General features: G+C 64.9%; 121 protein-coding genes and 2 tRNA genes (2 of these 123 running past the window's edge). 89 read left to right on the top strand and 34 right to left on the bottom strand.

The annotated features are described in order from the left end of the window. The 14 genes from E7811_RS06005 to xrtE form a co-directional block, all read left to right on the top strand. Window positions 1–623, top strand: the 3' portion of a protein-coding gene (locus E7811_RS06005) for a CatB-related O-acetyltransferase (RefSeq protein ID WP_136393632.1). It extends 19 nt beyond the left edge of the window; the window shows 623 of its 642 coding nt (coding positions 20–642); the start codon falls outside the window, past its left edge; the stop codon is at window positions 621–623. A 146-nt stretch (window positions 624–769) separates the two neighbouring features. Continuing rightward, entirely contained in the window at window positions 770–1,801 is a 1,032-nt protein-coding gene (locus E7811_RS06000) for a calcium-binding protein (protein ID WP_136393631.1), read from the top strand. Between the two features lie 90 nt (window positions 1,802–1,891). After that, a tRNA-Trp gene (locus tag E7811_RS05995) sits at window positions 1,892–1,967 on the top strand. Between the two features lie 102 nt (window positions 1,968–2,069). Further along, window positions 2,070–2,267, top strand: coding sequence for a preprotein translocase subunit SecE (secE, locus tag E7811_RS05990; protein WP_136393630.1), 198 nt, complete (start codon window positions 2,070–2,072; stop codon window positions 2,265–2,267). Window positions 2,268–2,459: 192 nt separating this feature from the next. Then, window positions 2,460–2,993, top strand: a complete 534-nt coding sequence (gene nusG, locus E7811_RS05985; protein WP_136393629.1) for a transcription termination/antitermination protein NusG — start codon at window positions 2,460–2,462, stop codon at window positions 2,991–2,993. A gap of 104 nt (window positions 2,994–3,097) precedes the next feature. Further along, the gene (gene rplK, locus E7811_RS05980; RefSeq protein WP_136393628.1) at window positions 3,098–3,550 is read left to right on the top strand and encodes a 50S ribosomal protein L11; all 453 of its coding nucleotides are present in this window, start codon (window positions 3,098–3,100) and stop codon (window positions 3,548–3,550) included. 4 nt (window positions 3,551–3,554) lie between these two features. Beyond that, window positions 3,555–4,253, top strand: a complete 699-nt coding sequence (gene rplA / locus E7811_RS05975) for a 50S ribosomal protein L1 (RefSeq protein ID WP_136393627.1) — start codon at window positions 3,555–3,557, stop codon at window positions 4,251–4,253. Window positions 4,254–4,508: 255 nt separating this feature from the next. Continuing rightward, window positions 4,509–5,024, top strand: coding sequence for a 50S ribosomal protein L10 (gene rplJ / locus E7811_RS05970; RefSeq protein WP_136393626.1), 516 nt, complete (start codon window positions 4,509–4,511; stop codon window positions 5,022–5,024). 66 nt (window positions 5,025–5,090) lie between these two features. Continuing rightward, window positions 5,091–5,471: a 50S ribosomal protein L7/L12 gene (gene rplL / locus E7811_RS05965; RefSeq protein WP_136393625.1), complete on the top strand. Its 381-nt coding sequence runs from the start codon at window positions 5,091–5,093 to the stop codon at window positions 5,469–5,471. Window positions 5,472–5,723: 252 nt separating this feature from the next. Next, complete coding sequence (gene rpoB / locus E7811_RS05960) at window positions 5,724–9,857, top strand: DNA-directed RNA polymerase subunit beta (RefSeq protein WP_136393624.1); 4,134 nt, start codon at window positions 5,724–5,726, stop codon at window positions 9,855–9,857. Window positions 9,858–9,903: 46 nt separating this feature from the next. Continuing rightward, complete coding sequence (gene rpoC / locus E7811_RS05955) at window positions 9,904–14,151, top strand: DNA-directed RNA polymerase subunit beta' (protein WP_136393623.1); 4,248 nt, start codon at window positions 9,904–9,906, stop codon at window positions 14,149–14,151. A gap of 109 nt (window positions 14,152–14,260) precedes the next feature. Continuing rightward, a complete protein-coding gene (locus E7811_RS05950) occupies window positions 14,261–15,067 on the top strand; it encodes a glycosyltransferase (RefSeq protein ID WP_168732938.1) in 807 nt (268 codons plus the stop codon). Window positions 15,068–15,148: 81 nt separating this feature from the next. Further along, complete coding sequence (locus E7811_RS05945; protein WP_136393621.1) at window positions 15,149–16,033, top strand: DMT family transporter; 885 nt, start codon at window positions 15,149–15,151, stop codon at window positions 16,031–16,033. Window positions 16,034–16,110: 77 nt separating this feature from the next. Then, window positions 16,111–17,724, top strand: coding sequence for an exosortase E/protease, VPEID-CTERM system (gene xrtE / locus E7811_RS05940; protein WP_136393620.1), 1,614 nt, complete (start codon window positions 16,111–16,113; stop codon window positions 17,722–17,724). Between the two features lie 64 nt (window positions 17,725–17,788). Here xrtE and E7811_RS05935 read toward each other — a convergent pair whose 3' ends face one another. After that, window positions 17,789–18,049: a hypothetical protein gene (locus tag E7811_RS05935; RefSeq protein ID WP_136393619.1), complete on the bottom strand. Its 261-nt coding sequence runs from the start codon at window positions 18,047–18,049 to the stop codon at window positions 17,789–17,791. 544 nt (window positions 18,050–18,593) lie between these two features. On the opposite strand from E7811_RS05935, the gene rpsL reads away from it, so the two are divergent. The 43 genes from rpsL (at window position 18,594) to E7811_RS05720 (ending at window position 49,512) form a co-directional block, all read left to right on the top strand. Beyond that, the gene (rpsL, locus tag E7811_RS05930) at window positions 18,594–18,965 is read left to right on the top strand and encodes a 30S ribosomal protein S12 (RefSeq protein ID WP_136393618.1); all 372 of its coding nucleotides are present in this window, start codon (window positions 18,594–18,596) and stop codon (window positions 18,963–18,965) included. A gap of 11 nt (window positions 18,966–18,976) precedes the next feature. Then, complete coding sequence (rpsG, locus tag E7811_RS05925; RefSeq protein ID WP_136393617.1) at window positions 18,977–19,447, top strand: 30S ribosomal protein S7; 471 nt, start codon at window positions 18,977–18,979, stop codon at window positions 19,445–19,447. A 14-nt stretch (window positions 19,448–19,461) separates the two neighbouring features. Further along, the gene (gene fusA, locus E7811_RS05920) at window positions 19,462–21,579 is read left to right on the top strand and encodes an elongation factor G (RefSeq protein WP_136393616.1); all 2,118 of its coding nucleotides are present in this window, start codon (window positions 19,462–19,464) and stop codon (window positions 21,577–21,579) included. 87 nt (window positions 21,580–21,666) lie between these two features. After that, window positions 21,667–22,842 (top strand): elongation factor Tu, encoded by a 1,176-nt coding sequence (gene tuf, locus E7811_RS05915; protein WP_136393615.1) that lies wholly within the window; start codon window positions 21,667–21,669, stop codon window positions 22,840–22,842. 67 nt (window positions 22,843–22,909) lie between these two features. Next, entirely contained in the window at window positions 22,910–23,218 is a 309-nt protein-coding gene (gene rpsJ / locus E7811_RS05910) for a 30S ribosomal protein S10 (protein ID WP_023666234.1), read from the top strand. A gap of 12 nt (window positions 23,219–23,230) precedes the next feature. Then, window positions 23,231–23,953, top strand: a complete 723-nt coding sequence (rplC, locus tag E7811_RS05905) for a 50S ribosomal protein L3 (protein WP_136393614.1) — start codon at window positions 23,231–23,233, stop codon at window positions 23,951–23,953. Further along, window positions 23,950–24,570 (top strand): 50S ribosomal protein L4, encoded by a 621-nt coding sequence (gene rplD / locus E7811_RS05900; protein WP_136393613.1) that lies wholly within the window; start codon window positions 23,950–23,952, stop codon window positions 24,568–24,570. Before rplC ends, rplD begins: the two co-directional genes overlap by 4 nt. Next, a complete protein-coding gene (locus E7811_RS05895) occupies window positions 24,567–24,863 on the top strand; it encodes a 50S ribosomal protein L23 (RefSeq protein ID WP_136393612.1) in 297 nt (98 codons plus the stop codon). Before rplD ends, E7811_RS05895 begins: the two co-directional genes overlap by 4 nt. 128 nt (window positions 24,864–24,991) lie before the next feature. Continuing rightward, window positions 24,992–25,831 (top strand): 50S ribosomal protein L2, encoded by an 840-nt coding sequence (gene rplB / locus E7811_RS05890; protein ID WP_136393611.1) that lies wholly within the window; start codon window positions 24,992–24,994, stop codon window positions 25,829–25,831. Window positions 25,832–25,834: 3 nt separating this feature from the next. After that, the gene (gene rpsS / locus E7811_RS05885; protein ID WP_136393610.1) at window positions 25,835–26,113 is read left to right on the top strand and encodes a 30S ribosomal protein S19; all 279 of its coding nucleotides are present in this window, start codon (window positions 25,835–25,837) and stop codon (window positions 26,111–26,113) included. Between the two features lie 5 nt (window positions 26,114–26,118). Continuing rightward, window positions 26,119–26,499 carry a 50S ribosomal protein L22 gene (gene rplV, locus E7811_RS05880; RefSeq protein ID WP_136393609.1) on the top strand — a complete coding sequence of 127 codons (381 nt, stop codon included), beginning with the start codon at window positions 26,119–26,121 and terminating at the stop codon, window positions 26,497–26,499. After that, window positions 26,499–27,209, top strand: coding sequence for a 30S ribosomal protein S3 (rpsC, locus tag E7811_RS05875; RefSeq protein ID WP_136393608.1), 711 nt, complete (start codon window positions 26,499–26,501; stop codon window positions 27,207–27,209). Before rplV ends, rpsC begins: the two co-directional genes overlap by 1 nt. Before the next feature lie 14 nt (window positions 27,210–27,223). Continuing rightward, window positions 27,224–27,637 (top strand): 50S ribosomal protein L16, encoded by a 414-nt coding sequence (gene rplP, locus E7811_RS05870; protein WP_136393607.1) that lies wholly within the window; start codon window positions 27,224–27,226, stop codon window positions 27,635–27,637. A gap of 265 nt (window positions 27,638–27,902) precedes the next feature. Continuing rightward, entirely contained in the window at window positions 27,903–28,109 is a 207-nt protein-coding gene (rpmC, locus tag E7811_RS05865) for a 50S ribosomal protein L29 (RefSeq protein WP_136393606.1), read from the top strand. Window positions 28,110–28,120: 11 nt separating this feature from the next. Continuing rightward, complete coding sequence (rpsQ, locus tag E7811_RS05860) at window positions 28,121–28,354, top strand: 30S ribosomal protein S17 (protein ID WP_136393605.1); 234 nt, start codon at window positions 28,121–28,123, stop codon at window positions 28,352–28,354. An 80-nt stretch (window positions 28,355–28,434) separates the two neighbouring features. Next, window positions 28,435–28,803, top strand: a complete 369-nt coding sequence (gene rplN, locus E7811_RS05855; RefSeq protein ID WP_023666245.1) for a 50S ribosomal protein L14 — start codon at window positions 28,435–28,437, stop codon at window positions 28,801–28,803. A gap of 1 nt (window position 28,804) precedes the next feature. Continuing rightward, complete coding sequence (rplX, locus tag E7811_RS05850; protein ID WP_136393604.1) at window positions 28,805–29,110, top strand: 50S ribosomal protein L24; 306 nt, start codon at window positions 28,805–28,807, stop codon at window positions 29,108–29,110. After that, window positions 29,110–29,670 (top strand): 50S ribosomal protein L5, encoded by a 561-nt coding sequence (rplE, locus tag E7811_RS05845; RefSeq protein WP_136393603.1) that lies wholly within the window; start codon window positions 29,110–29,112, stop codon window positions 29,668–29,670. Before rplX ends, rplE begins: the two co-directional genes overlap by 1 nt. Window positions 29,671–29,690: 20 nt before the next feature. Continuing rightward, on the top strand, window positions 29,691–29,996 hold the full coding sequence (rpsN, locus tag E7811_RS05840) for a 30S ribosomal protein S14 (protein ID WP_136393602.1): 306 nt from the start codon (window positions 29,691–29,693) through the stop codon (window positions 29,994–29,996). A gap of 13 nt (window positions 29,997–30,009) precedes the next feature. Beyond that, the gene (gene rpsH / locus E7811_RS05835; protein ID WP_136393601.1) at window positions 30,010–30,408 is read left to right on the top strand and encodes a 30S ribosomal protein S8; all 399 of its coding nucleotides are present in this window, start codon (window positions 30,010–30,012) and stop codon (window positions 30,406–30,408) included. A 10-nt stretch (window positions 30,409–30,418) separates the two neighbouring features. After that, window positions 30,419–30,952: a 50S ribosomal protein L6 gene (gene rplF, locus E7811_RS05830; protein ID WP_136393600.1), complete on the top strand. Its 534-nt coding sequence runs from the start codon at window positions 30,419–30,421 to the stop codon at window positions 30,950–30,952. Window positions 30,953–30,963: 11 nt separating this feature from the next. Beyond that, a complete protein-coding gene (gene rplR, locus E7811_RS05825; protein WP_136393599.1) occupies window positions 30,964–31,323 on the top strand; it encodes a 50S ribosomal protein L18 in 360 nt (119 codons plus the stop codon). Window positions 31,324–31,333: 10 nt separating this feature from the next. Further along, entirely contained in the window at window positions 31,334–31,894 is a 561-nt protein-coding gene (rpsE, locus tag E7811_RS05820) for a 30S ribosomal protein S5 (RefSeq protein ID WP_136393598.1), read from the top strand. A 2-nt stretch (window positions 31,895–31,896) separates the two neighbouring features. Then, complete coding sequence (gene rpmD, locus E7811_RS05815) at window positions 31,897–32,091, top strand: 50S ribosomal protein L30 (RefSeq protein ID WP_136393597.1); 195 nt, start codon at window positions 31,897–31,899, stop codon at window positions 32,089–32,091. Between the two features lie 135 nt (window positions 32,092–32,226). Next, entirely contained in the window at window positions 32,227–32,613 is a 387-nt protein-coding gene (locus E7811_RS05810; RefSeq protein ID WP_136393596.1) for an ectoine synthase, read from the top strand. A gap of 178 nt (window positions 32,614–32,791) precedes the next feature. Continuing rightward, window positions 32,792–33,265, top strand: a complete 474-nt coding sequence (rplO, locus tag E7811_RS05805; RefSeq protein ID WP_136393595.1) for a 50S ribosomal protein L15 — start codon at window positions 32,792–32,794, stop codon at window positions 33,263–33,265. A 104-nt stretch (window positions 33,266–33,369) separates the two neighbouring features. Then, window positions 33,370–34,728, top strand: a complete 1,359-nt coding sequence (secY, locus tag E7811_RS05800; protein WP_136393594.1) for a preprotein translocase subunit SecY — start codon at window positions 33,370–33,372, stop codon at window positions 34,726–34,728. A 12-nt stretch (window positions 34,729–34,740) separates the two neighbouring features. Next, a complete protein-coding gene (locus tag E7811_RS05795) occupies window positions 34,741–35,394 on the top strand; it encodes an adenylate kinase (RefSeq protein ID WP_136393593.1) in 654 nt (217 codons plus the stop codon). A 181-nt stretch (window positions 35,395–35,575) separates the two neighbouring features. Next, the gene (rpsM, locus tag E7811_RS05790) at window positions 35,576–35,944 is read left to right on the top strand and encodes a 30S ribosomal protein S13 (RefSeq protein WP_136393592.1); all 369 of its coding nucleotides are present in this window, start codon (window positions 35,576–35,578) and stop codon (window positions 35,942–35,944) included. A gap of 15 nt (window positions 35,945–35,959) precedes the next feature. After that, window positions 35,960–36,358, top strand: a complete 399-nt coding sequence (rpsK, locus tag E7811_RS05785) for a 30S ribosomal protein S11 (RefSeq protein WP_136393591.1) — start codon at window positions 35,960–35,962, stop codon at window positions 36,356–36,358. 115 nt (window positions 36,359–36,473) lie between these two features. Continuing rightward, a complete protein-coding gene (locus E7811_RS05780; protein ID WP_136393590.1) occupies window positions 36,474–37,490 on the top strand; it encodes a DNA-directed RNA polymerase subunit alpha in 1,017 nt (338 codons plus the stop codon). Window positions 37,491–37,612: 122 nt separating this feature from the next. After that, window positions 37,613–38,032, top strand: coding sequence for a 50S ribosomal protein L17 (gene rplQ / locus E7811_RS05775; RefSeq protein ID WP_136393589.1), 420 nt, complete (start codon window positions 37,613–37,615; stop codon window positions 38,030–38,032). 189 nt (window positions 38,033–38,221) lie between these two features. Beyond that, window positions 38,222–38,833: an autoinducer binding domain-containing protein gene (locus tag E7811_RS05770; protein ID WP_136393588.1), complete on the top strand. Its 612-nt coding sequence runs from the start codon at window positions 38,222–38,224 to the stop codon at window positions 38,831–38,833. A gap of 60 nt (window positions 38,834–38,893) precedes the next feature. Further along, on the top strand, window positions 38,894–39,481 hold the full coding sequence (locus E7811_RS05765) for an acyl-homoserine-lactone synthase (protein ID WP_136393587.1): 588 nt from the start codon (window positions 38,894–38,896) through the stop codon (window positions 39,479–39,481). A gap of 79 nt (window positions 39,482–39,560) precedes the next feature. Continuing rightward, window positions 39,561–40,958, top strand: a complete 1,398-nt coding sequence (locus E7811_RS05760) for a Do family serine endopeptidase (protein ID WP_136393586.1) — start codon at window positions 39,561–39,563, stop codon at window positions 40,956–40,958. Between the two features lie 51 nt (window positions 40,959–41,009). After that, entirely contained in the window at window positions 41,010–42,323 is a 1,314-nt protein-coding gene (locus E7811_RS05755; RefSeq protein ID WP_136393585.1) for a replication-associated recombination protein A, read from the top strand. Between the two features lie 102 nt (window positions 42,324–42,425). Continuing rightward, complete coding sequence (gene crcB, locus E7811_RS05750; RefSeq protein WP_136393584.1) at window positions 42,426–42,800, top strand: fluoride efflux transporter CrcB; 375 nt, start codon at window positions 42,426–42,428, stop codon at window positions 42,798–42,800. Then, window positions 42,797–43,846, top strand: coding sequence for an RluA family pseudouridine synthase (locus E7811_RS05745; RefSeq protein WP_136393583.1), 1,050 nt, complete (start codon window positions 42,797–42,799; stop codon window positions 43,844–43,846). Before crcB ends, E7811_RS05745 begins: the two co-directional genes overlap by 4 nt. After that, window positions 43,843–44,550, top strand: a complete 708-nt coding sequence (locus tag E7811_RS05740) for an ATP12 family chaperone protein (protein WP_136393582.1) — start codon at window positions 43,843–43,845, stop codon at window positions 44,548–44,550. The genes E7811_RS05745 and E7811_RS05740 overlap by 4 nt, the downstream gene beginning before the upstream one ends. Window positions 44,551–44,781: 231 nt before the next feature. After that, complete coding sequence (locus E7811_RS05735; RefSeq protein ID WP_136393581.1) at window positions 44,782–45,801, top strand: amino acid ABC transporter substrate-binding protein; 1,020 nt, start codon at window positions 44,782–44,784, stop codon at window positions 45,799–45,801. A gap of 143 nt (window positions 45,802–45,944) precedes the next feature. Next, window positions 45,945–47,213 carry an amino acid ABC transporter permease gene (locus tag E7811_RS05730; RefSeq protein WP_136393580.1) on the top strand — a complete coding sequence of 423 codons (1,269 nt, stop codon included), beginning with the start codon at window positions 45,945–45,947 and terminating at the stop codon, window positions 47,211–47,213. A gap of 1 nt (window position 47,214) precedes the next feature. Beyond that, window positions 47,215–48,693, top strand: coding sequence for an amino acid ABC transporter permease (locus E7811_RS05725; RefSeq protein WP_246020231.1), 1,479 nt, complete (start codon window positions 47,215–47,217; stop codon window positions 48,691–48,693). A 21-nt stretch (window positions 48,694–48,714) separates the two neighbouring features. Further along, complete coding sequence (locus tag E7811_RS05720; protein ID WP_394345607.1) at window positions 48,715–49,512, top strand: amino acid ABC transporter ATP-binding protein; 798 nt, start codon at window positions 48,715–48,717, stop codon at window positions 49,510–49,512. Window positions 49,513–49,653: 141 nt separating this feature from the next. Here E7811_RS05720 and E7811_RS05715 read toward each other — a convergent pair whose 3' ends face one another. The 3 genes from E7811_RS05715 to argB are packed head-to-tail and all read right to left on the bottom strand — an operon-like array spanning window position 49,654 to window position 51,709. After that, a complete protein-coding gene (locus tag E7811_RS05715) occupies window positions 49,654–50,163 on the bottom strand; it encodes a SixA phosphatase family protein (RefSeq protein WP_136393578.1) in 510 nt (169 codons plus the stop codon). Next, on the bottom strand, window positions 50,160–50,810 hold the full coding sequence (locus E7811_RS05710) for a ferredoxin (protein ID WP_136394251.1): 651 nt from the start codon (window positions 50,808–50,810) through the stop codon (window positions 50,160–50,162). Before E7811_RS05710 ends, E7811_RS05715 begins: the two co-directional genes overlap by 4 nt. A 23-nt stretch (window positions 50,811–50,833) precedes the next feature. Continuing rightward, on the bottom strand, window positions 50,834–51,709 hold the full coding sequence (gene argB / locus E7811_RS05705) for an acetylglutamate kinase (protein WP_136394250.1): 876 nt from the start codon (window positions 51,707–51,709) through the stop codon (window positions 50,834–50,836). Between the two features lie 149 nt (window positions 51,710–51,858). Here argB and E7811_RS05700 point away from each other — a divergent pair, with 149 nt between their 5' ends. Next, window positions 51,859–52,590, top strand: a complete 732-nt coding sequence (locus E7811_RS05700; RefSeq protein WP_136393577.1) for an SDR family oxidoreductase — start codon at window positions 51,859–51,861, stop codon at window positions 52,588–52,590. Window positions 52,591–52,648: 58 nt separating this feature from the next. On the opposite strand, the gene yihA is transcribed toward E7811_RS05700, so the two are convergent. The 8 genes from yihA to rpmH form a co-directional block, all read right to left on the bottom strand. Continuing rightward, a complete protein-coding gene (gene yihA, locus E7811_RS05695; protein ID WP_136393576.1) occupies window positions 52,649–53,302 on the bottom strand; it encodes a ribosome biogenesis GTP-binding protein YihA/YsxC in 654 nt (217 codons plus the stop codon). Beyond that, entirely contained in the window at window positions 53,299–54,045 is a 747-nt protein-coding gene (locus E7811_RS05690) for an MOSC domain-containing protein (RefSeq protein WP_136393575.1), read from the bottom strand. Before E7811_RS05690 ends, yihA begins: the two co-directional genes overlap by 4 nt. Next, window positions 54,042–55,880, bottom strand: coding sequence for a membrane protein insertase YidC (gene yidC / locus E7811_RS05685; protein WP_136393574.1), 1,839 nt, complete (start codon window positions 55,878–55,880; stop codon window positions 54,042–54,044). Before yidC ends, E7811_RS05690 begins: the two co-directional genes overlap by 4 nt. A 151-nt stretch (window positions 55,881–56,031) precedes the next feature. Beyond that, complete coding sequence (locus E7811_RS05680) at window positions 56,032–57,579, bottom strand: putative bifunctional diguanylate cyclase/phosphodiesterase (protein ID WP_136393573.1); 1,548 nt, start codon at window positions 57,577–57,579, stop codon at window positions 56,032–56,034. A 73-nt stretch (window positions 57,580–57,652) separates the two neighbouring features. Then, window positions 57,653–58,537, bottom strand: coding sequence for a tRNA 2-thiocytidine(32) synthetase TtcA (gene ttcA / locus E7811_RS05675; RefSeq protein WP_136393572.1), 885 nt, complete (start codon window positions 58,535–58,537; stop codon window positions 57,653–57,655). Between the two features lie 126 nt (window positions 58,538–58,663). After that, window positions 58,664–58,921 (bottom strand): membrane protein insertion efficiency factor YidD, encoded by a 258-nt coding sequence (yidD, locus tag E7811_RS05670; protein WP_136393571.1) that lies wholly within the window; start codon window positions 58,919–58,921, stop codon window positions 58,664–58,666. After that, window positions 58,918–59,373 carry a ribonuclease P protein component gene (gene rnpA / locus E7811_RS05665; protein ID WP_136393570.1) on the bottom strand — a complete coding sequence of 152 codons (456 nt, stop codon included), beginning with the start codon at window positions 59,371–59,373 and terminating at the stop codon, window positions 58,918–58,920. Before rnpA ends, yidD begins: the two co-directional genes overlap by 4 nt. Before the next feature lie 45 nt (window positions 59,374–59,418). Next, entirely contained in the window at window positions 59,419–59,553 is a 135-nt protein-coding gene (gene rpmH / locus E7811_RS05660; RefSeq protein ID WP_136393569.1) for a 50S ribosomal protein L34, read from the bottom strand. A gap of 327 nt (window positions 59,554–59,880) precedes the next feature. Here rpmH and E7811_RS05655 point away from each other — a divergent pair, with 327 nt between their 5' ends. The 4 genes from E7811_RS05655 (at window position 59,881) to E7811_RS05640 (ending at window position 63,636) form a co-directional block, all read left to right on the top strand. Continuing rightward, window positions 59,881–60,591 carry a TVP38/TMEM64 family protein gene (locus E7811_RS05655; RefSeq protein ID WP_136394249.1) on the top strand — a complete coding sequence of 237 codons (711 nt, stop codon included), beginning with the start codon at window positions 59,881–59,883 and terminating at the stop codon, window positions 60,589–60,591. Between the two features lie 2 nt (window positions 60,592–60,593). Further along, window positions 60,594–62,018, top strand: a complete 1,425-nt coding sequence (locus tag E7811_RS05650; RefSeq protein ID WP_136393568.1) for a dihydrolipoyl dehydrogenase family protein — start codon at window positions 60,594–60,596, stop codon at window positions 62,016–62,018. A gap of 142 nt (window positions 62,019–62,160) precedes the next feature. Continuing rightward, window positions 62,161–63,501, top strand: a complete 1,341-nt coding sequence (locus E7811_RS05645) for a sensor histidine kinase (protein WP_136394248.1) — start codon at window positions 62,161–62,163, stop codon at window positions 63,499–63,501. Window positions 63,502–63,559: 58 nt separating this feature from the next. Beyond that, window positions 63,560–63,636 (top strand) — tRNA-Arg (locus tag E7811_RS05640). A gap of 112 nt (window positions 63,637–63,748) precedes the next feature. Here the strand turns inward: E7811_RS05640 and E7811_RS05635 are convergent. Continuing rightward, window positions 63,749–65,659 (bottom strand): SLC13 family permease, encoded by a 1,911-nt coding sequence (locus E7811_RS05635; protein WP_246020229.1) that lies wholly within the window; start codon window positions 65,657–65,659, stop codon window positions 63,749–63,751. 85 nt (window positions 65,660–65,744) lie between these two features. Then, window positions 65,745–66,131: a hypothetical protein gene (locus E7811_RS05630; protein WP_136394247.1), complete on the bottom strand. Its 387-nt coding sequence runs from the start codon at window positions 66,129–66,131 to the stop codon at window positions 65,745–65,747. A 218-nt stretch (window positions 66,132–66,349) separates the two neighbouring features. On the opposite strand from E7811_RS05630, the gene E7811_RS05625 reads away from it, so the two are divergent. Continuing rightward, on the top strand, window positions 66,350–67,666 hold the full coding sequence (locus tag E7811_RS05625) for an acetamidase/formamidase family protein (RefSeq protein WP_136393566.1): 1,317 nt from the start codon (window positions 66,350–66,352) through the stop codon (window positions 67,664–67,666). A 68-nt stretch (window positions 67,667–67,734) separates the two neighbouring features. On the opposite strand, the gene E7811_RS05620 is transcribed toward E7811_RS05625, so the two are convergent. Both E7811_RS05620 and E7811_RS05615 read right to left on the bottom strand, forming a co-directional pair. Beyond that, window positions 67,735–70,812, bottom strand: a complete 3,078-nt coding sequence (locus tag E7811_RS05620) for an efflux RND transporter permease subunit (RefSeq protein ID WP_136393565.1) — start codon at window positions 70,810–70,812, stop codon at window positions 67,735–67,737. A gap of 9 nt (window positions 70,813–70,821) precedes the next feature. Continuing rightward, window positions 70,822–71,919 carry an efflux RND transporter periplasmic adaptor subunit gene (locus E7811_RS05615; RefSeq protein WP_136393564.1) on the bottom strand — a complete coding sequence of 366 codons (1,098 nt, stop codon included), beginning with the start codon at window positions 71,917–71,919 and terminating at the stop codon, window positions 70,822–70,824. 341 nt (window positions 71,920–72,260) lie between these two features. Between E7811_RS05615 and E7811_RS18320 the strand changes: the two genes are divergently transcribed. Further along, the gene (locus E7811_RS18320) at window positions 72,261–74,279 is read left to right on the top strand and encodes a calcium-binding protein (RefSeq protein ID WP_136393563.1); all 2,019 of its coding nucleotides are present in this window, start codon (window positions 72,261–72,263) and stop codon (window positions 74,277–74,279) included. A 39-nt stretch (window positions 74,280–74,318) separates the two neighbouring features. Here the strand turns inward: E7811_RS18320 and E7811_RS05605 are convergent, their stop codons facing one another. From E7811_RS05605 to E7811_RS05585, 5 genes are read right to left on the bottom strand one after another with little or no spacing between them, the layout of a single operon-like run. Further along, window positions 74,319–75,077: an SDR family NAD(P)-dependent oxidoreductase gene (locus E7811_RS05605; protein ID WP_136393562.1), complete on the bottom strand. Its 759-nt coding sequence runs from the start codon at window positions 75,075–75,077 to the stop codon at window positions 74,319–74,321. Between the two features lie 17 nt (window positions 75,078–75,094). Continuing rightward, complete coding sequence (locus E7811_RS05600; protein ID WP_136393561.1) at window positions 75,095–75,910, bottom strand: ABC transporter permease; 816 nt, start codon at window positions 75,908–75,910, stop codon at window positions 75,095–75,097. A 7-nt stretch (window positions 75,911–75,917) separates the two neighbouring features. Then, a complete protein-coding gene (locus E7811_RS05595; RefSeq protein WP_136393560.1) occupies window positions 75,918–76,772 on the bottom strand; it encodes an ABC transporter permease in 855 nt (284 codons plus the stop codon). Window positions 76,773–76,776: 4 nt separating this feature from the next. Beyond that, the gene (locus E7811_RS05590; protein ID WP_136393559.1) at window positions 76,777–77,937 is read right to left on the bottom strand and encodes an ABC transporter substrate-binding protein; all 1,161 of its coding nucleotides are present in this window, start codon (window positions 77,935–77,937) and stop codon (window positions 76,777–76,779) included. A gap of 31 nt (window positions 77,938–77,968) precedes the next feature. Beyond that, window positions 77,969–79,096: an ABC transporter ATP-binding protein gene (locus tag E7811_RS05585; RefSeq protein WP_136393558.1), complete on the bottom strand. Its 1,128-nt coding sequence runs from the start codon at window positions 79,094–79,096 to the stop codon at window positions 77,969–77,971. 99 nt (window positions 79,097–79,195) lie between these two features. Between E7811_RS05585 and E7811_RS05580 the strand changes: the two genes are divergently transcribed. Beyond that, a complete protein-coding gene (locus tag E7811_RS05580) occupies window positions 79,196–79,987 on the top strand; it encodes a LuxR C-terminal-related transcriptional regulator (RefSeq protein WP_136393557.1) in 792 nt (263 codons plus the stop codon). A gap of 102 nt (window positions 79,988–80,089) precedes the next feature. Here E7811_RS05580 and E7811_RS05575 read toward each other — a convergent pair whose 3' ends face one another. Together E7811_RS05575 and E7811_RS05570 are read right to left on the bottom strand one after the other, a co-directional pair. After that, window positions 80,090–81,001 (bottom strand): DMT family transporter, encoded by a 912-nt coding sequence (locus tag E7811_RS05575; protein ID WP_394345597.1) that lies wholly within the window; start codon window positions 80,999–81,001, stop codon window positions 80,090–80,092. Then, entirely contained in the window at window positions 81,001–81,915 is a 915-nt protein-coding gene (locus E7811_RS05570) for a LysR family transcriptional regulator (RefSeq protein ID WP_136393556.1), read from the bottom strand. The genes E7811_RS05575 and E7811_RS05570 overlap by 1 nt, the downstream gene beginning before the upstream one ends. Before the next feature lie 139 nt (window positions 81,916–82,054). Here E7811_RS05570 and E7811_RS05565 point away from each other — a divergent pair, with 139 nt between their 5' ends. The 12 genes from E7811_RS05565 to E7811_RS05510 all read left to right on the top strand — a co-directional run bounded on the left by E7811_RS05565 (window position 82,055) and on the right by E7811_RS05510 (window position 90,377). After that, a complete protein-coding gene (locus E7811_RS05565) occupies window positions 82,055–82,564 on the top strand; it encodes a hypothetical protein (RefSeq protein WP_136393555.1) in 510 nt (169 codons plus the stop codon). A gap of 244 nt (window positions 82,565–82,808) precedes the next feature. Then, window positions 82,809–84,317, top strand: a complete 1,509-nt coding sequence (gene ffh / locus E7811_RS05560; protein ID WP_136393554.1) for a signal recognition particle protein — start codon at window positions 82,809–82,811, stop codon at window positions 84,315–84,317. Further along, on the top strand, window positions 84,314–84,820 hold the full coding sequence (locus E7811_RS05555; RefSeq protein ID WP_136393553.1) for a GNAT family N-acetyltransferase: 507 nt from the start codon (window positions 84,314–84,316) through the stop codon (window positions 84,818–84,820). The genes ffh and E7811_RS05555 overlap by 4 nt, the downstream gene beginning before the upstream one ends. Further along, window positions 84,817–85,140 carry a chorismate mutase gene (locus E7811_RS05550; RefSeq protein WP_136393552.1) on the top strand — a complete coding sequence of 108 codons (324 nt, stop codon included), beginning with the start codon at window positions 84,817–84,819 and terminating at the stop codon, window positions 85,138–85,140. Before E7811_RS05555 ends, E7811_RS05550 begins: the two co-directional genes overlap by 4 nt. Window positions 85,141–85,184: 44 nt before the next feature. Beyond that, complete coding sequence (gene rpsP / locus E7811_RS05545; RefSeq protein ID WP_136393551.1) at window positions 85,185–85,538, top strand: 30S ribosomal protein S16; 354 nt, start codon at window positions 85,185–85,187, stop codon at window positions 85,536–85,538. Window positions 85,539–85,606: 68 nt separating this feature from the next. Then, window positions 85,607–86,116, top strand: a complete 510-nt coding sequence (gene rimM, locus E7811_RS05540; RefSeq protein WP_136393550.1) for a ribosome maturation factor RimM — start codon at window positions 85,607–85,609, stop codon at window positions 86,114–86,116. 30 nt (window positions 86,117–86,146) lie between these two features. Then, window positions 86,147–86,758, top strand: a complete 612-nt coding sequence (locus E7811_RS05535) for a hypothetical protein (protein ID WP_136393549.1) — start codon at window positions 86,147–86,149, stop codon at window positions 86,756–86,758. After that, complete coding sequence (locus E7811_RS05530) at window positions 86,751–87,611, top strand: hypothetical protein (protein WP_136393548.1); 861 nt, start codon at window positions 86,751–86,753, stop codon at window positions 87,609–87,611. Before E7811_RS05535 ends, E7811_RS05530 begins: the two co-directional genes overlap by 8 nt. A 10-nt stretch (window positions 87,612–87,621) precedes the next feature. Then, a complete protein-coding gene (gene trmD, locus E7811_RS05525) occupies window positions 87,622–88,434 on the top strand; it encodes a tRNA (guanosine(37)-N1)-methyltransferase TrmD (RefSeq protein WP_136393547.1) in 813 nt (270 codons plus the stop codon). 311 nt (window positions 88,435–88,745) lie between these two features. Next, complete coding sequence (rplS, locus tag E7811_RS05520) at window positions 88,746–89,120, top strand: 50S ribosomal protein L19 (RefSeq protein ID WP_136393546.1); 375 nt, start codon at window positions 88,746–88,748, stop codon at window positions 89,118–89,120. Window positions 89,121–89,131: 11 nt separating this feature from the next. Then, entirely contained in the window at window positions 89,132–89,353 is a 222-nt protein-coding gene (gene rpmE, locus E7811_RS05515) for a 50S ribosomal protein L31 (protein WP_136393545.1), read from the top strand. 214 nt (window positions 89,354–89,567) lie between these two features. Then, window positions 89,568–90,377 carry a division plane positioning ATPase MipZ gene (locus tag E7811_RS05510; protein WP_136393544.1) on the top strand — a complete coding sequence of 270 codons (810 nt, stop codon included), beginning with the start codon at window positions 89,568–89,570 and terminating at the stop codon, window positions 90,375–90,377. Here the strand turns inward: E7811_RS05510 and E7811_RS17880 are convergent. Beyond that, window positions 90,346–90,507, bottom strand: coding sequence for a hypothetical protein (locus E7811_RS17880; RefSeq protein WP_168732935.1), 162 nt, complete (start codon window positions 90,505–90,507; stop codon window positions 90,346–90,348). The genes E7811_RS05510 and E7811_RS17880 overlap by 32 nt on opposite strands. 265 nt (window positions 90,508–90,772) lie before the next feature. Between E7811_RS17880 and E7811_RS05505 the strand changes: the two genes are divergently transcribed. After that, window positions 90,773–92,281, top strand: coding sequence for a malonate--CoA ligase (locus E7811_RS05505; RefSeq protein ID WP_136394245.1), 1,509 nt, complete (start codon window positions 90,773–90,775; stop codon window positions 92,279–92,281). Window positions 92,282–92,335: 54 nt separating this feature from the next. Here the strand turns inward: E7811_RS05505 and E7811_RS05500 are convergent, their stop codons facing one another. Next, the gene (locus E7811_RS05500; RefSeq protein ID WP_136393543.1) at window positions 92,336–92,752 is read right to left on the bottom strand and encodes an ArsR/SmtB family transcription factor; all 417 of its coding nucleotides are present in this window, start codon (window positions 92,750–92,752) and stop codon (window positions 92,336–92,338) included. A 228-nt stretch (window positions 92,753–92,980) separates the two neighbouring features. On the opposite strand from E7811_RS05500, the gene E7811_RS05495 reads away from it, so the two are divergent. From E7811_RS05495 to E7811_RS05475, 5 genes are all read left to right on the top strand, one after another. Continuing rightward, a complete protein-coding gene (locus E7811_RS05495) occupies window positions 92,981–93,328 on the top strand; it encodes an AtpZ/AtpI family protein (RefSeq protein ID WP_136393542.1) in 348 nt (115 codons plus the stop codon). Then, window positions 93,325–94,083 carry a F0F1 ATP synthase subunit A gene (locus E7811_RS05490; protein ID WP_394345596.1) on the top strand — a complete coding sequence of 253 codons (759 nt, stop codon included), beginning with the start codon at window positions 93,325–93,327 and terminating at the stop codon, window positions 94,081–94,083. The genes E7811_RS05495 and E7811_RS05490 overlap by 4 nt, the downstream gene beginning before the upstream one ends. 49 nt (window positions 94,084–94,132) lie before the next feature. Next, window positions 94,133–94,369: a F0F1 ATP synthase subunit C gene (locus E7811_RS05485; RefSeq protein ID WP_125325857.1), complete on the top strand. Its 237-nt coding sequence runs from the start codon at window positions 94,133–94,135 to the stop codon at window positions 94,367–94,369. Window positions 94,370–94,449: 80 nt separating this feature from the next. Beyond that, window positions 94,450–95,004: a F0F1 ATP synthase subunit B' gene (locus E7811_RS05480; RefSeq protein WP_136393540.1), complete on the top strand. Its 555-nt coding sequence runs from the start codon at window positions 94,450–94,452 to the stop codon at window positions 95,002–95,004. Between the two features lie 5 nt (window positions 95,005–95,009). Beyond that, on the top strand, window positions 95,010–95,564 hold the full coding sequence (locus E7811_RS05475; protein WP_136393539.1) for a F0F1 ATP synthase subunit B: 555 nt from the start codon (window positions 95,010–95,012) through the stop codon (window positions 95,562–95,564). A 102-nt stretch (window positions 95,565–95,666) separates the two neighbouring features. Here the strand turns inward: E7811_RS05475 and E7811_RS05470 are convergent, their stop codons facing one another. From E7811_RS05470 to E7811_RS05460, 3 genes are all read right to left on the bottom strand, one after another. Next, complete coding sequence (locus E7811_RS05470; protein WP_136393538.1) at window positions 95,667–96,437, bottom strand: FCD domain-containing protein; 771 nt, start codon at window positions 96,435–96,437, stop codon at window positions 95,667–95,669. Window positions 96,438–96,536: 99 nt separating this feature from the next. Continuing rightward, window positions 96,537–97,193 (bottom strand): OmpA family protein, encoded by a 657-nt coding sequence (locus tag E7811_RS05465; RefSeq protein WP_136393537.1) that lies wholly within the window; start codon window positions 97,191–97,193, stop codon window positions 96,537–96,539. Window positions 97,194–97,300: 107 nt separating this feature from the next. Next, on the bottom strand, window positions 97,301–98,179 hold the full coding sequence (locus E7811_RS05460) for a methylated-DNA--[protein]-cysteine S-methyltransferase (RefSeq protein ID WP_136393536.1): 879 nt from the start codon (window positions 98,177–98,179) through the stop codon (window positions 97,301–97,303). 112 nt (window positions 98,180–98,291) lie between these two features. Here E7811_RS05460 and nth point away from each other — a divergent pair, with 112 nt between their 5' ends. Continuing rightward, a complete protein-coding gene (gene nth, locus E7811_RS05455; RefSeq protein ID WP_136393535.1) occupies window positions 98,292–98,936 on the top strand; it encodes an endonuclease III in 645 nt (214 codons plus the stop codon). Then, a complete protein-coding gene (locus tag E7811_RS05450; protein WP_136393534.1) occupies window positions 98,933–99,925 on the top strand; it encodes an adenosine kinase in 993 nt (330 codons plus the stop codon). The genes nth and E7811_RS05450 overlap by 4 nt, the downstream gene beginning before the upstream one ends. A gap of 3 nt (window positions 99,926–99,928) precedes the next feature. Here the strand turns inward: E7811_RS05450 and E7811_RS05445 are convergent, their stop codons facing one another. After that, window positions 99,929–101,368 (bottom strand): mannose-1-phosphate guanylyltransferase/mannose-6-phosphate isomerase, encoded by a 1,440-nt coding sequence (locus E7811_RS05445; RefSeq protein ID WP_136393533.1) that lies wholly within the window; start codon window positions 101,366–101,368, stop codon window positions 99,929–99,931. 128 nt (window positions 101,369–101,496) lie between these two features. Next, complete coding sequence (locus E7811_RS05440; protein ID WP_136393532.1) at window positions 101,497–102,315, bottom strand: sulfotransferase family protein; 819 nt, start codon at window positions 102,313–102,315, stop codon at window positions 101,497–101,499. 146 nt (window positions 102,316–102,461) lie between these two features. Between E7811_RS05440 and E7811_RS05435 the strand changes: the two genes are divergently transcribed. Next, window positions 102,462–104,039 carry a DUF5928 domain-containing protein gene (locus tag E7811_RS05435; protein ID WP_136393531.1) on the top strand — a complete coding sequence of 526 codons (1,578 nt, stop codon included), beginning with the start codon at window positions 102,462–102,464 and terminating at the stop codon, window positions 104,037–104,039. A gap of 4 nt (window positions 104,040–104,043) precedes the next feature. After that, window positions 104,044–104,430 (top strand): histidine triad nucleotide-binding protein, encoded by a 387-nt coding sequence (locus E7811_RS05430; protein WP_136393530.1) that lies wholly within the window; start codon window positions 104,044–104,046, stop codon window positions 104,428–104,430. 227 nt (window positions 104,431–104,657) lie between these two features. Here the strand turns inward: E7811_RS05430 and polA are convergent, their stop codons facing one another. Continuing rightward, the gene (gene polA, locus E7811_RS05425) at window positions 104,658–107,474 is read right to left on the bottom strand and encodes a DNA polymerase I (protein ID WP_136393529.1); all 2,817 of its coding nucleotides are present in this window, start codon (window positions 107,472–107,474) and stop codon (window positions 104,658–104,660) included. Between the two features lie 314 nt (window positions 107,475–107,788). Between polA and E7811_RS05420 the strand changes: the two genes are divergently transcribed. Then, window positions 107,789–108,259, top strand: a complete 471-nt coding sequence (locus E7811_RS05420; RefSeq protein WP_136393528.1) for a GNAT family N-acetyltransferase — start codon at window positions 107,789–107,791, stop codon at window positions 108,257–108,259. 51 nt (window positions 108,260–108,310) lie between these two features. Here the strand turns inward: E7811_RS05420 and E7811_RS05415 are convergent, their stop codons facing one another. From E7811_RS05415 to E7811_RS05405, 3 genes are all read right to left on the bottom strand, one after another. After that, entirely contained in the window at window positions 108,311–108,496 is a 186-nt protein-coding gene (locus tag E7811_RS05415; RefSeq protein WP_136393527.1) for a zinc-finger domain-containing protein, read from the bottom strand. Window positions 108,497–108,575: 79 nt separating this feature from the next. Then, window positions 108,576–108,797, bottom strand: coding sequence for a DUF2798 domain-containing protein (locus E7811_RS05410; RefSeq protein WP_136393526.1), 222 nt, complete (start codon window positions 108,795–108,797; stop codon window positions 108,576–108,578). 135 nt (window positions 108,798–108,932) lie between these two features. Next, a complete protein-coding gene (locus tag E7811_RS05405; protein ID WP_136393525.1) occupies window positions 108,933–109,520 on the bottom strand; it encodes a DUF1285 domain-containing protein in 588 nt (195 codons plus the stop codon). A 72-nt stretch (window positions 109,521–109,592) separates the two neighbouring features. On the opposite strand from E7811_RS05405, the gene E7811_RS05400 reads away from it, so the two are divergent. Further along, window positions 109,593–110,047 carry the start of an AAA family ATPase gene (locus E7811_RS05400; protein ID WP_136393524.1) on the top strand. It continues 544 nt past the right edge of the window, so the window shows 455 of its 999 coding nt (coding positions 1–455); the start codon lies at window positions 109,593–109,595; its stop codon lies beyond the right edge, outside the window.

The following is a 110,047-nucleotide window of genomic DNA, read 5'->3' as shown; positions in this document are numbered from 1 at the left end:
CCGAAGCCCATCCCATGCGCTTTGCCGATGGTCGGCGCAATCCCTGCATCGCCCATCTTGCCCGCGTGATCGACCATCCGAATATCGTGGTCGGCCATCACACCTATGCCAACGATTTCGACCCGCCCGACGACTGGGCGGCGCGTCTGGCGCCCTACACCTATCCCGGTGCACCCGAGCGACTGGTGATCGGCCCCTTTGGCCAGATCGCGCATGGCGTGCGGTTCGTCACGGCCTCGGCCAACCATCCGATGGGGGGCTTCACCACCTATCCTTTCGCGATCTTCGATCCGGCCACCCTTCCACTGATCATGGACCAGCTGACCGGCCTGCCGGACACCGTGATCGGCCCCGACGTCTGGATCGGCCACGGCGCGCTGATCCTGCCGGGGGCCCGGCTGGGTGCCGGCGTGATCGTGGGCGCCGGGGCCGTGGTGGCGGGCGAAGTGCCGCCCTACACCATCGTCGCCGGCAACCCCGCGCGCCCGCTGCGCCGCCGGTTCCCGCCCAAGGTGGTGGAACGGCTGCTGGCGCTGGCCTGGTGGGACTGGCCGACAGAGCGCATCAGGGCGGCCCTGCCCGCGCTTTGCGGACAGGACATCGCCGCGCTTGAGGCGTGCTGAGACAGGACGGCCCCGGTGCTGCGCGCCGGGGATTTTCTTTTGCAGTTGAGGGGTTTTGCTTGTGCCTACAACTGTCGCGCGATAATCGCGCAGCAAGCGGTGACATCGCCCGATTGCCGGGGCGGTGATGATGGAGAGTGCAAGAGATGTTCAGTGTCCTTGTCGAAGGCAGCCTTTCCGAAATGATCGGGTCGGTCTACCGCGCCCTTGAGGCCGGCAGCAGTGGGAGCAACCTGCGCAGCGGCCCTGATGCCAACGAAGTGCGCCTTCAGGTTCCCCCTTATGATTACGTCGGCGTGGGGTTTCGCGGGCCGGATCTCGTGCTGGATTACCGCGGCGACGACATGATCACCGGCACATGGACCGAACTGCGGATCGAAAGCGTCCGGCCCGCTTCGAACGGCGGTATCGAGCGGGACGCGTATTTCGTCATCCGCGGCTTTTCGGCGGACCCGTCCGGGCTTTTGGGCTTTGTCGGCAGCGGTCTTGCGGGCGCGACCTACTGGCGCTTCGATGACGCCCCGCTGCGGGCCGCTCTCGACCCCGGTCAGTCAAGGATCACCGGGGGTGCCGGGGCAGACCTCATCGCACCGGTCAACATCGCCTTTCCGGGCATCCTTTCGCTGCGCGGTCAGGACACGATCCTTGGCGGCGGGGGCGACGACACGCTTCGGGGCGGTCGCGGGCGCGATCTTGTCGATGGCGGAACCGGTGCGGACCTCGTCCTGGGGCAGGGCGGCGATGACCGTCTGTCCGGCCGGGCCGGGGGTGACCTGCTGGCTGGCGGAACCGGGAACGACACCCTGTCAGGCGGCGATCATGCCGACCGTCTGGGCGGTGGCCAGGGAAGTGACCTGCTGTCGGGCGGGGGCGGCAAGGATACGCTCGACGGGATGGCAGGCGATGACGTCCTGGCCGGCGGCGCCGGGGCGGACCTGTTTGTCTTCCGCGCCCCCGGACATGACCGGGTCGAGGATTTTTCCGTCCTGCAGGATGCCTTTGCCATCGCCCCCCGCCTTGTCCCGGCAGAGGCGCGTGCCGATCTTGCGGCCTGGCTTGTCGCGCAGGGGGCCGTCACCGCCGAGGGCGTGCATATCGATCTGGGCCAGGGGATCAGCGTGCTGTTTGCCGGCGTGACCGACATGGAAACCCTGGCGGCCTCTGCCATTCTGGCCTGACAGCCCCCGCGCGGGCGGGAAATCGCGCAAGGCCCCGCGCAAGGCCCCTTGACGGCCCGGCGGCTCTGCCGTAACCCACGCCGCAGGCCTAGGGGTATAGCTCAGCTGGTAGAGCGACGGTCTCCAAAACCGTAGGTCGCGGGTTCGAGCCCTGCTGCCCCTGCCAGGCCGCTTCCAGACATCCGGATCGGGCCGTCCCGGCTTGCCGCTTGAAAAGTGCGGCCTTCGGGCGTATGTCCGCAGCCACGGAACAGAGGATACGACAGAGATGGCCAAGACCAACCCGCTTCAGTTCATCCAGCAAGCCCGCGGAGAGCTTGGCAAGGTCGTCTGGCCGACCCGGCGCGAGGTCGTGCTGACCACGATCATGGTCTTCCTCATGGCGGCCCTGACCGCCACGTTCTTCAGCCTGGTCGATCTGGGAATCCGGTCGGCGTTGACGGCGGTGCTGTCGTCTTTCGGCTGATTGGCCGAACAAGGCGCCGTTTGGGCTTGAATTTTCGGGTGCGGGGGGGTATCCCGCCCCTCAACTTCGGCAGAAATGGCGCGCGGCGATTCGGTCGCGCGCTGTTTTTTGTTCCGGAAAATGGCGGAAAATCCGCCAATAATGCGAATGGTTTCATGGGCTTGCCCGTGGAAGAACAGGATGGCGGCGAGCATGGCAAAGCGTTGGTATTCGGTGAGCGTTCTCTCGAACTTCGAGAAGCGGGTCGCCGAGCAGATCAAGCAGGCCGTGGCGGATGCGGGCCTCGAGGATGAGATCGGCGAGGTGCTGGTGCCCACCGAAGAGGTGATCGAGGTGCGCCGCGGCAAGAAGGTGACAAGCGAACGCCGCTTCATGCCGGGCTATGTGCTGGTCAACATGGAAATGACGAACCGCGGCTATCACCTGATTTCGTCGATCAACCGCGTGACGGGGTTCCTTGGCCCGCAGGGCAAGCCGATGCCGATGCGCGACGCCGAGGTGAACGCGATCCTGAACCGTGTCGAGGAGGGCGAGGCAGCGCCGCGCAACCTGATCCGCTTCGACATCGGCGAAAAGGTGAAGGTGACGGACGGACCCTTCGAGGGCTTCGACGGCATGGTCGAGGAAGTGGACGAAGGCGCAAGCCGCCTGAAGGTGTCGGTGTCGATCTTCGGCCGTCCGACGCCCGTGGAACTGGAATTCACGCAGGTCTCGAAAGGGGCCTGACGTGCATCGCGTGGGAGGCGAGCGCCGGGCGACCGCCCGGTGACGGACCGGACCACTAAACCTGCCACCCTCCGGGGCGGCACGAGTGACAAAGGAGAGGCCAAATGGCCAAGAAAATCATCGGCAGCCTCAAGCTGCAAGTGAAGGCGCAGCAGGCGAACCCGTCGCCCCCGGTTGGTCCGGCAATGGGTCAGCGCGGCCTGAACATCATGGCCTTCGTGAAGGAATTCAACGCGAAGACCGCCGAAATCCCGCCGGGCACGCCCACCCCGGTGATCATCACCTATTACCAGGACAAATCCTTCACGCTGGAAGTCAAGACGCCGCCGGCGTCCTACCTGCTGAAGAAGGCTGCGGGCCTGCCGGACGTGGGCAAGCGCAACCGCCCGAAGGGTTCGGCCAAGCCGGGCCGTGAGGTTGCCGGCACCGTGACCGTCGCGCAGATTCGCCAGATCGCCGAGACCAAGATGAAGGATCTCAATGCGATCGACATCGAAGGCGCGATGCAGATCATCCTTGGCTCGGCCAAGTCCTGCGGCATCGAAGTGAAGGGCTGAGATCATGGCAAAGCTTGGGAAGCGTACCCGCGCAGCGCGCGAAGCCTTCGTCGGCAAGGACAACCTGTCGGTCGAGGATGCCGTGAAGCTGATCAAGGCTTCGGCCTCGGCCAAGTTCGACGAGACGCTGGAAATCGCGATGAACCTCGGCGTCGATCCGCGCCATGCCGACCAGATGGTCCGTGGTGTGGTGCAACTGCCGAACGGCACCGGCAAGACGGTGCGCGTGGCGGTCTTTGCCCGCGGCGGCAAGGCCGATGAGGCCAAGGCGGCGGGTGCTGACATCGTCGGCGCCGAAGACCTGATGGAAACCATCCAGGGCGGCAAGATCGAATTCGACCGCTGCATCGCCACCCCGGACATGATGCCGCTGGTCGGCCGTCTGGGCAAGATCCTCGGCCCGCGCAACCTGATGCCGAACCCGAAGGTCGGCACGGTGACGATGGATGTCGCGGCGGCCGTCACGGCGGCCAAGGGCGGCGAAGTTCAGTTCAAGGTCGAAAAGGCCGGCGTGATCCACGCGGGCATCGGCAAGGTTTCCTTCGACGAAGCCAAGCTGGCCGAGAACGTCCGCGCCTTCGTGGAAGCCGTGTCCAAGGCCAAGCCGACGGGCGCCAAGGGCACCTACATGAAGAAGGTGTCGCTGTCCTCGACCATGGGCCCTGGCGTGAGCCTGGACCTGTCGTCGGCCACGTCGAACTGACGCAAGGGCGGGGGCGACCCCGCCGCACGAGTTTCCCTGCGGCGACGCAGGGAATGGCCGGGCGGAAACGCCCGGTCCTGTCCGAGACGGTGGGTGGTGCGCAAACACCTTAATTTCCTGCCTGAGATGGGGAACGAGACGCATTTCGCCTTCGGGTGATCCTGGCTCGGAACCATTACGGACCCGAACGCCCCATGCCGGAAGGCGCGGGGCAAACATGAGCCGGGGGGCAACCCCCAACCTTGGAGTGAAACTGTGGATAGAGCCCAGAAAGAGAAAGTGGTCGAGGAACTCGGCCAGATCTTCGAAAGCTCTGGCGTCGTGGTGGTTGCACACTACGCGGGTATCACGGTTGCACAGATGCAGGACCTGCGCGCGAAGATGCGCGAAGTTGGCGGGTCCGTCCGCGTTGCCAAGAACAAGCTCGCCAAGATCGCCCTTGAAGGGAAGCCCGCTGCGAAGATGGGTGACCTGCTCACGGGGATGACCGTTATGGCCTACTCGGAAGACCCCGTCGCTGCGGCGAAGGTCTGCGAGGCCTATGCCAAGGCGAACGACAAGTTCGTCATCGTTGGCGGGGCAATGGGCGATACGGTTCTGGACCAGGCCGGTGTCAAGGCCGTGGCCTCCATGCCGTCGCGCGAAGAGCTCATCGCTCAGATCGTGTCGTGCATCGGTGCGCCCGCGTCGAACATCGCCGGTGCCATTGGCGCGCCTGCTTCGAACATCGCAAGCATCCTGTCGACCATCGAGGAGAAGGCTGCGGCCTGATCCACGGATACGCGCGTGGGGTAGACCCCACCTCGTTGGAACCCATCTTTACGAACGGAAACGAAAATGACCGATCTGAACAAACTCGCCGAAGAAATCGTCGGCCTGACCCTCCTGCAGGCTCAGGAACTGAAGACCATCCTCAAGGACAAGTACGGCATCGAGCCGGCCGCCGGTGGCGCCGTCATGATGGCTGCTGCTCCGGGCGCTGGCGCTGCTGCCGCCGCCGAGGAAGAGAAGACCGAATTCGACGTCGTCCTGACCGACGCCGGTGCGAACAAGATCAACGTGATCAAGGAAGTCCGCACCATCACCGGTCTGGGCCTGAAGGAAGCCAAGGACCTCGTGGAAGCTGGCGGCAAGGTCAAGGAAGCTGCTCCGAAGGCTGAAGCCGAAGAGATCAAGAAGAAGCTCGAAGAGGCTGGCGCCAAGGTCGAGCTCAAGTAATCGCGCCGGGGTGGCGACACCCCGCGGGATTTTCTGGCTGGGTCCGAAGCAATTCGGGCCCAGCCACACGCGTCTTGGAAGGGCCTTGGGCCCTCCGGCATGTGCCGAGACCCTTCCAAGGTGCGGAAACAGGTTCGGGAGCGGTCCTTCGGGACGGGCCGCATGAATGGAACCATCCCCCTCTCGCCAAGCGGCGTGCGCCTGTGGCCCGACAGGTCGCGTGCCGGCGAAAAACGAAAGGTGACCACGAGCATGGCGCAAGCTTACGTTGGCCAGAAGCGAATCCGTCGGTACTACGGCAAGATCCGCGAAGTTCTTGAAATGCCGAACCTCATCGAGGTTCAGAAATCCTCCTACGACCTGTTCCTGAAGTCGGGCGATGCCCCGAAGCCCGCCGATGGCGAAGGCATCCAGGGCGTGTTCCAGTCGGTTTTCCCGATCAAGGACTTCAACGAGACCGCGGTGCTGGAGTTCGTGAAATACGAACTGGAAAAGCCGAAGTATGACGTCGACGAATGCCAGTCGCGCGACATGACCTATGCCGCGCCGCTGAAGGTGACGCTGCGCCTGATCGTGTTCGATGTCGACGAGGACACCGGTGCCCGTTCGGTCAAGGACATCAAGGAACAGGACGTCTACATGGGCGACATGCCCCTGATGACGGCGAACGGCACGTTTATCGTGAACGGCACCGAACGCGTGATCGTCAGCCAGATGCACCGTTCGCCCGGCGTGTTCTTCGACCATGACAAGGGCAAGACGCATTCTTCGGGCAAGCTGCTGTTCGCCTGCCGGATCATTCCCTATCGCGGGTCGTGGCTGGACTTCGAATTCGACGCCAAGGACATCGTCTTTGCCCGCATCGACCGCCGCCGAAAGCTGCCGGTGACGACCCTGCTCTATGCCCTCGGCATGGACCAGGAAGGCATCATGGATGCCTATTACGACACCGTGACCTTCAAGCATGTGAAGAACAAGGGTTGGGTCACCCGGTTCTTCCCCGAGCGCGTCCGCGGCACCCGTCCGTCCTATGATCTGGTCGATGCCGCCACCGGCGAGGTCATCCTCAAGGCCGGCGAAAAGGCCACACCGCGCATGGTCAAGAAGTGGATCGACGAGGGTGCGGTGACCGAACTGCTGGTGCCCTTCGACCATATCATCGGCCGCTATGTCGCCAAGGACATCATCAACGAGGAAACCGGCGAGATCTGGGTCGAAGCCGGCGACGAACTGACGATGGACTATGACCGCGATGGCGAGGCCAAGGGCGGCACCGTCAAGCTGCTGCTGGATCAGGGCATCACCGAGATCCCGGTGCTGGACATCGACAATGTGAATGTCGGTCCCTACATCCGCAACACCATGGCGGTGGACAAGAACCTGAACCGCGAAACCGCGCTGATGGACATCTACCGCGTGATGCGTCCGGGCGAACCGCCGACCGTCGAGGCGGCCAGCACCATGTTCGACACGCTGTTCTTCGACAAGGAACGCTATGACCTGTCGGCCGTCGGCCGGGTCAAGATGAACATGCGGCTGGATCTGGCCAAGCCCGACACCCAGCGTACGCTGGACCGCGAGGATATCGTGTCCTGCATCAAGGCGCTGTGCGAACTGCGCGACGGCAAGGGCGAGATCGACGACATCGACCATCTCGGCAACCGCCGTGTCCGGTCGGTCGGCGAACTGATGGAAAACCAGTATCGCGTCGGCCTGCTGCGCATGGAACGCGCGATCAAGGAACGCATGTCGTCGGTCGATATCGACACGATCATGCCGCAGGACCTGATCAACGCCAAACCCGCCGCGGCTGCGGTGCGTGAATTCTTCGGCTCGTCGCAGCTGTCGCAGTTCATGGACCAGACGAACCCGCTGTCGGAAGTCACCCACAAGCGCCGCCTGTCGGCGCTCGGGCCGGGCGGTCTGACGCGCGAACGCGCGGGCTTCGAGGTGCGCGACGTTCACCCCACGCACTATGGCCGGATGTGCCCGATCGAAACGCCGGAAGGCCAGAACATCGGCCTGATCAACAGCCTTGCGACCTTCGCCCGCGTGAACAAGTACGGCTTCATCGAAACCCCCTACCGCAAGGTGATCGAGGGCAAGGTGACCGATGACGTGGTCTACATGTCCGCGACCGAGGAAATGCGCCACACCGTGGCGCAGGCCAACGCGCAACTGGATGACGACGGGCGCTTCGTGAACGATCTGGTTTCCACCCGGAAAGCCGGCGAATTCATGCTGAACCCGTCGGATGCCGTCGACCTGATCGACGTGTCGCCCAAGCAGCTTGTGTCGGTGGCGGCCTCGCTCATTCCGTTCCTGGAAAACGACGACGCCAACCGCGCGCTGATGGGATCGAACATGCAGCGTCAGGCGGTGCCGCTGCTGCAATCGGACGCGCCTTTCGTCGGCACCGGGATCGAGGCCGTCGTGGCCCGCGATTCGGGCGCCGCGATCATGGCGCGCCGGGGCGGTGTGATCGACCAGGTGGACGCCACCCGTATCGTTATCCGTGCGACCGAGTTCCTTGAACCGGGCGAGCCGGGCGTCGACATCTACCGTCTGCGCAAGTTCAAGCGGTCCAACCAGTCGTCCTGCATCAACCAGCGCCCGCTGGTGAAGGTGGGCGACACGATCAAGCGCGGCGAGGTCATCGCCGACGGCCCCTGCACCGATCAGGGCGAACTGGCGCTTGGCCGGAACGTGATCGTGGCCTTCATGCCGTGGAACGGCTACAACTACGAAGACTCGATCCTGATCTCGGAGCGGATCCTGCGCGACGACGTGTTCACCTCGATCCATATCGAGGAATACGAAGTTGCCGCCCGCGATACCAAGCTGGGGCCGGAAGAGATCACCCGCGACATCCCGAACGTCGGTGAAGAGGCGCTGCGCAACCTCGACGAGGCTGGCATCGTCTATATCGGCGCCGAGGTGCAGCCGGGCGATATCCTGGTGGGCAAGATCACGCCCAAGGGCGAAAGCCCGATGACGCCGGAAGAAAAGCTTCTGCGCGCCATCTTCGGTGAAAAGGCCAGCGACGTGCGCGACACCTCGCTGCGTCTGCCGCCGGGCGCCTATGGCACCGTGGTCGAGGTCCGCGTGTTCAACCGTCACGGCGTGGACAAGGACGAACGCGCGCTCCAGATCGAGCGGGAAGAGGTGGAACGCCTGTCGCGCGACCGCGACGACGAGCTGGCAATCCTGGAACGCAACATCTATGCGCGCCTGAAGTCGCTGATCATGGGCCGCGTGGCCGTGAAGGGCCCGAAGGGCATCAAGGCGGGTTCGGTCATCGACGATGAACTGCTGTCCGGCCTGTCGCGTGGCCAATACTGGCAGCTTGCCGTGGGCGAAGAAGACCTCGCCAAGGAAATCGAAGCGCTGCATGACCAGTTCGAAGCCCAGAAGCGCGCGCTGGATCACCGGTTCGAGGACAAGGTCGAGAAGGTCCGCCGCGGCGACGATCTGCCTCCGGGCGTGATGAAGATGGTCAAGGTGTTCGTCGCGGTGAAGCGCAAGCTGCAGCCGGGCGACAAGATGGCCGGCCGTCACGGCAACAAGGGCGTCATCTCGAAGGTCGTGCCGATGGAAGACATGCCCTTCCTTGCCGACGGGACGCCTGTCGATCTGGTTCTGAACCCGCTGGGCGTGCCCTCGCGCATGAACGTCGGTCAGATCCTGGAAACCCACATGGGTTGGGCCGCCCGCGGCCTTGGCCTGAAGATCGACGATGCGCTGCGCGATTTCCGCCGGTCGGGCGACCTGACCCCGGTGCGCGAGGCGATGCGCCTGGCCTATGGCGATGAGACCTACGACGACGCCTTCGGCGACATGGAAACGGACGACCTGCTTGAAAAGGCGTCGCTCGTGACCCGTGGCGTGCCGATCGCGACGCCGGTCTTCGACGGCGCGAAAGAGGCCGATGTGAACGACGCGCTGCGCCGCGCGGGCTTTGACCAGTCCGGTCAGTCCGAGGTGTTCGACGGCCGCACGGGCGAAAAGTTCGCCCGCAAGGTCACCGTCGGCGTCAAGTACATGCTGAAGCTGCACCACCTTGTCGACGACAAGCTGCACGCCCGTTCGACCGGGCCTTACTCGCTGGTCACCCAGCAGCCCTTGGGCGGTAAGGCGCAGTTCGGCGGCCAGCGTCTGGGGGAAATGGAGGTCTGGGCCCTTGAGGCTTATGGTGCCGCCTACACCCTGCAGGAAATGCTGACCGTGAAGTCGGACGACGTGGCGGGCCGGACCAAGGTGTACGAATCCATCGTCAAGGGCGAGGACAACTTCGAGGCCGGCGTGCCCGAGTCGTTCAACGTTTTGGTGAAGGAAGTGCGCGGCCTCGGCCTGAACATGGAACTCCTGGACGCGGAGGAGGAGTGAGGGCGTTCGCGCCCTCCTCGACCGCCCCTCAGTTTAAGGACAAGAGATGAACCAGGAACTGACCACCAACCCGTTCAACCCGCTGGCCTCGGTCAAGACGTTCGACGAGATCAAGATCTCGCTCGCCTCGCCCGAACGCATCCTGTCGTGGTCCTACGGGGAAATCAAAAAGCCCGAAACGATCAACTACCGCACGTTCAAGCCGGAACGTGACGGTCTGTTCTGCGCCCGGATCTTCGGGCCGATCAAGGATTACGAATGCCTCTGCGGCAAGTACAAGCGCATGAAGTATCGCGGCGTCGTCTGCGAGAAATGCGGCGTGGAAGTCACGCTGCAGAAGGTGCGCCGCGAACGCATGGGCCATATCGAACTTGCCGCGCCCGTCGCGCACATCTGGTTCCTGAAGTCGCTGCCCAGCCGGATCGGCCTGATGCTGGACATGACGCTGCGGGATCTGGAACGCATCCTGTACTTTGAAAACTACGTCGTGATCGAGCCGGGTCTGACCGACCTGACCTATGGTCAGCTGATGAGCGAAGAGGAATACCTCGACGCGCAGGACCAGTACGGCGCCGACGCCTTCACCGCCAACATTGGCGCCGAGGCGATCCGCGAGATGCTGGCCGCGATCGACCTTGAATCGACCGCCGATCAGCTGCGCGAGGATCTGAAGGAGGCGACGGGCGAACTGAAGCCGAAGAAGATCATCAAGCGGCTGAAGATCGTCGAATCCTTCCTGGAATCCGGCAACCGCCCGGAATGGATGGTGCTGACCGTCCTGCCGGTGATTCCGCCGGAACTGCGCCCGCTGGTGCCGCTGGACGGGGGCCGCTTTGCGACCTCGGACCTGAACGACCTGTATCGCCGGGTCATCAACCGCAACAACCGCCTGAAGCGGCTGATCGAACTGCGCGCGCCCGACATCATCGTGCGCAACGAAAAGCGCATGCTTCAGGAAGCCGTCGATGCGCTGTTCGACAACGGCCGCCGCGGCCGCGTGATCACGGGCACCAACAAGCGCCCGCTGAAATCGTTGTCGGACATGTTGAAGGGCAAGCAGGGCCGCTTCCGCCAGAACCTTCTGGGCAAGCGCGTGGACTTCTCGGGCCGTTCGGTCATCGTGACCGGTCCGGAACTGAAGCTGCATCAGTGCGGCCTGCCGAAGAAGATGGCGCTGGAACTGTTCAAGCCCTTCATCTACTCGCGGCTTGAGGCGAAGGGCCTGTCCTCGACCGTCAAGCAGGCCAAGAAGCTGGTCGAAAAGGAACGCCCCGAGGTCTGGGATATCCTGGACGAGGTGATCCGCGAACACCCGGTTCTCTTGAACCGCGCGCCGACGCTGCACCGTCTGGGCATCCAGGCGTTCGAACCGATCCTGATCGAGGGCAAGGCGATCCAGCTTCACCCGCTGGTCTGCTCGGCCTTCAACGCCGACTTCGACGGCGACCAGATGGCCGTGCACGTTCCCCTCTCGCTGGAAGCCCAGCTTGAGGCCCGCGTGCTGATGATGTCCACGAACAACGTGCTGTCGCCCGCGAACGGCAGCCCGATCATCGTGCCGTCGCAGGACATGGTGCTGGGCCTTTACTACGTCACCATGGAACGCAAGGGCATGGTCGGCGAAGGCAAGATCTTCCGCGACATCGAGGAAGTCGAACATGCGTTGTCCGCTGGCGAGGTGCATTTGCATGCCCGCATCACCGCGCGGATCAAGCAGATCGACAACGAGGGCAACGAGGTGTGGCAGCGCGTCGAAACGACGCCGGGCCGCCTGCGGCTTGGCAACCTGTTGCCGCTGAACGCCAAGGCGCCCTTCGACCTGGTGAACCGCCTTCTGCGGAAGAAGGACGTGCAGAACGTCATCGACACCGTCTATCGCTACTGCGGTCAGAAGGAATCGGTGATCTTCTGTGACCAGATCATGGGCCTGGGCTTCCGCGAGGCGTTCCGCGCCGGGATTTCCTTCGGCAAGGACGACATGCTGATCCCCGACAACAAGTGGGACATCGTTAACGAGGTGCGCGATCAGGTCGCGGGCTTCGAACAGCAGTACATGGACGGCCTGATCACCCAGGGCGAAAAGTACAACAAGGTCGTCGATGCCTGGTCCAAGTGCTCGGACAAGGTGACCGAGGCGATGATGGAAACCATCTCGGCCAAGCGGTTCGATGATGGCGGCGCCGAGAAAGAGCCGAACTCGGTCTACATGATGGCCCATTCCGGCGCCCGGGGTTCGGTCACGCAGATGAAGCAGCTTGGCGGGATGCGCGGCCTGATGGCCAAGCCGTCGGGCGAGATCATCGAAACGCCGATCATCTCGAACTTCAAGGAAGGCCTGACCGTGCTGGAGTACTTCAACTCCACCCACGGCGCCCGCAAGGGTCTGGCCGACACCGCGCTGAAGACGGCGAACTCGGGCTACCTGACCCGTCGTCTGGTGGACGTGGCACAGGATTGCATCATCCGCATGCATGACTGCGGCACCGACCGTGCGATCAACGCGGAAACGGCCGTCAACGATGGCGAGGTCGTCCTGCCGCTGGCCGAGCGTGTGCTGGGCCGCGTGGCCGCCGATGACATCACCGTGCCCGGCACGGACGAGGTCATCGTCGCCCGGGGCGAGCTGATCGACGAACGCCGCGCCGACGCGATCCAGGCCGCGGGCGTGCAGCATGCCCGCATCCGCAGCCCGCTGACCTGCGAGGCCGAGGAAGGCGTCTGCGCCATGTGCTATGGCCGTGACCTTGCCCGCGGTACGCTGGTCAACATCGGCGAGGCGGTGGGCATCATCGCCGCGCAGTCGATCGGTGAACCCGGCACACAGCTGACCATGCGGACCTTCCACATGGGCGGCGTCGCGCAGGGTGGTCAGCAGTCGTTCCTGGAAGCCAGCCAGGAAGGCAAGGTCGAGTTCCGCAACCCCAACCTTCTGGAAAACGTCTCGGGCGAACAGATCGTCATGGGCCGGAACATGCAGATCGCCATCATCGACGAAAACGGCGCCGAACGCGCGGTCCACAAGGTGCTGTATGGCGCCAAGGTCCACGTCAAGGATGGCCAGGCCGTCAAACGTGGCGCCAAGCTGTTCGAATGGGACCCCTACACGCTGCCGATCATCGCCGAAAAGGGCGGTGTGGCCAAGTTCGTGGACCTGATCTCGGGCATCTCGGTGCGCGAAGAGACGGACGATGCAACCGGCATGACGCAGAAGATCGTGTCCGACTGGCGTTCGGCGCCGAAGGGCAACGAGCTGAAGCCGGAAGTCATCATCATGGATCCGGCGACCGGCGAACCGGTGCGGGGCGACAACGGCAATCCGATCACCTACCCGATGTCGGTCGATGCCATCCTGTCGGTCGAGGACGGTCAGGACATCCGGCCGGGCGACGTTGTGGCCCGTATCCCGCGTGAAGGCGCCAAGACCAAGGACATCACCGGGGGTCTTCCCCGCGTGGCGGAACTGTTCGAGGCTCGCCGTCCGAAGGATCATGCGATCATCGCCGAGATGGATGGCTATGTCCGCTTCGGCAAGGACTACAAGAACAAGCGCCGCATCACCGTAGAGCCGGTCGATGAGACGCTGACGCCTGTGGAATACATGATCCCCAAGGGCAAGCACATACCGGTGCAGGAAGGCGACTTCGTGCAGAAGGGCGACTACATCATGGACGGCAACCCCGCGCCGCATGACATCCTGCGCATCATGGGTGTCGAGGCGCTGGCGAACTACATGATCGACGAGGTGCAGGACGTCTATCGTCTGCAGGGCGTGAAGATCAACGACAAGCACATCGAGGTGATCGTTCGCCAGATGCTGCAGAAGTTCGAGATCCTCGACAGCGGCGACACGACGCTTCTGAAGGGCGAACAGGTCGAAAAGATCGAACTGGACGAAGAGAACGCCAAGGCGCGTGCCCGCGGCATGCGCGAGGCGACGGCCGAACCGGTCCTGCTTGGGATCACCAAGGCCTCGCTCCAGACCCGGTCGTTCATCTCGGCGGCGTCCTTCCAGGAAACCACCCGCGTGCTGACCGAGGCTTCGGTCCAGGGCAAGCGCGACAAGCTGGTGGGCCTGAAGGAGAACGTGATCGTGGGTCGCCTGATCCCGGCGGGCACCGGTGGCGCCACGTCGCGGATCAAGAAGATCGCCAGCGATCGCGACCACACGGTGATCGAACAGCGCCGCGCCGAGGCGGAATCGGCTGCCGCGCTGTCGGCTCCGTCCTTCGATGTCGTGGAGGACGCCGAGATCGACAGCGGTCTGGTCGAAACCATCGAGAGCCGCGACGAGTGATCGTCAGCAGGCGTGAACATCGCCCCCGCCGGAAACGGCGGGGGTTTTTCTTTGCCGTTTCCCCACCCGCCCGCAGGCTGCTATGCTGCTGGGGATAAAGAGGTGGGTCATGGCGTTCCGCAATCAGATCATCGGCTTGATCCGCTTTTCCTATCCGGCCCTCAACGGTTTCACCCAAAGCTCGGAAGACGTGGCGGCGGACCGCGCCCGCCTGTTTTCCGAAGATCGCCTGACGGCCCGCTTCCACCTCTTCGAGGCGCTGACCCTGCCCAGCATGCGTGCCCAGACCGACCCGGACCATCGCCTGGGGGTTCTTGTCGGCGAGGGGCTGCCCCCCTGGGCGCGCGACAGGCTTGAGGCCGCGCTGTCCGGTCTGCCCGATGCCCATGTCGTCAGCCTTCCGCCGATGAAGCACTATCAGGCGACCCAGGCAGCCTTCGCCCGGCTTGCTGACGACCGGGCCACCCATCTGACCAGTTTTCGGCTGGACGATGACGATGCGGTGGATCGCCGCCTGATCGCGCGCCTCCGCAGCCTTGCCGACGGGCTGACGACGATGGCGGGCCGCGACCGGATCGTGACCATCGCCTTCAACCGGGGCTTCTTTCTGGAACTCGACCCGGCGGGAAACCGCATCTTCGACGTGACCGAAAAGCTGCCCCTTGGCATCGGCCTTGCGATGACCGCCCCGGTGGCCAGCCGTGAAAACATCTTTCGCCGGAACCACCGGCTTTTGCCGCAGTTCTTCACCACCTATTCCGATGCGGAGACCCCGGCCTTCATCCGGACCGTCCACCCCGGCAACGACAGCGACGCCCATCTGACCGGCACGCGCGACACGATGCCCCCCGCCCGCATCGCGCGCGAGATTTCCCGCGCCTTTCCCTTCTCGCAGGAAGATCTTCTGGCGCTGTGACCGTCCTGCGCGCTGACCCTCTGGCCTCTGCCCGATGCGCCTGCTAGCGATGCATCGCAGGGAACGGCGAGGTGTGGACGGATGCCCCTTTCGGACAACATGCGCGGCATCGCCTATATCAACGTGGCCATGTTGGCCTTCACGCTGAACGATACCTGCATGAAGGCGGTCACGCAGACCCTGCCCCTGTTCCAGACGATCACCCTGCGCGGCATCCTGACAACGCTTGCGCTGCTGGTCGTGGCGGCATTGTCGGGCGGTGTGCGGCTTTGGCCCGGCGCACGGGACGGGAGGATCATCGCGCTCCGGTCGGTGGCCGAGATCGGCGCCACGATCTTTTTCTTTGCCGCCCTTCTGCACATGGAACTGGCGAACCTGTCGGCCATCATGCAGTCGCTGCCACTTGCGGTGACGCTGGCCGCGGCGCTGTTCTTCGGCGATCCGATCGGCTGGCGGCGGCTTCTTGCCATCGCCATTGGCTTTCTTGGTGTCCTGCTGATCATCAAGCCCGGAACCGGCGCCTTCAACATCTGGTCGATCATGGGCCTCTGTTCGGTCGCCTGCGTGGTGGTGCGCGACCTGTCCACCCGCAGCCTTTCGGCCGGCGTGCCTTCGACGATGGTGGCGATCTGGGCTTCGGTCACGGTGACCCTGATGGGGGCCGTCGGTTCGATCTGGTCGGGATGGCAGACCGTGTCGATGACCGAGGCCCTGTTGATCGCGGGGGCGACGATCAACCTCGTGATCGGCTATCTGACGGTGGTGATGATGATGCGGGCCGGCGATATCGGCATCGTGGCCCCGTTCCGCTACATGGCGCTGCTCTGGGCCATCATCCTGGGATGGGTGATCTTCGGAACCTTGCCCGACGCGTTGACGATCCTTGGCGGTGCCATCGTCGTGGCCACCGGCGTCTTTACCTTGTGGCGGGAACGGCAGGCGAGGCTCGCACGCGCTGCCACCTGATCGTCGTGCAAAGGTCGAAGCTTTGCCCGAATGCCCGGCCATGCTAGGTCGAGGCAAGCAACCGGAGCCGCCCGCAGATGCAGATCAGCCGAACAGCTTCCCTGCGCCATCCTGCGCTGTGGATAGCGCTTCTGTGCGCGGTCGAGGTGCTGGCGCTGGCCTCGGTCTATCAGTTCGCCGTTCCGCTTGAATGCCACGAAACCGGGTTCAACCTGGCCTGCCGGGGGCTGCGCAGCCTTGCGGCGCGGGCGCTTGCGATGATGGCGGCGGGCCTGTTGCTGGTCTGGGCCTGGCCGGGTCCTGTGGCGCGCTTCCTTGCGGCCGGTGACGCGGCACGCACCGGTCTGCGCTGGCCGCTTCTGCACGGTCTGGGCGTGCTTTTGCTGCTGGCCCCGGCGGTTGCCACGCTGCTTCCCGGGGCTGCGCTGGATATCCGGGCCGCCTTCGCGCCGGTCGCCGTCGTGCTGGCCGCCGGGGCCCTGGCCGCTGCCCTTGGTGCGCTTTTCTGGCTGGCGCCGGCGGCCGAATGGTGGCGGCTTCTGTCGCATGACCGATACGCCCCGCTTGCCATTCTGGCGGCGGCGGCGCTGGTGCCGGATCTGGCAAACCTGGTGCTGCCGCTTTGGGAATCGCCGATCCTGGTCCGGATGACCTTTGACGCCGTGCAGGCCTATCTGGCCCTGTCGTCCGGGGCGGTCGTTTCGGACCCGGCGGGGTATGTCATCGGCCTCGAAGGGTTCACCGTCCACATCGCGCGACAATGTTCGGGCGTGGAGGGTGTGGCGCTGGTGTCGACCTTCGTCCTGTTCTACGGCGCGCTGTTCCGTCGCGACCTGCATCTGTGGCGCTATGCCCTGACGGTTCTGCCCGCCGCCATCGCTGCAAGCTGGACGCTGAACATCGTCCGGATCGGCGTTCTGATCCAGCTGGGCGCCAGCGTGTCGCCGGAACTGGCGGTGAACGGCTTCCACAGCTATGCCGGTTGGCTGTTCTTTACGCTTCTCGCGCTCGGGGTGATCGGGGTGGTGCATGCCCTGCCCTGGCTGCACCGGACCGCGCGGGCAGGGGCCACCGTGCCGCTGTCGCGCGACGTGTCGGCGGCGCTTACGTTGCCGCTGGCGGTCATGCTGATCCTGACCGTCCTGCAACACGCGTTCTTTCCGCATCCCGAGATCGGCTATCCACTGAAGGCCATTGCGATGGCGCTGGCGCTTGCCGTCTTCTGGCGGGTCTGGCGATCGTTTGACTGGAAAGTGGATGGCGTGGCGCTTGCGGCGGGATGCGCCGTCGGGTTCGGCTGGCTTCTGTTCGACCGGAGCGGAGAGGGCGACGCCGGCCTTTCGCTGCTTCTGTCGCAGATGACGGCGGCCTCGCTCTATTCCTGGATCGCGTTCCGTATACTGGGAACCGTGCTTCTGGTGCCGTTGATCGAAGAGGCGTTCTTTCGCGGCTTCCTGTTGGGCCGTCTGGACATGCGGGCCGGCACCCCCAGCCTGATCGCCATTCTGGGCAGCAGCCTGCTGTTCGGTCTTTTGCATGGCCGTTGGGTGGCAGGAACCGTGGCGGGCCTGGTCTTTGCGCTTGTCTACCTGCGGCGCCGGTCCCTGCCGGATGCGGTGCAAAGCCATGTCGCGGCCAATCTTGTGGTGGCCATCGGGGCGGCGGCCACAGGCGACTGGCAACGCATATGAATAAGGGCCGCATGAGCGGCCCTTCGGTCAGGTCAGTATCAGATGCCCGGTATTCGCGGCCCTGTCAGGCCCGGTTCGCGCGGCGGCGACGATCCCAAGTATAGGCCACGACGGCCAGAACGGCGACAAGCGCGATCAGACCGGTCGATGCGTCGATCTCGGGAACGCTCGATGCGGTCGGCCGGGTGCTCGTCGTGGTCGTCGTCGTGCCACCGGAACACCGCCATGCGTACCACCACGAGCAGGAAGCGTAAGACTGCGCCATGACCTGACTGGCCGAGGCCGAAAGGGCGGCGGCAGCCAGCATGAGGCGGGAAGCAAGCATGTTCATCAATCGTCTCCAAGCAACAACACTGTCTGAAGGAAAAGCAAACTGACGGGCATTCGACAAGGAATTTCACCAATTCCGCCGCAATCCCGCCATCTTTCGCACGCGCTTGGTTCCCCCTGGCCCCCAATGCCCCGGATCCCGTGACATTGTCCCCGAAATCGCGACGACCGAAGGGCGCGATGGTGGGGCCGCAACGCCGAAACCCCGTTGATTCGCCGGATCAACCGCGCCAATGTCGGGCGCGGGCCGAGGGCCGGGGACGCCCCGGTCAGGCTGTGTTGACATCCCCCGCGACTCCCCCTATACGGCGCGCACCCGTCCCCTGCTCATTGCTTGTGGGCGGGTATCAGAATCGAAGTGGTCATGATCCGGGCGCAGGCCCCGATCCTCTGGAATTCCACCGCGTCGTCCCCGCGAAGGGGGCGCATGCGGTTTTGGTGTTTTGCGGACGCGCAAGGCACGACTTGAACGAAATGCCCCCGGAAACGTCATCGACGGGTGACGATGGAACGGGCCGCAAGGAAAAAAGGCGAACAGAATGCCTACGATCCAACAGCTGATCCGCAAGCCGCGGGAAGCACGAGTGAAGCGCTCCAAGTCGCAGCACCTTGAATCCTGCCCGCAGAAGCGCGGCGTTTGCACCCGCGTCTACACCACGACCCCGAAGAAGCCGAACTCGGCCATGCGGAAGGTCGCAAAGGTGCGCCTGACCAACGGCTTCGAAGTGATCAGCTACATCCCCGGCGAAAAGCACAACCTGCAGGAACACTCGGTGGTCCTGATCCGTGGTGGCCGGGTGAAAGACCTTCCGGGTGTGCGTTACCACATCCTGCGCGGCGTTCTGGATACCCAGGGCGTCAAAGACCGTCGTCAGCGCCGTTCGAAGTATGGCGCCAAGCGTCCGAAGTGAGGAACTGAGAAATGTCGCGTCGTCACGCCGCCGAAAAGCGCGAAATCCTTCCCGATGCCAAGTTTGGCGACCGGGTCGTGACCAAGTTCATGAACAACCTGATGGTCGACGGCAAGAAGTCCGTCGCCGAATCCATCGTCTACGGCGCGCTTGACCGCGTGCAGTCGAAGCTGAAGCGCGAACCGCTGGAAGCCTTCCACGAGGCGCTGGACAACGTGAAGCCCTCCGTCGAAGTGCGTTCGCGCCGCGTCGGTGGTGCGACCTACCAGGTCCCCGTCGAAGTGCGCGCGGAACGCCGCGAGGCGCTGGCGATCCGCTGGCTGATCACCGCCGCCCGCAAGCGCAACGAGCACACGATGGAAGAACGCCTGGCCGCCGAACTGTCGGACGCGGTGAACAACCGCGGCACCGCCGTGAAGAAGCGGGAAGACACCCACAAGATGGCCGACGCGAACAAAGCGTTCAGCCACTACCGCTGGTAAGAGGAGACGCCAGAATGGCACGCGAATATCCGCTCGACCTCTACCGCAACTTCGGGATCATGGCCCACATCGACGCGGGCAAGACCACGACGACCGAACGCATCCTGTATTACACCGGCAAGTCCCACAAGATCGGCGAAGTCCACGACGGCGCCGCCACGATGGACTGGATGGAACAGGAACAGGAACGCGGCATCACGATCACCTCGGCTGCCACGACCACGTTCTGGGAAAAGACCGAAGACGGCAAGAACCCGGTTTCCAAGAAGCACCGCTTCAACATCATCGACACCCCCGGCCACGTGGACTTCACCATCGAGGTGGAACGCTCGCTGGCCGTGCTCGACGGTGCCGTGTGCCTTCTGGACGCCAACGCCGGCGTCGAACCCCAGACCGAAACCGTGTGGCGTCAGGCTGACCGCTACAAGGTTCCGCGGATCGTGTTCGTCAACAAGATGGACAAGATCGGCGCCGACTTCTTCAAGTGCGTCCGCATGATCAAGGACCGCACCGGCGCGACCCCCGCTCCGATCGCCCTGCCGATCGGCGCCGAGGACAAGCTGGAAGGTATCATCGACCTGGTGACCATGAAGGAATGGGTCTACCTGGGCGAGGATCTGGGCGCGTCCTGGGAAATCCGCGACATCCGCGACAGCCTGAAGGCGGAAGCCGACGAATGGCGCGGCAAGCTTGTCGAACTCGCCGTCGAGATGGACGACGAGGCGATGGAAGCCTATCTGGAAGGCAATGAACCCGACGTGGAAACGCTGCGCAAGCTGATCCGCAAGGGCTGCCTGTCGATGACCTTCGTGCCGGTGACCGCCGGTTCGGCGTTCAAGAACAAGGGCGTGCAGCCGGTGCTGAACGCGGTGATCGACTATCTGCCGTCGCCGCTCGACATCCCGGCCTACATGGGCTTTGCCCCCGGCGACGAGACCGAAACCCGCAACATCGCGCGTTCGGCCGATGACGAACAGCCCTTCTCGGCGCTGGCGTTCAAGATCATGAACGACCCCTTCGTCGGCTCGCTGACCTTCACGCGGATCTATTCAGGCGTCCTGAAGAAGGGCGACCAGATGCTGAACGCGACCAAGGGCAAGCGCGAGCGTGTCGGCCGCATGATGATGATGCACGCCATCAACCGCGAGGAAATCGAAGAAGCCTTCGCGGGCGACATCATCGCGCTGGCGGGTCTGAAGGAAACCACCACGGGTGACACGCTGTGCGACCCGTCGAAGCCGGTGGTTCTGGAAACCATGACCTTCCCGGAACCGGTGATCGAGATCGCCGTGGAACCGAAGTCGAAGGCCGACCAGGAAAAGATGGGCCTCGCCCTGGCACGTCTGGCGGCCGAAGATCCGTCGTTCCGCGTCGAGACCAACTTCGAATCCGGCCAGACCATCATGAAGGGCATGGGCGAACTTCACCTCGACATCCTCGTCGACCGCATGCGTCGCGAGTTCAAGGTCGAGGCGAACATCGGCGCCCCGCAGGTGGCCTATCGCGAAACCATCTCGCGTCCGGCGGAAATCGACTACACCCACAAGAAGCAGACCGGCGGCACGGGCCAGTTCGCCCGTGTCAAGCTGGAGATCACCCCGACCGAACCGGGCGAGGGCTATTCGTTCGAATCCCGCATCGTCGGCGGTGCGGTGCCGAAGGAATACATCCCCGGCGTCGAGAAGGGCATCAAGTCGGTGATGGATTCCGGTCCGCTCGCGGGCTTCCCGGTGATCGACTTCAAGGTCGCTCTGACGGACGGCGCGTTCCACGACGTCGACTCCTCGGTGCTGGCCTTCGAAATCGCCACCCGTGCGGCCATGCGCGAGGGCCTGAAGAAGGCCGGCGCGAAGCTGCTGGAACCGATCATGAAGGTCGAGGTCGTGACGCCCGAGGAATACACCGGGTCGATCATCGGCGACCTGACCTCGCGTCGGGGCATGGTGCAGGGTCAGGACAGCCGCGGCAACGCGAACGTCATCACCGCCATGGTGCCGCTGGCCAACATGTTCGGCTACATCAACAACCTGCGTTCGATGTCGTCGGGCCGCGCGGTCTTCACCATGCTGTTCGACCACTACGACGCGGTTCCGCAGAACATCTCGGACGAGATCCAGAAGAAATACGCTTGACGGTGTGGCGGGGTGAACCCCGCCCTACCAGCCCTGTAGGGCGGGGTTAACCCCGCCGCCCGCAACATCGAACAAGGAGATGCCACCATGGCAAAGGCAAAGTTTGAACGGAATAAACCGCACGTGAACATTGGCACGATTGGCCACGTTGACCACGGGAAGACGACGCTGACGGCTGCGATCACGAAGTATTACGGGGAATTCCGTGCCTACGACCAGATTGACGGCGCGCCGGAAGAGCGTGCGCGGGGGATCACGATCTCGACGGCGCATGTGGAATACGAGACGGAAGCGCGTCACTACGCGCACGTCGACTGCCCCGGCCACGCGGACTATGTGAAGAACATGATCACGGGTGCGGCGCAGATGGACGGCGCGATCCTGGTTGTGGCCGCTTCGGACGGCCCGATGCCGCAGACGCGCGAGCACATCCTGCTGGGCCGTCAGGTGGGCATTCCCTACATCGTGGTCTACATGAACAAGGTTGACCTCGTGGATGACGAGGAACTGCTGGAACTGGTGGAGATGGAAGTGCGCGAGCTTCTGTCGTCCTACGAATATCCCGGCGACGACACCCCGATCATCAAGGGTTCGGCGCACAAGGCGATGATCGGCGAGGACCCGGAGATCGGCGAGAACTCGATCCGCGCGCTGATGAAGGCTGTGGACGAATACATCCCGACGCCGGCGCGTGCTGTCGACCAGCCGTTCCTGATGCCGATCGAGGACGTGTTCTCGATCTCGGGCCGCGGCACCGTTGTGACGGGCCGTGTGGAGCGTGGCGTGATCAACGTGGGCGACGAAGTCGAGATCGTGGGCATCCGCGACACGAAGAAGTCGGTCTGCACGGGCGTCGAGATGTTCCGCAAGCTTCTGGATCGCGGCGAGGCGGGCGACAACATCGGCGCGCTGCTGCGTGGCGTTGACCGTGACGGCGTGGAGCGCGGCCAGGTGCTGTGCAAGCCGGGTTCGGTGAAGCCGCACACGAAGTTCGAGGCCGAGGCCTACATCCTGACGAAGGAAGAAGGCGGCCGCCACACGCCGTTCTTCGCGAACTACCGTCCGCAGTTCTACTTCCGCACGACCGACGTGACGGGCACGGTGAAGCTGCCGGAAGGCACCGAGATGGTGATGCCGGGCGACAACCTGAAGTTCGAGGTGGAGCTGATCGCCCCGATCGCGATGGAAGAGAAGCTGCGCTTCGCCATCCGCGAAGGCGGCCGCACCGTCGGCGCAGGCGTCGTCTCGAAAATCATCGCCTGATTAAACGAAACAGAACCTCTTGGGTGGGTCTTCGGGCCCACCCCAATGTTCTAAAAGGAAAAAAGAGATGCAAGGACAGACCATCCGCATCCGGCTGAAAGCCTTCGATTACCGCGTCCTGGATGCCAGCACGCAGGAAATCGTGAACACGGCGAAGCGGACCGGCGCGCAGGTGCGCGGCCCGATCCCGCTGCCGAACAAGATCGAGAAGTTCACGGTTCTCCGTGGTCCGCACATCGACAAGAAGTCGCGCGACCAGTGGGAAATCCGGACGCACAAGCGTCTTCTCGACATCGTGGACCCGACCCCGCAGACCGTGGACGCGCTGATGAAGCTCGACCTCGCGGCCGGCGTGGACGTCGAGATCAAAGTGTAAGGGGGCATGACGATGCGCTCTGGAGTTATCGCAAAGAAGCTGGGGATGACCCGGCTGTTCCTGGAAGACGGCAAGCAGGTTCCTGTGACCGTTCTTCAACTGGACAACCTGCAGGTCGTGGCGCAGCGCACCGCTGACAAGGATGGCTACACCGCCGTCCAGCTCGGCGCGGGCAATGCCAAGGCCAAACGGACTTCGGCCGCGCAGCGTGGCCACTTCGCCAAGGCGAATGTGGAACCGAAGCGCAAGATCGCCGAATTCCGCGTCAGCCCGGACAACCTGATCGACGTCGGTGCCGAAATCACCGCCGATCACTATCTGGCGGGCCAGTTCGTGGACATCGCCGGCACCTCGATCGGTAAAGGCTTTGCCGGTGCGATGAAGCGGCACAACTTCGGTGGTCTGCGCGCCTCGCACGGTGTGTCGATCAGCCACCGTTCGCACGGTTCGACTGGTCAGTGCCAGGATCCCGGCAAGGTGTTCAAGGGCAAGAAGATGGCCGGCCATCTGGGTGCCGTGCGCGTGACCACGCAGAACCTGCAGGTCGTCCGCACCGACGCCGAACGCGGCCTGATCCTCGTGAAGGGCGCCGTGCCCGGATCGAAGGGTGGCTGGGTCACCATCAAGGACGCGGTGAAGAAGCCCGCGCTGAAGGACGCGCCGCGCCCGGCCGCGATCCGTTCGGCTGCTGCGCCCGTCGCCGCCGAAGCGCCCGCTGAAGGGGGTGAAGCATGAAACTCGACGTGATCAAGCTGGACGGCAAGAAGGCCGGTTCGATCGATCTTGACGACGCGCTGTTCGGGCTCGAGCCGCGCGCCGACATCCTGCACCGCGTTGTCCGCTGGCAGCGCGCCAAGGCGCAGGCAGGGACCCACTCGGTTCTGGGCAAGTCGGACGTCAGCTATTCGACCAAGAAGATCTACCGCCAGAAAGGCACCGGTGGCGCCCGCCACGGGTCCCGCAAGGCGCCGATCTTCCGTCATGGTGGTGTCTACAAGGGCCCGACGCCCCGCAGCCACGCCCATGACCTGCCCAAGAAGTTCCGCGCCCTGGGTCTGCGGCACGCGCTTTCGGCCAAGGCCAAGGCGGGTGAACTGGTGATCCTGGACGCCGCCACCATGGCCGAGGCCAAGACCTCGGCGCTGGTGAAGGCCGCCAAGGAACTGGGCTGGAAGCGCGTCCTGATCATCGATGGCGCTTCGGTGGACGAAAACTTCGCCAAGGCGGCGCGCAACGTCGAAGGTATCGACGTGCTGCCGTCGATCGGCGCCAACGTCTATGACATCCTGCGTCGTGACCACCTGGTGATCACGAAGGCCGGTGTCGAAGCTCTGGAGGCTCGTCTGAAATGAGCGTGAAACCCGAACATTACGACGTGATCAAGAAGCCGATCATCACCGAAAAGGCTACCATGGCCTCGGAAAACGGTGCGGTCGTGTTTCAGGTCGACATGGACGCGACCAAGCCGCAGATCAAGGAAGCGGTCGAGGCTGTGTTCGGCGTCAAGGTGAAGGCGGTGAACACCGTCGTCACCAAGGGCAAGACCAAGCGTTTCCGCGGCCGCCCCGGCGTCCGTTCGGACAAGAAGAAGGCCTATGTGACCCTCGAGGAGGGGAACACTATCGACGTGGCGTCGGGCCTCTGATAGAAGCCCAGCGAATCTCGCGGCCCCGGGTTTCCGGGGCCGTGGGTTTTATGAATCGGGGATCTTCGGAGCCCTATAACCCCGGGTCAGGCCCTACCTGACCCTCAAGCTGACGGAAGACAGAAAGCATGGCACTGAAGTCGTATAAGCCGACGACGCCTGGCCAGCGTGGGCTGGTTCTGATCGACCGTTCGGAGCTTTGGAAAGGCCGTCCGGTCAAAGCCCTCACCGAGGGTTTGACGAAGACCGGTGGCCGGAACAATACCGGACGCGTCACGATGTGGCACAAGGGCGGTGGGGCAAAGCGCCTCTATCGCGTGGTGGATTTCAAGCGCAACAAGTTCGACATGGCCGCGACGGTCGAGCGGATCGAATACGATCCCAACCGGACGGCCTTCATTGCGCTGGTCAAGTATGAAGACGGCGAGCTGGCCTATATCCTGGCGCCTCAGCGTCTGGCCGTGGGCGACAGCGTGATCGCCGGCGCCAAGACCGACGTGAAGCCGGGCAACGCTATGCCCTTCTCGGGCATGCCGATCGGCACGATCGTGCACAACGTCGAACTGAAGCCCGGCAAGGGCGGTCAGCTGGCGCGCGCCGCGGGCACCTATGCCCAGTTCGTCGGTCGCGATGGCGGCTACGCGCAGATCCGTCTGTCCTCGGGCGAACTGCGGATGGTGCGTCAGGAATGCATGGCCACCGTCGGTGCCGTGTCGAACCCCGACAACTCGAACCAGAACTACGGCAAGGCCGGCCGCATGCGCCACAAGGGCGTTCGCCCGACGGTGCGCGGTGTTGCCATGAACCCGATCGATCACCCGCACGGCGGCGGCGAAGGCCGCACTTCGGGCGGCCGCCATCCGGTCACGCCGTGGGGCAAGGGCACCAAGGGCAACCGGACCCGCTCGAACAAGCAGACGGACAAGTACATCGTCCGCTCGCGCCACGCGAAGAAGAAGGGTCGCTAATCCATGTCTCGTTCTGTCTGGAAGGGGCCTTTCGTTGATGCCTACGTGCTCAAGAAGGCCGAGAAAGCCCGGGAATCGGGCAAAAGCGATGTGATCAAGATCTGGTCGCGCCGCTCCACCATCCTGCCGCAATTCGTGGGCCTGACCTTCGGCGTCTACAACGGCAAGAAGCACATCCCGGTGAACGTCACCGAAGAGATGATCGGCCAGAAGTTCGGTGAATATTCGCCGACGCGGACCTACTACGGTCACGCCGCCGACAAGAAAGCCAAGAGGAAGTAAGCGTCATGGGTAAGGAAAAGAATCCGCGCCGCGTGGCCGACAACGAAGCAATGGCGAAATCGCGCATGCTTCGCACCTCGCCGCAGAAGCTGAACCTCGTCGCCGGCCTGATCCGCGGCAAGAAGGTCGACAAGGCGATCGCCGACCTGACCTTCTCGAAGAAGCGGATCGCGCAGGACGTGCTGAAGTGCCTGCAGTCGGCCGTGGCCAACGCCGAGAACAACCACGGGCTGGACGTCGACGAACTGATCGTCGCCGAGGCCTGGTGCGGCAAGAACCTGGTGATGAAGCGGGGCCGTCCGCGCGCCCGTGGCCGGTTCGGCAAGATCATGAAGCCGTTCTCGGAAATCACCATCAAGGTGCGTCAGAAAGGGGAGACTGCGTAATGGGTCAGAAGGTAAACCCCATCGGGATGCGCCTGCAGGTGAACCGCACCTGGGACAGCCGCTGGTTCGCTGAATCGAAGGACTACGGCAATCTTCTTCTGGAAGACCTGCGCATGCGCGAGTTCATCCATGAAGAGGCCAAGCAGGCCGGTGTCAGCCGCGTGATCATCGAACGCCCCCACAAGAAGTGCCGTGTGACCATTCACACCGCGCGTCCGGGTGTGATCATCGGCAAGAAGGGCGCCGACATCGAAACGCTGCGCAAGAAGCTGTCGGCGTTCACCGCGTCGGAACTGCACCTGAACATCGTCGAAGTGCGCAAGCCCGAGCTTGACGCCCAACTGGTGGCCGAGTCGATCGCCCAGCAGATGGAGCGCCGCGTGTCCTTCCGTCGCGCCATGAAGCGTGGCGTGCAGAACGCGATGCGCATGGGCGCCCTGGGTATCCGGGTGAACGTGTCGGGCCGTCTGGGCGGCGCGGAAATCGCGCGCACCGAATGGTACCGCGAAGGCCGCGTGCCGCTGCACACGCTGCGCGCCGACATCGACTATGCGCTGTCCGAGGCGGAAACGCCCTACGGCATCATCGGCGTGAAGGTCTGGATCTTCAAAGGCGAAATCCTTGAGCACGATCCTCAGGCCCGTGACCGCCGCGCTGCCGAAGCTCAGGACGGTGCTGCACCCCGCGGCCCGCGCCGCGAGCGCGCGTAAGGGAGTAGAAGACAATGCTGCAACCGAAACGGACAAAGTTCCGCAAACAGCACAAGGGCCGTATCCACGGCGAGGCGAAGGGCGGCTTCCTGCTGAACTTCGGGTCCTTCGCGCTGAAGGCCACTGAACCCGAGCGCGTCACCGCGCGGCAGATCGAAGCGGCCCGCCGCGCGATTACCCGCCACATGAAGCGTCAGGGCCGGGTCTGGATCCGCGTGTTCCCCGATGTGCCGGTGTCGTCGAAGCCGACCGAAGTGCGTATGGGTAAGGGCAAGGGTTCGGTCGATTACTGGGCCTGCAAGGTCAAGCCGGGCCGCATCATGTTCGAGATCGACGGCGTGTCCGAAGTGATCGCGCGTGAAGCCCTGCGCCTTGGCGCGATGAAGCTTCCGGTCACGACCCGCGTCGTTGCCCGCGAAGACTGGTAAGGATTTCGGGGCCATCCCCCGGATCAGGAAAACCCCCGCCGGGAACGGCGGGGGTTTTTGATTTCAGTGCAGAACCGTGGGCGGTTCCGGCGAAAGACGCATTTCCCGACATTTCGCTTGCCCTTCCCGCCCCCCTCCTGTAGAGGGACGCATCCTGCGGTTCCGGGGCGACTCGGAATCGCCGGTTTTCATTGATCCACCAGGTCAAAGGTGACCCTGCGCCAAACTCGGGGGCCCTCTGGTGATGTCGAAAGGAACACAGGCGATGGACGCCAAGGAACTCCGGGGCAAGACCCCCGATCAGCTGCGCGATCAGCTCGTTCAGCTGAAGAAGGAAGCCTTCAACCTGCGCTTCCAGCAGGCCACCGGCCAGCTTGAGAACACGGCCCGCATGCGCGCCGTCAAGAAGGACGTGGCTCGCATCAAGACCGTTCTGAACCAGAAGGCCGCCGAAGCGGCTGCGTCGAACTGAGGAGCACGCACATGCCCAAACGCATCCTGCAAGGCACCGTGACGAGCGACAAGAACGACCAGACCATCACCGTTCTGGTGGAACGCCGCTTCAAGCACCCGTTGCTGCAAAAGACCGTTCGTAAGTCCAAGAAATACCGGGCGCACGACGCGGAAAACAAATTCAAGGTCGGTGACACCGTTCGCATCGAAGAGTGCGCGCCGATTTCGAAGACCAAACGCTGGACGGTCGTTGTCGAGGCCTGAGGCCTGACGACCGTCTTTCGTCAATCGAAACCCTGGGGCGATCAGCTGCATGAGCGTCCCCAAAGGTCGGGAGAAACCGAATGATCCAGATGCAGACCAATCTGGATGTTGCTGATAACTCCGGCGCACGCCGAGTTCAGTGCATCAAGGTTCTGGGCGGCTCGCATCGCCGCTATGCCTCTGTGGGCGACATCATCGTGGTGTCGGTCAAGGAGGCGATTCCGAAAGGCCGTGTGAAGAAGGGTGACGTCCGCAAGGCCGTTGTCGTCCGCACCGCCAAGGAAGTTCGCCGTGAAGACGGCACCTCCATCCGCTTCGACCGCAACGCCGCCGTCATCCTGAACAACCAAGGCGAACCGGTCGGCACCCGTATCTTCGGGCCGGTCGTGCGCGAGCTGCGTGCCAAGAACTTCATGAAGATCATCTCGCTGGCTCCGGAGGTGCTCTGACATGGCTGCGAAGCTGAAAAAAGGCGACACCGTCGTCGTGCTCACCGGCAAGGACAAGGGCAAGCAGGGCGAAATCACCGCCGTCATGCCCAAGGAAAACAAGGCGATCGTCGATGGCGTGAACGTTGCCATCCGTCACACCAAGCAGTCCGCGGCAAGCCAGGGCGGCCGCCTGCCCAAGGCGATGCCGATCGACCTGTCGAACCTCGCCATCGTTGACAAGAACGGCAAGGCCACTCGCGTCGGCTTCCGCATGGAAGGCGACAAGAAGGTGCGTTACGCCAAATCGACCGGGGAGGCGATCTGATGCTGGACGCAGCCACCTACACCCCGCGCATGAAGGCCCAGTACAAGGCCAAGATCCGCGCGGCGATGAAAGAAGAGTTCGCCTACAAGAACGACATGCAGATCCCGCGTCTGGACAAGATCGTCCTGAACATGGGCGTCGGCGAAGCGGTCAAGGACACCAAGAAGGTGAAGCAGGCCGCCGAGGAACTGTCGCAGATCGCCGGCCAGAAGGCCGTGATCACCAAGGCCAAGAAGTCGATCGCCGGTTTCCGTGTCCGCGAGGAAATGCCGCTTGGCTGCAAGGTCACGCTGCGCGGCGACCGTATGTATGAATTCCTTGACCGCCTGATCACCATCGCGCTGCCGCGCGTTCGTGACTTCCGCGGCGTGAAGGGAAATTCGTTCGACGGCCGTGGCAACTATGCGATGGGCCTGAAGGAACACATCGTGTTCCCCGAGATCAACTTCGACAAGGTCGATGAAGTGCTCGGGATGGACATCATCATCTGCACCACCGCGAAGACCGACGCGGAAGCCAAGGCGCTGTTGAAGCATTTCAACATGCCCTTCACCAGCTGATCGCGGGAGGACAAGGACTTATGGCTAAGAAATCCATGATCGAACGCGAGAAGAAGCGGGCGCACCTCGTGAAGGTGTACGCTTCCAAGCGCGCCGCGCTGAAGGACATCGCGCGGAACCAGGACCTGCCGATGGAAGAGCGCTTCAAGGCCCAGCTCAAGCTGGCCGGCCTGCCGCGCAACTCGTCCGCAACCCGGCTGCACAACCGCTGCCAGCTGACGGGCCGTCCGCACGCCTATTATCGCAAGCTCAAGCTCAGCCGCATCATGCTGCGTGAACTGGCCTCGTTCGGCCAGATCCCGGGCATGGTGAAGTCGAGCTGGTAAGGAGGAACGGCAAATGTCGATGAACGATCCTCTCGGCGATATGCTGACCCGCATCCGCAATGCGCAGATGCGTGGCAAGTCGACCGTGACCACCCCCGCCTCGAAACTGCGCGCCTGGGTTCTGGATGTGCTGGCTGACGAAGGCTACATCCGCGGCTATGAGCGCGTGGCAACCGGCAATGGCCAGGGCGACCTGGTGATCAGCCTGAAGTACTTCGAAGGCACCCCGGTCATCCGTGAACTCAAGCGCGTCTCCAAGCCGGGCCGCCGCGTGTACATGGGTGTCAAGGACATCCCGTCCGTGCGCAACGGTCTGGGCGTCTCCATCGTCTCCACGCCGAAAGGCGTGATGTCGGATGCAGCTGCACGTTCCGCCAATGTTGGCGGCGAAGTGCTCTGCACCGTATTCTAAGGAGGTGTAGATGTCTCGTATTGGGAAAAAACCCGTCGCCCTGCCGAAAGGCGTGTCGGCCCAGATCTCCGGTCAGTCGATCGAGGTGAAGGGTCCGAAGGGCACCCGCAGCTTTACCGCGACCGATGACGTGACGCTGACCATGGAAGAGGGCACCGTCAAGGTGACCCCGCGCGGCACTTCTAAGCGCGCCCGCCAGCAGTGGGGTATGGCCCGCTCGATGGTGGAGAACCTGGTCATCGGCGTGACCGACGGTTTCAAGAAGGAACTGGAAATCCAGGGCGTCGGTTTCCGTGCCGCCGTGGCCGGTAACATCCTGAAACTGTCGCTGGGCTACAGCCACGAAGTGAATTTCGAAGTGCCGAAGGGGGTCACCGTGACCGCGCCGAAGCCGACCGAAATCATCGTCGAGGGCATCGACCAGCAGCAGGTCGGTCAGGTCGCAGCGAACATCCGCGAGTGGCGTCGTCCCGAGCCCTACAAGGGCAAGGGCATCCGCTACAAGGATGAGTACATCTTCCGCAAGGAAGGCAAGAAGAAGTAAGGGGCGCAAAAATGGCGAACAACAAACGAGAGCTGTTCCTCAAGCGCCGCCTGCGCGTACGGAACAAGATCAAGTCCATGGCCAACGGGCGTGCGCGCCTGTCGGTCCACCGTTCCTCGAAGAACATCAGCGTTCAGCTGATCGACGACGTGCGCGGTGTCACGATTGCGGCGGCCTCGACCCTGGAAAAGGATCTGGGCTTCGTCGGCAAGAACAACCTCGAAGCGGCGGCGAAGGTGGGTGCCACCATCGCCGAGCGCGCGAAGAAGGCCGGCGTCGAAGAATGCTACTTCGACCGCGGTGGTTTCCTCTTTCACGGGAAGATCAAGGCTTTGGCCGACGCTGCCCGTGAAGGCGGCCTGAAGTTCTAAGGAGACGATCATGGCAGAACGTGAAAACCGCCGGGAACGCCGCTCGGAAGCGCGCGAGGAAACCCCGGAATTCGCCGATCGTCTGGTGGCGATCAACCGCGTGTCCAAGACCGTGAAGGGTGGCAAGCGCTTTGGCTTTGCCGCACTCGTGGTGGTGGGCGACCAGCGCGGCCGCGTCGGCTTTGGCAAAGGCAAGGCCAAGGAAGTGCCGGAGGCGATCCGCAAGGCAACGGAACAGGCCAAGCGCCAGATGATCCGCGTGCCGCTGAAGGATGCGCGCACCCTGCACCACGACATCGAAGGCCGCCATGGCGCGGGCAAGGTCGTGATGCGGACCGCCGTCGCCGGTACCGGCATCATCGCGGGCGGCCCGATGCGCGCCGTCTTCGAAATGCTGGGCATCCAGGACGTCGTGGCCAAGTCGCTGGGGTCGCAGAACCCCTACAACATGATCCGCGCCACCATCGACGGCCTCAAGAAGGAAGCCAGCCCCCGCAACGTCGCCTCGCGTCGTGGCAAGAAGGTGGCTGACATCCTCAAGAAGCCCGAAGCCGAAACCGTGGAGGCCTGATCATGGCTGCGAAGAAAACCATCGTCGTGAAGCAGGTCCGCTCGGCGGCCCGCCGTCCGGCCGTTCAGACCGCGGTCCTCAAGGGCCTGGGCCTGAACAAGATGAACCGCACCCGGGAACTAGAAGACACGCCGTCGATCCGCGGCATGGTCAACAAGATCCCGCACCTCGTGCAGATCATCGAAGAGCGCGGCTGATCCTTCGGCCCCGTCGAAAACACCGAACGCCCTGCGGCAACGCGGGGCGTTCTGCGTTTCAACCCGCGCGTTTGCAGCGTGACGCAGGGGCGCATCGGGTCTAGTCTGCCGGCATTGACCAGAAGGAAACCCGCCATGATCGTCCGTTCGCTTGCCTCTGTCATCGGAACCGCCGCCCATGTGAAGGGTGCGGCCTTTGAAAGCCGCCGCATCCTGCTGGCCGCCGACAGGCTGGGCTATTCGCTGCATGACACGATCTGCCGGGAAGGCAGCGAACAGCGGCTGGAATACAAGAACCACGTCGAGACGAACTATGTGATCGAAGGCGAGGGCGAGGTTGAGAATGCCCTGACCGGCGAGGTGTTCCCGCTTGGCCCCGGCACCGTCTATGTGCTTGACCGGCACGAGCCGCACATCCTGCGCGCGCGGAAGGGCGACATGCGGATCATCTGCGTCTTCACGCCCGCACTGACCGGGCGCGAGGTGCATGATGAAAGCGGCAGCTACCCTGCGGCAGACTGACGGCGCCCATCCTGCGCGACCCCCGCGCGCTGACTGGCAGGGACTGTCATCCTTGCCAAGCCGTCCCACAGGCACTATACGCCCCCGGTGGCCGTTGGTGGCCACGGGAATCAACAAGAAATGCCGTGTTGTCCCCATCCGTCGCAGGTAGGGACCTTCCGGCCAAGGAGTATGCGACATGAAACTGAATGAACTGCGCGACAACGAAGGCGCGGCCCGCAAGAAAAAGCGCGTTGCGCGCGGCCCGGGTTCGGGCAAGGGCAAGACCGCCGGTCGCGGTATCAAGGGCCAGAAATCGCGTTCGGGCGTGGCTCTGGGTGGCTACGAAGGCGGCCAGATGCCGCTTTATCGCCGCCTGCCGAAGCGCGGCTTCTCGAAGCCCAACCGGCTGGAATACGCCGTCATCAACCTTGGCCTGATCGAAAAGTTCATCGGTCTGGGCAAGCTCGACGCCAAGGGCGAGATCACCGAGGACGCGCTGGTCGCGGCCGGCCTGACCTCGAATAAGCGCGACGGCATCCGCATCCTGAACAAGGGCGAGATCAAGTCGAAGGTCAACCTCGTCGTGACGGGCGCTTCGGCTGCCGCTGTCGAGGCCGTGAAGGCCGCCGGTGGCACGCTGACCGTCAAGGCGGCGGCCGCTGCTGAATAATTGGTTGTGAGCAGTCACAGGACCGCTTACATCACAGCACAGGTTTTCCCGCGCCGCCGACCGGAAACCGGTTCGGCGGCGCACGCATGAAAGAGCACCGGAACATGGCATCCGCAGCAGAGCAAATGGCCGCGAACCTCTCGTGGGGGGCGTTCGGCAAGGCGACCGATCTTCGTCAACGCATCTTCTTCACCCTCGGTCTGCTGATCGTCTACCGGATCGGCACCTACATCCCGGTACCCGGGATCGACGGCGCGGCCCTGCGTGAGTTCATGTCGGACGTGCAGGCGGGCCTTGGTGGCATCCTCAACATGTTCACCGGGGGCGCGATCAGCCGGATGGGGATCTTCGCACTGGGGATCATGCCCTATATCTCGGCCTCGATCATCGTGCAGCTTCTGTCGGCCATGGTGCCGTCGCTGGAACAGCTGAAGAAAGAGGGCGAACAGGGCCGCAAGAAGCTGAACCAATACACCCGGTACGGCACGGTCGCGCTGGCCACGTTCCAGGCCTGGGGCATCGCCATGAGCCTTGAGGCCGGCGAACTGGCGCATGATCCGGGCATGTTCTTCCGCATCGCCTGCGTCATCACGCTTGTCGGCGGGACGATGTTCCTGATGTGGCTGGGCGAACAGATCACCGCGCGGGGCATCGGCAACGGCATCTCGCTGATCATCTTCGTCGGCATCGTGGCCGAGATTCCTGCTGCGCTGGCGCAATTCTTCAGCCAGGGCCGTTCGGGCGCGCTGTCGCCCGCCGTGATCATCGGCGTCCTGGTGATGGTGGTCGTGGTGATCGCCTTTGTCGTCTTCATGGAACGCGCCCTGCGCAAGATCCACATCCAGTATCCCCGGCGCCAGGTCGGGATGAAGATCTATGACGGCGGCTCGTCGCACCTGCCGATCAAGGTGAACCCCTCGGGCGTGATCCCGGCGATCTTTGCCTCGTCGCTCTTGCTGCTGCCGGTCACGATCTCGACCTTCTCGGGCAACCAGACCGGGCCGATCATGTCGACGATCCTTGCCTATTTCGGCCCGGGGCAGCCGCTTTATCTGGCGTTCTATGCCGGCATGATCGTGTTCTTCGCGTATTTCTACACCGCGAACGTGGCCTTCAAGGTCGAGGACGTGGCCGAGAACCTGAAGAACCAGAACGGTTTCGTGCCCGGCATCCGCCCCGGCAAGAAGACCGAGGAATATCTTGAATACGTCGTCAACCGCATCCTCGTATTCGGGTCGCTCTATCTGGTGGCGGTCTGCCTCCTGCCCGAGATCCTGCGCAACCAACTGGCCATCCCGTTCTACTTCGGCGGTACCTCGGTGCTGATCGTGGTTTCGGTGACGATGGACACGATCAACCAGGTCCAGTCGCACCTTCTGGCGCATCAGTACGAAGGCCTGATCGAAAAGTCGCAGCTGCGCGGCAAGAAACGCACGGGCAACCGCAGCCCGATCCGTCGCTGACGGGTCCGGGCGATGGGGAAGAACATCATCCTTCTGGGCCCGCCCGGCGCGGGCAAGGGCACGCAGGCCAAGCGTCTGGTTGACGAACGCGCGATGGTGCAGCTCTCAACCGGCGACATGCTGCGCGAGGCGATGACCAGCGGCACCGAGATGGGCCGCCGCGTCGCGGACGTGATGGAAAAGGGCCAACTGGTGACGGACGAGATCGTCATCGGCCTGATCGAGGAACGGCTGACCGGCCCGGCGGGCGGCGGCTTCATCTTCGACGGGTTCCCCCGGACGCTGAAACAGGCCGATGCCCTTGGCGCCCTGATGGCGCGCCTGGGGCAGACGCTGGACGCGGTGATCGAGATGCAGGTGGATGATGCCGCCCTCGTCCGCCGGATCACCGGACGCTACACCTGCGGCACCTGCGGCGCGGTCTATCATGACGAGACGAAACCGACGCAGGTCGCAGGCACATGCGATGTCTGCGGCGGGCACGAGATGAAGCGGCGCGCCGACGACAACGAAGAGGCGCTGAAGACCCGCCTCATGGAATACTACAAGAAGACCTCGCCCCTGATCGGCTATTACTATGCCAAGGGGCAGCTTCGATCCGTGGACGGGCTGGCCGAGATGGATGCGGTCGCGGACAGCATCGCCAAGGTTCTTGACAAGTCGTGACTTTGGCGTTCCGGGCCTTGACGCCCCGTTGAAAACCCCATAAGTCACGGCGTCCCGACAGCGAATCTGCTTGGTCCGGGTCATCCCGCATTGGGAACATCGCCGGTCAGGGCCACGCGCCCCGGCCAGTTGTGAAAAAAGGTTCTGGCGCTACGGAACCGCAACAGAAAAGGATACACGCGTGGCACGTATTGCTGGCGTCAACATTCCGACCGGAAAACGCGTTCCGATCGCCCTCACCTACATCCACGGCATCGGCCCCCACTTCGCCGAACAGATCTGCGAAGCCCTCAGCATCGACCGCGCCCGCCGCGTGAACGAACTGTCGGATTCCGAAGTGCTGTCGATCCGCGAATACATCGACGCCAACTTCACCGTCGAAGGCGACCTGCGTCGCGAAGTCGGCATGAACATCAAGCGTCTGATGGACCTCGGCTGCTATCGTGGCCTGCGTCACCGCAAGAACCTGCCCGTGCGCGGCCAGCGCACCCACACCAACGCCCGCACCCGCAAGGGCCCGGCGAAGCCGATCGCCGGCAAGAAGAAGTAAGGGGAGGCAGGACCAATGGCTCGCGATACCAAAGCCGCAGCGCGCACCAAGCGCAAGGAACGCAAGAACATCGCCGCTGGTGTGGCGCATGTGAACTCGTCGTTCAACAACACCAAGATCCTGATCTCGGACGTTCAGGGCAACGCCATCTCGTGGTCGTCGGCCGGCACGATGGGCTTCAAGGGCTCGCGCAAGTCGACGCCCTACGCCGCTCAGATGGCTGCCGAGGACGCCGGGCGCAAGGCGCAGGAACATGGCGTGAAGACGCTGGAAGTCGAAGTGCAGGGCCCCGGTTCGGGCCGTGAATCGGCGCTGCGCGCGCTGGCTGCCATCGGCTTCAACATCACGTCGATCCGCGATGTTACGCCGCTGGCGCACAACGGCTGCCGCCCGCCCAAGCGTCGCCGCGTCTGATCGCTGGTTTTCCGGTCGGGCCGCGCGTTCCGCGCGGCCCGATCACGTTATTTGATGATCCTCGGGCGTCCGCCGCTAATGGACATGGGCTGCGGACAAGAATGGAGGCACTCGCATGATCCACAAGAACTGGCAGGAACTTATCAAGCCGACGCAGCTCGTCGTGAAGCCGGGGCCGGATGCCTCGCGCACCGCGACCGTCATCGCCGAACCGCTTGAGCGGGGCTTCGGCCTGACCCTGGGCAACGCGCTGCGCCGCGTCCTGATGTCCTCGCTGCAGGGTGGTGCGATCACCAGCGTGCAGATCGACAACGTCCTGCACGAATTCTCGTCGGTAGCCGGTGTCCGTGAGGATGTGACCGACATCGTCCTGAACCTCAAGGGCGTGGCGATCAAGATGGAAGTCGAGGGGCCGAAGCGCCTTTCGATCTCGGCCAAGGGGCCGGGCGTCGTGACCGCGGGCGACATTTCGGAATCCAACGGCATCGAGATCCTGAACAAGGATCACGTGATCTGCCACCTGGACGAGGGCGCCGACCTGTACATGGAACTGACCGTGAATACGGGCAAGGGCTATGTCTCGGCCGACAAGAACAAGCCCGAGGATGCCCCGATCGGCCTGATCGCCATCGACGCGATCTTCTCGCCGGTCAAGAAGGTCAGCTACGAAGTGCAGCCCACCCGCGAGGGGCAGGTGCTGGACTATGACAAGCTGACGATGAAGGTGGAAACCAACGGTGCGCTGACGCCCGAGGACGCCGTGGCCTATGCCGCGCGCATCCTTCAGGATCAGCTGGCCGTTTTCGTGAACTTCGAAGAGCCGGAATCGGCATCGAAGCAGGAGATGGACACCGGACTGGAGTTCAACCCGCTTCTGCTGAAGAAGGTGGACGAACTGGAACTGTCGGTCCGCTCGGCCAACTGCCTGAAGAACGACAACATCGTCTACATAGGCGATCTGATCCAGAAGACCGAGGCCGAGATGCTGCGCACCCCGAACTTCGGCCGCAAGTCGCTGAACGAGATCAAGGAAGTGCTTTCGGGCATGGGCCTGCACCTCGGCATGGATGTCGAAGACTGGCCGCCGGAAAACATCGAGGATCTGGCCAAGCGTTTCGAAGATCACTTCTGATCGACGAACGGGAAAATGCCCGGATCTGCCGGGGACCACATGGGCGCAAGCCCCAAGGCGAGCGGGCCTGCAACGCACAGGCCCGCCTCTGACAAAGCAAAAGAGACGTAAGGAGAAAACACATGCGTCACGCCCGTGGCTATCGCCGCCTGAACCGCACCCACGAACACCGCAAGGCGCTGTTCGCCAACATGGCCGGCTCGCTGATCGAGCATGAGCAGATCAAGACGACCCTGCCCAAGGCCAAGGAACTGCGCCCGATCATCGAAAAGCTGATCACGCTGGCCAAGCGGGGCGATCTGCACGCCCGCCGCCAGGCGGCTGCCCAGCTGAAGCAGGACATGCATGTCGCACGCCTGTTCGAAGTGCTCGGCCCCCGCTACAAGGAACGCAACGGCGGCTACGTTCGCGTCCTGAAGGCCGGTTTCCGCTATGGCGACATGGCGCCGATGGCGATCATCGAATTCGTTGACCGTGACACTTCTGCCAAGGGTGCGGCCGACCACGCCCGCGCCGCGGCCGAGGAAGCCACCGAGGAATAATCGGAAAAACCCAGTGAAAACTGGTGAAAGGCCCGCCCTCGGCGGGCCTTTTTCATGGCCGGAAAACCACATTAAGAGACAAAATTAACCCATTGTTAACCATCAAATATCGTCTTGCTTGATTCAATGGTGGATCGTTTCCAAAACCCAACATATTCTCCGAAGAGAATCGCTGACCGTCGAAGATACATGTCCGTAAAGTTTGGAATAGATCTGGAACTGCATCAGCTGACGCTTCTGGCGCCGGCCGGTTACTATCTGGGTCTGCACATCCGCTTCACTTCGCCGCTTGTGACGTTCAGCACCTACGACCAGAACTGGACCGACCATTATACCGAACACGGTTACGCCATGCGTGACCCGATGGTCGCCTGGGGGTTTTCGACCATCGGTGCCACCCGGTGGAGTGAGATGGCCATCCCCGATACCTTCGGCATCCTTCGGGAGGCCGCGGAACACGGGTTGGTGTATGGTGCCGCGGTGGCATGCGGCCCGGTATCCTCGCGCACCATTGCCGGCATGGCCCGGTCGGATCGCGAGTTTGCAGATGATGAGGTAAGGCGTTTCCAGGATATCGTCCTGCGGCTGCACGAAATCACGCAGCCGCCGGAAAGTCTGACGGAAGCGCAGATCGAAGCCCTGCGGCTGATTGCGGCAGGAGATCGCCATGCGGCAGCTGCGGCCAAGCTCAGCATTTCGGAAAGCGCGCTCAAGGCGCGGCTGAACTCGGCTCGCATCAGGCTCCTGGCTCGGACTACGGCTGAAGCCATTCAGCGGGCGAAAGACTATCGCCTGATCTAGTCCGTCTCCTGTCGACGCGGGGTTTCCGGAATAACGAATGACTTAGCCGGAGACGACAAAATGCAGACGACCACGCTCTCTTTTGCCAACATGCACAACCATGGCGAGTTGTTGGCAAACTTGTTTCGTGCACGGCGGCAATCGTTCATCGTCCAGAACGGCTGGGACCTTCCCGAGGCAGACGGGATGGAATACGACCAGTACGACACCCCGGCCAGCCGCTGGATCGCGGTGCACGACGGGCTTGAAATCCTTGCCGGCATCCGCCTGACGCCCACGACCACGCGCTGTGGCATCTATTCCTACATGATCCGCGATGCGCAGCGCGGCCTGCTGGAATCGATCCCGCGGGACCTGATCGACTTCGAGGCGCCCGTTGATCCGCATATCTGGGAATCGAGCCGGGTGTTCGTGTCGCATACCACGCCGATGAAGATCCGCCGCATGGTGCATGCCCATCTGATCATGGAGATGACCAAGGCCGCGCGCGATCTGGGCGCGACCCGCGTCATCGGCATCATCCCGGCCAACTGGCCTCGTTGGGCCTCGCGCTGCAACCTCGACATCGAACCGGCCGGGCGCATCCTGACCTTCGAAGGCTATGAAAGCCAGGCCGTCTGGGTGAATCTGGCGGAAAAGCTGCACTGACGCGGGGCCAGACCGGCTTGCGGTTCCTGCGCTGCGGTTCCATATCGCAGGGCGAACCCTACATCGCAGCGAGGCACGGATGGCAACCGCACGCGGCCTTCTTGGCACCCTGATTCTCGTGGCACTTTCGGTGGCTGCGCCCCTTCGGGCCGAAACCGTCGTGCCGTCTTCCCAATCGCAGATCACCCTGTCCTTCACGCCGGTGGTCAAGGCGGCCGCACCGGCGGTGGTGAATATCTATGCCACCGTCGTGGTGCAGCGCCGGCAAAGCATGTTCGCCGCCGATCCCTTCTTCGACCAGCTTTTCCGCGACTTCGGGCAGGTCACGCCGCAAATCGAGAATTCGCTGGGATCGGGCGTGATCGTGTCGCCCGACGGGCTTGTGGTGTCGAACCACCATGTCGTCGGCCAGGCGACCGAAATCCGAGTGGTCCTGAACGATGGCCGCGAATATCTGGCCGATGTCCTGCTGGCCGATCAGCAAAGCGATCTGGCCGTCCTGCAGCTTCAGGGGGCCGAGGACCTGCCCGCGCTTCCCTTCCGCAATTCCGACGAGGTCGAGGTGGGCGAACTGGTGCTGGCGATCGGCAACCCCTTCGGCCTTGGCCAGACCGTGAGTTCGGGGATCGTGTCGGGGCTGGCGCGGTCGGTCGCGTCGGTCGGCGACGGGCGCGGCTATTTCCTTCAGACCGACGCCGCCATCAACCCCGGCAATTCGGGCGGCGCGCTGGTCGACATGGCGGGCCGTCTGGTGGGCATCAACACGGCGATCCTGACCCGTTCTGGCGGATCGAACGGAATCGGCTTTGCGATTCCGGCCAATCTGGTGGCCAGCGTCGTCGATCAGGCCAAGGCCGGGGAAACCCGGTTCCGCAGGCCCTGGGCCGGCGTCACCGGGCAAGAGGTGGATGCGGGCCTTGCCGAGGCCCTTGGCCTTGACCGTCCCGAAGGCGTGATCCTGCACAGCCTGCACCCCGCAAGCCCCTTTGCCGCGGCGGGAATGGTGGCGGGCGACGTGATCCTGTCTTTGGGCGGGCAGATGACGAACAGTCCGCAAGAGGTGATCTTCCGCATGTCCGCCGCGGGCATCGGATCCGAACTGCAGGTGATCTACCTGCGCGACGGCACCCGTCGCGAGGCCGCGGTGCGGCTGATCGCGCCGCCCGAGGATCCCCCGCGCGAGGCCGTGACGATCACCGGCGAAAACTGGTTCCGGGGGCTGTCGGTCGCGCGGATCAACCCCGCCGTGCAGGCCGAGATGGACCTGCCTCCATCTTCCGAAGGGGTGGTGGTGACGGATGTGCAGGATCTGGCCGCGCGCACGGGCCTGCGTCCCGGCGACATCCTTCTGGCCATCGCCGATCAGCCGATCCTGACGACCGCCGATGTGGCGCGCGCCACGCAATCCACGCAACGCTTCTGGCGCGTTGATATCTTGCGCGGGGGCCAGCGCATCGGCATGCGATTCCGCCTGTGAGGGGTCGCGGCGGCCATTGCGCAAGGCCCGAACCCGCGTCACAGTCGGCCCATGCCTGACCTGTTCGATACAGCCCCCCAGCCTGCCCATGCAGAAGGCCCGCGGCCCCTTGCCGACAGGCTGCGCCCGCGCACGCTGGCCGAGGTCATCGGGCAGGAAAAGGTGCTGTCGCCCGAAGGCCCGCTGGGCGCGATGCTGGTCGCCGGAAGCCTGTCGTCGCTGATCCTCTGGGGGCCGCCGGGCGTGGGCAAGACGACGATCGCCCGGCTTCTGGCCGCTGAAACCGATCTGGCCTTCGTTCAGATTTCGGCGATCTTCACTGGTGTTCCGGATCTGCGCAAAGTGTTCGAGGCCGCGAAGCTGCGCCGCCAGAACGGGCAGGGCACGCTTCTGTTCGTGGACGAGATCCACCGGTTCAACAAGGCGCAGCAGGACGGCTTCCTGCCGCATATGGAAGACGGCACGATCCTTCTGGTCGGCGCCACCACCGAGAACCCGTCATTCGAACTGAACGCCGCGCTTCTGTCACGGTCGCAGGTGATCGTTCTGGAACGTCTGTCGCTGGCCGATCTGGAACGGCTGGCGCAACGGGCGGAAAAGGAACTGGGCCGGACGCTGCCGTTGAATGGCGAGGCGCGCGAGGCGATGCTGGAAATGGCCGATGGCGATGGCCGTGCGCTTCTCAACCTTGTGGAACAGGTCGCCTCGTGGAAGCTGGCGCATCCTCTGACGCGGGATCAGCTGGCCCAGCGTCTGATGCGGCGGGCGGCGAAATACGACAAGTCGGGCGACGAACATTACAACCTCATCTCGGCGCTGCACAAATCGGTGCGCGGCTCCGATCCGGACGCGGCGCTCTACTGGTTCGCGCGGATGCTGGAAGGGGGCGAGGATCCGCGCTTTCTGGCGCGTCGCCTGACCCGGATGGCGGTCGAGGATATCGGCCTCGCCGACCCGCAGGCGCAGGAAGTCTGCCTTCAGGGCTGGCAGACCTACGAACGCCTTGGCAGCCCCGAAGGCGAACTTGCGCTTGCGCAGGCGGTGGTCTATCTGGCGCTGGCGCCGAAGTCGAACGCGGCCTATGTGGCCTACAAGGCGGCGCGAGCGGCCGCGCGCGACACCGGCAGCCTGATGCCGCCCAAGCATATCCTGAACGCGCCGACGCGGATGATGAAGGATCAGGGCTATGGTTCGGGCTATGCCTATGACCACGATGCCGAGGATGGCTTTTCGGGGCAGGACTATTTCCCCGAAGGCATGCGCCGCCCGGTCTATTACACGCCCCCCGAACGCGGCTTCGAGCGCGAGCTGAAAAAGCGCGTGGATTATTTCGCCCGGCTCCGCAGCAAACGGCAGGTCGGCTGACCCGATCTTCTGCGAAGATCGGGAAGGGCGATTTTTCGCAGAAAAATCGGTTTGCCGGCGGCAGGTGTTGACAATGCGGTGCGGGCAAAGGATTGCAGGCGGATGATCCTTACGCTGTCACAGGTTGCCCTTGGGGGGGCTCTCGGCGCATCGCTGCGCCATCTGGCCAATGTCGCCGCACGGCACTGGCTTGGCGCGGGGTTCCCCTACGGCACGATGATCGTGAACGTGCTGGGATCGTTTCTGATGGGCGTTCTGGTCGTGGCTCTGGTGCAGAAGGGTGGCACGAAGGCCACACCCTTTCTGATGACCGGGGTTCTGGGCGGCTTCACCACCTTTTCGGCCTTCTCACTGGACGCGATCACCCTGTGGGAGCGGGGTCAGGTCATGGCGGCGGGGGCCTATGTCCTGCTGTCGGTCCTTCTTTCGCTTGCGGCCATTGCCGCCGGCCTGATCGTGGCGAGGCAGATGCTATGAGCGGTGTGAAACTTCTGACCGTTTCCGAGGACGAGGGCGAACAGCGCCTTGACCGCTGGTTCAAGCGGCGCTTTCCCCATGTCACCCAAGGCGCGGTGGAAAAGATGTGCCGCACCGGGCAGGTGCGGGTAGACGGCGCGCGGGCGAAGGCATCCGACCGGGTCGGCCCCGGGCAGGTGATCCGCGTACCGCCCCTGCCGTCGGTCGATGCGCCCTCGCGGCCGCGGCCCGACGGGGTCAGCCCCGCCGATGCGCGCATGATCCAGAATGCGGTGATCTTCAGGGACGAACACATCATCGTGCTGAACAAGCCGCCGGGGCTGCCCTCGCAGGGCGGGTCGGGGCAGGGGGACCGCCACGTGGACGGCCTGACCGAGGCGCTGAAGTTCGGCTACAAGGACCGGCCCAAGCTTGTGCACCGTCTGGACAAGGACACGTCGGGCGTTCTGGTGCTGGCGCGCACAGACCGTGTCGCGCGTGCCCTGTCCGAGGCGTTCCGCCACCGCAACACGCGCAAGATCTATTGGGCCGTCGTCGCCGGTGTGCCGCAGCCCAAGATGGGCAGCATCAAATACGCGCTGATGAAGGCGCCGGGGCACGGGCGCGGCGGCGAGGGCGAAAAGATGATCTGCATCCACCCGGCGAAGGTGGCAGACCATCCCGAAGCCAAGCGCGCGCAGACCGATTTCTTCACTCTGTGGTTCCTGGGCAACCGGCTGTCCTGGATGGCGCTGGAACCCGTCACCGGGCGCACCCACCAGCTTCGCGCCCATATGGCGGAGCTGGGTCACCCGATCATCGGTGACGGCAAGTACGGCGGCTCCAGCGCCGAGAATGCGGGCGACGGTTGGGGCGCACAAATCGGCGGCGAGATCAGCCGCAAGCTGCATCTGCACGCCCGCCAGTTGACCATAGAACACCCGATCACCAAGAAGCTGTTGACCTTCGTCGCCCCCTTGCCCGATCACATGGCCAAGACCTGGAAGGCCCTCGACTGGAACGAGACGGATGTGCCCGCCGATCCGTTCGGGGACCGTGCGAAATGACCGGCTGGACGGCAAAGCGGTTCTGGAAAACGGCCACGGCCGAGCCCTGCGAGGGCGGGTTCACCGTGCGGCTGGATGGCCGGCCGGTCAAGACCCCGGCGAAGGCGCCGCTTGTGGTGCCGACACGCGCCCTGGCCGAGGCGATCGCCGCCGAATGGAACGCGCAGGACGGTGTCGTGCGCCCCGAAACCATGCCCTGCACCCGCACCGCGAATTCCGCCATCGACAAGGTGCGCGTGCAGTTCGCGGATGTGGCCGGGATGATCGCGGCCTATGGCGCCAGTGATCTTCTGTGCTATCGCGCCGAGGAACCCGAAGGCCTTGTCATCCGCCAGAAGACCGGCTGGGACCCGTTGCTGGATTGGGCGCACGATACCCAGAACGCCCCGCTGAAAACGGGCATCGGCGTCATACCGGTGCCGCAGGACGCTGCCAGCCTCGACGCCCTTGCACAGCGCGTGCGGTCGACCACGGCCTTCGAACTGGCCGCGCTGCACGATCTGGTGGCGATCTCAGGATCGCTTGTCCTTGGGCTGGCGGTGATCGACGGGCGGCTGTCGGCGGAAGAGGCCTGGACCCTGTCGCGGATCGACGAGACCTGGCAGGCCGAACTTTGGGGCGAGGACGAGGAAGCCGCCGAATCCGCCGCCCGCAAAAGGGCCGATCTGCTTCATGCGGCACGATTCTACGGATTGTGTCGGTAACAATCTGTCCAACCCTTCCTATCGCCCAGAAGGAAATTGCGCGCTGCAGGGGCCAAGACCTTATGTTCGCGCTAAATTTCCTTTCTGCCGTCGTGCCTCTTGACCTTTCAAAGCGCTTTGTTTGAAACTGCGCCTCACTGGGGGGCGATCCTTCGCCAGTTTCAGACCCGTGAACGGGAACCAACAAAGAAAACCGCCGCAAATCCGGCGGAAACTCAGGAAGAGGTAAGCATGAAAAAATCCGTATTCCTTGGCACGCTCTCTGCCGCCGCCCTGTCGGCCGGCATCGCTTCGGCGGCGACGCTGGACGATGTGAAGGCCCGCGGCGAGCTGAATTGCGGCGTGACCACCGGTCTGACCGGTTTTGCGGTTCCGGATGCCAACGGCAACTGGACCGGCTTTGACGTTGCAGTGTGCCGCGCGGTCGCGGCCGCCGTTCTGGGCGACCCGGCCAAGGTGAAGTTCGTGCCGACCACCGGTCAGACCCGCTTTACCGCGCTGGCTTCGGGCGAGGTCGACATGCTGGCCCGCAACACCACCTGGACCTTCTCGCGCGACACCGACCTGAAGTTCGATTTCGTCGGCGTGAACTACTATGACGGTCAGGGCTTCATGGTCCGCAAGGATCTGGGCGTTTCGTCGGCCAAGGAACTGGCCGGGGCCACGATCTGCATCCAGACCGGCACCACGACCGAACTGAACCTGGCCGACTACTTCAAGGCCAACAACATGGAATACCAGCCGGTCGCGATCGAGACGAACGCGGAAGGCGAACAGCAGTATCTGGCCGGTGCCTGCGACGCCTACACCACCGACGCTTCGGGTCTCGCCGCCACCCGCGCGGCCTTTGCCGACCCGGAAAACCACATCATCCTGCCGGAAATCATCTCGAAGGAACCGCTGGGCCCGCTGGTCCGTCACGGTGACAACGAGTGGGGCGACATCGTGATGTGGACCCTGAACGCGCTGGTCGCGGCCGAAGAATACGGCATCACCTCGGCCAACCTCGAGGAACAGGCCGCCAATTCGCCGAACCCGGAAGTGAAGCGTCTGCTCGGCTCGTCCGAAGACGATCTGGGCGCGATGATCAAGCTGGACAAGGAATGGGCCAAGCGGGCGATCGCCGCCAGCGGCAACTATGGCGAGATCTTCGCCGCCACCATCGGTGAATCGACCCCGATCGGCCTGGCGCGCGGCCTGAACGCCCAGTGGACCCAGGGCGGCCTGCTGTACAGCCCGCCGTTCCGCTGATCCTTCATCGACCGGAGGGGCGCATCTTGCGCCCCTCTTTCCCTTCTTTCGACCCAGAATAACCGAACAGAACCCGCGGGGGCGCAACGACGCCATTCCCGCCGCAACGACGGCTCCGCAGGTTCATCACAGGGGGAAAGCGCATGGCAAATGTCCATGACGTGCCGAAAGACACCTTTCGGCTCAGCATGCTTCTTTACGATACCCGCTACCGGTCACTGACGATCCAGGTCGTCATCTTCATGCTGTTCATGGCCGGTATTGCCTGGCTGATCGACAACACCGTCGACAATCTGCGCGCACTGGGGAAGGACCCGGTGTTCGACTACAGCTTCCTTGGCAACCGGGCGGGCTATGACATCAGTCAGCGCCTGATCGAATACACGAACGACAGCACGCATGCCCGTGCGATGCTGGTGGGTCTTCTGAACACCCTCCTCGTGTCGGTCCTGGGCTGCATCGCGGCGACCATTCTTGGGGTGTTTGCCGGGGTGCTGAGGCTTTCGAAAAGCTGGATCGTCGCGCGGCTGATGACCGTCTATGTCGAGGTGACACGGAACGTCCCGCTGCTGTTGTGGATCCTTCTGGTCTATGCGGTCTTTACCGAAGCGATGCCCGCGCCCAATGCCTTCCGTCCGAATGCCGAAGGCGTGGCAGGGGCCTCGATGATCCTGGGTGACAGCGTCGCGATCACGAACCGCTACACCGCTATCCCCAACCCGATGTACGTGCGCGACCTGGGCACGATCAGCCTGGGCATCGTCCACATCAGCGTGAACTTCCTTGTCCTTGTGGCGATCATCGCGGGCAGCATCTGGGCCAACCGGCGCATTCTGGCCCATGCGGCGGCGGTGCAGGAAGCGACGGGTGTCCGCCCCACGACCTGGTGGAAATCGCTTCTGACCCTGTTCGGGCCGGTTGTCGCCTTCCTGTGGTTCATGGGCTTTCATCTGGAATACCCGGAACTGAAGGGGTTCAACTTCGCCGGCGGGATCAATGTCACCAATTCGCTGATGGCTCTGTGGCTGGCGCTGACGCTTTATACCGCGGCCTTCATCGCGGAAATCGTGCGCGCCGGTATCCAGGCCATTTCAAAGGGCCAGACCGAGGCGGCCTTTGCCCTTGGCCTGCGACCGGGCCGCACCATGAGCCTTGTGATCCTGCCGCAAGCGTTGCGGGTGATCATCCCGCCGCTGATTTCGCAGTATCTGAACCTGACGAAGAATTCGTCGCTGGCGATTGCCGTGGGCTATCTGGACCTGCGCGGCACGCTTGGGGGCATCACCCTGAACCAGACCGGCCGCGAGCTTGAGGCGATCCTTCTGATGGCGGGCATCTACCTGACGATCAGCCTGATCATCTCGGGCGCGATGAACGTCTACAACAAGTCCGTCAAGCTGAAGGAGCGCTGAGATGAACAATCAGGTCTCCTATGTCCGCACCCAGATGCTGGCCCAGCAACCGCCCCCCGGGCGCGAGATGGGCGCGGTCAAGTGGATGCGCGAAAACCTGTTCGCGGGGCCGATCAACTCGGCGCTGACGATCCTGGGCGCTGCGGCCGTCGTCTGGCTCATCGCCTCCGCCTGGCCCTGGCTTGCCGCCTCGGTCTGGAATGCCTCGACCCTTTCGGAGTGTCGCGAGATCATCGCCGCCTCCTGGGGCGAGGGGCATCACGGCGCCTGCTGGGCCGTCATCAAGGACCGCTGGCAGCAATACGCCTTCGGTTTCTACCCCTCTGACCTGTACTGGCGCGCGATCCTTGCGCTGGGGCTTCTCTTCTTTGCCCTGACGCCGGTCCTGTTCGCCGCGAATCGCCGGGTTGCCAACCGGGTGATGGGGGTCGTCTCCCTTGTCGTGCTGGCCTTCGTGACGGTGGCCGAATTCCGGCTGATCGACCCGGCCGACGCCGCCGCGCACAGCATCTGGGCCGCGATCCTGACAGTGACGCTGGTGCTGGCCGTTCTTTGGGCGGTCCACATCTTTGCACCGTCAAAGCTGATCTGGTTCACGGCGATCTATCCGGGCCTTGGCTTCTGGCTGCTTTGGGGCGGCTCCGTCTGGTTGCCCGTGGTGGCGCTGGCGGGTTTCGTGATCGGCTGGCTTGCCTTCCGCGCCGCGCAACCCTTCGGCGGCCCGGCACAGCTTGTCGCGATGCTGCTCGTGCCGGTGCTGTGGTGGATCTATGGCGCGGGCGTTGCGGCGGATGTCCTGAACCGGATCATCCCCTTCTCGATCGAGGCGGTGGGTTCGGACAAGTTCGGCGGTTTCGTGCTGGCGATCACCATCGGTGTGGCGGGCATCGCGCTGTCGCTGCCCTTCGGCATCGTGCTGGCGCTGGGGCGGCAATCCAACATGTTCCTCGTCAAGGCGCTGTCGGTCTGCTTCATCGAATTCATCCGTGGCGTTCCGCTGATCACCCTGCTGTTCACGGCCTCGCTGCTGCTGAACTACTTCCTGCCGCCGGGGACAAACTTCGATATCATCCTGCGGGTGATCATCATGGTCACGCTTTTTGCCGCGGCCTATATCGCCGAGGTGATCCGGGGTGGCCTTGCCGCGCTGCCGCGGGGCCAGTACGAGGCCGCGGATGCGCTTGGGCTGGATTACTGGAAGGCGCAGCGCCTGATCATCCTGCCGCAGGCGCTTAAGATCTCGATCCCCGGGATCGTGTCGACCTTCATCGGGATGTTCAAGGACACCACGCTGGTGGTCTTCGTCGGCCTTCTCGATCCGCTGAAAGGCATCACCGACATCGTGCGTGCGTCGACCGACTGGAAGGGCATCTATTGGGAGCCCTACATCTTCGTCGCCGCCATCTTCTTCATCTTCAACTTCAGCATGTCCCGCTACGCCATGTACCTGGAACGCAAGCTGAAGACGGACCACCGTTAAGGAGCCCGGGAAATGACCGAAATGAATATCGAACACGGCATCGACCGCAAGATCGACCGGAGCCACATGAAGGTTTCCGAAAGCGACATCGCGATCCAGATCTCGGGGATGAACAAGTGGTACGGCACCTTCCACGTGCTGCGCGACATCGACCTGACGGTGATGCGGGGCGAACGGATCGTCATCGCGGGGCCGTCGGGTTCGGGCAAGTCCACCCTGATCCGCTGCATCAACCGGCTTGAGGAACATCAGGCCGGCCAGATCGTCGTGGACGGGACCGAACTGACGAGCGACCTGAAGAACATCGACAAGGTGCGGTCCGAGGTCGGGATGGTGTTCCAGCATTTCAACCTGTTCCCGCATCTGACGATCATGGAGAACCTGACGCTTGCCCCGATCTGGGTCCGCAAGGTGCCCAAGCGCGAAGCGGAAGAAACGGCGATGTACTTCCTGGAAAAGGTGAAGATTCCGGAACAGGCACACAAATACCCCGGCCAGCTGTCGGGTGGCCAGCAGCAGCGCGTGGCGATCGCCCGGTCGCTGTGCATGAAGCCCCGGATCATGCTGTTCGACGAACCGACCTCGGCCCTTGACCCGGAGATGATCAAGGAAGTGCTGGATACGATGATCCAGCTGGCCGAAGAGGGGATGACCATGCTGTGCGTGACCCACGAGATGGGCTTTGCCCAGGCCGTGGCGAACCGGGTGATCTTCATGGATCAGGGGCAGATCGTCGAACAGAACGAACCGAAAGAGTTCTTCAACAACCCCAAGAACGAACGCACCAAGCTGTTCCTGAGCCAGATCCTGGGGCATTGATATCAAGGCGTCGAGATCAGAGAGGGGGGCTGTCTGCCCCCCTCTTGGCCTTCCGGCCAATTCACCCCCCGAGGATATTTGCACCAGACTGAAAAGCCCGCCCGGAAGGGCGGGTCCGCAGTCGGGTTTCGTGGCGGTCGATCAGAGAGCGCCGATTTCCCGCGGGACGATGAAATCGTCCACGGCGCCCATGCCCCAGCCCACCTCGGACCAGTCGTCGATGGCAAAGTCGGCGACAAGCGTCGCCCCGGTGGGATAGCGCTGGAATTCCGGATTGAGCGGCGGTCGTGCCACCAGGCGCGCCGCGAATTCCGAGATGCCCGGGTTGTGGCCGATCATCATCACCGTGTCGCCTCTGGCATGGCGCAGCACCGCCAGCATCACGTCGGGCCCCGCGTGATAGAGCGCGGGTTTCAGTTCCAGAATGATGTCGCCGGGCAGGGCCGGGGCGATCCCGCTCCAGGTCTTGCGGGTGCGCAGCGCATCGGAACACAGCACCACCTGGGGGATATAATCGCGGCTGGCCAGCCACTGGCCCAGATCCGCCGCGGCAGCCTTGCCCCGATCGTTCAGCGGGCGGTCGTGATCCGGGGTCAGCGGATCGTCCCAGCTTGATTTCGCATGCCGCGTCAGGATCAGGCGTTTGGTCATTTGCGGAACTGCCTCATGTGATAGGCCGAATGTTCCGCCATCCTTGCATAAGCGCGCGACACCGGGCAAGCGCGACGCACGGCGCATCCCTCGTCCATGCAGGGCGCGCCCTCGGGGCGGTGCAGGAAGGCCTGGCAGGCAGGCACGTCATAGCCTTCCCCGGTCAGCGCGCCGCTTGGGCAGGCCGTCAGGCAGGGCTTTGCCGCGCAGCCGTCGCAGGGCGAGGCCGGAGGTGGCGGGGGCAGGGCGACGCTTTCCCTCAGGGCCAGCGCCCCGCGGAAGCTGACCATCAGCCCGGCCCGGTCATGCACCAGCAGGCGGATCGGGCTTTGCCAGACGCGACCGGTTCGCAGTGCCCAGGAAAAGAACGGCCGATAGGGCGGGCCGCCGAAGGGAAACAGCGCCTTGCCCCCCAGATCGCAAGCGAGGCGCCCGATCACCCGGCGCGACCAGCGGTCCATCGGGTCAGGCGCGCCGTCCTGCCATTCCGCGCTCGCGGTAAAATGCGGCCAGAAGCCCGGCTCGCGCGGGCCGATCAGAAGCAGCGTCCGCGTGCCCTGTGGCAGGTCGTCGCCCGGCCCGGCGTGAAATCCGCCAAGGACCGACAGCGCCTGTGCGGACAGGCGGGCCTCGATCTGCGCCAGCAGGTCCGGCATGGCCCGCCCGCCCCTCAGCGGCGGCGCGGCGTGACACGGGGCGCGGTAGACCGGATCTGGCTGCCCGCGCCGTGATCGGTGAAAAGCTCCAGCAGGCAGGCGTTGGGAATGCGCCCGTCAAGGATGGTGACCGCGCGCACGCCCTGATCCAGCGCCATCAGCGCGGTTTCCGTCTTGGGAATCATGCCGCCTGCGATCACGCCATCCGTGGTCATCTGGCGCACCTCGTCCGGGGTGATCTGGGTCATCACCTCGCCCGCGGCGTTTTTCACGCCGGACACATCCGTGAGCAACAGCAGCCGGTCGGCCTGAAGCGCGCCCGCAATGGCGCCGGCGGCGGTGTCACCGTTGACGTTGAAGGTTTCGTTGTCCTTCATTCCGGTGGCGACAGGCGCGATCACGGGGATGATCCCGGCGTTGTAAAGGTCGCGGATCACCTGCACGTTCATTTCCACGGGGCGGCCCACAAAGCCCAGTTCGGGGTCGTCGGCCTCGCAGACCATCAGGTCATCGTCCTTGCCGGAAATGCCCACCGCGCGGCCGCCCTGATCGTTGATTGCCTGCACGATCCGCTTGTTCACCAGACCCGACAGGATCATCTCGACCACCTCGACGGTGGCCTTGTCGGTGACGCGCTTGCCGCGCACGAATTCCGACTTGATGCCAAGCTTCTGCAGCATCTCGTTGATCATCGGCCCGCCGCCATGCACGACGACAGGGTTCACGCCCACCTGGCGCATCAGCACGATGTCGCGGGCGAATTCGGCCATCGCCTCGTCGTCGCCCATGGCGTTGCCGCCGAACTTCACGACGACCACCGCGCCGGAATAGCGTTGCAGATAGGGCAGCGCCTCGGACAACATCCGGGCGGTGTTGATGGCATCTTCCATGGTCAGGGTCTGCTTTTTCATCTGGGATCCAGGGGGCGGGTGTTCCGCCGAGGCATAGCCCCTTTGACCACCCCTGCCAAGCGCCGGGTTGGCTTGCCTTTCCCGACCAAAGGCGTAGGTTTTGCGCAACACAAGCCGGAGGCGAACCAATGACCGAGCAGAAGACACTGGTGCTGACGGGGGCCAGCCGCGGGATCGGCCATGCCACGGTCAAACGCTTTTCGGCCGAAGGCTGGCGGGTTCTGACCTGTTCGCGCCAACCCTTCGATCCGCGCTGCCCTTGGCCGGGGGGCGAAGAGAACCACATCCAGATCGACCTTGCCGACCCGAACAAGACCATCGCGGCCATCGGTACGATCAAGGAAAAGGTCAACGGCCGCCTGCACGCGCTGGTGAACAATGCCGGAATCAGCCCCAAGGGGTCAGGGGGCGAACGGCTGAACACGCTGGAAACCGACCTGCGCACCTGGGGGCAGGTGTTCCACGTCAATTTCTTTGCCTCGATCGTTCTGGCGCGCGGGTTGAAGGATGAACTGTCCGCCGCGCGGGGATCGGTGGTGAATGTCACCTCGATCGCGGGGGCAAGGGTGCATCCCTTCGCCGGGGCGGCCTATGCCACCTCGAAGGCGGCGCTTGCGGCGCTCACGCGCGAGATGGCGCATGATTTCGGCCCGCTTGGGGTACGCGTGAATGCCATCGCGCCGGGCGAGATCGAAACCTCGATCCTGTCGCCCGGCACCGAGAAGATTGTCGAACGGCTGCCCCTGCAACGCCTTGGCCAACCGCGCGAGGTGGCCGATGTGATCTGGTTCCTGTGCTCGGAACAGTCGAGCTACATCTCGGGCGCCGAGATCGAGGTCAACGGCGCGCAGCACGTCTGAGGGGGGCGAAAATTCTTCGACGAAGAATTTTCGTCGCCGCGCGCCAGGCGAAGCCGGTTCACTCCAGCCCGGCGATAAGGGCGCGCAGGGTTTCCAGCCCCTCGCCCTTTTCCGAACTCGTGACCACGATCTCGGGATAGGCTGCGGGGTGTCGGGCCAGCGCCGCCTTGACCTGTTCGATCGTTGCCTCGCGGGTGGCGCGGTTCACCTTGTCGGCCTTGGTCAGCACCACCTGGAAGGTGACGGCGGATTTGTCGAGCAGCGTCAGGATCTCGTCATCGACCTTCTTGATGCCGTGGCGCGTGTCGATCAGGACGAAGGCGCGGCGCAGGGTCTGCCGGCCCGCCAGATACGATTTCAGCAGCGCCTGCCATTTCGCGACCACCGCCACCGGTGCCTCGGCAAAGCCATAACCCGGAAGGTCGACCAGATAGCGGCTGTCGCCCAGGGCGAAGAAGTTGATCTCTTGCGTCCGGCCCGGCGTGTTCGAGGCGCGCGCCAGGTTCTTGCGACCGGTCAGCGCGTTGATCAGGCTGGATTTTCCCACGTTCGACCGGCCGGCGAAACAGATCTCCACCCGGTCGGCCGGGGGCAGGCCGGACATCGCCACCACGCCTTTCACGAAATCCACCGGCCCGGCGAACAGAAGCCGGCCGCGTTCGCGCGACGGATCGTCGGGTTCGGGGGCAAGGGTGAAGGTCAGGCCGGTCAAAGCACGCGCACCTCGTCCTCGATCGAGATCGTTCCGCCCTGTTCGACGGTGGCGTAAACGCCGAATTCCTGGTGGTCGTAATGGCGGTTGAGTGCGGCCAGCGTATCGGCGTCGATCCGGCCCGTCGCGGGATTTGCCGTGGTGGCCTTGCAGCGGGCGATCGGCTCCATGATCTTCAGCCGCGCTTCGCCGATGGCCAGCGTGCGCCCGATCAGGTCGAATTCCTCCCAGGGGGCCAGCCCCTCGACCCAGAGGTTGCCGCGCCAGCGTTCGGGCGACAGGTCAACCCCCATCCGTTCGGAAAGCGCCCGGTTCGACGCCAGGTTCAGGACCGAGACCGAGGGGAAATCGGTATCCGACATGATCCGCCCGGCCGAGACGATGCGGGCGGGCAACGGGCGGTCCTTCGGGGCAAGCGGCATCACCCAGTCGATGAACTGCGCCTGATCGGCCGCATCGTCGGGGCGGAAGGTCAGGTCGGGCAGGTCCGGGTGGCGCAGCGTGATGGCTGCGCTGTCCTCGTCCAGGGCTGCGGAAATGGCCATCAGCGCCGGGGCCTTGGCGCCGCGGGCGAACATCTGGCAAGGGTTCCAGCCGGGCTCCAGCCGGGCGGCATCATGCGCCACGGCCCAGTGCCGGTCCCACGGCAGGCCCGCCCCCGCCGAAAGCCGGACGGAGGCGAGCGCCTCGCGCCCGTGGCTCTTGATCGGGTGGCGCCGGATCTGGGCAAGCCGTGCCGTCATTTCCGGGTCTTCTTGGCCGGGGTCGTGTTTGCGGTCGCGGGTTTCTTGCGGATCCCGGCCTTGATGTTGCCGAAGATGTCGGGCGTGTGCCCGTGGCTGCGCATGATCAGGTACTGCTGCACGAAGGTGATGACGTTGTTCGTGATCCAGTACACCACAAGGCCGCTGGCGAAGCCGCCGAGCATGAACATGAACACCCAGGGCATCCAGGCGAAGATCTGCTGCTGCACAGGATCGGTGGGCGCCGGGTTCAGCTTCTGCTGAAGCCACATCGTGATCCCCAGAAGGATCGGCAGCACACCGATGAAGATCAGCGCCATGATCGACCCGGCTTCCGGCGCGGCCCAGGGCAGAAGGCCGAACAGGTTGAAGATCGACGACGAATCGGGTGCCGAAAGGTCGTTCAGCCAGCCGAAGAAGGGCGCATGCCGCAGTTCGATGGTAACGAAGATCACCTTGTAGAGGCTGAAGAAGATCGGGATCTGGATCAGGATCGGCAGACAGCCCGCGGCAGGGTTCACCTTCTTGTCGCGGTAAAGCTGCATCATCTCCTTCTGCATGCGCTGCTTGTCCTCGCCGCAGCGTTCCTTCAGCGCCTCCATCTCGGGCTGAAGTTCCTTCATCCGCGCCATCGAGACATAGGACTTGTAGGCCAGCGGCAGCACGATCAGCTTCAGCACGAAGGTCAGCGCGATGATGGCGAGGCCCATGTTGCCGATCATGGCGTTGAGCCAGTGCAGCACGGCAAAGATCGGTTTGGTCAGGAAGAAGAACCAGCCCCAGTCGATCGAATCGATGAAACCGGCGATCCCGCCCTCGCGTTCGTAGCGGCGGATGGTTTCCCATTCCTTCGCCCCGGCAAAGAGGCGCGATGTGGTTTCGGCGGTGGCGCCCGCGGCAACGGTCACGGCGGGTTGGCGCACCTCGGTCTGGTAGATGTTCGCATTGGCGACGAACTTGGTCACGCTGGTGAAGGGCTTGCCCTGTTCCGGGATCAGCGTCGTCATCCAGTATTTGTCGGTGAACCCGATCCAGCCGTCGGCGGTGGCCTCAACCACCTCGGCTTGCGCGCCCTCGCGCTCGACCACCGGAAAGTCGGTGACCTCGTCATAGTCGATTTCGGCCAGCGTGCCATCGGCACGGGCAACCACCCCTTCGTGCAGCACGAAGAAATTCTGCAGCCCCTCGGGCAGGCCGTGGCGCGCCACAACGCCGTAGGGCGCAACAGTCACCGGTTCGGCGCCCGCGTTTTCAACGCGGTCGGTCACGGTGAACATGTAATGGTCATCCACCGCGATGGTGCGGGTGAAGGTCTGTCCCTTGCCGTTCGACCAGGTCAGGCTGACCGGCTGGTCCACGGTCAGCGTCGCATTGCCCGCGATCGTCCATCGGGTGTTGGCGCCCGGCACATCCTCGAAGGACAGCGCGCCGCCGGGGGCCCAGCCGTAAAGCGCGTAATAGGCGCCGTCCTGGCCGACGGGCGAAAGCAGCCGCACAATGTCGGAGCCCGCGTCCAGCGTTTCGCGATAGGTCTTGAGCGACAGGTCGTCGATGCGCCCCCCGAAGGTCGAGATCGACCCGGCAAGGCGCGGCGTGTCGATCGTCACGCGCGGGGCGGTGGCGACGGGGCTTTGCGCCTCGGGCGCGGGGGCTGCGGCGGTGGCCGCGTCGCCTGCGGCGGGCGGGGTCGCGACATCGCCCGCGACACCCTGCGCGGCGGTGTTGGCGTTGGGGTCCACCACAGGTTCGGGCGGCGGGAAGAACACCATCCAGCCGATGATGACAAGCGCGCTCAGCACGGTTGCCAGAATGAGGTTCTTGTTCTGATCGTCCATCGGGACCACCGCCGTTCCTGTTTCAGGTCAGGGGTGGTTCAACAGAAGGGGGCAGGAAAGGTCAAGCGGTTTTGGGCTTTTCCACGGGCCGCGTGCGGCGCTTCTGCGGATAAGTCGCGCATGGGGCGTCCGGGGGCGGTGCGACCGGTCTTCAGACCGCCTTGCGCCCGATCCGGGGCAGGGCGGCCTGCGCCTTGCGCCGCGCCTCGATCCAGGGCCTGACCGCCTCATATGGCATCGGCCGGCCGATCCAGAAGCCCTGCACCTGCTGGCAGCCAAGCTGGGCCAGCATGGCATGTTCGGCCGCGGTTTCGACCCCTTCGGCCAGCGTTTCCAGCGACAGCCGGTCGGCCATCGACAGGATCGCCGACACCATCTTCTGCTGGTCGCGGTCGCTGTCGATCCTGGTCACGAAGCTCCGGTCGATCTTGATCCGCCGGACCGAGAAACGCCGGATGTTGGCGATCGAGGCGTGGCCGGTGCCGAAATCGTCAAGGTCGATCCCGCAGCCGAGCCGCGCGAGCGAGGCGATGGTCTGTACCACCACGTCATTGTCGGTATGGGCCACGACGGTTTCCAGGATTTCCACCGCCAGCCGGTCGGGCATCAGGCCGAACCGGTCCAGTTCCCACTTCAGCTTTTCGGCAAGGCGCGGATTGCGCAGTTCGCCGCCCGAGAAGTTGACCCCGATCACCGGCACGCGGAGACCCGCCGCATCCCATTCCTTCAGCGCCTGCAACGAGGCATGCAGCATCGTCTCGCCCAGTCGTTCGATCAGCCCCGCCTCTTCCAGGGCGGGCAGGAACTCGCCCGGTGTCAGCAAGCCGCGTTCGGGATGGTTCCATCGCGCCAGGGCCTCGAGCCCCGTCACCTCGCCCGTGTCGGTGCTGATCTGCGGCTGGAAATGCGGGCGGATCTGGCCCTCGTCCAGCGCAAGTTCAAGGACATGGCGGAACCCGTCGCGATCCGCGCGTTGGCGCGACATTTCGGGCGCGTAGGCGCGGATCGCCCCCGGACCGTGGCGCAGCGCATTCTCGGCGGCCATTTCGGCGGCTTCCAGAAGCGCGCTGCCGGTTGCGGCCGGTGCCCGCGCCGCCAGACAGAAGCCGACCGAGGCGGTCACATAGATCCGCGTGCCATCCAGATGGATCGGCGGTGAAACGGCAGCCTGAAGCCGGGCCGACAGCTGCACCATCGCCTCAAGGTCGATTCGCCGCTGCGGCGCCAGCGCCAGGGCAAAGCCGCCATCCTCAAGCCGCGCCACCAGATCGCCTTCGCGGAGCGCCGAACAGATGCGTTCGGAACAGCGCGCCAGAACCTCGGCCATGGCCGCGCGCCCGTGCCGGTCCGCGAGGGAGCGGTGATCGTCCAGCCGCAGGACAAGACAGCCGGTCGTCCGCCCGCTGGCGGCAGTGTCCGCCATGATCGCATCCATCGCCGGGATCAGTTGCTGGCGCAGGGCCAGGCCGACCAGCCCGTCGGGCATCGGCGGCGCAAGCGCCTGTTCGAACCGGAACGCCCCGGCCATTGCAAAGATCAGGGGGGCCGCCAGCGCGGTGAGGATCAGGCTTTCCTCCCCGCCCAGCCAGAAGGCCGCCAGCGTGATCGCCGGAAGGAAAACCATCAGTTCGGGTCGTCGGAACTGATTCAGCATCCAGTTCAGCCGGTCGGCCCAAGGCCCGTTCACCCGATAGATCATCCTGCGCCCCCGTCGATCACCGCAACGACACTTGCCGTTGCCCCCAGACTAGGGACTCGCGCTGATGGCTTTCTTAATCCGCTCCACGAAGTTGCGGAGGATTTTCCTCAATTCCCGAGGGTTGCACAGCCCCGCGCACAAGGCCGGCAAAGTCGAACAGGCCGGGGTCGGGCAGGTGCGAGGGCCGGGCGTTCATCAGGGCGCGGAACATCACCTGACGGCGGCCAGGGCTGCGCGCCTCCCAGCCATCGAGGATCTGCTTGACCTGCTGGCGCTGAAGCCCGTCCTGGCTGCCGCAAAGATCGCAGGGGATGATCGGATAGTTCATCGCGCGGGCGAACCTTTCGCAATCGGCCTCGGCCACGAAGGCCAGCGGCCGATAGACAAAAAGGTCGCCATCCTCGTTCACCAGCTTCGGCGGCATCGTCGCCAGCCGCCCGCCGTGAAAGAGGTTCATGAAGAAGGTTTCGAGGATGTCGTCGCGATGATGGCCCAGGACAACGGCGCTGCACCCTTCCTCGCGCGCGATGCGATAAAGATTGCCGCGCCGGAGCCGCGAACACAGGCTGCAATAGGTGCGCCCCTGCGGGATCTTGTCTACGACGACCGAATAGGTGTCCTGGTATTCGATCCGGTGTGGAACGCCCATCCGGGTCAGGAACTCGGGCAGGACCGTCGCCGGAAAGCCGGGCTGACCCTGGTCCAGGTTGCAGGCCAGAAGATCCACGGGCAAGAGGCCGCGCCATTTCAACTCGTGCAGGATGGCCAGAAGCGTGTAGCTGTCCTTGCCGCCCGAAAGGCAGACCAGCCAGCGCGCGCCAGGCTCGATCATGCCATAGGTGTCGATCGCCTCGCGCACGTTCTGCACGATGCGCTTGCGCAGCTTCTTGAACTCGGTCGATTTCGGCGCGCCGTGGAACAGCGGGTGAATATCGTCTGCGGTATCGTCGTCCAGCATCGCAAGGCTTCCTGATCGTCTGCGCCCCTATGCCAGAGGCGCAGGCAAAAAGACAGATCGCATCTTCAACCTGATCCAAATACCCCGGGGGTAAGCCGCCATCGGCGGCAAGGGGGCAGCGCCCCCTTACCCCTGCTTTTGTCGGGCGTCATGGTCGGGGTCGGCCCCCGGCACCGGGTCGTACCCGTGCCCGCCCCAGGGGTGGCACCGACAGATCCGGTGCGCGGCCAGATAGCCGCCCTTCAGCCCGCCGTGGCGTTCCAGCGCCTCCATCGCATAGGCCGAACAGGTCGGCTGATAGCGGCAGCCATGCCCGACCCAGGGCGACAGCAGCAGGCGGTAGGCCCGCACCGGCAGCGCGACGATATGGGCAAGCGGGCTCATGCCAGCCCCTCGGAGGGCTTCGGCGACCTGGCCGCGTGGATCTGGCCGAGGGCTGTCCGGAGGTCGCCCAGAAGCAGGGCGAAATCGCGTTCGATCGTGGCGCCCGGCCGCCCGACCAGCACGTAATCCCACCCCGGCCGCCCCATCGCGGGCAGGACGGCCCGCGCCACCTCGCGCAGGCGCCGCCGGGCGCGGTTGCGTGCCACAGAATTTCCGATCTTCTTGGAACAGGTAAAGCCCACCCGCACCGCGGGGCTGTCATCCTTGCGCTCGCGCGCCTGAAGCAGGAAGCCGGGGGTACCCTGTCTGCGGGCCTGGGCGGCACGCAGGAAATCGGCGCGCCGGGCGATCACGGTCAGCCGGGGGCCGGACGTCGGGGAAAGCGAAACCGCCGGGGGCGCTTCGGGTGCCCCGGCATGTCTGCCTGCCCCCTGTGCCTCCGGCGGTGTCATGTCTTGCAACCCTTCACCCCGCAATGCACGGGGCAGATGAAAGGATCAGGCCGACAGCTTCTTGCGGCCCTTGGCGCGGCGCGCGGCCAGCACAAGACGGCCGCCCTTGGTGGCCATCCGGGCGCGGAACCCGTGCCGACGCTTGCGGACCAGGTTCGACGGTTGATACGTGCGCTTCATCGCGGCTCTCCATCAATCTCGCAGCCCAAACCATACGGATTCGAGGGCCGCCTGTATTCGAAGACCGTCCTTTACGGGCGGCACGGGGCCAAGTCAATTCGGGTCGGCGGATTTTTCTGCAACATTTTGCCCTTGCAGACGCGGAATCGGGGCAAGTCGCACCCGGTTTGTTACAGTCGCCCCGCCCTGGCTGCAACAAAGCCCGCATTTCCCTCACCCCGGATCAAGCACGCGTGAGGGGGCTACCGGCAAAGGGTCGCTTGCCCCCATCCTTGCGGGGACATTGAAACGGAGAATGACGTGACGCCGCCCGAAACCCAAAGCCGGATGTCGAGGCCCGACTGGGCCCGCAGGCTGCCCATCCTCTTGATTCTGACGGTGGCACTGATCGGGGCCCTTGCCCTGCGCGATCACCTGACCTTCTCGGCCCTCGCCGAACACCGCCAGGCCCTGATCGACCTGCGCGATTCGAACTATGCGCTGACCGCTGCGGGGTTCATCCTGGCCTATGTCGTGATCGTGGCCTTTTCGTTGCCGGGGGCGACGGTGGCCACGCTTGCAGGTGGCTTCCTGTTCGGGATCTTTCCCGGTGCGCTGTTCAACGTGGCCGCGGCGACAATCGGCGCGGTGGCGATCTTTGCTGCCGCGCGGTCGGGCTTCGGCGACCGTTTCGCGGCGCGGATGCAGGCGCGGGGCGGTGCCGTGGCCCGCTTGCAGGCGGGCCTGCGCGAGAACGAATGGTCCGTCCTCTTCCTGATGCGGCTGGTGCCTGTCGTGCCCTTCTTCATCGCCAACCTGGTGCCGGCCGTCCTTGGCGTATCGCTCTGGCGCTTTGCGGTCACGACCTTCCTCGGGATCATTCCGGGGGGCATCGTCTATACGTCGGTCGGCGCCGGTCTGGGCGAGGTCTTCGCCCGGGGCGAGACGCCGGATCTTGGCATCATCTTCGCCCCGCATGTCCTTGGCCCGATCCTGGGGCTGGCCGCCCTGTCGGCCCTGCCGATGCTGATCAAGGCCATCCGCCGCAAGGAGATCTGATCATGGACACCATCAGAACGGATGTTTGCGTGATCGGTGCCGGGTCGGGTGGCCTTTCGGTGGCGGCCGGGGCCGTGCAGATGGGCGCGCGGGTGGTGCTGATCGAAGGGGCCGAGATGGGCGGCGACTGCCTGAACACGGGCTGCGTTCCGTCAAAGGCGCTGATCGCCGCGGCCAAGCATGCCCACTGGATGACCAGCGGTGCGGGCTTTGGCGTGGCGCCATCGCCGCCGCAGGTGGATTTCGCTGCCGTCAAGGATCATGTGGCGGCCACCATCGCCTCCATCGCCCCCCATGACAGCCAGGAAAGGTTCGAGACCCTCGGCTGCACCGTGATCCGTGACTGGGCGCGCTTCGTCTCGCCGCGCGAGGTCGAGGCGGGCGGTCAGCGCATCCGCGCCCGCCGCTTTGTGATCGCGACCGGATCAACCGCCTTCGTGCCGCCGATCCCCGGCCTTGAGTCCGTGCCCTATCTGACCAACGAAACCATCTTCGCACTTCGCGACCGGCCCGAACACCTGATCGTCGTCGGCGGCGGGCCGATCGGGCTTGAAATGGCGCAGGCGCACCGGCGGTTGGGCTGCCGCGTGACGGTGATCGAGGGTGCCCGCGCCCTGGGTCGTGACGATCCCGAATTGGCCGCCGTCGTGCTGGCACGCCTGCGGGCCGAAGGCGTCACGATCATGGAAGAGGCCCCCGTCGTCCGTGTCCGCGGCGAGGCGGGCCGGATCGAGGTGGTGACAGGCGACGGCTCTGTCATCCACGGGTCGCACATCCTGATCGCGGTGGGGCGCAGCGTGTCGCTGGACCGACTGGATCTTGCGGCGGCCAATGTCGCCCATGACCGCAAGGGCGTGACGGTCGGCGCTGACCTGCGATCCACCACCAACCGGCGCGTCCATGCCATCGGCGATGCGGCGGGCGGGCTGCAGTTCACCCATGTCGCGGGCTATCACGCCGGCGTCGTGGTGCGGCAGATGCTGTTCGGCCTCCGTGCCAGGGCCACGACCCGACACATTCCCTGGGCCACATACACCGACCCGGAAATGGCGCAGGTCGGCCTGACCGAGGCGCAGGCCGTGGCGGAATACGGGGCGGAACGCGTCACCGTCCTGCGCGCGGCCTTCGCCGACAACGACCGCGCCCGCGCCGAGGCGCTGACCGAGGGGCTGATCAAGGTGATGGTCGTCAAGGGGCGCCCGGTCGGCGCGTCCATCGTCGGGCCGCAGGCGGGCGAACTGATCGGGCTTTGGGCACTGGCGCTTGCCAACGGGCTGAAGATGTCGGCGATCGCGGGCATGGTCCTGCCCTATCCGACCTTGTCCGAGGTTTCAAAACGCGCAGCCAGCGCCTATTTTTCCCCAAAGCTATTTGATAGTCCTGTGGTCAGGCGGGTCGTGGGTCTGGTGCAGCGCTGGCTGCCCTGACAGCGTATCATGCGGGGGGCGCGCCCCCCGGACGCCCGGGGGATATTGGGGACGGAAAGAAGGACGGGTCTTGGCACTAGGGCAGGGCGGTTTTTTCAAGACGCTTTCGGGCCGGTTCCTTCTGCTGACCGTGGCCTTCGTGATGCTGGCCGAAGTCCTGATCTTCGTGCCCTCAATCGCGCGTTTCCGCGAGGATTTCCTGCTGCTCCGGCTGGAAAAGGCGCAAATCGCCTCGCTTGCGCTTCTGGCGGAAAACATGCTGACCCCCGAACTTGAGGCCGAGTTGCTTGAGAATGCCGGGGTCTACAACGTCGTGCTGCGGCGCGACGAGGTGCGGCAACTGGCGCTGTCCTCGCCGATCCCCGCACCTGTCCATGCCACCTATGACTTGCGTCTGGCCGGTCCTTACGAGTTGATCCGCGATGCGCTGGCCTGTCTTGTCGATCCGACCGAACGGGTGATCCGGGTGATCGGCAACCCGGTGAAGGACGCGGGCCTTCTGATCGAGATCACGCTGAATTCCGTGCCACTGCGCGACGAGATGCTGGCCTATGGCCTGCGCATCCTGATCTTGTCGGCGCTGATCTCGATGGTGACGGCGGTGCTGCTGTTCCTTGCCGTCCGCCGATTGATGGTCTTGCCGATCCGTCGCGTCGTGAGCCACATGCGATCCTATGCCGAGGCGCCGGAAGACGCGCGGCGCGTGATCCAGCCATCGGCGCAGGTCACCGAACTGCGCGATGCCGAGGAATCGCTGCAATCCCTTCAGACGCAGCTGACGGGGGCCCTGCGGCAGAAGGAACGCCTGGCCCAACTTGGCGGCGCCGTGGCCAAGATCAGCCACGACCTGCGCAACATCCTGACCACGGCCCAGCTTTTCGCCGACAGGCTGGAAAGCAGCGCCGATCCGGCAGTGGCGCGGACGGCGCCCAAGCTGGTCAATTCGATCAGCCGGGCGGTTGGCCTCTGCGAATCGACCCTGGCCTTCGGCAAGGCCGAGGAACACCCCCCCCGGCTGGAACGGCTGTCGCTGCGGCGGCTTGCCGACGATGTGGCCGAGGGCGAAGGGCTTTCCCCCGCGACCGAACCCGCCTGCCTTGTCGATGTTCCGGCGGGCATGATGATCCGCGCCGATGGCGAGCAGATCCACCGGGTGCTGACCAACCTTGTCCGCAACGCCCGGCAGGCGATCGAGGCGACGGGCCGTGCCGGCACGATCGAGATTTCCGCAGGCGAAGACGACCATGACTGGTGGATTCGTGTCGGCGATACCGGCCCCGGCCTGCCTGCGAAGGCGCGCGAACATCTGTTCACCGCCTTTCAGGGCGGCGCGCGGAAGGGCGGCACGGGCCTTGGCCTTGCGATCGCGGCCGAATTGGTGCGCGGCCATGGCGGCACGATCACCCTTGAAAGGTCCGACGAGGAGGGATCGGAATTCCTGATCCGGCTGCCGAAGGAAAGCCTTCCTGCCGGGCAGATGTGAAAGTGAACTTTCGCCCTTGCAATGCCCGGCGCGGGGGGCTAAATCCCACTCCCACGACGGACCCGTAGCTCAGCTGGATAGAGCACCAGACTACGAATCTGGGGGTCGGGCGTTCGAATCGCTCCGGGTCCGCCACTTTTCCAGATCATTGCCGCACTGCATCGGGTTTCGCCCGTGCAGGGCCTGGGGGGCCGGCTTTCAGGGGCCCTTGGCGCCAACGGTTGCGGCGGTGCGGCCCGGCCACCGCCTAGAGCGGCCAGACGATCAAGAGCAGCGGCAGGCTGACAGCCACGACAATGAATTCCAGCGGCAGCCCAAGCCGCCAGTAATCGCCGAACCGGAACCCTCCGGGGCCAAGGATCAGCGTGTTGTTCTGGTGCCCGATGGGCGTCAGGAAGGCGCAGGAGGCGCCGATCGCCACGGCCATCAGGAAACTGTCGGGATCGACATTCAGCGAGGCGGCGATGCCAAGGGCGATCGGGCACAGCACCGCCGCCGTTGCCGCGTTGTTCATCACATCGGACAGGAACATGGTGGTGACCAGAACCACGGCCAGCGCGGCAACGGGGTTGCCCTGCGCGACAGTGTCGACGAGGAACCTCGCCAGAACATCCGCAGCCCCCGTCGTCTGCATCGCATCGGCGACCGGGATCAGCGCCGCCAGCAGCACGATCACCGGCCAGTCGATCGCGGTATAGACCTGACGCGGCGGAACGGTCCGGAACAGCATCGAGGCAAGGACGCCAAGGGCAAAGGCCACGGCCGCCGGCAGCAGGTCCGTCGTCACGATGGCGATGGCGCCCAGCATGATGGCCCCCGCGATGATGGCCATGCGCGTGTCGGGCAGGCGCAGTTCGCGTTCGCCAAGCGGCACGCATCCCGTGTCGTTCACGAAATCGGCCATCACCTCGGCCGGGCCCTGCATCAACAGCAGATCCCCGGACCTAAGCCGCAGCGTCCTGAGGCGGGAGTGGGGCGTATGCCCCTCGCGCGACACGGCCAGCAAATTCAGGCCATAGCGTGTGCGCAGCCGCAGGTCGGTCGCCGACTGTCCCACGATCGTCGCACCCGGCAGAACGACCAGTTCGCGCAGGACGATATCCTCGTCCCTTTCGCTGCCGTTCCGGTCCCCTCTCGGGTCCGGATTGGCGGTTCCGGCGTCCAGTTCGGCGTCCGGTTCGGCGCCCGCTTGCCCGCCCCCTGCCTTTTCGCCCCCTGCCTTTTTCGGCTCGCCTTCCGCGCTGGCGGACCGGGCGGGGGCCTTGACCTGTTCCTCCAGCGCGATGCCGAAGGTCGCCAGCGCCTCGGCAAGCGCATCCACATCCGCCTCCAGCACAAGGATGTCGCCCGCCCGGATCAGCCTCCCGCCATGCGGCGCGATCATCTTCACCTCGTTGCGGACCAGCGCGATGATCTGTGCGCCGCTCGATTCGATCTCGCGTTCGAAACGGCGCAGGGTCAGGCCGACGGCCTTGCTTTTCTCTGGCACACGAACCTCTGTCAGGTAGGTGCCCGTGTCGAAACCTTCGGCGCCGGTGGCCTGCCGCGCCGGAACCAGCCGCCATCCGGCAAACACGATGAAGCCGATGCCCGCAAGGGCGACGGCGACGCCGACCGGTGCGAAATCGAACATCCCGAAGGCGCCCGCCCCGCTTTCCGCACGAAAGCCCGACACGATCAGGTTCGGCGGCGTGCCCACCAGCGTTGTCATCCCGCCCAGAATGGTGCCGAAGGCCAGCGGCATCAGCATCTGGCCCTGTGTCAGGTCCAGCCGCCCCGCCAGACGCACCGCGACCGGCATCAAAAGCGCAAGCGCCCCCACGTTGTTCATGAACCCGGACAGGGCAGCGGCAAGCCCGATCAGCGCGGTCATGCTGGAAAGCCTGCCCGCGCGGCGCGGCAGCAGCGTCCGTGCCAGCCAGTCGACGGCGCCTGTATTCTGCAGCCCCTGGCTGAGGACCAGAACGCAGGCCACCGTGATCACCGCCGGATGGCCGAACCCGGCAAAGGCATCGGCCGCCGGGACGATCCCGGCCAGGACGCAAGCCATCAGCGCCGCAAGCGCCACCATGTCATGCCTGAGCCGCCCCCAGAGGAACAGCGCCATCGCACCGGCCAGGATGGCAAGGATCAGGATCTGGGGCAGGGTCATGGTCATTCCGGCCTTTGTGTCTTTCCGGGGATCATGGCAGGTTCCGCACGATCCCGTCAGCGGGTTCGTGCATGCCGTGATCAATTCCTGTTCAGGCGGTCCGCCCGTCTCTCCGCCCCGTCCGGGCGATCCCGGCCATCAGGGCCCAGAACGCGGTGCGCAGGGTCATCGCGCCGACGGTGCGCCACTCGAACGCGCCACCCGCGACGGCGTGCAGGGCGAAGGCGGCAAAGACTGCGGCCGTCGCGAAAAGGATGCCCAGGGCCACCGGCAGGGCCATGCGACTGCCGCGCCACAAAAGGATGCCCCCGGCAACATAGGCGAAACCGGCAAGAAAGTTGAACCACAGCACGAAGGGGACGACCGCGCCCATGTCCACGGCCCCCATCAGGGTCGAACCGCCCGACAGGACCGTCAACAGGCCGAAGGCCACCGCCACAGCCCCCGCAGCCTTGCGCGCCGTCCCGTGTCTTGACATCTGTCTCGGCATCGTCGGCCTCCCTCTATCGGTTGCGCCGCAGGCACAGGTGTCCGGGCGCGCCCTTTGAAGGTTAACACAGGTCCAAGGCCCCTTGGTCCCCCGGTCGTCCGGACAATTCGGCGCAGGCCCATCGGGCGCGCCGGCCTTGGCGCTTGCAGATCGCCCCGTTCGGCATACTCTTGCCCGATCAGCACCGCGCATCAAGGGAGGACATCATGCCGGATGGCAGCCACAAGACGGCGCGCCGCAGCGTCGTCGTTTCCGAGTTCACCAACAGTGTTCTGGACCCTGCAGCACCCATGTTGGGCCCTGTCGAAAACGGCGGGACCATCATCGCGAACACCGCGCCCGGATGCTGGGGGCCGATGATCACGCCGCGTCTTCGCGGCGGGCATGAAGTGACAACGCCCGTCTTCGTCGAGGGCGCCGAGGTGGGCGATGGCGTGGCGATCCGCATCCGCGACATCACCGTGACCTCGATCGCGACCGCCTCGGGGCATGACAGTTCGCCCGCGGGCTTCTGTCTTGGCGATCCCTATGTCGCCGCGCGCTGCCCGGTCTGCGATACGGTCTGGCCCGAAACCCATGTCGATGGGATCGGACAGGACGCCGTGAAATGCGACAAGTGCGGCAATCCGGTGAAACCCTTCGAGATCGTCCACGGCTATACCGTGACCTTCGACGACACCCGCGCGGTGGGTCTGACCCTGCCCAAGGCCGCCGCCGAAACCATCGCGCACGAGGCCGATCATTATTCGGCCCTGCCCGACAAGAGCCGCCAGCATTCGATCCTGACCTTCGCGCCGTCGGACATGCCGGGCACGCTTGTCCGGATGCGGCCTTTCCTCGGCCAGCTTGGCACCTGCCCGTCGATGGCCATGCCAGACAGCCACAACGCGGGCGATTTCGGCGCCTTCCTCGTTGGCGCGCCGCATGCCTATGCGATCACCGCCGAACAACTGGCCGAACACAAGACCGACGGCCACATGGATATCGACGCGGTGCGCGCGGGCGCGATCCTTGTCGCGCCGGTGAAGGTTCCGGGGGCGGGCGTCTACATGGGCGACATGCACGCAGGTCAGGGCGACGGCGAAATCGCGGGGCATACGATGGATGTCGCGGGCAGCGTCACGCTTCAGGTCGAGGTGGTGAAGAACTACCCGCTGGACGGCCCGGTCCTGTTCCCGCTGGCCGAAGACCTGCCGCCGCTGGCGCGTCCCTTCTCCGAGGCCGAGATGGCCAAGGGCCGGCGGCTGGCCGCCCGCTGGGGCGTGGACGAGATCGAACCGCTGGCGCCGATTTCCGTGATCGGGACGGCCGCGAACCTGAACGCGGCGATCGACAACGGCCTCGCGCGTGCGGCGAAACTTCTGGGCATGACCGTGGCCGAGGTGCGCAACCGCGCGACGGTGAACGGCGCGATCGAGATCGGGCGCGCCCCCGGCGTGATCCAGGTCACTTTCCTAGCGCCTCTGGCGCGTCTCGATGCCGTGGGGCTGGGTGATTACGCGCGCGAACAGTACGGGCTCTGACGCGGGACATCCGTAAAGGGAAAGGGCCGCGGGCAAGGTTCGCCCGCGGCCCTTTCCGTTTGCTGCCGTCAGCCGGTGCCGAACTGGCGGGCCGTGGCCTGCTTGTGCAGCAGGTAGGCCGCATCGCTGCGCGAGATCAGCGTGTAGAACATCGGCACCACGAACAGGGTGAAGACCGTCCCGATCAGAAGGCCGGTAAAGATCACAAGCCCCATCGCCTGCCGCGCCGCCGCCCCTGCGCCATCGGCGATGATCAGCGGAACCACTGCCAGCGCCATTGCCGCCGTCGTCATCAGGATCGGCCGCAGGCGCGTTCTGGCCGCGGCCACGATGGCCTGCCGCTTCGAGGCGCCGCGCTCTTCGCGCTGCTGGTTGGCGAACTCCACCATCAGGATCCCGTGCTTGGTGATCAGCCCGATCAGCGTGATCAGCCCGACCTGCGTGTAGATGTTCAGCGTGCTCAGCCCGAAGTAGAGCGGCAGCATCGCGCCAAAGATCGATAGGGGCACCGACATCAGGATGATGAACGGATCGCGGAAGCTTTCGAACTGCGCCGCAAGGACAAGGTAGATCACGATCAGCGCCGCCGCGAAGGCCAGAAGGATCGTGTTGCCCTCGGTCTTTTCCAGCCTTGACTGGCCCGAATAGTCCACGAAGAAGCCATCCGGCAGCACCTCGTCGGCGATGCGTTCCAGTTCGGCAAGGGCGACGCCCGTGGACAGGCCGATCATGGGCATGGCCGACAGCGTCGCGGAATTCAGCTGATTGAACTGTTCGATCGCTGCGGCCGTGACCGTGGGATTGATCGTGACGACCGAGGACAGCGGCACCATCGCCCCAGAACGCGCCCGGACGAAGAATTCGCCCAGCCGTTCGGGATTGTCGCGCCATTCGCGCGGCACCTGGGTGATCACGTCATAGCTGTTCGAATCCCGGTCGAACTGCGCCACGGCGCCGCCGCCCACAAGGATGCCAAGCGTCGCGCCGATGTCGCTGACGGCCACTCCCAGTTGCGCCGCGCGGTCGCGGTCAATCGTCACGCGGACCTGGGGCGCATCGAAGGAAAGGCTGTTCTGCACCACGATGAACATCCCCGACTGCATCGCCTTCATGCGGATTTCCTCGGCGATCTCGACCACGCGTTCGGGCGCGTGAATCGACTGGATCACCATGGAAATCGGCAACCCGCCCCCGGCCCCCGGCAGCGAGGGCGGCGCGAAGACATAGCTTTGCAGCCCCGGCGTGCCGTCAAGGATGCCCTGGATCTGCTGCTGGATCTCGGCCTGGCTGCGGTCGCGGTCGGCCCAGTCCTTCAGCGACCAGATGTAAAAGCCGGTGTTGCCCGCCCCGCCCATGCCCGCGACCGAGAACGCGGTCTTGACCTCTTCGATGCCGGCGGTCCGGCGGCCCACCTCCTGCGTGAAGGCGTCGGTATAATCCAGCGTGGCATAGCGAGGGCCGTTCATGATGGCGAAAAGCGCGCCGTTGTCTTCTTCCGGGGCAAGTTCGGACGAGGTGTTGATGAACATGAACCCTGTCACCCCCAGAAGCGTCACCACCATCAGCATCGTGACCGGCCGGTAATCCAGCGACGAGGACACGCGCCGTTCATACCACCCGGCGAACCAGTTCAGCGACCGGTCGACGATCCGCTGGAACCGCCCCGGTTCGCCCTCGTGCAAGATGCGCGCCGACATCGCGGGCGTGATCGTCAGCGCGACGATCCCCGAGATGATGACCGACCCCGCCAGCGTCAGCGCGAATTCGGTGAACAGCGCGCCCGTCAGCCCGCCGGTGAAGGCCAGCGGCGAAAGCACCGCCGCCAGTGTGATCGTCATCGCGACGACCGGCCCGGTGATTTCCTTCATGCCGCGGATCGCGGCCTTGGTGGGGGTCATGCCTTCGTCGATGTGGCGGTGGATGTTCTCGACCACCACGATCGCGTCATCGACCACAAGCCCGATGGCCAGCACCATCGCCAGAAGCGTCAGCAGGTTGATCGAATAGCCAAGCGCCAGCATCACGGCGCAGACGCCGATCAGCGACAGAGGGATCGTGACGATGGGCATCAACACCGACCGGACCGATCCGAGGAACAGCAGGATCACGACGACGACGATCACCACCGCCTCGGCGATGGTCTTGAACACTTCGGTGATCGAGGCGGCGATGGTTTCGGTGGAATCGTAGACAAGGTCGATCGTCATGCCCTGTGGCAGCGTGGCCGACAGGCCCGGCAGCGCATCGCGCACGTTCGTGGCCACATCAAGCTGGTTCTCGCCCGGCGCGGGGATGATCCCGATGAAGGTGCCGGGCTGGCCGCCGAAGGTCACGATCGCGTCGTTCGTCCCCGAGGCCAGTTCCACCCGCGCCACGTCGCGCAGGCGCACCACGCCCTCCGGCCCCTGCACAAGCGGCAGCGCACCAAAGGCTTCGGGCGTCTGGATCGTGGAATCCAGCGTCAGCGCATAGCTGAAGTATTCGTTTTCCGTCTTGCCCGGCGCCGACAGGAAGTTCGACGACCGGATCGCGCCCAGTACCTCGGGCGCGGTAACGCCACGCGCCGACAGTTGCAGCGGATCAAGCCAGATCCGCATCGCGTATTTCTGCGCGCCGAGGATTTCCATCTGGGCAACGCCGTCGATGTTGGTCACCCGCGGGCGGACCACGCGTTCAAGGTATTCGTTCAGTTCCTCGGGCGTCATGTTGGGGTTCTGGACCGCCAGATACATCAGCGCAAAGGTCATGCCCGTGCCCTTGACGATGACGGGGTCCTCGCTGTCCTGCGGCAGTTGCCCGCGGACCTGCTGGATCTTCGACATGACCTCGGTCAGGGCGATGTCGGGATCGGCACCCAGTTGCATCTGCACCGTCACGACCGAAGCAGAGGGGCGTGACTGGGTGGTGATGTAATCCATGTTCTCGGTCGTCGAGACGGCAGCCGCGATGGGCGAGGTGACAAAGCCCTGGATCAGGTCGGGCGCGGCACCGGGATAAACCGTCGTGACGGTGATCACGCTTTCCGACACTTCGGGATACTGGCGCACCGGCAGGTTCGTCACCGCCGCCAGACCCAGGAACAGGATCAGCGCCGCAAGGACCGTGGACAGGACCGGGCGCCGGATGAAGAGTTCCGAAAAATGCATGACGCGCCCCTATTCGCCCGCCGGTGCGGCCAGATCGACCGAGGTATCGACCGTCACGGCCGCCCCGTTCGAAAGCCGGTTCTGCCCCGAGGTCACGATCCGGTCGCCCGCGGCCAGACCCGCCGTCACCTCGATCATCGCGCCGCTGCGACGACCGGGGGTGACGAACACCTGTTCGACAGTCAGCGCATCGCCTTCACCCTGACGCAGGACATAGGTGTAGTTGCCATAAAGGCTCGATACGATGGCGGTCTGCGGCACGGCGATCACGCCATCCTCGCTTGGCAGCGCCACGCGCACACGCAGGAACTGACCGGGCAGAAGCCGCCCGGCGGGGTTGCCCACTTCGGCGCGGACCCGCGCGAGGCGCGAATTCGGGTCGACCTGGGGTTCGATCCCGGTGATCCGCCCTTCGGTGCCGAAGCTGCCCACCTCGGTGCTGACACTGACCGCCCGGCCCAGTTCAAGAAGGCCAAGCTGCTGTTCGGGAACCGAAAAATCCACATACATCTGGTCCAGGTCCTGCAACGTGGCATAGACGGTTCCCGGCACTACATATTGCCCGACCTCGACGCGCGGAATTCCGATCACCCCGTCGAAAGGGGCGGTAAGCCGTTTGGAATCCAGCGCCGTCTGCACCTGCGCGACCTGCGCGCGGGCGCTGGCGACCTGCGCCTCGGCGCTTTCCAGTGCGTTCGCGGCACCTACGCCGCGCTCTGTCAGGGTCTGGGCACGGCCGGCATCAGCCACGGCAACCGCAAGCGCCGCTTCGGCTGCGGCCAACGAGGCCCTTTCGCTGTCGTCGTCGATCTGAAGAAGCGTCTGCCCGCCCGTCACGCGGTCATTGGCAACAAAGCCGATGCTGCGCACCAGCCCACCGGATTCGATGGCCAAATCGACCCCCTGGGCCGAAATCGCCGTGCCGATCGCGTCGATCCCCGGCTCCCAGGTCGCGGGTTCGATCGTCATCGCCGTCACAGGAACCGGCGGCGGCACCCGCCCGGCCATGAACTGCGCGATCATCCCGTCGCGGAAATACTTGAACCAGACGATCCCGCCCCCGATCAGGCCGAGAAGGAGAATGGCGATGAAAAGGCGTTTGAACATGGTCAACTCTCGTGACGGGGCGACCGGACGGGTCGCCCGCCGTCTTCTGGAAGGAATGGATTGTGCTTCTGTGGGCCTTGCGGACCGGAAGGTCAATCTGTCGCAGGGCTCTGCCTGACTTGGGCTCAGCAAAAAGTGAACTGATCGGTACAAATTTGCGACATGGCCGGGGATGCCGCCCCATCGCCGGCGACACTGCCGACCCGCCGGGCGGCTGAAATCCTCCATCGCCGGATGCCAAGGCCGTGCTACGCTCGCCGGTATTGTGGTGTGAGTCGCCGGACGGTCGGGACGGTCCGGATTTCACGGTCCCGGAAGATATTTCCGAACAGGAGCACCACATGGCTACCGTGGAACATTACGACGTTGACGACGGCTTTCTGGGACCGGTATTCGCGCCTCCGGTCTACCTGGCCTTCCCCGAAATCCTTGCCACGCTGGGGATCATCCAGAGCGCGGAACTGACAGGCGGGGGAACCACCGCTGTCTACACGATCACCACGAACGCGGGCCTCAACTTCGTTCCGATCACGATCACCTACACCGGCACCGATCTGGACATCGCGGGCGGTCTTCCGGTGTCGGGGGCGGTGAATCAGATCGAGCTGCGTATCGGCGGCGAGGTTGCCCTGCTGTTTTACGGTATTGCCTGGGATTTCGCGGCGGCACTTTCCGGTTTTGCCGAAATCTACGCCTCCGAAGCGCATTTCATCTATGGTTCCTCGGCGGCCGATGAACTGACTGGCGGAGGTGAGGCCGATACGATCTATCCCGGCTTCGGCCAGGACAGCATCAACGGTGCCGACGGGGATGACCAGATCATCCTTCTGCGCAGCTACGATGCGCCCACGGTGACGACGGATGTGCCAGCGACGATCAACGGCGGCGCGGGATTTGACACGATCGCCATCTTCCAGGACCTGCCGCACCGCGTCACGATGGATCTGTCCCAGTCCGAGGTGCGCAGCATCGAAACCTTCCGGCTCAGCGGCCAGGTGACGGTCCAGCTGCGCTGGCTGCAATTCGGCGAGGCGGGTGTCCTGCCGAGCGTCTACTTCGAACCGACCAACGTGGATTCCGTCTACGAAGGCCGCCTGCGCGTCCTTCAGGATGCGGGCTATGTCGTGTCGCTGGCGACGATGACCTTCTGGGAAGGGCATGTGAACGAGGTCGTGGGCAGTGATTTCGACGATACCCAGATCGGCAGCCGGCAGGCGCGCGATTTCCTGTCCGGCTTTGCAGGCGACGACACGTTGCTGGGGCTGGACGGCGACGACCGGCTGGACGGGGGCACCGGGTCTGATGTGCTGATCGGCGGCTTCGGCAACGATGTCTATGTCCTGGCAACGGCAGGCGACACGATCGTCGAACAGGCCGGGCAGGGCACCGACCTGATCGAAACCGCGCTGTCGCTGTCGCTGGTCGCGAATGTCGAGAATGCCACGATCACCGTGGCCGCCGCGCGCAGCCTGACCGGCAACACCCTGAACAACGTCCTGACCGGAAACGCGGGGGCCGACACGCTTTCGGGCGGGGCCGGGAACGATACCCTGGCGGGCGGAAACGGCAACGACCGCCTGCTGGGCGGCACGGGAACCGACCGGATGGACGGCGGCGCCGGGTCCGATACCTATTCGGTGGACGATGCGGGCGATCTGGTGATCGAGGCCCTGAACGGCGGAACCGATCTGGTCGAAACATCCGTCGGTCTGAACCTTGCGGCCAACGTGGAAAACGGGCTTTTGGTGGGGGCTGCGCTGTTTCTGGGCGGCAACGCCCTGGGCAATACCCTGACGGGCAACGGCCTTGGCAACATCCTGCAAGGCCAGAACGGGCGGGATACTCTTATTGGGCTGGACGGGAACGACCAGCTTTATGGCGGCAATGACGATGACCGCCTGTTCGGTGGCAATGGCCGTGACCTGCTGGACGGGGCCGCCGGGTCTGACCTGCTGGACGGCGGGGCAGGGAACGACAACCTGGCGGGCGGGGCCGGGTTCGACACGCTGATCGGCGGTGCGGGCCGCGACACGATGAATGGCGGCGTCGATGCCAACCGCGATGTCTTCGTCTTCCGCAGCATTTCCGAAAGCGTGGTCGGCCTTGGCCGGGATGTCATATCCGGCTTTGTCCGCGGACAGGACGACATCGACCTGCGCGCGATCGACGCAAGGACCGCCATCGGCGGCGATCAGGCCTTTGCCTTCAAGGGCACGACCGCCACCGCCCAATCCGTCTGGTATGTGACCAGCGGCACGGGGATCGTCCTGCGCGGCGATGTCACCGGCGACACGCGGGCGGATTTCGAGATCCTCCTGACCGGGATCAGCGCCATCGCGGCGGGCGATCTGGTGTTGTGACCGCGCGCGCCCCGGCCCGCGCGCAGGCACGCCTCCCGGTCACAGACATTCCGCCCCGTCGATCACCAGCGCGTGCCCGGTCATGAAGGCCGACTGGTCGGACGCAAGAAAGACGATGCCATGCGCGATTTCCTCGGGTGTGCCCCAGCGGCCCATCGGGATGGATTGCGCGACATAGCGTTCCAGCGCCTTTCGCCCACCCATCTGGCGTTCGAACCCGTCGTTGAAGGGCGTGTCGATGAAGCCGGGGCACAGCGCGTTGCAGCGCACGTTGAATCGGGCATAGTCCACCGCGATCTGACGGGTCATCGCGATGACCGCGTGCTTTGTCGTGGCATAGGCGATCATCTCGCGGTCGTACTGCACGCCGGAATTCGACGAGGTGATGATGATCGACCCGCGCCCCTGCGCCTTCATCAGGGGCATGGCCGCCCGCGCGGCCACGAAATGCGACCGCACATTCAGCCGCCAGGACGCATCCATCTGTTCCGGCGTCACCCCTTCCAGCGGTCCGGGAATCTGGATGCCCGCGTGCGAATGCAGGATATCCAGCCGCCCGTGCCGTGCCGCCGCACCTGTGATCGCCTCTGACAGCGCCGCATCGTCGGTGACATCAAGGCCGGACGCTTCGGCCTGCCCGCCCTGTGCCGCGATATCGCCTGCGACGGCGGCGGCGCGGGTTTCGTCAAGATCGGTGACGATGACCAGCGCGCCTTCCGCGGCCAGCGCCAGCGCCCCGGCGCGGCCGATGCCCGAGCCGGCTCCGGTCACGAAGGCCACACGGTCTTGCAAGAGCATGGTATTCTCCCTGACGGTCAGCCGCGCCTGCGCCCGCGTTGCAGGATGGCCTGCGCCGCGATGAGCAGGACAAGGGACACCCCCAGCACCATCGTGCCGATGGCGTTGATCTCGGGGGTGACGCCCCGGCGGATGGAGGAAAAGACATAGATCGGCAGGGTTGTCTGCGATCCGGCCACGAAGAAGGCGATGATGAAGTCGTCGAAGCTGAAGGTGAAGGACAACAGGAACCCCGCCAGGATGCCGGGGAAGATCTGCGGCAGCGTCACCTGCCGGAAGGTTCCCAAGGGAGTCGCGCCCAGATCGGCCGAGGCCTCGATCAGGCTGCGATCCATGCCCGCGATCCGCGCCCGGACGATGATGATGACCAGCGCCATCGAAAACAGCCCGTGCGCGGCGATCAGAGACCCGTAGCCCAGGGACAGTTTCGGCGCGGCCTCGGCCACCGGCCAGAGCGCGGCAAGAACGGGGTTGAGCCAGTCGAACACGGTGACGAGCGCGATCAGCGTGGCGATGCCGATCACGATGCCGGGCACCATCACCGCGATGTAGATCAGCGCGTCGAACACCACGCGCAGCCGCCCCTTCACCGATTGCAGCGACAGCGCGGCCATTGTGCCGAAGGTGGTGGCCAGCACGGCCGAGGACAACGCCACGATCAGGCTTGTCTGCAACGCGTCCATCACGAACGGATTGGCCAGCGCCTTGCCGTACCACTGGGTCGAAAAGCCCTGGAACTGCGAGGCATGGCGCCCCGCGTTGAAGCTGAACAGCGCGATGATCCCGATCGGGATGTAGAGGAACAGGTAGACGGCCAGGGCATAGATCCGCATCGCGCCCTCACATCAGCGAAACATCGTCGCGCCCGCCGGACCAGCGGCGCACGGCCCGCATGTAGGCGGTCACGGTGACCAGCATGATCAGCACCAGCGCCACCGCGACGGCGGACCCGAAGGCCCAGTTGCGCGATTGCAGGAACAGATCGACCAGCGCGTTGCCGATGAAGAACACCTTCCCCCCGCCCAGCATCGCCGGGATCAGGAATTCGCCCATCAGCAGGATGAAGACCAGCATGCAGCCGGTCGCCACCCCGGCCATCGACATCGGCAATGTCACCTGCACGAAACTGCGCCAGGGCGGGCTGCCCAGATCGGCCGAGGCCTCCAGCAGGCGCTTGTCGAGCCGTTCAAGCGCCACATAGATCGGAAAGACCATCAGCGGCAGATAGCCATAGACGATGCCTACCAGCACCGCGAAGGGGGTGTTGATCAGGCGCGGGTTGCCCAGGCCAAGGGCGTTCAGCAGCGACGGGATGCCCTGGCCGCCCAGCAGGTAGATCCAGGCATAGCTGCGGATCAGGATCGAGGTCCAGAATGGCACGATCACCAGGATCAGCAGCAACGTCCGCCACTTCTCGGACGTCCGAAGCGCCAGGAAATAGGCCAGGGGATAGGCGATCAGCAGGCACACGAAGGTGCCGATGGGCGCAAGGATCAGCGTGTTCTTGAACGCCGCCCACCGTGCCCCGAGGTTCAGGAAATTGTCGAAGGTGAAGGCGGGCACATAGCCGCCCGCAGACCCGCGTTCACCGAAGGAAAAGACGAAGACCACGATCAGCGGCAGGACCAGCATGCACAGGAACCACGCGCCTGCCGGCGCGAGGAACAGCCATGTCCGCAGGTCCCGCCGCTTCATCGCCTTACGCCGACTTGAAGCGGGCCATCAGCTCGGCCCGGTTCGGATCGGTCAGCGTCACCGCCGCGCCGAATTCCAGCGCGTTCAGCAGGTCTGCCGCCGGATACATGATCGGATCGTTCAGCATCTCGGCCGGCAGGATCGCGTTCACCCGCGCATCCGCCACGGGATAGCCGTGGAACATGACCTCCTTGGCGTTCACTTCGGGCGCCAGCAGATAGTTGATCAGCGCATAGGCCGCGTCGCGGTGCGGGGCGCCCTTCGGAATGGCGAAGAAGTCGCTCCACAATTCGCCACCTTCCTTGCCCAGCACATAGTCGATTTCCGGCATGTCGCGGTGCAGTTGGAGGCCGTCGCCCGTCCAGGCGATCGACATCCAGGCATCGCCCGACCGCATCGAGGGCTGATAGTCCGAGGTGATGGCGAAAAGATGCGGCTTGGCTTCAAGCAGCAGCTTCTCGGCCTCGGCCAGTTCGGCCGGGTCGATCGAATTGAACGAATAGCCGTAGTATTTCAGCGCGTTGCCGATCGTCGTCAGCTGATAGTCATGCACCATGGTCCGGCCCGAGAACTCGGCCTTGGTCATGTCCCAGAATTCCTTCCAGGTGGTGGGTTTCGGCAGGCCGCCCAGGTTGTTCGTGTTCACCACAAAGCCGGTCGTGCCGTAGTTGCGCGGCACGGCATAGACGGTGCCGTTGACCGTGCCCGCATCGGCGAAGCGCGCGTCGAAGCTGGCCGGGTCGTAGTTCGGCAGCTTGGTCAGGTCGAGCGGTTCGATCAGGTCTTCTTCCACATAGGTGGTGATCGTGTAGTTCGTCGGCACGAACACGTCCCAGCCCGAACCGCCGGCCTGCAGCTTGGCCAGCATTTCCTCGTTCGATCCGAAGACGTTCAGATCGACCGCAGCGCCGGTTTCGGCGGTGAAGGCCTCGAAATTCGCCGGATCGTGATAGTTCGGCCAGCTGGCCACTACCACGCGGTCGCCGATGCTGCCCTGTGCCCGCGCCGCGCCGCGCAATCCCGGCATCGCCGCGCCCAGAACCGTGGTCGCCAGGCCAAGACCGGTCACGCCCAGGAAATGCCGGCGCGTCACCGACCCCTTCTTGTAGCGCCAGAGTTCGGCCATGAATTTTTCGCGCGAGATGAAGTCATTCCGGTCCGTCATGTTCAGTCTCCCAGTTGGTTCTTGTTGCCGTTCAATCCTCACCAAGGATCAGCGCGGTTCCCGCCTGCCACGAGGCATGCGCCGTATCGCCCGGTTCAAACCCGCCCTCGGTCGCCTCGGCCTGGCGCGACACCAGCACGAGGAATTCGCCAAGGTCGTCACTCGTCACCAGATATTCGGTGTGTTCGCCAAGGAAGATGCGGTTGACGACCGTCACCCGCACCTCGCCCGTGTCCCCTGTCGAGGTCCGGCGCAGGGCGATCTGTTCGGGGCGCAGGCTGGCGGTGGCGGCCTGCCCGGTCGCGATGTCGGATGTCGCGCTGCCGGCGATCAGGCGGCCCGATGCGGTGGTCAGGGCCGCGGCGCCGCCCGACCGTTCCGTGACCCGACCGGCGAAAAAGTTCGATTTCCCCACGAAATCGGCGACATAGCGATTGATCGGCCGGTCATACAGGTCGCGTGGACGCCCCACCTGCACGATCCGTCCGCCCCGCATGATGCAGATGCGGTCGGACATCGACAGGGCTTCTTCCTGATCGTGCGTGACCAGGACGAAGGTGATCCCCAGGCTGCGCTGAAGGGTCTGCAATTCGATCTGCATGTCGCGGCGCAGCTTCTTGTCCAGCGCAGCCATCGGTTCGTCCAGAAGCAGAAGCTTCGGCTGGTTGATGATCGCGCGCGCCAGCGCCACGCGTTGCTGCTGGCCGCCCGACATTTCCCAGATCCGGCGCGGGCCGAAGCCGGGCAGGCGTACGGTCTCAAGCGCGCGGTCCACCGCCTTCGCGATCTCGGGCGCGGACGGGCGCGGGCGTTGCTGCCGCAACCCGTACGAGATGTTTTCGGCCACCGTCAGATGCGGGAACAGCGCATAGTGCTGGAACACCATGTTCACCGGCCTGCGGTGCGGCGGCAGGTCGTTCACCCGCTGGCCGTCCAGCAGGATGTCGCCCCGCGTGGGGGCCTCGAACCCTGCCAGCATGCGCAACGCGGTGGTCTTGCCGCACCCAGACGGGCCGAGGAAGGACAGGAATTCACCCCGCCGGATCGACAGGTTCAGGTCGTTCGCCGCCACCACGTCGCCAAATGTCTTGGTCGCATTGCGGAACTCGGCGATCGGCGTGTCCGGTGCTGTCTCGGTGTTGGTCTGGTCGCTTTTCATCTCGCATCTTATATGCTTGATTTCGACCATCAGCGTAAAAAGGGCGCGGTTCGCTGTATATACCACAAATTGCATATCATGCGGAAGGATAGGGCGGGCATGAGCGGGGCGGACCTGTTTCCCTTGATCGGCGCGGCCATCGCCGCGATCGGCGACGAACGCTTTCCGGCCGCGCTGGCCGGCCTGCTGCGGGCGGTGGCGCCCTACACCTACACGGTGGTCTTCGGCTATCGCGGCGCGGCGCGGCCATTCGACCTTTACGATGATTTCCCGGCCTCGAAACGCCGCATCTTCGTGACCGACTATCAGGAAGGCCCTTACCTTCTGGACCCGTTCTATCTGGCGGCGACGCGCCCGGTGCCGGTCGGGCTTTACCGGATCCGCGAACTGGCGCCGGACCGGTTCTATCAGGGCGAATACTTCCGCAATTACTATATCCAGACGGGGCTGGCCGAAGAGATCGGGTATTTCATCGACATGCCGGGCGATGCGACGGTGGTCTGGTCCCTGATGCGCGACGAAAAACCCTTTTCAAACCGCGACATGCGGGCGCTGACGCAGATCAGGCCGGTGGTCGAGGCCTGTGTGCGGCGCCATTGGGCCGACCTGTCGGACCGGTTCCTGTCACCGTCGGGCGGCCGGGCTGGCCATGCGATGGAAACCGAGATCGAACAGTCCTTCCACACCTTCGGCGAAGGCCTTCTGACCCCGCGCGAACGCGAGATCGTGGAACATACGCTGAAAGGCCATTCCGCCGAGGCGGTGGGCCGGATCCTCGGCATATCGCCCGGAACCGTGCGGATTCACCGGCGCAACATCTATGCGAAACTGCGGATCAGTTCGCAGGGCGAGCTGTTCTCGAAATTCATCCAGACCCTCGGGCGGATCTGAAGGCCGCGTCAGCCCGTCAGCCGCGCCTGTGCCTGATGCCTCGCGCCGCCCGTGGCGCGGGGAAGCCCGCAGCCGGGAGGCCGGCCCCTTGCGCGGATCCGGTCAGGCCCGGGCGGGCGTCTCGTCCTTCAACAAGAGGACCAGCGCCGCGGCCGTCATCATCACCCCCACGACGACCAGCGCGGGCGGGGCGCCGTGGCCAAGGGCGATTTCCCACAGGATCACCCAGCTTGGCGTAAGATAGGTATAGGCCATGACCTTGGCCGACGGCAGCCGCAGCGTGGCGTATTGCAGAAGGACGAAGGTCGCCGCGCTGGCCGCGATGGCCACATAGGCCAGCGTGATCCAGACAATGCCGGGCAGGGCGCCCCAGTCGGTCTCCAGCACGGCCCGCCCCGACCACAGGCAGAGCAGCAGGAACCCCGCCACCATCATCCCGAAGGTGAAGACCACCGCCGGTTCCCCCCGGTTCAGCCTGCGCACCATCGGCGCATAAAGCGCATGGGCCACGCAGCCCCAGAAATAGGTCACCTCGCCACGGCCGATCTCCATCCTGAGAACGGCTGCCCAGTCGGCGCGGAAGATCACCCAGATCGCGCCCCCCGCGCCGATCGCCAGTGCCAGTGCCATGCGCGGCGTCGTGACCTGCCGCAGCACCAGCCAGCCGAAGCCCGCCGCCATCATCGGGGTCAGCGTGAAGACGGCCGAGGCGGAAATCGCGGGCGCGGTCTTCAGCCCTTCGAACATCAGGACGAAATAGCTGGCCAGAAGCCCGCCGAGGACGAAATAGCGCCAGGGCGCGCGCGCGGCGCTGCGCGGCAGGCCCGTGGTGGCCAAGGCCACCGCCCCCACGATCAGCCCCGCCACAAGGAACCGCACGACCGTCAGCGCGCCGGGGTCGATATGCGGGGCCGCCATCGTGCCAAGCGAGAACGACCCCGCCACCAGCGCCGAAAAGGCCAGCATCGCCAGATGGCCCTTCAAGGGCTCGGTCAATCCCGCGGGCAGGTTCATCAGCTGTCCGATGCGGTTCCGGCGTCCGTGTCCGCGTCCATCCAGCCCTTCTTCACCGCAGCCTTCAGATGCGCCACGAAGCTGCGCACCTTCAGCGTGCGGTGCAGGTCGACATGCGTGACCAGCCACAGGGGCGGTGTCCATTCGGTCCGCGGCGGCAGAACCTGGATCAGGTCGGGCGACCGGCGCCCGCGGTAGACCGGCAGGAACCCGATCCCCAGCCCGTCGTGCAGCGCCTGTTCGATCGCCGCCCGTTCGGTTGAGCGGAAGATGATCCGGTCCGCGGGAACCGTCTCGGCCAGCCAGCGGGAATAGGGTGCGCGCATTTCGGCGCCTTCGGCGGAAATGAAGCTGTGCCGCGCGAATTCGGCCTCGGTTTCAGGCAGGCCGTGGGCCGCCGCATAGCTGCGTGCGGCATAGGGTGCCATTTCCAGAACCATCAGCGGCTGCACCACATTGTCAGGCTCTTCCGGCACCTGGCCCGCGCGGATCGCCACATGCGCCTCGCCATAGTCGAGCCGGAACAGCCGCATGTCGGTCAGGAAGCGCAGGATCAGGCCGGGATGGGCCGCCTGGAAGCTGGACATGATCGGCACCAGAAGATCGGCGATGCCCTCGATCGCGGTGACGACCAGTTCGCCGGTCACGGTTTCGCCCTGACCCTTGATCCGGCTGGCCAGCTGGCCGAACTGTTCCTCGGTCGCCTGGGCCACCGCCAGCAGGTCGCGCCCCGCCTCGGTCGGGGTATAGCCCCGGGGATGGCGCTGGAACAGACGCGCGCCAAGCCGCTTTTCCAGCGCGTCGATATGGCGGATGACGGTGGCGTGATGCACGCCCAGAACCTCGGCCGCGCCGGAAACCGTGCCGATCCGGGCAACCTGAAACGCGGTTCGGATCTCGTCCCAGTTGTCCATCCATGCCTCCTGTGCGTCAACGCACATTCAGCCCCGAAACCATCGGCGACGCAAGGCCCTGCGGGGCATCTGCGGTTCGGGCTTGGGTGATTGGCCGGTCCGGTTTACCCTTCCCCGGGGACGGACCGGAGAAACGCCGATGAAACTGCGCGAGGCAACGCCAGAAAGGCTGACGCTGGAGGATCGCCCCTGGATCACGGGGATCATGATCGGGGGGTTCACGCTGATCTTTGTGGGGCTTGGCCTTGGACTCATCCTGCAGGGCGACCTGACAGGCGGCCTGCTGATGGGGGGCGTCGGCGGGGGCTTGGGCTTTCTGGCCTTCTGGGCCTTCGTGCGTCGCACCATCGTCTTTCTGGACCGGGCGGCGCGGGTCGTGCTGATCCGCGAGGCATCGTTGTTTGGCCAGACCGAAAGCCGCTATCCTTTATCATCCGTGCGCCGCGCGACGGTGGAAACCTCGCGGTCCTCCAAGGGCGGGTCCACGCATCGCCCCGCGCTCGAGATGGCGGACGGATCGACGCTGCCCCTGCGGACTGTCTACATCTCGGGGCGGGGCGCGCATGATGTGGCCGTCCGGGTGAACGAATGGCTTGCGCCGGCCGGGGCAACCGACGGCGCAGCAGGCCGGACGGGCGAAACGGCCTGAGCGAACCCGGCCCCTGCGTCCCCGGCCCCTGCGTTCCGGGCCTGCCCCGCCGCGCTTGACTCCGGCCTCCTGTCGGCGTATCCGCGGCGCTGAATTCCCCGGAGGCCCGTGCTTCCGGTCCCTTGGCATTGGCCGGGATCGCCATCCGTCAGCGCGTTGCGCCCACGGGTGCCCTTGGCCTTTGCAATGATCCGCCGCCGGTCCCATATCCGGCAGAACCGCAACGGCAACGAAAGGGCGCCACATGTTCGAGAACCTGTCAGAACGGCTGGGTGGAGTCTTCGACCGCCTGACCAAGCAGGGCGCGTTGTCCGAGGCCGATGTCGAAACCGCCCTGCGCGAGGTCCGCGTGGCGCTGCTTGAGGCCGACGTTTCGCTGCCCGTGGCGCGCGATTTCGTCAATGCGGTGAAGAAGAAGGCGACCGGGCAGGCGGTGACCAAGTCGGTCACGCCGGGCCAGCAGGTCGTCAAGATCGTGCATGACGAACTGGTGCATGTGCTGTCGGGCGACGGCCCGGCCGATGCGCTGAAGATCGACAACCCGCCCGCGACGATCCTGATGGTGGGCCTGCAGGGTTCGGGCAAGACGACGACAACGGCAAAGCTTGCAAAGCGTCTCAAGGAAAAGAACGGCAAGCGGGTGCTGATGGCCAGCCTCGACACCAACCGCCCCGCCGCGATGGAACAGCTTGCCATCCTCGGCACCCAGATCGGTGTGGATACGCTGCCGATCGTGAAGGGCGAAAAGGCCCCCCAGATCGCCAAGCGCGCCAAGACGCAGGCGGCGATGGGCGGCTATGACGTGCTGTTCCTCGACACGGCGGGCCGCCTGCACATCGACGAAGTGTTGATGGACGAGGTTCAGGCGGTGCGCGACATCGCCAGCCCGCGTGAAACGCTTCTGGTGGTCGACGGCCTCACCGGTCAGGACGCGGTGAACGTCGCGACCGAATTCGACGGCAAGGTCGGCATCTCCGGCGTGGTGCTGACGCGGATGGATGGCGACGGGCGCGGCGGTGCGGCCCTGTCGATGCGCGCCGTCACCGGCAAGCCCATCCGCTTCGTCGGCCTGGGCGAGAAGATGGACGCGATCGAGACCTTCGAGCCCGAACGCGTCGCGGGCCGCATCCTGGGCATGGGCGACATCGTGGCCCTGGTGGAAAAGGCGCGCGAGACGTTTGAGGCCGAACAGGCCGAACGGATGATGAAGCGCTTCCAGAAGGGTCTGTTCAACATGAACGACCTGAAGGCGCAGCTGGAACAGATGCTGAAGATGGGCGGCATGCAGGGCCTGATGGGCATGCTGCCGGGCATGGGCAAGATGGCAAAGCAGGCCGAAGAGGCCGGTTTTGACGACCGCATGCTGCGCCGCCAGATCGCGCTGATCAATTCGATGACCAAGAAGGAACGCGCGAACCCCGATCTGCTGGCCGCCAGCCGGAAGAAACGCATCGCCGCGGGTGCCGGGCTGGATGTGGCCGAACTCAACCGTCTCTTGAAGCAGCACAAGCAGATGGCCGAGATGATGAAGAAGATGGGCAAGGGTGGCATGATGAAACAGGCCATCAAGCAGATGATGGGCAAGGGCGGCATGCCGGACCCGTCCAAGATGTCGCCCGCCGAACTGGAAGAAGCCGCCAAGGCGATGCGCGGTGCCGGCGCCGGCCTGCCGCCGATGCCTGGAATGGGCGGCATGGGGCGCGGCGGCCTGACCCTGCCTGCGGGCCTTTCGGGGCTGATGAAAAAGAAATGATCGCCCCCACGCTCCATACCGAACGGTTGACGCTGCGGATGCCCCGGCTTGCGGATTTCGAACCGCGCGTCGCGTTCTATGCGTCGGACCGTTCCGTTTGGGAAGGCGGACCCAAGGCGCGCGCCTCTGTTTGGCGCGAATGGGCGTCGGACGTCGGGCAATGGCCGTTGATGGGATACGGCCCCTTCGCGGTGGACATGGGTGGGGATTATGTCGGCGAGGTCGGTATCTATCACGCCGCCGACTTCCCCGCGCCGGAACTGGGCTGGTTCGTGACCCCCGCAGCCGAAGGCCGCGGCATCGCGCTGGAAGCCGCGCGCGCCGTGATGGGCTGGGTGCGCCGTGCCCTTGGCTGGGACGAGATCATCAACATCATCGACCCGGCCAACGTGCGCTCCATCGCGCTCGGCCTGCGTCTGGGCGGGCGGATCGATCCCGCCCGCGCAGGCATCGACCCCGGTGATGTGGTCATCGTCCATGATCTGCGCGGGGTGGCGGCATGACCGCAAAAGACACGAAAGGGGATGCGATGGACGCCGTTGCCAAGGCTGCCGCGCTGCTGAAGGAACACCGCGAGTCGATCGACCGGCTGGACGCGATCCTTGTCTACACGCTGGCCGAACGGTTCAAGCACACGCAGGCGGTGGGGAAGCTCAAGGCCGAACACGACCTGCCCCCCAGCGACCCGGCGCGCGAGGCGCGGCAGATCGAACGGCTGGAACGGCTGTCACGAGAGGCCGACCTCGACCCGGAATTCGCCAGGAAATTCCTGAACTTCATCATTTCCGAAGTCATCAGGCATCACGAGAAACTGCAAAAATAACAGGGCCTTGGCCCGTTACACGCCATCGAAAAAGGAGAACTGAAATGGCAACGAAGATCCGTCTGGCCCGTGGTGGCTCGAAAAAGCGTCCGCATTACGCCATCGTGCTGTCCGACAGCCGCATGCCGCGCGATGGCCGCTTCCTGGAAAAGCTGGGCACCTATGACCCGATGCTGGCCAAGGACGACGAGAACCGCGTCAAGATGAACCTTGACCGCATCAAGGAACTGCTGGCCACCGGCGCCCAGCCGACCGACCGCGTCGCGCGCTTCCTCGAAGCCGCGGGCGTCCTGGCCAAGAAGACCCGTGCGAACCCGAAGAAGGCCGTTCCGGGCAAGCAGATGGCCGAACGCGCGGCCAAGAAGGCGGCCCGCGCCGCCGCCCCGGCCGAGGAATAATCCCGGCCCTGCCAACCGGCGCGCGGGGCCCCGTTGCGGGTCCCGCCGCCCATCTTCGGGGGTAAGCCATGCCGAAAGCCGACCGCGTCTGTGTGGGGGCCATCGCCGGAGCGTTCGGCGTGCGTGGCGAAGTGCGCCTGAAATCCTTCTGCGCCGACCCCGAGTCGATCGCCGCCTACGGCCCGCTCTGGACCGAGGATGGCAGCCGGTCTTTTGACGTGCGCCTGACGCGTCCGGTTTCCGGCGGGTTCGGCGCCATGCTTTCGGGCGTGACCACGAAAGAGGCCGCCGATGCGCTGCGCGGGGTTCAGCTTTTCGCAGATCGCGACCGCCTGCCGTCGCTGCCCGATGACGAATTCTACCATGCCGACCTGATCGGCCTTCCGGTGCAGGATACCGGAGGGGCGGCCATCGGCACCGTCCGCGCCGTCTACAACCACGGGGCGGGCGACATCCTTGAAATTTTCGCCCCCGGTCGAAAATCCGCCATACTTCTGCCCTTCACGCTGGCCAACGTGCCCACCGTGGATCTGAAGGCGGGCCGCATCGTTGCCGACATCCCGGAAGGGCTGGACTGAGGCGATCGCGGTGCCCGGACTGGAAAGGGCATGATCGTGGGCGTGAAGAACAGGTTGCGGCTTCTGATGGGTGCGAATGCGCTGGTCTATCTTGGCCCGTTGCTGGCCGGGATGGCAGGGTTCGGCTGGGCGGCGGTTCCCGCCTTCGCGGCGATCCTGATCTTCTGGCTCGTGCTTCTGGACCCGCGCGGCTGGCGCCATGCCCGGCGCGACTGGATCAACGGGCGCGCCGCGGTGCAGGCGACCGGCCGCATCCTGAGCCAGGTTCTTCTGGTGGCGATCCTGTTCGGCATCGGTCGCGGCATTGTCGGCGTTGTCGGCATCGGGCTGGATCTGCCGCTTGTGCAGGTGATGGCCCTGTCCTTCTTTGCCCTGCCGCTGACGCGCCTTGTCTGGCGCCCGGAACAGGCGGCCGAACGCCATGTCGCCGAACGCATGGTGGAAAAGCTGAACACCCTTCCGGAAAACAGCGACGATGCCGAAATCCTCGCCCATGTCGTGGCGATCCGTCAGCACGTCTGCCTTGACGAACTTCACGCCGCCCTGATCCGCTTTGCCGCGCGCGAGGATGCCCGGCGCACGGTGTCGCGGGCGCTGGCGCTTGTGGGGTCGGGCGGGCGGCCCGCCCCGGCGGATGCCTGAGCGTCCTCGCCCCGCGCAGGTCTGGTTGCATGCCGGTTTCCACAAGACCGGCACGACGGCGCTGCAATCCCGCCTTGAGGAAAACCGCGCCGCGCTGTCCGCCCGGTTCCACCTTGCCACACTGCGGACCGACCCCGACCTGCGGCAGGTGACAGAGGCCGCCCGCCGCCATTCGGAAACGGGCGACGCGCTGGATCTTGCGGTCTTCCGGGCGATGGCGACGGGCTGGCTGGCCAGCCTGCCGATCACACGGGGGCAGTCGATCCTGATCTCGTCCGAGGATTTCGCGGGACACATGCCGGGAATGCGGGGCCTGCGCGACTATGGTGCGGCGATCCCCCTTGCGCAGGCGTTCCATGCGGCGGTCGGTGACGCCTTCGGGAAAGGAACGGCCTGCACCTTCGTCTACACGACCCGTGCCGCCGATCCCTGGCTCGCATCGCTTCATGCCCAGCAGGCGCGACACGCGCATCTGACGCTCGACCGCGACGACTTTGCCAATGCCTTTCGCCCGGCGGCTGATCTTGGGGGCGTCGTGGCCCGGATCGCGACGGCCGTGGCCCCGGCCCCGGTCCACCGCATCGCGCTGGAGGATGCCGCGGCGCATCGGCTGGGCCCGGCCGGGGCGCTGCTGGCCCTGTGCGGTTGTGCTGCGGCGGACCTCGACCGCCTTCAGCCGCCTGTCCGGACCAATCCGGCGCTTTCCCCCGATCTGGTCGCGGCCTTCGTGGCGCTGAACCGCGCAGGCCTGCCACGGGATATCCTGCGCGCCCGCAAGGACGCCCTTTTGCAAAATTCTCCTGCCGCCACGGCCCCCCAGTTTCCCGTTTCCGCTGCGGGCGAAACCCGCTAGAAGCGCGGCCATGTCCGAGACGCCCGACAAATCCAGATCCCACGGCAGGCTGTCGATTTCCGCCTCGCTGAAGCCGCGCGACCTGATGGCCGAAGCGCGCATGGTCAAGGGCGCGTGGTGCGCGCGCATCATCACCCTTTTCCCCGATGCCTTTCCCGGCACCCTCGGCCTGTCGCTGACGGGCAAGGCGCTGGATCAGGGGCTGTGGCGGCTGGAAACCATCCCGCTGCGTCCCTTCGGCGAAGGGCGGCACCGCAATGTTGACGACACGCCGGCGGGCGGCGGGGCGGGCATGGTGATCCGCGCCGATGTGATGGCCCGCGCGCTGGATGCGGCCTCGGTCGGCACGCCGCCGGATCGGGCGCGCTGGCCCGTTGTCTACCTGTCGCCGCGCGGGGTGCCCTTCACCCAGGCCAAGGCACGGGAATGGGCCGGAGCCGAGGGCATCACCATGATCTGCGGCCGGTTCGAGGGCGTCGACCAGCGGGTGCTGGATGCCTATGGCGTCGAAGAGGTCAGCCTGGGCGACTTCGTCCTGACCGGGGGCGAGATCGCGGCGCAGGCGATGATCGACGCCGCCGTGCGGCTGATCCCCGGTGTTCTGGGCAACGCGGCCTCGACCGAAGAGGAAAGCCATTCGCACGGGCTTCTGGAACATCCGCAATACACCCGGCCCGCCGTCTGGGAAGGGCGCGAGATCCCGCCGGTCCTGATGTCGGGAAACCATGCCGAGGTTGACCGCTGGCGCCGCGCCGAGGCCGAACGGCTGACCCGCGAACGCAGGCCGGACCTGTGGGCGGCGCATCAGGCACGGAAAGGCTGAGACGGGCGGGCAATCCCCCCGACCCGCCGCAGGGAAGACGCGCCGGTCCCGCCTTTCGGTCAAGGGTGCTTGACCGGCGCCCGCATCCCCCCTATACGCGCCCGGTCCGGGGCGGAATGCCTTTCGGACCCGATTCCATTGACATGGGCCTGTCTGCTTCGGCGGGCCGTCGTCGGGGAGGCGGCACAGCAAAGCGTCGGACCAACTCCGGCGGGCTTGCCCGAAAGGGCAGGGACCCGATCGAAGACCAGGAGCTCTGGGGCGGCATCACCTTCGCGGAACAACCGCGAGCTGGAAAAAGGAACATGCGCATGAACCTGATCGCGCAGCTGGAAGCCGAGCAGATCGCTGCCCTCGGCAAGACCATCCCGGACTTCAAGGCCGGTGATACCGTCCGCGTCGGCTACAAGGTGACCGAAGGGTCGCGCAGCCGCGTGCAGAACTACGAAGGCGTCTGCATCGGCCGCAAGGGCGGCAACACGATCGCGGCCTCCTTCACCGTCCGCAAGATCTCGTTCGGCGAAGGCGTGGAACGCGTGTTCCCGCTCTATTCGACGAACATCGACTCGATCGAGGTGGTCCGCCGTGGCCGCGTGCGTCGCGCCAAGCTCTATTACCTGCGGTCGCGTCGCGGCAAGTCGGCCCGGATCGCCGAAGTCACCAACTACAAAGCCAAAGACGAATAAGGAGCGGACCGATGAAAGAGGGCATCCACCCGAACTATCACTTCATCGAAGTGAAGATGACCGACGGCACCACCTTCCGCACCCGTTCGACCTGGGGCGGCGAGGGCGACACGATGGCGCTGGATATCGACCCGCTGGCGCATCCGGCCTGGACCGGCCAGTCGGCCAAGCTGATGGACACCGGCGGCCGCGTGTCGAAGTTCAAGAACAAGTACGCCGGTCTGGGCTTCTGAGCCTGACCCGAGCGGCAGATGGAAAGGCGCGCCCCACCGGCGCGCCTTTTTGCTTGGCCGCGCCTTTTTGCTTGGCCCGGTGCCCGCGGCGTTCCGTAAAGGCCCTTACCCCCGTCCGGGGCATCCGTGCCGATGTGGCATTTTCACTTGCCGAACCGGGCTTCCTTGGATAGCCCACGCGGCCTATAGTCCGAAACAGTCAAGGGGACGCGTCGTGGCGCATATCATCGTCGTCGGCAACGAAAAGGGCGGTTCGGGGAAATCGACCACATGCATGCATGTGGCGACGGCCCTTGCCCGGATGGGCCATCGCGTCGGCGCGCTTGACCTTGACCTGCGGCAACGCAGCTTCGGCCGCTATATCGAGAACCGTCTTGCCTACATGGACCGCGAGGGGCTTTCGCTGGCCACGCCGGATTACCGCGAACTGCCCGAGATCGACCCGGCCCAGTTGCAGCCCGGCGAAAACCCCTATGATCACCGGCTGGCCGCCGCCGTCGCGGCGCTTGAACCGGTCAGCGATTTCATCGTCATCGACTGCCCCGGCAGCCACACGCGGCTTTCGCAGGTGGCCCATTCGCTGGCCGACACGCTGATCACGCCGTTGAACGACAGTTTCATCGATTTCGACCTTCTGGCGCGGATCGACCCCGAGACGAACAAGGTGAAGGGGCCGTCGATCTATTCCGAAATGGTGTGGAACGCGCGGCAGTTGCGGGCGCAGGCCGGGTTGAAGCCGATCGACTGGATCGTGTTGCGCAACCGCCTGGGCGCCCAGCAGATGCACAACAAGAAGAAGGTGGGCGCCGCGCTTGAGGATCTGTCGCGCCGGATCGGGTTCCGCGTGGCGCCGGGCTTTTCCGAGCGCGTGATCTTCCGCGAGCTGTTCCCGCGCGGGATCACGCTGCTGGACCTGAAGGATACCGGCGTCGATCAGCTCAACCTGTCGAACATCGCCGCCCGGCAGGAAGTGCGCGACCTGATCGCCGAACTCAGGCTGCCTGGTGTTTCGGTTGATTTCTGAACGGCGTGCAGGCCAGGTTCTTGCGCGGTTCGCGGCGTTCCAGCCGCTTCAGCCCGTTGACGAAAGTGTCGTCCTCGGCAACCTCGGCCGAGCCGGTGACACGCGCGATGATGAAACGGATCGTGTTCATGTGATCCTCCTGTCTGGTTGGCCCCCTGCCTGACGTGATCGCCCCGAACTCGGGCGGGACTGTGGCAAGGACGTGGGCACAACCTGACGATGCGGCAAACTTGGTGAACAATACGTTTCCGCGGCGGCGGCGCCAGCAGCGGGCCGATTTCGACCGTGGTGATTGCGACCGGTCCAACGGCGGGCAGTGGCGGCTTGAGCCTGCCCGCGCCTTGCGGCAAGAACGGGAAGCGGCGGCACTTCCGCGGTTTCAGGAAAGGAAGATCATGGCCAATGTCCTGTTCGATGCGCTTTTCGCGCCTTTGCGCGGTCGCGCCTCGCCGCTTCTGATCCTGTCCGACGGGCGGACCGTTTCCGGGGATGACTTCCTTTCCCTGATCGCCCGGCAGGCCAATGCGCTGCGCGATGCGGGGCTGCAAGCCGGCGACCGCATCGCCGTGCAGGTGGCCAAGACACCCGAGGCGCTCGCGGTCTATGGCGCGGCGGTGGCGCTTGGGGCGATCTTCCTGCCGCTCAACATCGCCTACACCCCGGACGAGGTGGAATACTTCCTGTCGAACGCGACGCCGCGCGTCTTTCTGTGCGATTCGCGCAAGGCCGAAGCGCTTGCCCCGATCGCCGCGCGGCATGGCGCGGTGACGCTGACAATGAATGCGGACGGCTCCGGAAGCCTGACCGACCGCGCCGCGGGGCAGCCGGCGACCATCACCGCGGCGGACCGTGGACCGGAAGACCTGGCGGCCTTCCTTTACACCTCGGGCACAACGGGCCGGTCGAAGGGCGCGATGCTGTCGCACCGGAACCTGTTGTCCAACGCCGAGGTGCTGGCCGACCTGTGGCGCTTCACCCCTGAGGACGTTCTGCTGCACGCCTTGCCGATCTTTCACACCCACGGGCTTTTCGTGGCCTCGAATGTCAGCCTGCTGACCGGTGGTGCGATGATCTTCCTGCCCGGCTTCGATCTTGAGACGGTGTTGCGCCTGATGCCGAAGGCGACGGCGATGATGGGGGTTCCCACGTTCTACACCCGCCTGCTGGACGATCCCCGGTTCACGCGCGACCTGACAAGGGGCATGCGCCTTTTCGTATCGGGCTCGGCCCCGCTTCTGGCCGAAACCCACCGTGCCTTCGAGGAACGCACCGGCCACCGCATCCTGGAACGCTACGGGATGACGGAAACGAACATGAACACCTCGAACCCCTATGACGGCGACCGCCGCGCGGGCACGGTGGGCTTGCCGCTGCCGGGGGTCGAATTGCGCATCATGGCCGAGGGCCGCGAAGTGGCGCAGGGCGAGGTCGGCGTGATCGAGGTGCGCGGCCCGAACGTGTTTCAGGGCTACTGGCAGATGCCCGAGAAGACCCGCGAGGAACTGCGCGAGGACGGCTGGTTCATCACCGGCGATCTGGGGTTCATCGATGCCGAAGGTTACGTGACCATCGTGGGCCGCGCCAAGGACCTGATCATCTCGGGCGGTTACAACGTCTATCCCAAGGAAGTCGAACTGCTGCTGGACGAGGTGCCCGGCGTTCTGGAAAGCGCGGTGATCGGCCTGCCGCATCCGGATTTCGGCGAGGCGGTCTTTGCCGTGCTGGTCCCGCAGAAGGGCGCGACGCTTGATCCGGCGGCCGCGCTTGAAACCATCCGTGACCGGCTGGCCCGGTTCAAGCAGCCCAAGGCGGCGATCGTGATGCAGGAACTGCCGCGCAACACCATGGGCAAGGTGCAGAAGAACGTCCTGCGCGACATGCACGCCGGATGGTTCAAGGGCTGAGACAGGTTCGGGTGTGGGCTCTGCCCCACAGGATATCGGGGACGGAAACCGGGATCAGCCGGGTGCGGGCGCGGGATCTTCGCCGGTCGGTCCAGCAGCCGGCACGTCGTCGCCAGAGGGGGCTTCGTCTGCGGGGTCTTCATCTGCGGGATCGGCCAGTTCGCGTTCCAGGAAACGTTCCAGCGCATCAAGGTCCACGGGTTCGAACTGCCCGAACCCCTGCATCCAGACCGAGGCCGCGCGCATCGCATCGGGTTCGAGCTTGCACCAGATCACGCGGCCCCGCCTTTCGCGGCTGATCAGCCCGGCCTCGGCCAGCACGGAAAGGTGTTTCGAGATCGCGGCAAGCGACATCTGGAACGGTTCGGCCACGTCGGTCACGGCCATGTCGTCCTCCAGCAGCATCGCGAGGATCGCCCGTCGGGTCGGGTCGGCAAGGGCGGCGAAGGTCAGGCTGAGAGGGTCGGACATGGCGCCATGCTTGGCCGAGCGCCGCGCGATCGTCAACCGACAGGTTGAATATCGGATGCGGGCGGGTTTCGGCGCTAACGCGGCCACGCACCGGCGCACCAGCCCCGATGAATTTGCAAAAACATAATATTTTCAATGCATTGATGACCTCACCCCCTGCCGTCTCTTGCCTTGACTCGTTCGGCCCTCCTGCGTAGGTTGCGCCCGACTGTCGAAGGGCGCTTTTTCATGGGCACGGAACCCGATCCCGAACGGCTGCGCGCGCTTGAAGAGTGGCTGGCCAGGGTGAACGGGCAGAAGGACCGGAAGCCGCGCGGCGAGACGGGCAAGGCATTCTCGCAGGGCGAGATGGCCTGGAGGATGGTGATCGAGCTGGTATCGGGGATGCTCCTGGGGCTGGCGATCGGTTACGGGCTGGACCATGTGTTCGGGACCCGCCCCGTCTTTCTGGTGATCTTCGCGCTGCTCGGGTTCGCCGCCGGGGTAAGGACCATGCTGGGCACCGCCCGGCAGATGACGGCGAACCAAAAGGCGACGACACAGGCGGCTGATCCCGCCCGAACCGAAGGGAAATGAACGTGGCTGCGGAAGGCGAAAGCACCGGTTTCAACATCCACCCGATGGACCAGTTCGTGGTCAAGCCGCTGTTCGGTGGCGACACGATCGAATGGTACACGATCACCAACGTGACCATGTGGATGGGCATCGCCGTTCTGGCCATCATCGCGCTGATGGTTCTGGGCACCAGCCGCCGGGCGATCATCCCGTCGCGCACGCAGTCGATCGCCGAACTGATCTACGGCTTCATCTACAAGATGGTCGAGGACGTAGCGGGCCATGACGGGGTGAAATACTTCCCCTACGTGCTGACGCTGTTCCTGTTCATCCTGTTCTCGAACCTGCTGGGCCTCTTGCCCAAGTCCTTCACCACGACAAGTCATGTCGCCGTGACGGTGACGCTGGCGCTGATGGTGTTCCTGGGTGTCACGCTTCTGGGGCTTTACAAGCAGGGCATCGGCTTTCTCGGCATGTTCTGGGTCACATCGGCGCCGCTGGCGATCCGTCCGATCCTGGCCGTGATCGAGGTCATCTCGTACTTCGTGCGGCCGGTCAGCCACTCCATCCGTCTTGCGGGCAACCTCATGGCGGGCCACGCGGTTATCAAGGTGATCGCGGGCTTTGCCTCGATGGCCGTCGTCTCGCCGGTCGTGGTCGGTGCCGTCACCGCGATCTATGGTCTGGAACTGCTTGTGGCGGTCGTTCAGGCCTACGTTTTCACCATTCTGACCTGTGTGTATCTGCGGGACGCCGTCGGCGGCGCGCATCACTGAGGTCCGGACAACCAACCTAACCAATCCAAATTCCAAAGGAGCAAGTGCTATGGAAGGCGATATCGCAGAAATGGGCAAATTCATCGGCGCTGGCCTGGCCACCATGGGCCTCGGCGGTGCTGGTATCGGCGTGGGTCACATCGCCGGCAACTTCTTGGCGGGCGCCCTGCGCAACCCGTCGGCCGCGCCGGGCCAGATGGCCAACCTCTTCGTCGGCATCGCGTTCGCCGAAGCTCTGGGCATCTTCTCGTTCCTGATCGCCCTGCTGCTGATGTTCGCCGTCTGATCCAAGCGGTCCGATGCTTTCGGCCGGAGGGGCAACAGCCCGTCCGGCCAAGTCTTTGAGGGACGCGAAGGAACAAGACAATGGCGACTGAAGCAGCACAGGACGCTGCGGCGGGTGCGGCGGCCCACGGGGCAGCCGGGCAATCCTCGGGGATGCCGCAGCTCGATTTCTCCACCTGGGGAAACCAGATTTTCTGGCTTCTGGTCACGCTGGTCGTGATCTACTTCGTGCTGTCGCGCGTGGTGATGCCGCGGATCGCCTCGGTTCTGGCCGAGCGGAACGGGACCATCACCAACGATCTCGCGGCGGCCGAGGAACTGAAGCAGAAGGCCCTGGAAGCCGAAAAGGCCTATAACGAAGCGCTGGCCACTGCCCGCGCCGAGGCGGCCAAGATCGTTGCCCAGGCCAGGGCCGACATCCAGAAGGATCTGGACAAGGCCACCGCCAAGGCGGATGCCGAAATCGCGGCCAAGACCGCGGAATCGGAAAAGAAGATCGCGGAGATCCGCGCCGGTGCGATGGAAAGCGTGACCGAGGTTGCCAAGGACACGGCCAAGGAACTGGTCGCGGTGCTGGGTGGCAAGGCCGACGCCAAGTCCGTCACCGCCGCCGTGAACGCGCTGTTGAAGGGATGAGGGCGATGAAGAAACTGACGGTTCTTTCCGCCCTTGTCGCGACTCCGGCCTTCGCGGCCTCGGGCCCGTTCTTTTCGCTGGGGAACACGGATTTCATCGTGACCCTGTCGTTCCTGCTGTTCGTCGGTATCCTGCTTTATGCGAAGGTGCCGGGGAAGCTTGCAGGGATGCTGGACGCGCGGTCCGTGCAGATCAAGAAGGATCTGGACGAAGCGCGCGCCCTGCGCGAAGAGGCCAAGACGATCCTCGCCTCCTACGAGCGCAAGCAGAAGGAAGTGCAGGATCAGGCCGACCGCATTGTTGCTTCCGCGAAGGAAGAGGCGATGGAAGCCGCAAAGCAGGCCAAGGCCGACCTGAAAACCTCGATCGCGCGCCGGCTGGCCGCTGCCGAGGACCGCATCGCATCGGCCGAAGCCACGGCCATCCGTGAGGTGCGCGAAAAGGCCGTGACCGTCGCGGTTGCGGCCGCGGGCGAGATCCTGGCCAAGCAGATGACGGCCGATGCCGCCGCGGCGTCGATCGACGATGCGATCGCACAGGTCGAGGCCAAGCTGCACTGACGCGGCCGCAGGCCCGAAAACATCAAACCCGGCCGCAGGGCCGGGTTTTTTTCATTCGGTGCAAGGTGTCGGGGGGCGCAGGCTGTCGGGGCAGAACCGCCCTCAGCGCACTTCCCTGACATGGGTCAGGCGCTGTTGCGCCACTTCCTCGTTCCGTTCCGCACGGACCTGTTCGTGCAGCGCCTCGGCGACATAATCCAGATGCCGGTTTACCGCCGCGCGTGCCGCAACCGGGTCACGGGCCTGAACCCCCTCGTTTATGGCGCGGTGCTGGTCCAGCAGCATGTCGCGCGTCATCCGGTTCCGGAACATCATCTGACGGTTGTAGAACACCCCCTGCCGCAACAGATCGAACATCGACCGCATCATGTGCAGCATGACGACGTTGTGGCTGGCCTCGATGATCGCCATGTGGAACTGGGCGTCAAGTTCCGCCTCGTCCGAGGGGTCGCGTTTGGCATGGGCGGCTTCCATCTTCTGGAAGATCGCGCTCACCACCTTCAGGTCCGTATCCGAACCGAGCCGCGCCGCGCGTTCGGCGGCCAGCCCCTCAAGATCGCGGCGGAAGTCGAGGTAGTCGAACACCGCGTCGTCATGGGTGGCGAAGAGATCGACAAGGGCCGGCGAAAAGGCTGAACCCAGAACCTCGGCCACGAAAATCCCCGAGCCGGCCTTGCTGACCAGAAGCCCGCGCGCCTCAAGATCCTCGACCGCCTCGCGCAGCGAGGGGCGAGAGACGCCCAACCTGTCGGACAGTTCCCGTTCCGAAGGCAGCCGTTCACCGGGCCGCAGAACCCCCCGCAGGATCAGAAGCTCGATCTGGCGGACCACGGACTGGGACAGTTTTTCTGAGTGTATCTTGGTAAACGGCATGGCGGGTCCTGACATTGGTCAAAATCTATGACCACATCCGCCCGTCCGCAAGGAAAAAGGGCAGCGCTTGGCTGCCCCTTCAAGCCGGTTCCGCCCGGATCAGCCCCGGGTGGGGCGGATCAGGATATCGACGCGCCGGTTCTGCGCGCGGCCCTCGGGCGTGGCGTTGCTGGCGATCGGCGCGGTCAGGCCACGGCCATAGGCGGCGATGCGGCCCGCGGGAACGCCGTTCGCGATCAGGACCGAAGCGACGGAATTCGCGCGGCGCTGCGACAGGTCCTGATTGTAGGACGCGCTGCCGGTATTGTCGGTGTGGCCCACCACCTCGATCGTCGAGGCGGGATACTTGATCAGGTTCGAGGCGACGGCCTGAAGGTCGCGCGTCAGGTCCGGACGCAGGGCGGCGCTGTCGGTGGCGAAAAGAATGTCCTGCGGCATGGTCACGCGCAGGTAATCGCCTTCGTTCACGACATTGGTCGCGGGCGAAAGCTGGGCGCGCAGGTCGGCCGCCTGACGGTCAAGCGAGTTGCCGATCAGGCCGCCGACGGCCGCACCCACGGCCGCCCCGGCCACCGTCTTGGCCAGCCGGTCGTCACCGTCGCGGGTCGCGCCGATTGCGCCGCCGATGATCGCGCCGGTGATCGCGCCGCCACGCGCGCGGGCGTTCGGATCGTTGGGATAGGCGTTCGGGTCCACACAGGCCGTCAGCCCCAGAAGGGCGGCCGAACCAAGGATCAGCGGGGTCTTGAAAATCATGTCTGCGCCTCAAGCTGTTACCGGCCCATTGCCGGGCTCTGGCGAGTTTATACCACCTGATGCGCAGATCGGATAGGGCGGGCGGGCCTTGCGCAGCTTTCCGCCCATCACGATTGCGCGCCCTGCCTGTCCTCGGCATCGGCGCGGGCGGCCTCCCAGGCCAGGATGGCGCGCTTGACGGGAAGCCCCCAGTGATAGCCGCCGAGATGGCCATGCGGCCCGCCCGACTTGCGCAGCGCACGGTGGCAGGGGATCAGGAAGCTGATCGGGTTGCGCCCGACCGCAGTGCCGACGGCGCGCACCGCCTTGGGGTGCCCGACGGCCCCGGCGATCTCCGAATAGGTGGTCACATGGCCCGAGGGGATGCGCAGAAGCGCCTCCCAGACCTTGATCTGGAACGGCGCGCCGATCATGTGCAGCGGCACGGGCGCGTCCCCCGAGCGGGCGCCAAAGGCCGCCTGAACCCAAGGGGCCAGCGCCGCGGGATCTTCCGTGAAAGCGGCCTCCGGCCAGCGCCGCCGCAAGTCTTCGAAGGCGGCGTCCTCGCCCATGTCCTCGGCGAAGCCCATGCCGCAGATGCCGCGATCCGTGCCCATCACGATCGCCGGGCCGAAGGGGCTGGAAAACCAGCCCCAGCGGATGGTCAGGCCCGCGCCGCCGCGCGCGTATTCGCCGGGCGTCATCGCCTCCCAGGTCAGGAACAGGTCGTGAAGCCGCCCGCCGCCCGAAAGGCCCGTGGCCAGCGCCGCATCGAGCGTGGTGAACCGGCGTTCCAGAAGCCGCCGGGCGTGGTCCAGCGTCAGGTATTGCTGATACTTCTTCGGGCTGACGCCGACCCACTGGGAAAAGACCCGCTGGAAATGGGCCGGGCTCATCCCCATCCGGGCGGAAAGCGCCTCCAGCGTCAGCCCCGGCCCCGCGGCGTCGATCTCTTTCAGGGCGCGCGCGATGACCGCGTGGTGATAGCTTGGGGTTTCATCCTGCATCTTCTGTCTCCGCCGGCTTCGGGTTGCAGAATAGGCGCAAGGGGCCGCCACCGCGACCCGCTTCCTGCGCCTTCGCTTGCGCATCCCGCAGGGCTTTGGCACAGAAGGCGCGATGGCAAAGCAGCTTCCCTATCACACGATCCACGCGATCTTTTCCCGCTTCCGCGCAATCGAGCCGGAGCCGAAAGGCGAATTGCACCATGTGAATGCCTTCACCCTGCTCGTTGCGGTGGCGCTGTCGGCGCAGGCGACGGACGCGGGCGTGAACAAGGCCACGCGCCCCCTGTTCGAACGTGTCCAGACCCCGCAGCAGATGCTGGATCTGGGCGAGGCAGAGCTGGTCGAGGCGATCAAGACCATCGGGCTTTTCCGCCAGAAGGCGAAAAACGTGATGAAGCTGAGCCGCATCCTGGTGGATGACTACGGCGGCGAGGTGCCCTCATCCCGCGCGGCGTTGCAATCCCTGCCGGGGGTCGGGCGCAAGACCGCGAACGTGGTGCTGAACATGTGGTTCCACCAGCCCGCGCAGGCGGTGGACACCCATATCTTCCGGGTGGGAAACCGCACCGGCATCGCGCCCGGCCGCGATGTGGACGCCGTGGAACGCGCGATCGAAGACAATATCCCCGCCGAATTTCAGCAGCACGCGCATCACTGGCTGATCCTGCACGGACGCTACATCTGTGTTGCCCGCAAACCGAAATGCGGTATCTGCCCGATCCGCGATCTTTGCCCATACGAGGATAAGTCCGAATGAAGCGTTTTCAGGTAGTCGGCATCGGCAATGCCATGGTGGATGTTCTGGCGCGCGGCGACGAGGCCTTTCTGGCCGAGGCCGGCATCCACAAGGGGATCATGCAGCTGATCGACATGCCGCGGGCCGTCGATCTTTATTCCCGCATCGGTCCGGCGCGCGAAATCTCGGGCGGGTCGGCGGCGAACACGATCGCGGGCGTCGCGCATCTGGGCGGGCGCACCGCCTATGTCGGCAAGGTCAAGGATGACCAGCTTGGCGCGATCTTTGCCCATGACCTGCGGGCGCAGGGCGCGGTCTATGAAACCGCGATGGCGCCCCGGACCGAGGCGCAAGAGACCGGCCGCTGCATCGTCATCGTGACACCGGATGGCGAGCGGTCGATGAACACCTATCTGGGCGTGACCGAGTTCCTGCATCCCTCTGACATCGACGAGGCGATGATGGCCGATGCGGAATGGATCTATCTTGAAGGCTACCGGTTCGACGGGCCTGACAGCCACGCCGCCTTTGCCAAGGCGATTTCCGCCTGCAAGGCGCAGGGCGGCCGTGTGTCGATCACCCTGTCGGACCCGTTCTGCGTGGAACGTCACCGCTATGCGTTCCGCAAGATGATACAGGACGACGTCGACCTGCTGTTCTGCAACCGCGCTGAAATCCTGTCGATGTACCAGACCGACGATTTCGAGGCGGCCCTTGCTGCCGCCGCCGCCGAAGTCGCCATCGTCGCCTGCACCGACAGCGAGAACGGCGCACATATCCTTTCAGAAGGCCGGCGCTGGCATGCGCCTGCGGTGCCCACGAAGATCGTGGATGCGACGGGCGCGGGCGACCTGTTCGCTGGGGCGTTCCTCTGGGCGCTGACGAACTGCCATGATCTGCCGACCTGCGGACGGATGGGCTGTGTCGCGGCGTCCGAGGTGATCAGCCACATCGGCGCCCGGCCTGAATCCGACCTGAAGGCGCTGTTTGGCCAGCACGGGTTGCTGTAACGGTCAGCCCTTCGCGCCCTGGCCACGGGAATAGGCATCTTCGTACCGGGTGATGTCATCCTCGCCCAGATAGCTGCCGGTCTGCACCTCGATCAGGATCATCGGCACGCGGCCGGGGTTTTCCATCCGGTGCCTGGCCCCCAGCGGGATATAGACCGACTGGTTTTCCGTCACCAGACGCACCTCGTCGCCGATCGTGACCTTTGCGGTGCCTGCCACGACGATCCAGTGTTCGGCCCGGTGGACATGGCTTTGCAGCGACAGGATCCCGCCGGGGTGGACGTGGATGCGCTTGACCTGAAAGCGGTCGCCAAGAACCAGCGTCTCGAACCAGCCCCAGGGCCGGTGATCGCGCGGCAGGGTTTCGGCTTGCGCCGCGCCCCGTGCCTTCAGGGCGGCCACGGCCTGTTTCACGTCCTGCGCGCGGGACCGGTCGGCCACCAGAACCGCGTCGGGCATGGCCACGGCGATCAGGTTTTCCACCCCGATCCCCACCAGTTCGACCCCCTCCGCCTCGGACCGCAGAAGGCTTCCCGCACAGTCGATCAGCGTGACGGCGCCATGGGTTGCATTGCCCTTGTCGTCCTGCCCGGTCTCGCGCCAGACCGCGTCCCAGTCGCCCAGGTCTGACCAGCCGTCGGCATAGGGCATGACCGCCAGGTTGGCCGCCTTTTCCATGATCGCGTAATCGACGGAAACGTCGCGGGCGCCGGACCAGGCCACCGGATCAAGCCGAAGAAAGCCCAGATCGGCGCGGGCCTTTTCGACGGCGCCGGCCACCGGGTCGATCAGATCGGGGGCATGTGCCTCGAAGGCGGCGATGACCGTGCGCGCTGACATCAGGAAGATGCCCGCGTTCCAAAGGAAATTGCCCGAGGACAGCATCCGCGCCGCCGTCGGCGCATCGGGCTTTTCGACAAAGCGGCGCAGCGGGGCCGGGCGGTCGGCCGCCGGTTCGCCACCCAGTTCAAGCCAGCCGTAACCGGTTTCCGGCCGGGTCGGCAGGATGCCGAAGGTCACGATCTGCCCCGCCTCGGCCGCCGGGCGTGCGGCCAGAACCGCCGCCCGGAAGGCCGCCGCATCGGGCACGACATGATCGGAGGGCGCGACCAGCATCATCGCCGCATCGTCATGTGCGGCCAGATGCAGGGCCGCCGCCAGGATCGCGGGCGCGGTGTTGCGCGGTTGGGGTTCGATCAGCACCGCGCCGGGGTCCACGCCCGCCGCCGCAAGTTGTTCGGTCACGATGAAGCGGAAATCGCTGGCCGTGATGACCACCGGCGCCGCGAATCCCTTGCCCGACAACCGCCGCGCCGCCTGCTGGAACAGAGTGTTGTCCCCGACCAGCGGCACGAACTGCTTGGGATAGCTCTTGCGCGACAAGGGCCACAGGCGCGTGCCCGAACCGCCGCAAAGCAAGACAGGTGTAATCGCTTTTGTCATCGCGGCCCCATTCCGCCAACATCAGTAACCCGCCGGTGCGGGCTTCACGCGCTCCGGCCATTCATTCGCACCACTCGCAGTCAGCGAAAGGGCAGTCTTGCGGCAATCCTGTGGCAGGGCGTTCGGCCCTATTCGCCAAGCTTGGCGTGAACCTCGTCCAGGTCGATCTCGCCCAGAGGGAACTTGTTGCCGGGATTGTCGAAATCGTATTTGAAAAGCTGGAAATCGCGTTTGTAGATTTCCCAGACAAGATGGCGCGACAGGTCGTCGAAGTAATCCTCGACCGGGTGCAGCCGTTTCGGCCCGTGACCTTCGCTTTCGTTGAACTTGGGGATCTTCTTCAGGTTCACCTTGTGCGGGGTCTTGATGTGGTCAAGCACCACCTGCATCCCTTCGTTGAAATGCTCGGTGAAAAAGATGTGGTCGTACCGGCCGCCGTTCACGATGAAGGTGGACACATGCCCGGACATGGCCGACCAGTGGATGTCGGGTTCCATCGGCTTTTTCCAGCGGATGGTGTCGCGCGCGAACAGCAGGAAGCGGCGAAAGCTCTTGATCTGGTCAAAGTCCTGCTTGCCGTCGTCGCCGCCGACCTCGATGCCATATTTCTGCACCAGAAGCGGAACAAGATTGCCCCGGTACCGCTTGCCATTGCGCTGGATGCCGCAGATCTTGTCGAAGAAGGACGACAGGATCCGCGTGTAGGGATTGCGCACACAGGTGAAGGCATAGGATTTATGCTTCTTGACGTTCTTCTCGATCAGCGGCTGGCTGGCCTCTTGCGACCACTTGTGCAGGCCCGTGGTGGAATCGTGAATATCGCCGTCAAAGAACTGGCCATGATCGGAAAAATACATGATCTGGCCGATGGTCGAGCACGCGCATTTGGGGACGACGCGATAGACGACGCTTTCGCTTTCCGTCATCCAGGTGCCTGGAAAACCCATGAAACTCTGCCTCCGTTACGTCGTGACGCGCACTTTGGCGCGCCCGACCCTTGGCGCACAAAAAAGCAAACAAACTCTGTCTTTTCAATGACCGATAAAGGTATCTAGGGAAACAATGAATCGGTACAGGCTGTAAAGTTTCCTGAATGGCAAAAATCGCCTACATCCTTCTCACCCACAAGGACCCCGAGGGATTGATCGCGCAGGCTGAACGGCTGACAGCGGCAGGCGATTTCGTGGCGATTCACTATGATGCCAGGGCAAGCCGGGCGGATTACCAGAAACTTCAGGCCGCGCTTGGACAGAATCCGTCGGTCGTCTTTGCCCGGCGCCGCGTCAAATGCGGCTGGGGCGAATGGAGCCTGGTCGAGGCATCGCTTCTGGCGGTCGAGGCGGCGGTCGAGGCGTTTCCGCGCGCCACCCATTTCTACATGCTGTCGGGCGATTGCATGCCGATCAAGTCGGCGGAATATGCCCATGAGTTCCTTGATCGGGACGATGTCGATTATGTCGAAAGCTTCGATTTCTTCACCTCGGAATGGATCAAGACCGGGATCAAGGCCGAACGGCTGATCTATCGCCACTGGTTCAACGAACGGACGCACAAGTGGTGGTTCTACACTTCGATGGGCTTGCAGCAGAAACTGCGGCTGGAACGAAAGATCCCCGCGGACCTCGCCATACAGATCGGCAGCCAGTGGTGGTGCCTGCGCCGCCGCACGATCGAATGGATCCTCGACTTCACCCGCCGCCGCAAGGATGTGATGCGTTTCTTCCGCACCACATGGATCCCGGACGAGACATTCTTTCAGACGCTTGTGCGCCATCTGGTGCCCGAGGCCGAGATCCGCAGCCGCACGCTGACCTTCCTGATGTTCACCGACTACGGGATGCCGGTTGTCTTCTACAACGATCAGTATGACCTGCTGATAAGCCAGGATTACCTGTTCGCGCGCAAGATCAGCCCGGATGCAAGGCAGCTGAAGGACCGGCTGGGCAAGCTTTACACCACGACGGGGGTCAGCTTTCCCATCTCGAACGAGGGCCGCAGCCTGTTCAAGTTCCTGACCGGGCGCGGGCGGATCGGTCGGCGCTTCGCCCCGCGGTTCTGGGAAAACGAGGCAAGCCTTGGCCGCGAACGCACGCTTCTGATCGTCACCTGCAAGAAATGGCATGTGGCCAAGCGGCTGGTCGACCGGATCCGCAACGTCACCGGGCTGCCGGGGGTGGAATACCTGTTCAACGAGGCCGCGACCATCCTGCCCGACCTTGGCGGCATCCAGACGACGCTGGAAAAGCGCACCCGCCATCGCCGCGCGCTGGTGCGGATGCTGTTCGACTACTGGAATTCGGATACGCTGGTGATCTGCATCGATCCGGCCAACGTGGACCTGATGCAGGATTTCTATTCCGACAAGGCGACCACGCGCCTGCTTGAGGTCGAATGCGATTTCACCGACGACTACCTGATCGGCCATGCCCGCCGCGTGGGTCTGGCCGGCGACCGCACGCCATCGGAAACCATCGACAAGCTTCTGCCGACGATCCGCTATGACGTGAAGTTTGAAAGCGACCGCATCCGCGACGCCGATTTCGCCGATTTCCACCGGATGCGGCAAAGCGCGACGGTCGCGGAAAACACGCAGACCCTTGCACTCTTCCTCGGGATTGCCGAAGACAAGGCGCGCGAGATCGCGGAAACCGACTATCTGTTTGTGGACTGACGCCATGGCCTGGACCTATGACCCGACCAACATCTTTGCCCGCATCCTGCGCGGCGAGATCCCGAACAAGACGGTGGTGGAGACCGAACACACTCTGGCCTTCCATGACATCTATCCGCAGGCCCCGGTGCATGTGCTGGTGATCCCGAAAGGGCCCTATGTGTGCTTTGACCATTTCGCGGCCGAGGCAAGCGATGCCGAGATCGCCGATTTCCACCGGGTCGCGGCGCGGGTCTGCGCCGAGACGGGCGTCAGCCCCGGCGCCGATGGCCACGGCTACCGGACGATCTCGAACGCGGGCATGAACGGGGTGCAGGAAGTGCCGCATTACCACTTGCACATCCTTGGTGGCCGGATGCTGGGGCGGATGCTGCAGAAGGCCGAAGGCTGAGGCATAAACCGGCGGCGAAACGGCCCTTTCGGCGCCGCATGAGGCCGATCCGCATGTCCGGTCCGACCGGAACAACAGTCATTGATGCCGGATCGACCGCGCCTGACGGCGGGCCTGATCCGGTTGCGCGCGCGTGCCGCGCGCATTTTCTTTGCCTCGCCCGCCCCGCTTGCGCGGCGCGGGCTCAGGGGCCTCCGGCGGGGGTATTCTGGTCAGGTTGAAGGGGTTCAATGCGCCTCGGCCCAGTTCGCGCCCTGACCCGCATCGACGATCAGCGGAACCGACAGGTGCACGGCGGGATGGGCCGCGCCTTCCATCACCTCGCGGGCGCGGGCGATGAGCGGTTCGACCGCGTCCTCGGCGGCCTCGAACAGAAGTTCGTCATGCACCTGGAGCAGCATCCGCGCGTCCAGCCCCGCGATCGCGGCGGGCATGCGGATCATGGCGCGGCGGATCACGTCGGCGGCGGTGCCCTGGATCGGTGCGTTGATCGCACCGCGCCGGGCGAACCCGGCGCCCGGGCCCTTGGCGTTGATGTCGGGCGTGTGGATCTTGCGCCCGAACAGTGTCTGGACAAAGCCATGGGCCTTGGCGAAGGCGATGGTGTCGTCCATGTAGGTCTTGATGCCGGGGAAGCGTTCGAAATAGCGGTCGATGAAGCCCTGCGCCTCGGCCCGCGGGATGCGCAGGTTCCGCGCAAGGCCGAAGCCCGAGATCCCGTAGATCACGCCGAAGTTGATCGCCTTGGCCTGGCGGCGGATGTCGGGCGTCATCTGGTCGAGCGGCACGTTGAACATTTCCGACGCGGTCATGGCATGGATGTCATGGCCCTCTTTGAACGCCTGTTTCAGCGCCGGGATGTCGGCGATATGGGCGAGGATGCGCAATTCGATCTGGCTGTAGTCGAGGCTGACGATGCGCCGGCCCGCGGGGGCCACGAAGGCCTCGCGGATGCGGCGGCCTTCCTCGGTGCGGACGGGGATGTTCTGCAGGTTCGGATCGGTCGAGGCGAGCCGCCCGGTGTTCGCTCCCGCGATCACATAGGAGGTGTGGACGCGGCCCGTCTCGGGGTGGATGTGATCCTGCAACGCGTCGGTGTAGGTCGATTTCAGCTTGGACAGCTGCCGCCAGTCCAGCACCCGCGCGGCGAGTCTGGCGCCGGTCGGGTGGCTGTCTTCCATCGTGGTGAGGTCTTCCAGAACCTCGGCCCCGGTGGCATAGGCACCGGTCTTGCCCTTTTCGCCGCCCGGAAGGCCCAGCCGGTCGAACAGGATCTCGCCCAGTTGCTTGGGCGAGCCCACGTTGAAATCCGCGCCCGCAAGTGTGCGGATCTCGTCTTCCAGCGCGGCCATCTTCTGCGCGAAGGCATTGGACATGCGCGATAGCGTGTCGCGGTCGACCTTGACGCCGGCCATCTCCATCTCGGCCAGCACCGGCACCAGCGGGCGTTCCAGCGTTTCATAGACGGTGGTCACGCGGGCGCGGTGGAGGTCGGGCCGGAACCTTTCCCAGAGCCGCAGGGTGATGTCGGCATCCTCGGCGGCGTATTTCACCGCGTCTTCGATCCCCACCCGGTCGAAGGTGATGGCCGACTTGCCCGACCCGAGCAGAGACTTGATCGGGATCGGGATGTGCGACAGGTAGTTTTCCGATAGGAAGTCCATGCCATGCCCGTGCAACCCGCCATGCATCGCATAGGACATCAGCATCGTGTCGTCGAAGGGCGCGATGCGGATGCCGTGGCGGGCGAGGATCTTCCAGTCGTATTTCATGTTCTGGCCGATCTTGAGGATGGCCGGATCCTCCAGCACCGGTTTAAGGGCGGCAAGCGCCTCTTCCATCGGGATCTGCCCCGCGACCAGGTCGGAGGACCCGAACAGGTCGCCGCCGCCCTGCCGGTGTCCCAGCGGGACATAGGCGGCCTGTCCGGCCTCGATGCACAGCGAGATGCCCACCAGTTCGGCGCGCATCTCGTCAAGCGAGGTGGTTTCGGTATCGACAGCCACGTGGCCCGCCGCACGGATGCGGTCGATCCAGGCCTGAAGCGCGGCCATGTCGCGGATTGCCTCGTATGTCCCGGGGTCGATCGGCGGGGCCTCGGGCCGCGGCGCGTCTTCGGGCGTGGCGGGCGGGGTTTCGGTGATCGCGGGCGGGGCGATCTTCAGCTTTTCGGCCACCCGGCGGGTGATCGACCGGAACTCCATGTCCGTCAGGAAGGCCATCAGCCGTTCGGGATCGGGCGCGCGCACCTCCAGATCGTCCAGCGTGACATCCAGCGGCGTGTCGCGTTTCAACGTCACGAGTTGGCGGGAAATGCGGATCAGGTCGGCATTCTGGATCAGCGCCTCGCGCCGCTTGGGCTGCTTGATCTCGTCCGCGCGGGCCAGAAGGCTGTCGAGGTCGCCGTATTCGTTGATCAGAAGGGCCGCGGTCTTGATCCCGATCCCCGGCGCGCCGGGCACGTTGTCGACGCTGTCGCCCGACAGCGACTGGACATCCACCACCTTTTCCGGGGGGACGCCGAATTTCTCTTCGACTTCGGCGCGGTCGATCAGGCGGTCCTTCATCGGGTCGCGCATCAGGATGCCATTGCCGACAAGCTGCATCAGGTCCTTGTCTGAGGAGATGATCGTGCAGGCCCCGCCGGCATCGACCGCCTGCTGCGCCAGCGTCGCGATGATGTCGTCGGCCTCAAATCCGTCGGCTTCAAGGCAGGCCACGTTGAAGGCGCGCGTCGCCTCGCGCGTCAGGGAGAACTGGGGCCGCAGGTCTTCGGGCGGTTCGGGGCGCTGCGCCTTGTAGGCGGGGTAGATTTCGTTGCGGAAGGTTTTCGAGGAATAATCGAAGACCACCGCGATATGGGTCGGGGCGTCCTTGCCGCCGTTGCGGCTGAGTTCGTTCCACAGGATGTTGCAGAACCCCGCGACCGCGCCCACCGGCAGCCCGTCGGATTTCCGGGTGAGGGGCGGCAGCGCGTGATAGGCGCGGAAGATATAGGCCGAGCCGTCGATCAGATGCAGGTGGCAGCCCTTGCCGAAGGTCATGGTCTTCTCTCCCCGTCGCCGTTCCTGCGTTCTTGCCACGATCCGCCGGGCGCTTCCACCCTTCACTGGCCTGGTCGATTTGCCCGCCAGGTATGCCCGCCAGATTTGCCTCCGCAGGGGCTTGACCGGGACCGCGCCGCGCGGCATGGTCGGCGCCATGCTGACCCCGATCGCCCACGCCCGATTTTATTGGCCCGACGCTTCATAAGGCGGCCGGTCAGCATTCCTTTGAACAGATGACCAGAAAGCCGCCCGCGCGGGTCGGCCTTTCATGACGGGTTCCCACGCGGGCCGGACCGCAAAGGACCCCGAAGATGACCACAGAACGACAACAGATCGACATTCGCACGGCCACGGCCGCGGACCTGCCCGAGGTGCATCGGATGATGATCGCGCTGGCCGCCCATCATGGCGATCAGGCCACGATCACCCCGGCGGGGTTTCGCACGCTGACGCTGGACAACCCGGCTGCGCGGCTTCTGGTCGCGCGTCCGGCGGGAAGCCCGGTGCCGCATCCGGTGGCCTATGCGTTGATCCTCGGGTGGCAGGACCCGGCAACGGGCCGGATCACGCACGAGATTGCCAATCTGTTCGTGCAGGCGCCGTTCCGGCGCCAGGGATACGCGCGCGCGCTGGTCGTGGCGGCAGGGGGGCTTGTGGATACCGAAGGCGGGGCGAGCCTGACGGTCGGTGCGGTCGAGGGCAATGGCCCGGCGGCCACGGTCTGTCGCGAAATGGGCATGGCCAGGGTCGCCGAGGCGCGCTTTATCGTCGAACCGGCCTGACAACCGGGGGCATGGCCCCGGCTTGCCAACCCCGCGGCCGGGCGGAGGGGATCAGTGATCGTCGTGCGCGTGGTCGCGGTCGATCACGTATTTCCGGTCGCAGTAGCCGCATTCGACAAAGCCCGTGTCCTGCGGGATCGTCAGCCAGACGCGGGGATGGCCAAGCGCGCCCTGGCCGCCGTCGCAGGCGACCTTCCAGGTGGTGACGACGATGGTTTCGGGGGCTTCGATGGTCATCGGATTGGTCCTCGGGCCGTGCATGCTGACCCTGTCTTTAGCGGCCCCGCGCCTGCCGGGCAAGGGCCGGTCGGGCTGTTCATCGCGTCAGCCGCGCCACGATCCGCCGGGTGACGGGGGCCACGACCAGGACCACCGGAAAGGCCACGGCCCAGGCATAGACCCAGGACAGCGCCCAGACCCCGAGGAAGTCGCCGCCCGGCCCGATCGCCCGCACGGTCGAGATGCCCGAGACGATGGCCGACATCAGCCCCGAAAGGATCAGGCCGAACAGGACGGGGGCAAAGCGGGCAGGGATCATGGCGGGCCTCGACGTGATGGACGATGCGGCCCTCTTGCCGCAATGCCCCGTGGCCGGCAAGCCCGCGCGCGGCTTCGTGTTCGGCGCGGGATGCGACGGGATGACGGGCGCGCAGGGAAAACGGCCCGGCTCCGCTCAGGGCAGGTCGGCGGACGGGATGACTGGAAAGAACGTGGACCCCGACCACAGCCCGAACCAGCGGGCGCCATCGTGATCCTCATGCACGCACAGATCGACCAGCCGATAGAACGACTTGCGGTCGATCAGCGCCTCAAGCCCGCGCCGGACCATGACATAGGGCGAAGGCTCGCCGGTGGCGGGGTCGCGCACCACGCGGATCGGATGATCCGGCCCCGCCGTCACGACGTCGCCCACATGGGTGGTGAAGGTCACGCTCTGGTCGCGGCCCGTCCCGTCCACGGTGAAATCCACCGCCACGAAGGGCGCGTCATCGACGGTGATCCCCACCTTTTCGACCGGGGTGACAAGGAAATAGCGGCCATCCTCAAGCTTCAGGATCGACGAGAACAGCCTCACCAGCGCGGGCCTGCCAATCGGCGTGCCAAGGTAGAACCACGTGCCGTCGCGCGCGATCCGCATGTCGAGATCGCCGCAGAAAGGCGGGTTCCACAGATGCACAGGGGGCGGGCCCTTTCGCGTGGCGGCGCTGGCCGAAGCGGCCAGGCCCTCCGCAGTGGGGGTCACGATCTTTTGTCCGCTCATGCTTTTTGCCATTTGTGCCGGGCGCGATACTTAGGTCTAATGACAGCATATATCCAAGCGGAGCGACTTGTCATGGCCGACGCCCTGATTGCCGAAATCGAAGCCCTCGGCGCCAAGCTGGCCGAGGCGAAAGCCTCGATCAACCGCCGCTTCATCGGGCAGGAACGGGTGGTGGATCTGGTGTTGGCCTCGATGCTGTGCGGGGGGCACGCGCTTCTGGTTGGCCTGCCCGGTCTGGGCAAGACGCGGCTTGTCGATACGCTGTCCACGGTCATGGGGCTGAAGGGCAGCCGCATCCAGTTCACCCCCGATCTGATGCCGGCCGACATCCTGGGTTCCGAGGTGCTGGAAACCGCCGCCGACGGCAGCCGTGCCTTCCGCTTCATCGAAGGGCCGATCTTCTGCCAGCTTCTGATGGCCGACGAGATCAACCGCGCCAGCCCGCGCACCCAGTCCGCGCTGCTTCAGGCGATGCAGGAACGCGAGGTGACGATCGCGGGGCAGCACCGCCCGCTGGGAAAGCCGTT

This window comes from Aliigemmobacter aestuarii (assembly GCF_004799285.1).
Classification (GTDB): domain Bacteria; phylum Pseudomonadota; class Alphaproteobacteria; order Rhodobacterales; family Rhodobacteraceae; genus Aliigemmobacter; species Aliigemmobacter aestuarii.
Note: the sequence above shows the minus strand (reverse complement) of the source record. Positions and strands in the feature narration are given on the sequence as shown.

Excerpts from the sequence above, each read along its gene's own strand:
- E7811_RS06000 (WP_136393631.1), top strand. The coding sequence starts at position 770 with ATGTTCAGTGTCCTTGTCGAAGGCAGCCTTTCCGAAATGATCGGGTCG.
- secE (WP_136393630.1), top strand. The coding sequence starts at position 2,070 with ATGGCCAAGACCAACCCGCTTCAGTTCATCCAGCAAGCCCGCGGAGAG.
- nusG (WP_136393629.1), top strand. The coding sequence starts at position 2,460 with ATGGCAAAGCGTTGGTATTCGGTGAGCGTTCTCTCGAACTTCGAGAAG.
- rplK (WP_136393628.1), top strand. The coding sequence starts at position 3,098 with ATGGCCAAGAAAATCATCGGCAGCCTCAAGCTGCAAGTGAAGGCGCAG.
- rplA (WP_136393627.1), top strand. The coding sequence starts at position 3,555 with ATGGCAAAGCTTGGGAAGCGTACCCGCGCAGCGCGCGAAGCCTTCGTC.
- rplL (WP_136393625.1), top strand. The coding sequence starts at position 5,091 with ATGACCGATCTGAACAAACTCGCCGAAGAAATCGTCGGCCTGACCCTC.
- rpoB (WP_136393624.1), top strand. The coding sequence starts at position 5,724 with ATGGCGCAAGCTTACGTTGGCCAGAAGCGAATCCGTCGGTACTACGGC.
- rpoC (WP_136393623.1), top strand. The coding sequence starts at position 9,904 with ATGAACCAGGAACTGACCACCAACCCGTTCAACCCGCTGGCCTCGGTC.
- E7811_RS05950 (WP_168732938.1), top strand. The coding sequence starts at position 14,261 with ATGGCGTTCCGCAATCAGATCATCGGCTTGATCCGCTTTTCCTATCCG.
- E7811_RS05945 (WP_136393621.1), top strand. The coding sequence starts at position 15,149 with ATGCCCCTTTCGGACAACATGCGCGGCATCGCCTATATCAACGTGGCC.
- xrtE (WP_136393620.1), top strand. The coding sequence starts at position 16,111 with ATGCAGATCAGCCGAACAGCTTCCCTGCGCCATCCTGCGCTGTGGATA.
- E7811_RS05935 (WP_136393619.1), bottom strand. The coding sequence starts at position 18,049 with ATGCTTGCTTCCCGCCTCATGCTGGCTGCCGCCGCCCTTTCGGCCTCG.
- rpsL (WP_136393618.1), top strand. The coding sequence starts at position 18,594 with ATGCCTACGATCCAACAGCTGATCCGCAAGCCGCGGGAAGCACGAGTG.
- rpsG (WP_136393617.1), top strand. The coding sequence starts at position 18,977 with ATGTCGCGTCGTCACGCCGCCGAAAAGCGCGAAATCCTTCCCGATGCC.
- fusA (WP_136393616.1), top strand. The coding sequence starts at position 19,462 with ATGGCACGCGAATATCCGCTCGACCTCTACCGCAACTTCGGGATCATG.
- tuf (WP_136393615.1), top strand. The coding sequence starts at position 21,667 with ATGGCAAAGGCAAAGTTTGAACGGAATAAACCGCACGTGAACATTGGC.
- rpsJ (WP_023666234.1), top strand. The coding sequence starts at position 22,910 with ATGCAAGGACAGACCATCCGCATCCGGCTGAAAGCCTTCGATTACCGC.
- rplC (WP_136393614.1), top strand. The coding sequence starts at position 23,231 with ATGCGCTCTGGAGTTATCGCAAAGAAGCTGGGGATGACCCGGCTGTTC.
- rplD (WP_136393613.1), top strand. The coding sequence starts at position 23,950 with ATGAAACTCGACGTGATCAAGCTGGACGGCAAGAAGGCCGGTTCGATC.
- E7811_RS05895 (WP_136393612.1), top strand. The coding sequence starts at position 24,567 with ATGAGCGTGAAACCCGAACATTACGACGTGATCAAGAAGCCGATCATC.
- rplB (WP_136393611.1), top strand. The coding sequence starts at position 24,992 with ATGGCACTGAAGTCGTATAAGCCGACGACGCCTGGCCAGCGTGGGCTG.
- rpsS (WP_136393610.1), top strand. The coding sequence starts at position 25,835 with ATGTCTCGTTCTGTCTGGAAGGGGCCTTTCGTTGATGCCTACGTGCTC.
- rplV (WP_136393609.1), top strand. The coding sequence starts at position 26,119 with ATGGGTAAGGAAAAGAATCCGCGCCGCGTGGCCGACAACGAAGCAATG.
- rpsC (WP_136393608.1), top strand. The coding sequence starts at position 26,499 with ATGGGTCAGAAGGTAAACCCCATCGGGATGCGCCTGCAGGTGAACCGC.
- rplP (WP_136393607.1), top strand. The coding sequence starts at position 27,224 with ATGCTGCAACCGAAACGGACAAAGTTCCGCAAACAGCACAAGGGCCGT.
- rpmC (WP_136393606.1), top strand. The coding sequence starts at position 27,903 with ATGGACGCCAAGGAACTCCGGGGCAAGACCCCCGATCAGCTGCGCGAT.
- rpsQ (WP_136393605.1), top strand. The coding sequence starts at position 28,121 with ATGCCCAAACGCATCCTGCAAGGCACCGTGACGAGCGACAAGAACGAC.
- rplN (WP_023666245.1), top strand. The coding sequence starts at position 28,435 with ATGATCCAGATGCAGACCAATCTGGATGTTGCTGATAACTCCGGCGCA.
- rplX (WP_136393604.1), top strand. The coding sequence starts at position 28,805 with ATGGCTGCGAAGCTGAAAAAAGGCGACACCGTCGTCGTGCTCACCGGC.
- rplE (WP_136393603.1), top strand. The coding sequence starts at position 29,110 with ATGCTGGACGCAGCCACCTACACCCCGCGCATGAAGGCCCAGTACAAG.
- rpsN (WP_136393602.1), top strand. The coding sequence starts at position 29,691 with ATGGCTAAGAAATCCATGATCGAACGCGAGAAGAAGCGGGCGCACCTC.
- rpsH (WP_136393601.1), top strand. The coding sequence starts at position 30,010 with ATGTCGATGAACGATCCTCTCGGCGATATGCTGACCCGCATCCGCAAT.
- rplF (WP_136393600.1), top strand. The coding sequence starts at position 30,419 with ATGTCTCGTATTGGGAAAAAACCCGTCGCCCTGCCGAAAGGCGTGTCG.
- rplR (WP_136393599.1), top strand. The coding sequence starts at position 30,964 with ATGGCGAACAACAAACGAGAGCTGTTCCTCAAGCGCCGCCTGCGCGTA.
- rpsE (WP_136393598.1), top strand. The coding sequence starts at position 31,334 with ATGGCAGAACGTGAAAACCGCCGGGAACGCCGCTCGGAAGCGCGCGAG.
- rpmD (WP_136393597.1), top strand. The coding sequence starts at position 31,897 with ATGGCTGCGAAGAAAACCATCGTCGTGAAGCAGGTCCGCTCGGCGGCC.
- E7811_RS05810 (WP_136393596.1), top strand. The coding sequence starts at position 32,227 with ATGATCGTCCGTTCGCTTGCCTCTGTCATCGGAACCGCCGCCCATGTG.
- rplO (WP_136393595.1), top strand. The coding sequence starts at position 32,792 with ATGAAACTGAATGAACTGCGCGACAACGAAGGCGCGGCCCGCAAGAAA.
- secY (WP_136393594.1), top strand. The coding sequence starts at position 33,370 with ATGGCATCCGCAGCAGAGCAAATGGCCGCGAACCTCTCGTGGGGGGCG.
- E7811_RS05795 (WP_136393593.1), top strand. The coding sequence starts at position 34,741 with ATGGGGAAGAACATCATCCTTCTGGGCCCGCCCGGCGCGGGCAAGGGC.
- rpsK (WP_136393591.1), top strand. The coding sequence starts at position 35,960 with ATGGCTCGCGATACCAAAGCCGCAGCGCGCACCAAGCGCAAGGAACGC.
- E7811_RS05780 (WP_136393590.1), top strand. The coding sequence starts at position 36,474 with ATGATCCACAAGAACTGGCAGGAACTTATCAAGCCGACGCAGCTCGTC.
- rplQ (WP_136393589.1), top strand. The coding sequence starts at position 37,613 with ATGCGTCACGCCCGTGGCTATCGCCGCCTGAACCGCACCCACGAACAC.
- E7811_RS05770 (WP_136393588.1), top strand. The coding sequence starts at position 38,222 with ATGTCCGTAAAGTTTGGAATAGATCTGGAACTGCATCAGCTGACGCTT.
- E7811_RS05765 (WP_136393587.1), top strand. The coding sequence starts at position 38,894 with ATGCAGACGACCACGCTCTCTTTTGCCAACATGCACAACCATGGCGAG.
- E7811_RS05760 (WP_136393586.1), top strand. The coding sequence starts at position 39,561 with ATGGCAACCGCACGCGGCCTTCTTGGCACCCTGATTCTCGTGGCACTT.
- E7811_RS05755 (WP_136393585.1), top strand. The coding sequence starts at position 41,010 with ATGCCTGACCTGTTCGATACAGCCCCCCAGCCTGCCCATGCAGAAGGC.
- crcB (WP_136393584.1), top strand. The coding sequence starts at position 42,426 with ATGATCCTTACGCTGTCACAGGTTGCCCTTGGGGGGGCTCTCGGCGCA.
- E7811_RS05745 (WP_136393583.1), top strand. The coding sequence starts at position 42,797 with ATGAGCGGTGTGAAACTTCTGACCGTTTCCGAGGACGAGGGCGAACAG.
- E7811_RS05740 (WP_136393582.1), top strand. The coding sequence starts at position 43,843 with ATGACCGGCTGGACGGCAAAGCGGTTCTGGAAAACGGCCACGGCCGAG.
- E7811_RS05735 (WP_136393581.1), top strand. The coding sequence starts at position 44,782 with ATGAAAAAATCCGTATTCCTTGGCACGCTCTCTGCCGCCGCCCTGTCG.
- E7811_RS05730 (WP_136393580.1), top strand. The coding sequence starts at position 45,945 with ATGGCAAATGTCCATGACGTGCCGAAAGACACCTTTCGGCTCAGCATG.
- E7811_RS05725 (WP_246020231.1), top strand. The coding sequence starts at position 47,215 with ATGAACAATCAGGTCTCCTATGTCCGCACCCAGATGCTGGCCCAGCAA.
- E7811_RS05720 (WP_394345607.1), top strand. The coding sequence starts at position 48,715 with ATGAATATCGAACACGGCATCGACCGCAAGATCGACCGGAGCCACATG.
- E7811_RS05715 (WP_136393578.1), bottom strand. The coding sequence starts at position 50,163 with ATGACCAAACGCCTGATCCTGACGCGGCATGCGAAATCAAGCTGGGAC.
- argB (WP_136394250.1), bottom strand. The coding sequence starts at position 51,709 with ATGGAAGATGCCATCAACACCGCCCGGATGTTGTCCGAGGCGCTGCCC.
- E7811_RS05700 (WP_136393577.1), top strand. The coding sequence starts at position 51,859 with ATGACCGAGCAGAAGACACTGGTGCTGACGGGGGCCAGCCGCGGGATC.
- E7811_RS05690 (WP_136393575.1), bottom strand. The coding sequence starts at position 54,045 with ATGACGGCACGGCTTGCCCAGATCCGGCGCCACCCGATCAAGAGCCAC.
- yidC (WP_136393574.1), bottom strand. The coding sequence starts at position 55,880 with ATGGACGATCAGAACAAGAACCTCATTCTGGCAACCGTGCTGAGCGCG.
- E7811_RS05680 (WP_136393573.1), bottom strand. The coding sequence starts at position 57,579 with ATGATCTATCGGGTGAACGGGCCTTGGGCCGACCGGCTGAACTGGATG.
- ttcA (WP_136393572.1), bottom strand. The coding sequence starts at position 58,537 with ATGCTGGACGACGATACCGCAGACGATATTCACCCGCTGTTCCACGGC.
- yidD (WP_136393571.1), bottom strand. The coding sequence starts at position 58,921 with ATGAGCCCGCTTGCCCATATCGTCGCGCTGCCGGTGCGGGCCTACCGC.
- rnpA (WP_136393570.1), bottom strand. The coding sequence starts at position 59,373 with ATGACACCGCCGGAGGCACAGGGGGCAGGCAGACATGCCGGGGCACCC.
- rpmH (WP_136393569.1), bottom strand. The coding sequence starts at position 59,553 with ATGAAGCGCACGTATCAACCGTCGAACCTGGTCCGCAAGCGTCGGCAC.
- E7811_RS05655 (WP_136394249.1), top strand. The coding sequence starts at position 59,881 with ATGTCGAGGCCCGACTGGGCCCGCAGGCTGCCCATCCTCTTGATTCTG.
- E7811_RS05650 (WP_136393568.1), top strand. The coding sequence starts at position 60,594 with ATGGACACCATCAGAACGGATGTTTGCGTGATCGGTGCCGGGTCGGGT.
- E7811_RS05645 (WP_136394248.1), top strand. The coding sequence starts at position 62,161 with ATGCTGGCCGAAGTCCTGATCTTCGTGCCCTCAATCGCGCGTTTCCGC.
- E7811_RS05635 (WP_246020229.1), bottom strand. The coding sequence starts at position 65,659 with ATGACCATGACCCTGCCCCAGATCCTGATCCTTGCCATCCTGGCCGGT.
- E7811_RS05630 (WP_136394247.1), bottom strand. The coding sequence starts at position 66,131 with ATGTCAAGACACGGGACGGCGCGCAAGGCTGCGGGGGCTGTGGCGGTG.
- E7811_RS05625 (WP_136393566.1), top strand. The coding sequence starts at position 66,350 with ATGCCGGATGGCAGCCACAAGACGGCGCGCCGCAGCGTCGTCGTTTCC.
- E7811_RS05620 (WP_136393565.1), bottom strand. The coding sequence starts at position 70,812 with ATGCATTTTTCGGAACTCTTCATCCGGCGCCCGGTCCTGTCCACGGTC.
- E7811_RS05615 (WP_136393564.1), bottom strand. The coding sequence starts at position 71,919 with ATGTTCAAACGCCTTTTCATCGCCATTCTCCTTCTCGGCCTGATCGGG.
- E7811_RS18320 (WP_136393563.1), top strand. The coding sequence starts at position 72,261 with ATGGCTACCGTGGAACATTACGACGTTGACGACGGCTTTCTGGGACCG.
- E7811_RS05605 (WP_136393562.1), bottom strand. The coding sequence starts at position 75,077 with ATGCTCTTGCAAGACCGTGTGGCCTTCGTGACCGGAGCCGGCTCGGGC.
- E7811_RS05600 (WP_136393561.1), bottom strand. The coding sequence starts at position 75,910 with ATGCGGATCTATGCCCTGGCCGTCTACCTGTTCCTCTACATCCCGATC.
- E7811_RS05595 (WP_136393560.1), bottom strand. The coding sequence starts at position 76,772 with ATGAAGCGGCGGGACCTGCGGACATGGCTGTTCCTCGCGCCGGCAGGC.
- E7811_RS05590 (WP_136393559.1), bottom strand. The coding sequence starts at position 77,937 with ATGACGGACCGGAATGACTTCATCTCGCGCGAAAAATTCATGGCCGAA.
- E7811_RS05585 (WP_136393558.1), bottom strand. The coding sequence starts at position 79,096 with ATGAAAAGCGACCAGACCAACACCGAGACAGCACCGGACACGCCGATC.
- E7811_RS05580 (WP_136393557.1), top strand. The coding sequence starts at position 79,196 with ATGAGCGGGGCGGACCTGTTTCCCTTGATCGGCGCGGCCATCGCCGCG.
- E7811_RS05575 (WP_394345597.1), bottom strand. The coding sequence starts at position 81,001 with ATGAACCTGCCCGCGGGATTGACCGAGCCCTTGAAGGGCCATCTGGCG.
- E7811_RS05570 (WP_136393556.1), bottom strand. The coding sequence starts at position 81,915 with ATGGACAACTGGGACGAGATCCGAACCGCGTTTCAGGTTGCCCGGATC.
- E7811_RS05565 (WP_136393555.1), top strand. The coding sequence starts at position 82,055 with ATGAAACTGCGCGAGGCAACGCCAGAAAGGCTGACGCTGGAGGATCGC.
- ffh (WP_136393554.1), top strand. The coding sequence starts at position 82,809 with ATGTTCGAGAACCTGTCAGAACGGCTGGGTGGAGTCTTCGACCGCCTG.
- E7811_RS05555 (WP_136393553.1), top strand. The coding sequence starts at position 84,314 with ATGATCGCCCCCACGCTCCATACCGAACGGTTGACGCTGCGGATGCCC.
- E7811_RS05550 (WP_136393552.1), top strand. The coding sequence starts at position 84,817 with ATGACCGCAAAAGACACGAAAGGGGATGCGATGGACGCCGTTGCCAAG.
- rpsP (WP_136393551.1), top strand. The coding sequence starts at position 85,185 with ATGGCAACGAAGATCCGTCTGGCCCGTGGTGGCTCGAAAAAGCGTCCG.
- rimM (WP_136393550.1), top strand. The coding sequence starts at position 85,607 with ATGCCGAAAGCCGACCGCGTCTGTGTGGGGGCCATCGCCGGAGCGTTC.
- E7811_RS05535 (WP_136393549.1), top strand. The coding sequence starts at position 86,147 with ATGATCGTGGGCGTGAAGAACAGGTTGCGGCTTCTGATGGGTGCGAAT.
- E7811_RS05530 (WP_136393548.1), top strand. The coding sequence starts at position 86,751 with ATGCCTGAGCGTCCTCGCCCCGCGCAGGTCTGGTTGCATGCCGGTTTC.
- trmD (WP_136393547.1), top strand. The coding sequence starts at position 87,622 with ATGTCCGAGACGCCCGACAAATCCAGATCCCACGGCAGGCTGTCGATT.
- rplS (WP_136393546.1), top strand. The coding sequence starts at position 88,746 with ATGAACCTGATCGCGCAGCTGGAAGCCGAGCAGATCGCTGCCCTCGGC.
- rpmE (WP_136393545.1), top strand. The coding sequence starts at position 89,132 with ATGAAAGAGGGCATCCACCCGAACTATCACTTCATCGAAGTGAAGATG.
- E7811_RS17880 (WP_168732935.1), bottom strand. The coding sequence starts at position 90,507 with ATGAACACGATCCGTTTCATCATCGCGCGTGTCACCGGCTCGGCCGAG.
- E7811_RS05505 (WP_136394245.1), top strand. The coding sequence starts at position 90,773 with ATGGCCAATGTCCTGTTCGATGCGCTTTTCGCGCCTTTGCGCGGTCGC.
- E7811_RS05500 (WP_136393543.1), bottom strand. The coding sequence starts at position 92,752 with ATGTCCGACCCTCTCAGCCTGACCTTCGCCGCCCTTGCCGACCCGACC.
- E7811_RS05495 (WP_136393542.1), top strand. The coding sequence starts at position 92,981 with ATGGGCACGGAACCCGATCCCGAACGGCTGCGCGCGCTTGAAGAGTGG.
- E7811_RS05490 (WP_394345596.1), top strand. The coding sequence starts at position 93,325 with ATGAACGTGGCTGCGGAAGGCGAAAGCACCGGTTTCAACATCCACCCG.
- E7811_RS05485 (WP_125325857.1), top strand. The coding sequence starts at position 94,133 with ATGGAAGGCGATATCGCAGAAATGGGCAAATTCATCGGCGCTGGCCTG.
- E7811_RS05480 (WP_136393540.1), top strand. The coding sequence starts at position 94,450 with ATGGCGACTGAAGCAGCACAGGACGCTGCGGCGGGTGCGGCGGCCCAC.
- E7811_RS05475 (WP_136393539.1), top strand. The coding sequence starts at position 95,010 with ATGAAGAAACTGACGGTTCTTTCCGCCCTTGTCGCGACTCCGGCCTTC.
- E7811_RS05470 (WP_136393538.1), bottom strand. The coding sequence starts at position 96,437 with ATGCCGTTTACCAAGATACACTCAGAAAAACTGTCCCAGTCCGTGGTC.
- E7811_RS05465 (WP_136393537.1), bottom strand. The coding sequence starts at position 97,193 with ATGATTTTCAAGACCCCGCTGATCCTTGGTTCGGCCGCCCTTCTGGGG.
- E7811_RS05460 (WP_136393536.1), bottom strand. The coding sequence starts at position 98,179 with ATGCAGGATGAAACCCCAAGCTATCACCACGCGGTCATCGCGCGCGCC.
- nth (WP_136393535.1), top strand. The coding sequence starts at position 98,292 with ATGGCAAAGCAGCTTCCCTATCACACGATCCACGCGATCTTTTCCCGC.
- E7811_RS05450 (WP_136393534.1), top strand. The coding sequence starts at position 98,933 with ATGAAGCGTTTTCAGGTAGTCGGCATCGGCAATGCCATGGTGGATGTT.
- E7811_RS05445 (WP_136393533.1), bottom strand. The coding sequence starts at position 101,368 with ATGACAAAAGCGATTACACCTGTCTTGCTTTGCGGCGGTTCGGGCACG.
- E7811_RS05440 (WP_136393532.1), bottom strand. The coding sequence starts at position 102,315 with ATGGGTTTTCCAGGCACCTGGATGACGGAAAGCGAAAGCGTCGTCTAT.
- E7811_RS05435 (WP_136393531.1), top strand. The coding sequence starts at position 102,462 with ATGGCAAAAATCGCCTACATCCTTCTCACCCACAAGGACCCCGAGGGA.
- E7811_RS05430 (WP_136393530.1), top strand. The coding sequence starts at position 104,044 with ATGGCCTGGACCTATGACCCGACCAACATCTTTGCCCGCATCCTGCGC.
- polA (WP_136393529.1), bottom strand. The coding sequence starts at position 107,474 with ATGACCTTCGGCAAGGGCTGCCACCTGCATCTGATCGACGGCTCGGCC.
- E7811_RS05420 (WP_136393528.1), top strand. The coding sequence starts at position 107,789 with ATGACCACAGAACGACAACAGATCGACATTCGCACGGCCACGGCCGCG.
- E7811_RS05415 (WP_136393527.1), bottom strand. The coding sequence starts at position 108,496 with ATGACCATCGAAGCCCCCGAAACCATCGTCGTCACCACCTGGAAGGTC.
- E7811_RS05410 (WP_136393526.1), bottom strand. The coding sequence starts at position 108,797 with ATGATCCCTGCCCGCTTTGCCCCCGTCCTGTTCGGCCTGATCCTTTCG.
- E7811_RS05405 (WP_136393525.1), bottom strand. The coding sequence starts at position 109,520 with ATGAGCGGACAAAAGATCGTGACCCCCACTGCGGAGGGCCTGGCCGCT.